The 112266-nt window shown below is 70.5% G+C and carries 112 protein-coding genes and 2 pseudogenes (2 of these 114 running past the window's edge); 46 read left to right on the forward strand and 68 right to left on the reverse strand.

Annotated elements, in window-relative coordinates:
• Together IEZ13_RS14210 and IEZ13_RS14215 are read right to left on the reverse strand one after the other, a co-directional pair.
• Positions 1-556: the start of a glycosyltransferase gene (locus IEZ13_RS14210; protein WP_183222632.1), read on the reverse strand. 596 nt of this gene lie to the left of the window's left edge; the window shows 556 of its 1152 coding nt (coding positions 1-556); its start codon is at positions 554-556; its stop codon lies off the left edge, out of view.
• The gene (locus IEZ13_RS14215) at positions 549-3407 is read right to left on the reverse strand and encodes a bifunctional glycosyltransferase/CDP-glycerol:glycerophosphate glycerophosphotransferase (RefSeq protein WP_183222633.1); all 2859 of its coding nucleotides are present in this window, start codon (positions 3405-3407) and stop codon (positions 549-551) included. The genes IEZ13_RS14210 and IEZ13_RS14215 overlap by 8 nt, the downstream gene beginning before the upstream one ends.
• A gap of 247 nt (positions 3408-3654) precedes the next feature.
• Here IEZ13_RS14215 and galE point away from each other — a divergent pair, with 247 nt between their 5' ends.
• Together galE and IEZ13_RS14225 are read left to right on the forward strand one after the other, a co-directional pair.
• A complete protein-coding gene (gene galE, locus IEZ13_RS14220) occupies positions 3655-4659 on the forward strand; it encodes a UDP-glucose 4-epimerase GalE (RefSeq protein WP_183222634.1) in 1005 nt (334 codons plus the stop codon).
• Between the two features lie 64 nt (positions 4660-4723).
• Entirely contained in the window at positions 4724-5410 is a 687-nt protein-coding gene (locus IEZ13_RS14225; RefSeq protein ID WP_183222635.1) for a GOLPH3/VPS74 family protein, read from the forward strand.
• A 41-nt stretch (positions 5411-5451) separates the two neighbouring features.
• Here IEZ13_RS14225 and IEZ13_RS14230 read toward each other — a convergent pair whose 3' ends face one another.
• Positions 5452-7092: a phospho-sugar mutase gene (locus IEZ13_RS14230; RefSeq protein ID WP_183222636.1), complete on the reverse strand. Its 1641-nt coding sequence runs from the start codon at positions 7090-7092 to the stop codon at positions 5452-5454.
• A gap of 23 nt (positions 7093-7115) precedes the next feature.
• The gene (locus tag IEZ13_RS14235; RefSeq protein ID WP_183222637.1) at positions 7116-9050 is read right to left on the reverse strand and encodes a serine/threonine-protein kinase; all 1935 of its coding nucleotides are present in this window, start codon (positions 9048-9050) and stop codon (positions 7116-7118) included.
• A gap of 206 nt (positions 9051-9256) precedes the next feature.
• Between IEZ13_RS14235 and IEZ13_RS14240 the strand changes: the two genes are divergently transcribed.
• Positions 9257-10822 (forward strand): acyl-CoA mutase large subunit family protein, encoded by a 1566-nt coding sequence (locus IEZ13_RS14240; RefSeq protein ID WP_183222638.1) that lies wholly within the window; start codon positions 9257-9259, stop codon positions 10820-10822.
• Between the two features lie 216 nt (positions 10823-11038).
• On the forward strand, positions 11039-12295 hold the full coding sequence (locus IEZ13_RS14245; protein WP_183222639.1) for an amidohydrolase: 1257 nt from the start codon (positions 11039-11041) through the stop codon (positions 12293-12295).
• 179 nt (positions 12296-12474) lie between these two features.
• Here the strand turns inward: IEZ13_RS14245 and IEZ13_RS14250 are convergent, their stop codons facing one another.
• Positions 12475-13410 (reverse strand): DUF4349 domain-containing protein, encoded by a 936-nt coding sequence (locus tag IEZ13_RS14250; RefSeq protein WP_183222640.1) that lies wholly within the window; start codon positions 13408-13410, stop codon positions 12475-12477.
• A 108-nt stretch (positions 13411-13518) separates the two neighbouring features.
• Between IEZ13_RS14250 and IEZ13_RS14255 the strand changes: the two genes are divergently transcribed.
• Genes IEZ13_RS14255 through IEZ13_RS14265 form a run of 3 tightly spaced genes read left to right on the forward strand, consistent with a single transcriptional unit; the run spans position 13519 to position 15839 of the window.
• Positions 13519-14151: an MBL fold metallo-hydrolase gene (locus IEZ13_RS14255; RefSeq protein ID WP_183222641.1), complete on the forward strand. Its 633-nt coding sequence runs from the start codon at positions 13519-13521 to the stop codon at positions 14149-14151.
• A gap of 1 nt (position 14152) precedes the next feature.
• Positions 14153-15055, forward strand: a complete 903-nt coding sequence (locus IEZ13_RS14260) for a hypothetical protein (protein WP_183222642.1) — start codon at positions 14153-14155, stop codon at positions 15053-15055.
• A 46-nt stretch (positions 15056-15101) separates the two neighbouring features.
• A complete protein-coding gene (locus tag IEZ13_RS14265) occupies positions 15102-15839 on the forward strand; it encodes an SCO6745 family protein (protein WP_183222643.1) in 738 nt (245 codons plus the stop codon).
• Between the two features lie 19 nt (positions 15840-15858).
• On the opposite strand, the gene IEZ13_RS14270 is transcribed toward IEZ13_RS14265, so the two are convergent.
• The gene (locus IEZ13_RS14270; protein WP_183222644.1) at positions 15859-17292 is read right to left on the reverse strand and encodes a methionine--tRNA ligase; all 1434 of its coding nucleotides are present in this window, start codon (positions 17290-17292) and stop codon (positions 15859-15861) included.
• 218 nt (positions 17293-17510) lie between these two features.
• On the opposite strand from IEZ13_RS14270, the gene IEZ13_RS14275 reads away from it, so the two are divergent.
• Positions 17511-18476 carry a GNAT family N-acetyltransferase gene (locus IEZ13_RS14275; protein ID WP_183222645.1) on the forward strand — a complete coding sequence of 322 codons (966 nt, stop codon included), beginning with the start codon at positions 17511-17513 and terminating at the stop codon, positions 18474-18476.
• Here IEZ13_RS14275 and IEZ13_RS14280 read toward each other — a convergent pair.
• Together IEZ13_RS14280 and IEZ13_RS14285 are read right to left on the reverse strand one after the other, a co-directional pair.
• Positions 18473-19669, reverse strand: coding sequence for an acyltransferase family protein (locus IEZ13_RS14280; RefSeq protein WP_189285742.1), 1197 nt, complete (start codon positions 19667-19669; stop codon positions 18473-18475). The genes IEZ13_RS14275 and IEZ13_RS14280 overlap by 4 nt on opposite strands.
• 111 nt (positions 19670-19780) lie before the next feature.
• Complete coding sequence (locus IEZ13_RS14285; RefSeq protein WP_183222647.1) at positions 19781-20242, reverse strand: gamma-glutamylcyclotransferase; 462 nt, start codon at positions 20240-20242, stop codon at positions 19781-19783.
• A 99-nt stretch (positions 20243-20341) separates the two neighbouring features.
• Between IEZ13_RS14285 and IEZ13_RS14290 the strand changes: the two genes are divergently transcribed.
• Positions 20342-21742 (forward strand): NAD(P)H-quinone dehydrogenase, encoded by a 1401-nt coding sequence (locus IEZ13_RS14290; protein WP_183222648.1) that lies wholly within the window; start codon positions 20342-20344, stop codon positions 21740-21742.
• Here the strand turns inward: IEZ13_RS14290 and IEZ13_RS14295 are convergent.
• The 7 genes from IEZ13_RS14295 to IEZ13_RS14325 all read right to left on the reverse strand — a co-directional run bounded on the left by IEZ13_RS14295 (position 21669) and on the right by IEZ13_RS14325 (position 28817).
• A complete protein-coding gene (locus IEZ13_RS14295) occupies positions 21669-22370 on the reverse strand; it encodes a DedA family protein (protein WP_183222649.1) in 702 nt (233 codons plus the stop codon). The two genes, IEZ13_RS14290 and IEZ13_RS14295, sit on opposite strands and share 74 nt — an antisense overlap.
• Positions 22371-22699: 329 nt before the next feature.
• Positions 22700-24445 (reverse strand): acetyl/propionyl/methylcrotonyl-CoA carboxylase subunit alpha, encoded by a 1746-nt coding sequence (locus IEZ13_RS14300; RefSeq protein WP_183222650.1) that lies wholly within the window; start codon positions 24443-24445, stop codon positions 22700-22702.
• Positions 24446-24899: 454 nt separating this feature from the next.
• The gene (locus IEZ13_RS14305; protein WP_183222765.1) at positions 24900-25514 is read right to left on the reverse strand and encodes a Maf family protein; all 615 of its coding nucleotides are present in this window, start codon (positions 25512-25514) and stop codon (positions 24900-24902) included.
• A gap of 156 nt (positions 25515-25670) precedes the next feature.
• Complete coding sequence (locus tag IEZ13_RS14310; RefSeq protein ID WP_229794680.1) at positions 25671-26804, reverse strand: S8 family serine peptidase; 1134 nt, start codon at positions 26802-26804, stop codon at positions 25671-25673.
• Positions 26805-28121, reverse strand: a complete 1317-nt coding sequence (locus IEZ13_RS14315; RefSeq protein ID WP_189285743.1) for a hypothetical protein — start codon at positions 28119-28121, stop codon at positions 26805-26807. It lies immediately after the preceding gene.
• Positions 28118-28504 carry a hypothetical protein gene (locus IEZ13_RS14320; protein ID WP_183222652.1) on the reverse strand — a complete coding sequence of 129 codons (387 nt, stop codon included), beginning with the start codon at positions 28502-28504 and terminating at the stop codon, positions 28118-28120. The genes IEZ13_RS14315 and IEZ13_RS14320 overlap by 4 nt, the downstream gene beginning before the upstream one ends.
• 115 nt (positions 28505-28619) lie before the next feature.
• Complete coding sequence (locus tag IEZ13_RS14325) at positions 28620-28817, reverse strand: acyl-CoA carboxylase subunit epsilon (RefSeq protein ID WP_183222653.1); 198 nt, start codon at positions 28815-28817, stop codon at positions 28620-28622.
• 101 nt (positions 28818-28918) lie between these two features.
• Between IEZ13_RS14325 and IEZ13_RS48210 the strand changes: the two are divergent.
• The 3 genes and pseudogenes from IEZ13_RS48210 to IEZ13_RS14340 form a co-directional block, all read left to right on the forward strand.
• A pseudogene (locus tag IEZ13_RS48210) lies at positions 28919-29785 on the forward strand (serine/threonine-protein kinase); the annotation flags it as partial.
• Between the two features lie 1873 nt (positions 29786-31658).
• Entirely contained in the window at positions 31659-31874 is a 216-nt protein-coding gene (locus IEZ13_RS14335; protein ID WP_183222654.1) for a hypothetical protein, read from the forward strand.
• A gap of 23 nt (positions 31875-31897) precedes the next feature.
• Positions 31898-32635: a M50 family metallopeptidase gene (locus tag IEZ13_RS14340; protein WP_183222655.1), complete on the forward strand. Its 738-nt coding sequence runs from the start codon at positions 31898-31900 to the stop codon at positions 32633-32635.
• A 30-nt stretch (positions 32636-32665) separates the two neighbouring features.
• Here the strand turns inward: IEZ13_RS14340 and IEZ13_RS14345 are convergent, their stop codons facing one another.
• Positions 32666-34237 carry an acyl-CoA carboxylase subunit beta gene (locus IEZ13_RS14345; RefSeq protein WP_183222656.1) on the reverse strand — a complete coding sequence of 524 codons (1572 nt, stop codon included), beginning with the start codon at positions 34235-34237 and terminating at the stop codon, positions 32666-32668.
• A gap of 124 nt (positions 34238-34361) precedes the next feature.
• Here IEZ13_RS14345 and IEZ13_RS14350 point away from each other — a divergent pair, with 124 nt between their 5' ends.
• From IEZ13_RS14350 to IEZ13_RS14360, 3 genes are read left to right on the forward strand one after another with little or no spacing between them, the layout of a single operon-like run.
• Positions 34362-35264: a hypothetical protein gene (locus IEZ13_RS14350; protein WP_183222657.1), complete on the forward strand. Its 903-nt coding sequence runs from the start codon at positions 34362-34364 to the stop codon at positions 35262-35264.
• A gap of 9 nt (positions 35265-35273) precedes the next feature.
• Positions 35274-36095, forward strand: coding sequence for a biotin--[acetyl-CoA-carboxylase] ligase (locus IEZ13_RS14355; protein WP_183222658.1), 822 nt, complete (start codon positions 35274-35276; stop codon positions 36093-36095).
• Between the two features lie 4 nt (positions 36096-36099).
• Positions 36100-36615, forward strand: coding sequence for a PH domain-containing protein (locus IEZ13_RS14360; protein ID WP_183222659.1), 516 nt, complete (start codon positions 36100-36102; stop codon positions 36613-36615).
• Here the strand turns inward: IEZ13_RS14360 and IEZ13_RS14365 are convergent.
• Genes IEZ13_RS14365 through IEZ13_RS14375 form a run of 3 tightly spaced genes read right to left on the reverse strand, consistent with a single transcriptional unit; the run spans position 36612 to position 38506 of the window.
• Complete coding sequence (locus IEZ13_RS14365) at positions 36612-37151, reverse strand: GtrA family protein (RefSeq protein WP_183222660.1); 540 nt, start codon at positions 37149-37151, stop codon at positions 36612-36614. The genes IEZ13_RS14360 and IEZ13_RS14365 overlap by 4 nt on opposite strands.
• Positions 37152-37188: 37 nt before the next feature.
• Positions 37189-37689, reverse strand: coding sequence for a GtrA family protein (locus IEZ13_RS14370; RefSeq protein WP_229794681.1), 501 nt, complete (start codon positions 37687-37689; stop codon positions 37189-37191).
• Positions 37690-37741: 52 nt separating this feature from the next.
• Complete coding sequence (locus IEZ13_RS14375; protein WP_183222662.1) at positions 37742-38506, reverse strand: sigma-70 family RNA polymerase sigma factor; 765 nt, start codon at positions 38504-38506, stop codon at positions 37742-37744.
• 299 nt (positions 38507-38805) lie between these two features.
• On the opposite strand from IEZ13_RS14375, the gene IEZ13_RS14380 reads away from it, so the two are divergent.
• Together IEZ13_RS14380 and IEZ13_RS14385 are read left to right on the forward strand one after the other, a co-directional pair.
• Positions 38806-40611, forward strand: coding sequence for a phosphoenolpyruvate carboxykinase (GTP) (locus IEZ13_RS14380; RefSeq protein ID WP_183222663.1), 1806 nt, complete (start codon positions 38806-38808; stop codon positions 40609-40611).
• Between the two features lie 163 nt (positions 40612-40774).
• Complete coding sequence (locus IEZ13_RS14385; protein WP_183222664.1) at positions 40775-41545, forward strand: isoprenyl transferase; 771 nt, start codon at positions 40775-40777, stop codon at positions 41543-41545.
• A 177-nt stretch (positions 41546-41722) separates the two neighbouring features.
• Here the strand turns inward: IEZ13_RS14385 and otsB are convergent, their stop codons facing one another.
• Positions 41723-42529, reverse strand: a complete 807-nt coding sequence (gene otsB / locus IEZ13_RS14390) for a trehalose-phosphatase (protein WP_183222665.1) — start codon at positions 42527-42529, stop codon at positions 41723-41725.
• A gap of 276 nt (positions 42530-42805) precedes the next feature.
• Here otsB and IEZ13_RS14395 point away from each other — a divergent pair, with 276 nt between their 5' ends.
• The 4 genes from IEZ13_RS14395 to IEZ13_RS14410 all read left to right on the forward strand — a co-directional run bounded on the left by IEZ13_RS14395 (position 42806) and on the right by IEZ13_RS14410 (position 46637).
• On the forward strand, positions 42806-44218 hold the full coding sequence (locus IEZ13_RS14395; protein ID WP_183222666.1) for an RNA 5'-3' helicase PhoH2: 1413 nt from the start codon (positions 42806-42808) through the stop codon (positions 44216-44218).
• Between the two features lie 212 nt (positions 44219-44430).
• The gene (locus IEZ13_RS14400) at positions 44431-45120 is read left to right on the forward strand and encodes an aggregation-promoting factor C-terminal-like domain-containing protein (protein WP_183222667.1); all 690 of its coding nucleotides are present in this window, start codon (positions 44431-44433) and stop codon (positions 45118-45120) included.
• Positions 45121-45188: 68 nt separating this feature from the next.
• On the forward strand, positions 45189-45971 hold the full coding sequence (locus IEZ13_RS14405; RefSeq protein ID WP_183222668.1) for a S1 family peptidase: 783 nt from the start codon (positions 45189-45191) through the stop codon (positions 45969-45971).
• Positions 45972-46019: 48 nt separating this feature from the next.
• Positions 46020-46637, forward strand: a complete 618-nt coding sequence (locus tag IEZ13_RS14410; RefSeq protein ID WP_183222669.1) for a rhomboid family intramembrane serine protease — start codon at positions 46020-46022, stop codon at positions 46635-46637.
• Between the two features lie 247 nt (positions 46638-46884).
• Here the strand turns inward: IEZ13_RS14410 and glpX are convergent, their stop codons facing one another.
• On the reverse strand, positions 46885-47946 hold the full coding sequence (glpX, locus tag IEZ13_RS14415) for a class II fructose-bisphosphatase (protein ID WP_260179299.1): 1062 nt from the start codon (positions 47944-47946) through the stop codon (positions 46885-46887).
• Positions 47947-47995: 49 nt separating this feature from the next.
• On the opposite strand from glpX, the gene IEZ13_RS14420 reads away from it, so the two are divergent.
• Positions 47996-48550, forward strand: a complete 555-nt coding sequence (locus IEZ13_RS14420; protein ID WP_229794682.1) for a DUF4245 domain-containing protein — start codon at positions 47996-47998, stop codon at positions 48548-48550.
• A gap of 3 nt (positions 48551-48553) precedes the next feature.
• On the opposite strand, the gene IEZ13_RS14425 is transcribed toward IEZ13_RS14420, so the two are convergent.
• From IEZ13_RS14425 to IEZ13_RS14440, 4 genes are read right to left on the reverse strand one after another with little or no spacing between them, the layout of a single operon-like run.
• Positions 48554-48757 carry an exodeoxyribonuclease VII small subunit gene (locus IEZ13_RS14425; RefSeq protein WP_183222671.1) on the reverse strand — a complete coding sequence of 68 codons (204 nt, stop codon included), beginning with the start codon at positions 48755-48757 and terminating at the stop codon, positions 48554-48556.
• Positions 48757-49983 (reverse strand): exodeoxyribonuclease VII large subunit, encoded by a 1227-nt coding sequence (gene xseA / locus IEZ13_RS14430; protein WP_183222672.1) that lies wholly within the window; start codon positions 49981-49983, stop codon positions 48757-48759. The genes IEZ13_RS14425 and xseA overlap by 1 nt, the downstream gene beginning before the upstream one ends.
• A 9-nt stretch (positions 49984-49992) precedes the next feature.
• The gene (locus IEZ13_RS14435) at positions 49993-50535 is read right to left on the reverse strand and encodes a hypothetical protein (RefSeq protein WP_183222673.1); all 543 of its coding nucleotides are present in this window, start codon (positions 50533-50535) and stop codon (positions 49993-49995) included.
• A gap of 46 nt (positions 50536-50581) precedes the next feature.
• Positions 50582-51073 (reverse strand): hypothetical protein, encoded by a 492-nt coding sequence (locus IEZ13_RS14440; RefSeq protein ID WP_183222674.1) that lies wholly within the window; start codon positions 51071-51073, stop codon positions 50582-50584.
• A 9-nt stretch (positions 51074-51082) separates the two neighbouring features.
• Between IEZ13_RS14440 and IEZ13_RS14445 the strand changes: the two genes are divergently transcribed.
• Positions 51083-52132: a 4-hydroxy-3-methylbut-2-enyl diphosphate reductase gene (locus IEZ13_RS14445; RefSeq protein WP_372441869.1), complete on the forward strand. Its 1050-nt coding sequence runs from the start codon at positions 51083-51085 to the stop codon at positions 52130-52132.
• Here IEZ13_RS14445 and rmuC read toward each other — a convergent pair.
• Positions 52129-53262 carry a DNA recombination protein RmuC gene (gene rmuC / locus IEZ13_RS14450; RefSeq protein ID WP_183222676.1) on the reverse strand — a complete coding sequence of 378 codons (1134 nt, stop codon included), beginning with the start codon at positions 53260-53262 and terminating at the stop codon, positions 52129-52131. The genes IEZ13_RS14445 and rmuC overlap by 4 nt on opposite strands.
• A gap of 54 nt (positions 53263-53316) precedes the next feature.
• Here rmuC and IEZ13_RS14455 point away from each other — a divergent pair, with 54 nt between their 5' ends.
• Positions 53317-54003, forward strand: coding sequence for a hypothetical protein (locus IEZ13_RS14455; RefSeq protein WP_372441868.1), 687 nt, complete (start codon positions 53317-53319; stop codon positions 54001-54003).
• Here IEZ13_RS14455 and IEZ13_RS14460 read toward each other — a convergent pair.
• From IEZ13_RS14460 to IEZ13_RS14495, 8 genes are all read right to left on the reverse strand, one after another.
• On the reverse strand, positions 54000-54551 hold the full coding sequence (locus IEZ13_RS14460) for a hypothetical protein (protein ID WP_183222677.1): 552 nt from the start codon (positions 54549-54551) through the stop codon (positions 54000-54002). The two genes, IEZ13_RS14455 and IEZ13_RS14460, sit on opposite strands and share 4 nt — an antisense overlap.
• A gap of 23 nt (positions 54552-54574) precedes the next feature.
• Complete coding sequence (valS, locus tag IEZ13_RS14465; RefSeq protein WP_183222678.1) at positions 54575-57106, reverse strand: valine--tRNA ligase; 2532 nt, start codon at positions 57104-57106, stop codon at positions 54575-54577.
• An 86-nt stretch (positions 57107-57192) separates the two neighbouring features.
• Positions 57193-58332: a protein kinase family protein gene (locus IEZ13_RS14470; RefSeq protein ID WP_183222679.1), complete on the reverse strand. Its 1140-nt coding sequence runs from the start codon at positions 58330-58332 to the stop codon at positions 57193-57195.
• Complete coding sequence (locus IEZ13_RS14475) at positions 58329-59741, reverse strand: protein phosphatase 2C domain-containing protein (protein ID WP_183222680.1); 1413 nt, start codon at positions 59739-59741, stop codon at positions 58329-58331. The genes IEZ13_RS14470 and IEZ13_RS14475 overlap by 4 nt, the downstream gene beginning before the upstream one ends.
• 20 nt (positions 59742-59761) lie before the next feature.
• Positions 59762-60481, reverse strand: coding sequence for a vWA domain-containing protein (locus tag IEZ13_RS14480; RefSeq protein ID WP_183222681.1), 720 nt, complete (start codon positions 60479-60481; stop codon positions 59762-59764).
• A 213-nt stretch (positions 60482-60694) separates the two neighbouring features.
• Positions 60695-61420 carry a protein DA1 gene (locus tag IEZ13_RS14485; protein ID WP_183222682.1) on the reverse strand — a complete coding sequence of 242 codons (726 nt, stop codon included), beginning with the start codon at positions 61418-61420 and terminating at the stop codon, positions 60695-60697.
• A gap of 51 nt (positions 61421-61471) precedes the next feature.
• Positions 61472-61966 carry a methylated-DNA--[protein]-cysteine S-methyltransferase gene (locus IEZ13_RS14490; protein WP_183222683.1) on the reverse strand — a complete coding sequence of 165 codons (495 nt, stop codon included), beginning with the start codon at positions 61964-61966 and terminating at the stop codon, positions 61472-61474.
• Between the two features lie 145 nt (positions 61967-62111).
• Positions 62112-63683 (reverse strand): DNA-3-methyladenine glycosylase 2 family protein, encoded by a 1572-nt coding sequence (locus tag IEZ13_RS14495; protein ID WP_183222684.1) that lies wholly within the window; start codon positions 63681-63683, stop codon positions 62112-62114.
• Positions 63684-63866: 183 nt separating this feature from the next.
• On the opposite strand from IEZ13_RS14495, the gene IEZ13_RS14500 reads away from it, so the two are divergent.
• The 4 genes from IEZ13_RS14500 (at position 63867) to IEZ13_RS14515 (ending at position 66520) form a co-directional block, all read left to right on the forward strand.
• Positions 63867-64661 carry an alpha/beta fold hydrolase gene (locus tag IEZ13_RS14500; protein ID WP_183222685.1) on the forward strand — a complete coding sequence of 265 codons (795 nt, stop codon included), beginning with the start codon at positions 63867-63869 and terminating at the stop codon, positions 64659-64661.
• A gap of 22 nt (positions 64662-64683) precedes the next feature.
• Positions 64684-65769: a redox-regulated ATPase YchF gene (gene ychF / locus IEZ13_RS14505; protein WP_183222686.1), complete on the forward strand. Its 1086-nt coding sequence runs from the start codon at positions 64684-64686 to the stop codon at positions 65767-65769.
• A gap of 122 nt (positions 65770-65891) precedes the next feature.
• Entirely contained in the window at positions 65892-66131 is a 240-nt protein-coding gene (locus tag IEZ13_RS14510; protein ID WP_183222687.1) for a hypothetical protein, read from the forward strand.
• Entirely contained in the window at positions 66128-66520 is a 393-nt protein-coding gene (locus tag IEZ13_RS14515) for a PIN domain-containing protein (protein ID WP_183222688.1), read from the forward strand. Before IEZ13_RS14510 ends, IEZ13_RS14515 begins: the two co-directional genes overlap by 4 nt.
• 314 nt (positions 66521-66834) lie before the next feature.
• On the opposite strand, the gene IEZ13_RS14520 is transcribed toward IEZ13_RS14515, so the two are convergent.
• Positions 66835-67317 carry a GNAT family N-acetyltransferase gene (locus tag IEZ13_RS14520; RefSeq protein WP_183222689.1) on the reverse strand — a complete coding sequence of 161 codons (483 nt, stop codon included), beginning with the start codon at positions 67315-67317 and terminating at the stop codon, positions 66835-66837.
• Between the two features lie 64 nt (positions 67318-67381).
• On the opposite strand from IEZ13_RS14520, the gene IEZ13_RS14525 reads away from it, so the two are divergent.
• Positions 67382-67969, forward strand: a complete 588-nt coding sequence (locus IEZ13_RS14525; protein WP_183222690.1) for a TetR/AcrR family transcriptional regulator — start codon at positions 67382-67384, stop codon at positions 67967-67969.
• Between the two features lie 174 nt (positions 67970-68143).
• Here the strand turns inward: IEZ13_RS14525 and IEZ13_RS14530 are convergent, their stop codons facing one another.
• The 3 genes from IEZ13_RS14530 to IEZ13_RS14540 form a co-directional block, all read right to left on the reverse strand.
• On the reverse strand, positions 68144-68731 hold the full coding sequence (locus tag IEZ13_RS14530) for a Uma2 family endonuclease (protein WP_183222691.1): 588 nt from the start codon (positions 68729-68731) through the stop codon (positions 68144-68146).
• Positions 68732-68926: 195 nt separating this feature from the next.
• Positions 68927-69538, reverse strand: coding sequence for a phosphatase PAP2 family protein (locus IEZ13_RS14535; protein ID WP_229794683.1), 612 nt, complete (start codon positions 69536-69538; stop codon positions 68927-68929).
• Between the two features lie 236 nt (positions 69539-69774).
• Positions 69775-70233, reverse strand: coding sequence for a MarR family winged helix-turn-helix transcriptional regulator (locus tag IEZ13_RS14540; protein ID WP_183222692.1), 459 nt, complete (start codon positions 70231-70233; stop codon positions 69775-69777).
• 186 nt (positions 70234-70419) lie between these two features.
• Between IEZ13_RS14540 and IEZ13_RS14545 the strand changes: the two genes are divergently transcribed.
• Positions 70420-71292 carry a G5 domain-containing protein gene (locus tag IEZ13_RS14545; RefSeq protein ID WP_183222693.1) on the forward strand — a complete coding sequence of 291 codons (873 nt, stop codon included), beginning with the start codon at positions 70420-70422 and terminating at the stop codon, positions 71290-71292.
• A gap of 25 nt (positions 71293-71317) precedes the next feature.
• Positions 71318-72151 carry a nucleotidyltransferase domain-containing protein gene (locus IEZ13_RS14550; RefSeq protein WP_183222694.1) on the forward strand — a complete coding sequence of 278 codons (834 nt, stop codon included), beginning with the start codon at positions 71318-71320 and terminating at the stop codon, positions 72149-72151.
• Positions 72152-72335: 184 nt separating this feature from the next.
• Here IEZ13_RS14550 and IEZ13_RS14555 read toward each other — a convergent pair whose 3' ends face one another.
• Positions 72336-72542 (reverse strand): hypothetical protein, encoded by a 207-nt coding sequence (locus IEZ13_RS14555; protein WP_183222695.1) that lies wholly within the window; start codon positions 72540-72542, stop codon positions 72336-72338.
• A 250-nt stretch (positions 72543-72792) separates the two neighbouring features.
• On the opposite strand from IEZ13_RS14555, the gene IEZ13_RS14560 reads away from it, so the two are divergent.
• Positions 72793-73692, forward strand: coding sequence for a hypothetical protein (locus IEZ13_RS14560; protein ID WP_183222696.1), 900 nt, complete (start codon positions 72793-72795; stop codon positions 73690-73692).
• A gap of 6 nt (positions 73693-73698) precedes the next feature.
• On the opposite strand, the gene IEZ13_RS14565 is transcribed toward IEZ13_RS14560, so the two are convergent.
• Positions 73699-74061 (reverse strand): PH domain-containing protein, encoded by a 363-nt coding sequence (locus IEZ13_RS14565; RefSeq protein WP_183222697.1) that lies wholly within the window; start codon positions 74059-74061, stop codon positions 73699-73701.
• 23 nt (positions 74062-74084) lie between these two features.
• Positions 74085-74396 carry a 4a-hydroxytetrahydrobiopterin dehydratase gene (locus IEZ13_RS14570; protein ID WP_183222698.1) on the reverse strand — a complete coding sequence of 104 codons (312 nt, stop codon included), beginning with the start codon at positions 74394-74396 and terminating at the stop codon, positions 74085-74087.
• A gap of 183 nt (positions 74397-74579) precedes the next feature.
• Here IEZ13_RS14570 and IEZ13_RS14575 point away from each other — a divergent pair, with 183 nt between their 5' ends.
• The gene (locus IEZ13_RS14575) at positions 74580-75005 is read left to right on the forward strand and encodes a (deoxy)nucleoside triphosphate pyrophosphohydrolase (protein WP_183222699.1); all 426 of its coding nucleotides are present in this window, start codon (positions 74580-74582) and stop codon (positions 75003-75005) included.
• On the opposite strand, the gene IEZ13_RS14580 is transcribed toward IEZ13_RS14575, so the two are convergent.
• Positions 75002-76537 carry a long-chain-fatty-acid--CoA ligase gene (locus IEZ13_RS14580; RefSeq protein ID WP_183222700.1) on the reverse strand — a complete coding sequence of 512 codons (1536 nt, stop codon included), beginning with the start codon at positions 76535-76537 and terminating at the stop codon, positions 75002-75004. The two genes, IEZ13_RS14575 and IEZ13_RS14580, sit on opposite strands and share 4 nt — an antisense overlap.
• 101 nt (positions 76538-76638) lie before the next feature.
• On the opposite strand from IEZ13_RS14580, the gene IEZ13_RS14585 reads away from it, so the two are divergent.
• The 6 genes from IEZ13_RS14585 (at position 76639) to IEZ13_RS14610 (ending at position 80805) form a co-directional block, all read left to right on the forward strand.
• Positions 76639-77268, forward strand: a complete 630-nt coding sequence (locus IEZ13_RS14585) for a TetR/AcrR family transcriptional regulator (RefSeq protein WP_183222701.1) — start codon at positions 76639-76641, stop codon at positions 77266-77268.
• Positions 77265-78674 carry an aldehyde dehydrogenase family protein gene (locus IEZ13_RS14590; protein ID WP_183222702.1) on the forward strand — a complete coding sequence of 470 codons (1410 nt, stop codon included), beginning with the start codon at positions 77265-77267 and terminating at the stop codon, positions 78672-78674. The genes IEZ13_RS14585 and IEZ13_RS14590 overlap by 4 nt, the downstream gene beginning before the upstream one ends.
• On the forward strand, positions 78671-79759 hold the full coding sequence (locus IEZ13_RS14595) for an alcohol dehydrogenase catalytic domain-containing protein (RefSeq protein ID WP_183222703.1): 1089 nt from the start codon (positions 78671-78673) through the stop codon (positions 79757-79759). The genes IEZ13_RS14590 and IEZ13_RS14595 overlap by 4 nt, the downstream gene beginning before the upstream one ends.
• 89 nt (positions 79760-79848) lie before the next feature.
• A complete protein-coding gene (gene vapB / locus IEZ13_RS14600; RefSeq protein WP_229794684.1) occupies positions 79849-80085 on the forward strand; it encodes a type II toxin-antitoxin system VapB family antitoxin in 237 nt (78 codons plus the stop codon).
• Complete coding sequence (locus IEZ13_RS14605; protein ID WP_229794685.1) at positions 80082-80492, forward strand: PIN domain nuclease; 411 nt, start codon at positions 80082-80084, stop codon at positions 80490-80492. Before vapB ends, IEZ13_RS14605 begins: the two co-directional genes overlap by 4 nt.
• A 64-nt stretch (positions 80493-80556) precedes the next feature.
• Positions 80557-80805: a DUF6886 family protein gene (locus IEZ13_RS14610; RefSeq protein ID WP_229794686.1), complete on the forward strand. Its 249-nt coding sequence runs from the start codon at positions 80557-80559 to the stop codon at positions 80803-80805.
• Between the two features lie 92 nt (positions 80806-80897).
• Here the strand turns inward: IEZ13_RS14610 and IEZ13_RS14615 are convergent, their stop codons facing one another.
• The 12 genes from IEZ13_RS14615 to IEZ13_RS14670 all read right to left on the reverse strand — a co-directional run bounded on the left by IEZ13_RS14615 (position 80898) and on the right by IEZ13_RS14670 (position 92414).
• Complete coding sequence (locus tag IEZ13_RS14615) at positions 80898-81497, reverse strand: TetR/AcrR family transcriptional regulator (RefSeq protein WP_183222705.1); 600 nt, start codon at positions 81495-81497, stop codon at positions 80898-80900.
• Positions 81494-82693, reverse strand: a complete 1200-nt coding sequence (locus tag IEZ13_RS14620; RefSeq protein WP_183222706.1) for an acyl-CoA dehydrogenase family protein — start codon at positions 82691-82693, stop codon at positions 81494-81496. Before IEZ13_RS14620 ends, IEZ13_RS14615 begins: the two co-directional genes overlap by 4 nt.
• Positions 82693-83670 carry a phosphotransferase family protein gene (locus IEZ13_RS14625; protein ID WP_183222707.1) on the reverse strand — a complete coding sequence of 326 codons (978 nt, stop codon included), beginning with the start codon at positions 83668-83670 and terminating at the stop codon, positions 82693-82695. The genes IEZ13_RS14620 and IEZ13_RS14625 overlap by 1 nt, the downstream gene beginning before the upstream one ends.
• Positions 83667-84446, reverse strand: a complete 780-nt coding sequence (locus IEZ13_RS14630) for an SDR family oxidoreductase (RefSeq protein ID WP_183222708.1) — start codon at positions 84444-84446, stop codon at positions 83667-83669. Before IEZ13_RS14630 ends, IEZ13_RS14625 begins: the two co-directional genes overlap by 4 nt.
• Positions 84443-85189 carry an SDR family oxidoreductase gene (locus IEZ13_RS14635; protein WP_183222709.1) on the reverse strand — a complete coding sequence of 249 codons (747 nt, stop codon included), beginning with the start codon at positions 85187-85189 and terminating at the stop codon, positions 84443-84445. Before IEZ13_RS14635 ends, IEZ13_RS14630 begins: the two co-directional genes overlap by 4 nt.
• Positions 85190-85235: 46 nt before the next feature.
• Entirely contained in the window at positions 85236-86501 is a 1266-nt protein-coding gene (locus IEZ13_RS14640) for an ABC transporter substrate-binding protein (RefSeq protein WP_183222710.1), read from the reverse strand.
• A complete protein-coding gene (locus tag IEZ13_RS14645) occupies positions 86498-87532 on the reverse strand; it encodes a branched-chain amino acid ABC transporter permease (RefSeq protein ID WP_183222711.1) in 1035 nt (344 codons plus the stop codon). Before IEZ13_RS14645 ends, IEZ13_RS14640 begins: the two co-directional genes overlap by 4 nt.
• Before the next feature lie 49 nt (positions 87533-87581).
• Positions 87582-88460 carry a branched-chain amino acid ABC transporter permease gene (locus IEZ13_RS14650; RefSeq protein WP_183222712.1) on the reverse strand — a complete coding sequence of 293 codons (879 nt, stop codon included), beginning with the start codon at positions 88458-88460 and terminating at the stop codon, positions 87582-87584.
• 2 nt (positions 88461-88462) lie between these two features.
• A complete protein-coding gene (locus IEZ13_RS14655) occupies positions 88463-89182 on the reverse strand; it encodes an ABC transporter ATP-binding protein (protein WP_183222713.1) in 720 nt (239 codons plus the stop codon).
• Between the two features lie 190 nt (positions 89183-89372).
• Positions 89373-90080 carry an ABC transporter ATP-binding protein gene (locus IEZ13_RS14660; protein ID WP_183222714.1) on the reverse strand — a complete coding sequence of 236 codons (708 nt, stop codon included), beginning with the start codon at positions 90078-90080 and terminating at the stop codon, positions 89373-89375.
• Positions 90081-90194: 114 nt separating this feature from the next.
• Positions 90195-90833: an alpha-ketoglutarate-dependent dioxygenase AlkB gene (locus tag IEZ13_RS14665; RefSeq protein WP_183222715.1), complete on the reverse strand. Its 639-nt coding sequence runs from the start codon at positions 90831-90833 to the stop codon at positions 90195-90197.
• A gap of 9 nt (positions 90834-90842) precedes the next feature.
• Positions 90843-92414: an MFS transporter gene (locus tag IEZ13_RS14670; RefSeq protein WP_229794687.1), complete on the reverse strand. Its 1572-nt coding sequence runs from the start codon at positions 92412-92414 to the stop codon at positions 90843-90845.
• An 83-nt stretch (positions 92415-92497) separates the two neighbouring features.
• Between IEZ13_RS14670 and IEZ13_RS14675 the strand changes: the two genes are divergently transcribed.
• The gene (locus IEZ13_RS14675) at positions 92498-93241 is read left to right on the forward strand and encodes a TetR/AcrR family transcriptional regulator (RefSeq protein WP_183222716.1); all 744 of its coding nucleotides are present in this window, start codon (positions 92498-92500) and stop codon (positions 93239-93241) included.
• A gap of 60 nt (positions 93242-93301) precedes the next feature.
• On the opposite strand, the gene IEZ13_RS14680 is transcribed toward IEZ13_RS14675, so the two are convergent.
• The 7 genes and pseudogenes from IEZ13_RS14680 to IEZ13_RS14710 form a co-directional block, all read right to left on the reverse strand.
• Positions 93302-93871, reverse strand: coding sequence for a GNAT family N-acetyltransferase (locus tag IEZ13_RS14680; RefSeq protein WP_183222717.1), 570 nt, complete (start codon positions 93869-93871; stop codon positions 93302-93304).
• 701 nt (positions 93872-94572) lie between these two features.
• Positions 94573-95317: pseudogene (locus IEZ13_RS14685) on the reverse strand (succinate dehydrogenase/fumarate reductase iron-sulfur subunit); the annotation flags it as partial.
• Entirely contained in the window at positions 95314-97209 is a 1896-nt protein-coding gene (locus IEZ13_RS14690) for a fumarate reductase/succinate dehydrogenase flavoprotein subunit (RefSeq protein ID WP_183222719.1), read from the reverse strand. The gene IEZ13_RS14690 and the pseudogene IEZ13_RS14685, both read right to left, overlap by 4 nt.
• Before the next feature lie 67 nt (positions 97210-97276).
• Positions 97277-98068 (reverse strand): hypothetical protein, encoded by a 792-nt coding sequence (locus IEZ13_RS14695; protein WP_183222720.1) that lies wholly within the window; start codon positions 98066-98068, stop codon positions 97277-97279.
• A 194-nt stretch (positions 98069-98262) separates the two neighbouring features.
• Positions 98263-99720, reverse strand: a complete 1458-nt coding sequence (locus tag IEZ13_RS14700) for a TldD/PmbA family protein (RefSeq protein WP_183222721.1) — start codon at positions 99718-99720, stop codon at positions 98263-98265.
• Positions 99717-101153 carry a TldD/PmbA family protein gene (locus IEZ13_RS14705; RefSeq protein WP_183222722.1) on the reverse strand — a complete coding sequence of 479 codons (1437 nt, stop codon included), beginning with the start codon at positions 101151-101153 and terminating at the stop codon, positions 99717-99719. Before IEZ13_RS14705 ends, IEZ13_RS14700 begins: the two co-directional genes overlap by 4 nt.
• 32 nt (positions 101154-101185) lie before the next feature.
• A complete protein-coding gene (locus IEZ13_RS14710) occupies positions 101186-102943 on the reverse strand; it encodes a S9 family peptidase (protein ID WP_229794688.1) in 1758 nt (585 codons plus the stop codon).
• 94 nt (positions 102944-103037) lie between these two features.
• Between IEZ13_RS14710 and mshB the strand changes: the two genes are divergently transcribed.
• The 3 genes from mshB to IEZ13_RS14725 are packed head-to-tail and all read left to right on the forward strand — an operon-like array spanning position 103038 to position 104902.
• A complete protein-coding gene (gene mshB, locus IEZ13_RS14715) occupies positions 103038-103913 on the forward strand; it encodes an N-acetyl-1-D-myo-inositol-2-amino-2-deoxy-alpha-D-glucopyranoside deacetylase (RefSeq protein ID WP_229794689.1) in 876 nt (291 codons plus the stop codon).
• Positions 103910-104362, forward strand: a complete 453-nt coding sequence (locus IEZ13_RS14720) for a hypothetical protein (protein ID WP_183222724.1) — start codon at positions 103910-103912, stop codon at positions 104360-104362. Before mshB ends, IEZ13_RS14720 begins: the two co-directional genes overlap by 4 nt.
• 48 nt (positions 104363-104410) lie before the next feature.
• Positions 104411-104902 carry a hypothetical protein gene (locus tag IEZ13_RS14725; RefSeq protein WP_306421516.1) on the forward strand — a complete coding sequence of 164 codons (492 nt, stop codon included), beginning with the start codon at positions 104411-104413 and terminating at the stop codon, positions 104900-104902.
• Here the strand turns inward: IEZ13_RS14725 and IEZ13_RS14730 are convergent.
• Positions 104899-105858 carry a GNAT family N-acetyltransferase gene (locus tag IEZ13_RS14730; RefSeq protein WP_183222725.1) on the reverse strand — a complete coding sequence of 320 codons (960 nt, stop codon included), beginning with the start codon at positions 105856-105858 and terminating at the stop codon, positions 104899-104901. The genes IEZ13_RS14725 and IEZ13_RS14730 overlap by 4 nt on opposite strands.
• Before the next feature lie 82 nt (positions 105859-105940).
• Here IEZ13_RS14730 and fdxA point away from each other — a divergent pair, with 82 nt between their 5' ends.
• Genes fdxA through IEZ13_RS14740 form a run of 3 tightly spaced genes read left to right on the forward strand, consistent with a single transcriptional unit; the run spans position 105941 to position 108033 of the window.
• On the forward strand, positions 105941-106267 hold the full coding sequence (fdxA, locus tag IEZ13_RS46465) for a ferredoxin (RefSeq protein WP_220142767.1): 327 nt from the start codon (positions 105941-105943) through the stop codon (positions 106265-106267).
• The gene (gene dapC / locus IEZ13_RS14735) at positions 106264-107370 is read left to right on the forward strand and encodes a succinyldiaminopimelate transaminase (RefSeq protein WP_221245767.1); all 1107 of its coding nucleotides are present in this window, start codon (positions 106264-106266) and stop codon (positions 107368-107370) included. The genes fdxA and dapC overlap by 4 nt, the downstream gene beginning before the upstream one ends.
• Before the next feature lie 15 nt (positions 107371-107385).
• The gene (locus IEZ13_RS14740) at positions 107386-108033 is read left to right on the forward strand and encodes an SIMPL domain-containing protein (RefSeq protein ID WP_183222727.1); all 648 of its coding nucleotides are present in this window, start codon (positions 107386-107388) and stop codon (positions 108031-108033) included.
• Between the two features lie 40 nt (positions 108034-108073).
• On the opposite strand, the gene IEZ13_RS14745 is transcribed toward IEZ13_RS14740, so the two are convergent.
• The 6 genes from IEZ13_RS14745 to IEZ13_RS14770 all read right to left on the reverse strand — a co-directional run.
• Positions 108074-108670, reverse strand: a complete 597-nt coding sequence (locus IEZ13_RS14745) for a hypothetical protein (protein ID WP_183222728.1) — start codon at positions 108668-108670, stop codon at positions 108074-108076.
• A 363-nt stretch (positions 108671-109033) separates the two neighbouring features.
• Positions 109034-109729, reverse strand: a complete 696-nt coding sequence (locus IEZ13_RS14750; protein WP_183222729.1) for a hypothetical protein — start codon at positions 109727-109729, stop codon at positions 109034-109036.
• Positions 109726-110193 (reverse strand): hypothetical protein, encoded by a 468-nt coding sequence (locus tag IEZ13_RS14755; protein WP_183222730.1) that lies wholly within the window; start codon positions 110191-110193, stop codon positions 109726-109728. The genes IEZ13_RS14750 and IEZ13_RS14755 overlap by 4 nt, the downstream gene beginning before the upstream one ends.
• The gene (locus tag IEZ13_RS14760; RefSeq protein ID WP_183222731.1) at positions 110183-110677 is read right to left on the reverse strand and encodes a hypothetical protein; all 495 of its coding nucleotides are present in this window, start codon (positions 110675-110677) and stop codon (positions 110183-110185) included. Before IEZ13_RS14760 ends, IEZ13_RS14755 begins: the two co-directional genes overlap by 11 nt.
• Before the next feature lie 78 nt (positions 110678-110755).
• Entirely contained in the window at positions 110756-111238 is a 483-nt protein-coding gene (locus IEZ13_RS14765) for a hypothetical protein (protein ID WP_183222732.1), read from the reverse strand.
• A gap of 499 nt (positions 111239-111737) precedes the next feature.
• Positions 111738-112266 carry the 3' portion of a class I SAM-dependent methyltransferase gene (locus tag IEZ13_RS14770; RefSeq protein ID WP_229794690.1) on the reverse strand. Its footprint extends 221 nt past the window's final position, so the window shows 529 of its 750 coding nt (coding positions 222-750); the start codon falls outside the window, past its right edge; its stop codon occupies positions 111738-111740.

Consider the following 112266-nt stretch of genomic DNA (forward strand, 5'->3'; position numbering starts at 1 on the left):
CGTTCGACATGCCGGCCCGGGCCCACGCGTCCGCGTCGGCGTCGGTGAGCGACAGGTGGATGTCCATGTCCCCGTAGTACTTCAGCACCCGGTTGTAGCGGCTGCTGTTCTTGCACGCCTCGAACGACTCGTGGGACATGCCGATGACCTGCATGCCGGTGGTGTCCGCGGCGGCCACCCACTCGCCGGCCCACACCTGCGAGGCGATCACCACGGCGCCCGGGGACTCCGCGGTGCGCAGCAGCTCGTCGAGCCGCCGGACGCCGCCCTCGAAGATCTGCTGCCGCTTGCGGAGCATCAGGCTCCGCCCGGGGTTGAGCAGCGCCGCGCCGGTGGCCTTACGACGCCGGGGCAGTTGGTCGTCGTGCAGGGTGAACGTCGGGTACGGCAGATCGGAGCCGAAATCCCGGTAGTCGGTGGCCGGCTCCACGCCGATCAGCCGCACACGGTGGCCGCGTGCGGTGAACAGCCGGGAGATGTCGTGCACCCACTGGGTGAGGCCACCCAGCTCGTTCACGCTGTTGCAGATGATGAAGATGTCGCGGGTCTCAGCCACGGCGTGCTCCGGAGCGGAAGAAGCGGTCGACCACGGCCTTGGCGGCCTGACCGGTGTCGAATTCACCGTACTGGGCCACGAACTCGCGGCGCTTGCCGGAGTACGCCGAGGCGTTGCCGTCCAGGTCGGAGAGCGCGGCGATCAGCTCCTCCGAGGTACGGGTGAGCGGGCCGGGTGCGATCGAACCGAGATCGAAGTAGGAACCGCGGCTGCTGCCGACGTAGTCGTCGTAGTCCGGTACGTGGAAGATCATCGGACGGTCGAGCAGTGAATAGTCGAACATCAGCGACGAGTAGTCGGTGATCAGCGCGTCCGAGATCTGCATCAGCGGCGTGACGTCGTGCACGTTCCCCACGTTGCGGACCGAGTGTCCGTACGCCGGCGGCAGCGCGAACGACACCAGGTAGTGCGGGCGGACCAGCAGTACGGCGTCGTCACCGAACCGGTGCACGAACTCGTCGAGATCGAACGGCAGTTGCAGACCGGACTTGCGGTTCACCTCCTCGGGGCGGAACGTCGGCGCGTAGAGCACCACCTTCCGTCCGTCGGCGAGCCCCAGCGATTTGCGCAGCTTGGCGACCTCGGCCTCGTTACCGCCGTTGACCAGCGCGTCGTTACGCGGGTAGCCGACCCGCAGCAGCTCGGCGCCGACCCGCATGCCCTGGGTGAGGGTGCGTACGTCGTGCTCCGAGCGGACCAGGAACACATCGAACCGGTCGATCGCCCGCTGCAACCGCTGCTGCGACTGCTCGGTCTGTGCCTTGATGGTGGCCTCGTCGAAGCCCATCTTCTTGAACGCCGACCCGTGCCAGGTCTGGATGTACGTGGTCTCCGGCCGCTTGCGCAGGTCGTGCGGGAAGCCCTGGTTGTCGATCCAGAACTCGGCCTGGCCGAGCGCCTGGAGGTACGCCCACGAGTTGCGCTTGACCAGCTTGGCCTCGGACGGGAAACCGGTCGGATGGGTCGCGTACACCCAGATCGGGGTGAACTTGATCCCCTGCCGCTTCATCTCCTCGTAGATGGCGCGCGGGCTGTCCGAGAACTGCTTGCCCATGTGGCTCTCGAAGACGACCGTGCCCTTCTTGACCGGCATCCTCAGGAAGACGTTCTCGTACCAGGACAGCTTGGTGGCCCGCTTGTTGCGGCGCTGGCGCAGCGAGGTCTGCAACTCGGCGGCCCGCTCCCAGGCGCGGCTGCCGATGCTGGTGTTGCGCACCCCGCTGATCGCGGCGGTGCCCAGCTTCGCGGCGCTGCCGTCGGCGTCCAGCCGCAGCGCCACGTTGCCGCTGTCGGTGCGGTAGCCCTGGAGCAGGTCGGCGGTGAGCCGGGTGAGCTTGGGCCGGGCCGGCAGCCGCAGCGCGTCGGTCACCTCGTCCTCGGCGAACAGGGCCAGGTCGGCGCTGTCGGTGCCGACGGCCAGGTGCAGCCGGACCGAGTAGTTGGGGTCGATGAGACCGACCGGGCGCAGCAGCTTCTCCGGCTCGAAGGCGACCGTCCAGCCGATCCGCTGCTCGTCCACGACGAGCTGCGCCCTGGTCTTGAACACCCGGCGCTTGCTGCGCCGCTCGGAGAAGACCAGCTGCGCCTTCGGCGCCGACTCGACGGTGATCCGGCCGAGCGGGTTGACGAACGAGCCGGCGATGGTGACCAGCTCGCCGTCGCGGTGGACGCTGTCGATCCGGCCGCCCAGGCGCAGCTTGCTGAGCGGGCGGTCCTGCAGGCCCAGCTCGGTGACGTCCAGCACCGCACGGCCCAGCTCGTCGTCCAGGTGCCGGTCGGACCAGTACACCCGGCCGTCGTGGACCACCAGATCGGCGGTCAGGTGCGGCTGGAACGGCTTGCCGACCATGTAGTCGTGCACCGTGGCCACACCGTGGTAGTCACCCTGCCGGGCCAGGTAGGCGGCCATCGCGGGCAGCGGCTTGGCCTGGCGGAACGCCTCCGGCTGGAGGGTCTCCAGGTAGGGCCGGGCGGCGTCGACCAGGGCCCGCTGGTTCTCCTCCGGGAGGGTGCCGAGCCGGGCCAGGTGCACCCGCAGGTCGTTCTCGATGAACCGGATGTCCTTCTGCAACCGCAGGTCACCGGCATCGTGCTTGGTCAGCAGGTCGTCGATCTTGCGGGTGACGATGATCCGGTCGGTGATGTTGCGGATGTCGGCGGCCCGGCGGGTGATCGAGAGGTTCGCCGCCTTGCGCTCGATGTTCCAGGTGTAGATGCGCTGCGGGATGATCGCGATCTTCTTGGCCGCGAGGTACGCGTGCGCCGAGAACAGGTTGTCCTCGTACAGCCGGTCCTCCAGGAAGACCAGGTTCTCCCGGGTCAGGAAGTCGTGCCGGTACAGCTTGTTCGTCGACAGCACGTCGTAGAGCAACTCGGGCTGGTCGTGCAGCGACTCGTAGACCACCTTGCTCTGGACCAGCCAGGGCATCCAGGAGGTCTCCCGGCCGGTCGCCACGTCGTGCCGGATGCAACGGCCGATGACCATGTCGGCGTGCGACTGCTCGGCCATCGCCACCATGTTGCGGCAGGCGTGCGGGTCCAGGGTGTCGTCACTGTCCAGGAACATGATGAACCGGCCCCGGGCCGCCGCCACACCCCGGTTGCGGGGCGCGCCGCAGTGGCCCGAGTTGGCCTCCAGCCGGATGTAGCGCACCACGTCCGGGTGCTCCGCGACGAGCCGCTCCACCACGGCCTGCGTGCCGTCCGTGCTGTGGTCGTCGCAGACGATCACCTCGTGGCTGCGCAGCGACTGGTTCAGCACCGAGCGGACCGCGGTCTCGATCCGGGCCGCGTCGTTGTAGACGATGACCACGACTGTGACGTCTGGGGGCCGGGGCTGGGGCGAGGTCACGGTTGACGTGGTCCTTTCTGAAAGTTCAACGCATCCGTCGTCCGTCGTCGCAGCCGGTAGGCGGGGTGTGCACGGGACGCGGTGATGGGGGCGGAGCCCAAGGCGGTCAGCATCATAGGTTACAGCCAGCGTGCTCACATCCGGCTCACGATCAAGGCGGCGGTGAATGGCTGCCGCCCGCTGTCGCCGGCCGGACGAAGAGGTCAGCTAGCCTCGGTGCGGGATTCGGAGAACGAGAGGACGTTTCGTGAAGGTACTTATCGCCGGTGGCGCCGGTTTCATCGGCAGCACGATCGCGTCCTGTCTGCTCGACAACGGGCACCAGCCCGTCATCCTGGACAATCTGGTCACCGGCCGCCGGGAGTTCTGCGAGGGCCGGCCCTTCTACGAGGGTGACATCGCCGACACCGCGATCCTCGACCGGATCTTCGACGAACACCCGGACATCACGGCCGTGGTGCACTGCGCGGCGCTCATCGTGGTGCCGGAGTCGGTGGAGCGCCCGGTTCATTACTACCGGGAGAACGTGGCGAAGACCCTGGAGTTCGTCGACCACCTGATCGGCAAGGGCGTCACCCGGCTGCTGTTCAGCTCGTCGGCGTCGATCTACCAGCCCGGCGAGGACTTCACCGTCGACGAGAACTCGGCCCTCACGGCGCTCAGCCCCTACGCGCGGACCAAGCTGATCGTCGAGCAGATGCTGAGCGACATCACCGCCGCGACCCCGATCAAGGTGCTGTCGCTGCGCTACTTCAACCCGATCGGCTCCGACCCGAAGATGCGGACCGGCCTCCAACTGCGGTCCCCGAGCCACGCCCTGGGCAAGCTCATCGAGGTCTACCGGGAGGGCAAGGCGTTCCCGGTGACCGGTGTCGACTACCCGACCCGGGACGGCTCCGGCATCCGCGACTACGTGCACGTGTGGGACCTGGCCGGCGCCCACCTGCGGGCCCTCGAGGTCTTCGACACGCTTCCCTTCGAGAACGGGTCGCTCGCCATCAACCTGGGCACCGGCACCGGCACCACGGTGCTGGAGTTCGTCGAGGCGTTCAACCAGGTGGCCGACCGCGCGGTCGAGGTCGGGCACGCCCCACGCCGCCCTGGTGACTCGGCCGGCGCCTACACCCGCAGCAGCCGCGCCGCCGACCTGCTGGGCTGGCGGGCCGAGCACAGCGTGGCCGACGGCATCCGGGACTCGCTGAACTGGTTCGCCCAGCGGGAGCGGATCCTGCCCGATCTTTCCGCCCGATAGCGGCTGATGATCTGACCGACCTGGGGATCGGCTCGGATGACTCGGGCCACTATCGTTGCGTCACATGACCCCCATCCCGCTCGCCGAGGAACTCCTCCTCCTCGCGTATGACGACCAGACCGGAAAGGCCACGGGTTCCCGCATCGGGCTCGACCTGGGCATGGCCGCCGCGGTGCTGATCGACCTGGCGCTGGCCAACCGGATCGCGTACGCGGCCGACGGCTACCTGAAGGTCGTGGACGCCACACCGCTCGGCGACCCGGTTGCCGACGCCGTGCTGGGAAAGGTCGCGTCCGACGAGCCGCACACCCCGGCCCAGTGGCTACAGCGCCTGCGCCACCGGCTGCGCACCCGGGTGCTCGAGGACCTGTGCGCCCGGGGTGTCGTGCAGGACGTGGACGAGACCCAGATGGGCGTCATCCACGTGCACCGTTACCCGACCAGCGACCCGGCGTACGAGGCCGAGATCCGGCAGCGGCTGGCGGCCGCGCTGACCGGTGACACCCTGCCGGACGAGCGGACGGCCGCGCTGGCCACCCTGCTCGTCGCGGCCCGGATGGAGCCGGCGCTGAAACTCCCGGCCGGGGAGTCCGAGCGGGCCCACGAGCGACTGGCGGAGATCGCCAGCAACGCCGGCTTCGTGGGTGACGTCTCCCTGGAGGACTCCATCGTGCGGCCCAGCGTCGCGCTGGTGGTGGCCACCCTGGGTCGGGCCATCCAGGCCGCGCTGGGCGCGCCCAAGCCGATCTGACCGCTCTCCCGGGGCTTCGCGGGAAGCCCCGGGGACGGTTCCTAGACGCCGAGCGTTGCCGCGATCTCGGTGCGAAGGACCTTCAGGTCCGCCGCCGCGCGGGTGCGGGCCGTCGCCGGGTCACCCTCGACGACCACTTCGAGGTACGCCTTGAGCTTCGGCTCCGTGCCGGACGGCCGGATCACGACGCGGGTCGTGGCGGTGCGGAAGGTCAGCACGTCGTTATCCGGCAGCAGGTCGGTCGTCTCGGTGACCGGGGCGCCGAGGAGCGTCGCCGGCGGGTTGCGCCGGGCCCGGCCCATCGCCACCCCGATCTCGGCGAGGTCGTCGACACGGACCGACAGCTGGTCGGTGGCGTGCAGGCCCAGCTCGCGGGCCAGCTCGTCCAGGCGGCCGGCCAGGGTGCGGCCCTCCGCCTTCAAGCCGGCGGCCAGCTCGGCGACGGTCAGCGCCGCGGTGATGCCGTCCTTGTCCCGGACCAGGGCCGGCGCCACGCAGTAGCCGAGCGCCTCCTCGTAACCGAACGCCAGATGCTCGGCGGCCCGGACGATCCACTTGAAGCCGGTCAGGGTCTCGGCGTAGGGGACGTCACGGGCGGCGCACAGGCGGCCCAGCATCGACGACGAGACGATCGTGGTGGCGTACAGGCCGGGAGTGCCCCGGCGGATCAGATGGTCGGCCAGCAGCACACCCAGCTCATCACCGCGCAGTGGCCGCCAGCCGTCCGGGCCCGGGATCGCCACGGCACAGCGGTCGGCGTCCGGGTCGTTCGCGATCGCCAGGTCGGCGCCGTGCTCCCCGGCCAGCGCCAGCAGCCGGTCCATGGCGCCCGGCTCCTCCGGGTTCGGGAACGCCACGGTCGGGAACTCGGGGTCCGGCTCGGCCTGCGCCGCGACGATCGCCGGGGCGGGGAAACCGGCCGCCACGAACGCCTCGGCGAGCGTCGACCCGCCGACCCCGTGCATCGGGGTGTACGCGATCGTCAGGTCACGCGGGCCGGACGGGTCCAGGACGGCGGCCGCGCTGCGCACGTACCCATGGGCCACCTCCGCACCCAGAAGCGTGCCCGGACCGCCCAGCGGGACCGACGCGACGCTCGGGACCGCCCGGATGGCGGCCTCGATGCCGGCGTCGGCCGGTGGGACGATCTGCGCCCCGTCGCCGGCCGGACCACCCAGCGCGGCCCCCAGATAGACCTTGTAGCCGTTGTCCTGGGGCGGGTTGTGGCTGGCGGTCACCATCACCCCGGCGACCGCGCCGAGAGCGCGAACCGCGTACGCCAGCACCGGTGTCGGCAGCGGCCCGGGCAGCAGCAGCGCCTCCCGGCCGGCGCCGGTCGCGACCCGGGCGGTCCGCTCGGCGAACTCCTTCGAACCGTGGCGGGCGTCGTACCCGATCACCAGCGGGCCCTCGCCGCCGCTCGCCGCGAGCCAGCCGACCAGGCCGGCCGCGGCCCGGGTGACCACCGCGAGGTTCATGCCGTTGGGGCCGGCGCGCAGGCGGCCGCGCAGACCGGCGGTGCCGAAGGTGAGCGGGCCGGCGAAGCGGTCGAGCAGTTCGGCGGCGGTGGCCGGCAGACCGTCGATTACCGCACGCAGCTCGGCCCGGCTCGCCGGATCGGGGTCGTCGGCGAGCCAGGCCTCGGCCCGGGCGATCAGGTCAACATCAACTTGTGGTGCCATCAGGGATTGATAGCACAGAGCCGTCACAGGTTGAGCTGGAAACTCTCCACCATCGCGTCGTAGTACTTCCGGTAGTCGGCGAACTTGGCCTCGGTGGTGGTCAGGTAGAACGAGTACATCTTGTTGTTGACGGTGGTCATCCGCCAGACGCCGTGGCGCATGGCGTCGCCCTCACCACAGGTGTACTCGAGCTCGGCCCCCGCGTTGCCGGCGATCTCGACCTGCTGCGTGCCGACTGAGACGAACGGGTCGGGGCAGGTCTTGCCCTTCTTCAGGCCGGCCGGAGCGGTCTGGGAGACGAACTTGGTCGGGTCGACCGAGCCCTTCTCCACCAGGATGCGCACCTTCGTGGTCTTGTCCGCGGGCTCGTAGTACTCCACGTAGACGCCACCGGCCGCCCGGGTCCAGCCGGCCGGCACGTTCACGCTGACCGCGGCGTTGCCCTTGTACGCCTGCGTCTCCACCGCGGGCGCGGGCGGGGCGCTCGTGGGCCCGGCGGCGGCCGGGGTGTTCTTCGGGTCGCCGCCACCGCTCAGGGCGAAGACGAGCACCAGGATCAGGACCACGGCGGCGGCCGCGCCACCGGAGATCAGCTGCTTGTTGCGCGGCCAACTCTGGAACGTGGCGACCGCCTTGCCGGTGGTCTCCTTGGCGGTGCCGACGATGCTCCCGAAGGCGGCCCGGCGCTTGGCGGCCGGGCTGACCACCACGGTGCCCGGGCGGGGCGCGCCACCGGGCGGCGGGACCTGCCAGGGGTTCTGCGGCGGGATGACGCTCGTGGTGTCGCCACCGGCGCGCCGGCCGCCGTCGGGCAGCTTGTGGGCGGGCATCGCGCCGGTGGGCATGCTCACGGCGGGGCCGGACGGCTCGGGCGCGCGACGGCGGCCGCCGCCCGCGTTCTGCTGCTCCAGCTTGGCCAGGTGGTCGGTGAGCGACTCGTCGGGCGCCAGCATGGCCCGGCCGCCGATCTGACCGGTCGGCTGCGGCGGGATCTGCTGCGTCTCGGCCGGGGCCGGGCTGACCGGCCGCGGCGAGGGCACCACCGAATAGGGGTCGGTCATCATGTGCGGCGGGTTCTTGCTGGCCAGGGGGCCGGCCAGTTGCTGCCGCAGGATGGTCCGGGCGGTCTGCACGTCCATCCGCCGGGCCGGATCCTTCTCCAGCAGGCCCATCAGCACCGGGGTGAGCGAGCCGGCCCGCACCACCGGGGCGGGCGGGTCCTCGACGACCGAGTGCATGGTCTCGATCGGGTCGCCCTTGTCGAACGGCGGCCGGCCCTCGATCGCGGTGTAGAGCGTGACGCCGAGCGAGAACAGGTCGCTGGGCGGGCCGAAGTCGTGGCCCATGGCCCGCTCCGGCGAGATGAAGTGCGGCGAGCCGAGCACCATGCCCGGCGTGGTCAGCTGCACGTCGGTGGGCATCCGGGCGACACCGAAGTCGGTCAGCACGCAGCGGCCGTCACCGCAGATCAGAACGTTGGCCGGCTTCACGTCGCGGTGCAGCACCCCGTGCGCGTGGGCCACCTCGAGGGCGCCGAGCAGGGCGATGCCGATCTTCGCGACCACCCGGGACGGGACCGGCCCGTCCTCGATGACCATGTCGGCGAGGCTGCGGGCGTCCAGCAGCTCCATGACGATCCACGGGCGGCCGTTCTCGTGCACGACGTCGTAGACCTGCACCACGGCCGGGTGCTGGAGCGCGGCCGCGGCACGGGCCTCGCGCATGGTCCGTTCGTACATCGCGTCACGGTCGCTCGGCGCCAGACCCGGCGGAAGGATGACCTCCTTGATCGCCACGTCGCGGCGCAGCAGCGTGTCCGCCGCGCGCCACACCGTTCCCATGCCACCGTGACCCACCGCGGCGCGCAGCGTGTACCGCCCGCCGATGAGCGTGCCGGGGGCGGCGCGTCCGTTGGGGGGAGCCGTGTTGCCGCCGCTCCACGTCGGAATTTGAGTCACTGAGGATGCCACCGAGGGGGTATAGGGGCTGTCGACCAACCCCGCTATCTTGCCCGCAGGTTGGGGGAGAACGAAAGTTCCTGAGGCACTGTTAACCACACTTCGACGGTGGGTAGTGGCTGAGTGGCCGAGGGTGGCCCCCAGGCGAACACAGGGTGGCAAATTCCTCACGGTCGGCGGCCTTAACGAGTCTTAGGATCACCGGTGTGAATGCAGAGTCAGGGTTCCCCATCAAACCGGTGTACGGCCCTGCTGACGTGCCGGTGAGCGCCGGGACCGACGAGCCCGGTAACTATCCCTACACGCGCGGCGTCTACCCGACGATGTACACGAAACGGCCGTGGACCATGCGGCAGTACGCCGGGTTCGGCACCGCGGCCGAGTCGAACGCCCGCTACCACCAGTTACTGGCAGCCGGGACGATGGGCCTTTCGGTGGCCTTCGACCTGCCCACCCAGATGGGTTACGACTCCGATGACCCGATCGCGCACGGCGAGGTCGGCAAGGTCGGCGTCGCCATCGACTCGATCGACGACATGCGGCAGCTCTTCGCCGGCATCCCGCTGGACCGGGTGTCCACCTCGATGACGATCAACGCGCCCGGGTCGGTCCTGCTGCTGCTCTACCAGCTGGTCGCCGAGGAGCAGGGGGTGCCCGGCGCGGCGCTCCAGGGCACGATCCAGAACGACATCCTGAAGGAGTACATCGCCCGCGGGACGTACATCTTCCCGCCCAAACCGTCGCTGCGCCTGGTGGCCGACACGTTCGCCTACTGCAAGGCCGAGATCCCGAAGTGGAACACCATCTCGATCTCCGGCTACCACATGGCCGAGGCCGGCGCCTCGCCCGCGCAGGAGATCGCGTTCACCCTGGCCAACGGCATCGAGTACGTCCGCGCCGCGATCGCCGCGGGCCTGGCCGTCGACGACTTCGCGCCCCGGCTGTCGTTCTTCTTCGTGGCCCGGACCACGCTGCTGGAGGAGATCGCCAAGTTCCGCGCGGCCCGCCGGATGTGGGCGCGGATCATGCGCGACGAGTTCGGCGCCGAGGACCCGAAGTCGCTGATGCTGCGGTTCCACACCCAGACCGCCGGCGTGCAGCTCACCGCGCAGCAGCCGGAGGTCAACCTGGTCCGGGTGGCGATCCAGGCGCTCGGCGCGGTGGCCGGCGGCACCCAGTCGCTGCACACCAACTCGTACGACGAGGCGATCGCCCTGCCCACCGAGAAGTCGGCCCGGCTCGCCCTGCGCACCCAGCAGGTGCTCGCCTACGAGAGCGGCCTGACCGGCACGGTCGACCCGTTCGCCGGCTCGTACGCGGTGGAGGCGCTCACCGACGCCGTCGAGAAGGAGGCGACCGCGCTCATCGACCGGGTCTTCGAGTTCGGCTCGTCGGTCGACGCCATCGAGGCGGGCTTCCAGAAGAACGAGATCGAGGCGTCGGCGTACCGGATCGCCACCGAGATCGACGCCGGCGAGCGCGTGGTGGTGGGCGTCAACCGGTTCACCGTCGAGGAGGAGGAGAAGTACGAGCCCCTCAGGGTCGACCCGGCGATCGAGGCCGCACAGGTGGCCCGCCTGGCGAGGCTGCGCGCCGAACGGGACGAGCCGGCCGTGCAGGCCGCGCTGGCAGATCTAGCGAAGGCCGCCGCCGGAAGTGTGAACGTCCTACCGTTGATGAAAGAGGCGTTGCGGCTCCGTGCGACCGTGGGGGAGGTGTGTCACACCCTCCGCGGGGTATGGGGCGTCCACCGCCCCGTCGAGCGCTTCTGAGCGGGTCGACGTACTCGTAGTGTGTCGCGTCACCTCGGCGATCCACTACCCGTTGAGGTTGGCGGGCCGGGATGATCTCCCGTGCGCCCGCCCAGCCTCCGGAACGGTGTGAGCAGCTGTTTACACGACCGTTGCACAGCGTCACCAAAAACGGGACTAAGCTGTCGCGCGTCGTGGAACCCGACAAAACTTCGAGAGCGAATACGGAAGCCTGACGTGACTACAGCTCTGGAGGCGCCCGAGGGCGCCGATACGGCGTGGCCCGGGCAACTCCCCGGGTCCGACCCCCTCCCCGGCCGGCTGGACCGCTGGCTCGCCTCGCGGGGGGCCGAGCTGGTAGCCATTCGCCGGCACCTCCACGCCCACCCGGAGCCGTCACACTCCGAGTTCGAGACCGCCGCGCTCATCGCCCGGGAGCTCTCCGTCGCCGGCCTCACCCCCCAGATGCTGCCGCGCGGCAACGGCGTCATCTGCGACATCGGTGAGGGCCCGCGGACCATCGCCTTCCGGGCCGACATCGACTCGCTGCCGTTGCGGGACCTCAAGGACGTGTCCTACCGCAGCACCGTCGACGGGCAGGCGCACGCCTGCGGCCACGACGTGCACACCACCGTCATGCTCGGGCTGGGCATGGCGCTGGCGCAGCTCAACGAGCAGGATCTGCTGCCCGGCCGGGTGCGGCTGCTCTTCCAGCCGGCCGAGGAGGCGATGCCGTCCGGCGCGCCCGAGGTGATCGCCGCGGGCGGCCTCAAGGACGTCGACGCCATCTTCGCGCTGCACTGCTACCCGCAACTGCCGGCCGGGCTGGTCGGGGTCCGCTCCGGTCCGTTCACCGCGGCCGCCGACGCGGTCGAGGTCAAGCTGACCGGTCCCGGTGGGCACACCGCCCGCCCGCACCTGACCGCCGACCTGGTGCACGCGCTGGGCCGGATCATCGTCGACGTGCCCGCACTGCTCAGCCGCCGGATCGACCCGCGCGCCGGTATCTCGCTGGTCTGGGGCTCGGTGCACGCCGGGCAGGCGTTCAACGCCATCCCCGGCGCGGGCGAGGTGCGCGGCACCGTCCGGGTCCTCAGCCGGGAGGCCTGGCGGGAGGCGCCCGAGCTGATCACCAAGCTGATCCGGGACGTGGTCGCGGCCACCGGCGCCGAGGTCGACGTCAACTACATCCGCGGCGTCCCGCCGGTCATCAACGACCGGATGGCGTCGGCGATCATCGCGGGCGCCGCGGGCGCCGCGCTCGGCCCGGACCGGGTGGTCGAGGCCGAGCTCAGCATGGGTGGCGAGGACTTCGCCTTCTACCTGGAACACGTCCCCGGCGCGATGATCCGCCTCGGCACCGCCCGGCCCGGCTCCGACGTCCGGCACGACCTGCACCAGGGCGACTTCGACGTGGACGAGAGCTGCATCGGCTACGGCGTCCGGGTGATGGCCCACACCGCCCTGGCCGCCCTTTCGACCGGGTCTTTTTAACTGGCTTCGCTTCGCTCCGCGGCAAAACGCCTGGTAACCGGTGAGGAGGCAGGCGATTTCCCGCCACCGCAAACCCCGCGGCGTCGAGAAATCACGTGCCTCCTCACCGGCGGCGTTTTGCGGGTGTGGCTGTCCCGCTTCCACGCATCAGGGAGCCAGAACGCGTACGGCGTACCGGATCAGGGGTTTGAAGCGGGAGTCTCGGCAGGGGGAGCGACCAGCGCCGGGGCGTTGCGGCGGCGGTAACGCCGCAGCAGGTGCATGACCGCCCAGGCCGGGAGGCTGATCGCGATGATCCATGGGAGCAGCGCGCCCAGGATGGTGAGCAGCACCCCGAGCGAGGCCATCAGCGCCTTCCAGCCGCCGGCGAGACCGGCTAGGAAGCCCGGCGGCTCCTCCTTCGGCTCCACGGCGGCCGCGGCCGGGTCGAGGAGCACCACGGTGATCGTGGAGAGCGAGGTGAGGTCGGACAGCCGCCGCTTCTTGCCCTCCAGCGCGGCCAGATCCGACTCCCGGGTGGCCACCTCCCGCTCCAGCATGACCAGGTCTTCCAGGCTCTTCGCCTCGGCGAGCAGGCGCTTGCCGCTGTCCACCCGGGCCTTCTGCACGGAGATCCGGGCGTCCAGGTCGACCACCTGCTCGGTGACGTCCTCGGTGTCGATGCCCCGCGCCTCCTCGGTGCCCAGCTTGGCGATCTGGTCCACCGCGGAGGTGAACTTGTCGGCCGGGACCCGCAACGTGATGTTCGCGGTCGACGAGCCGTCGCCGCTGTGCCGCTCGTCGCCGCCGACGAACCCGCCGGAGGCCGCGGCGATGCCGGTGACCTGGGCCGCCGCCGAGGTGACGTCGTCCACCCGCAGGGTGATCGACCCGGTGTAGATGATCGAGCGCTGGTCGACCCGCAGGTCGGGCGCCTGCGCCGTGGCGTCCTTGCCCTGGTTCGGCGCGGCCTGCTCCGGTGCCGCCCTGCCGGCCTGGTCGGCCATCTTGCCCGCCTCGCCGACCGCCGGGGCGCCCGCCGATCCGCTGTCCGATTGTGATTCGTTGCCGGCGCCGCAGCCGGCGAGCAGCAGGCCCGCCAGAAGGAATGTCGCCGTGAGTCCCCGTTTATGCATGGCAGCTCCGATCTCATGTCTTCACTGACCGTCGGACGTGAGGCACACACGTCCCGGTTCCGGCAGACTGCGAGATGAGCGGTCACAAATCAGCAGCGGAGGGATCCCGTGCGCGTCACGAAGTTCACGCACTCCTGTCTACGGGTCGAAGGCGCCGGAGTCCTCGTCGTCGATCCGGGCGAATTCTCCGAAGCGTCGGTATTGGACGGCGCGGACGCGGTGCTCATCACCCATGAGCATTTCGATCACCTCGATGTGAAGGCGGTGACCGGCGCCGTCGCCCGGCGGCCGGACCTGCGGATCTTCGCGCATCCGGCGGTGCTGAAACTGCTCACCGACGTCGACGAGGCCACCACCGCGATCTCGCCGGGGGAGGAGTTCGAGGCGGCCGGTTACCGGATCCGGGCCTTCGGCGGGCAGCACGCGATCATCCACCCGTACGTCCCGGTCTTCGCCAACCTGGGCTTCCTGATCGACGACGGCGCCACCAACCTCTACCACCCGGGCGACTCCTTCGTGGCACCGGACGTCGCCGTCGAGACGCTGTTCGTGCCGCTGAACGCGCCGTGGGCGACCATCGCCGAATCGCTCGAGTTCGTCCGCGGGGTCCGGCCGGAGCGGGCGTTCGCGCTGCACGACGGGCTGGTCAACGAGCGCGGCGCGGCGGTCTACGGCAAACACCTGGAAAGCTTCTCGGAGACCCGGTTCGCCCGGGTCGAGCCGGGCAGCGTGCTGGACTGACGTGCTGCACGCCGACGACGTCATCCAGCGGCTGTACGAAGCGCCGCCGGACGGGTTCGTCGCCGCCCGAGCCGAAGCGATCGCGGCGGCCCGGCAGGCTGGCGACCGGGAGGCCGCGAAACGGCTGGCCGCGCTGAAGAAGCCGACCGTGGCGGCCTGGGTGGTCAACCTGGTGGCGCTGCGGCGCCCGGAGCTCATCGAGGAACTGGTCGAGCTCTCGACGGCGCTGCGGGCGGCGCAGCGGGAGTTGCGGGGCGACCAGTTGCGGGAACTGTCGACGCAGCGGCGGCAGTTCGTGGCGTCGCTGGTCGCGGCCGCCCGCAAACTGGCCGTCGGTGCCGGTGCGGGGGCCGCGAAGCTGCCGCTCGGGGACGTGGAGGCGACGTTCACGACGGCGCTCGCCGAGCCGGGGATCGCCGAGCAGGTGCGGACCGGGCGGCTGATCCGGGCGGTCAGCCACTCCGGTTTCGGTGAGGTGCCCCGGCCGCGGTTGCGGCTGGTCACCGATGCCTCTCTCTCCGCGTCGGACGGTGAAACGGATGCGGTCGTCTCCGGCTCGCAGGAGGCCGACCGGGAACTCGCGGAGGCCGACCAGCGGCACCGGGAGCAGGCGCAGCGGACCGAGCGCCGCCGCCGGGAACTGGAGCGGGAGCTGAACGCCGCCACGGCCGCCGAACGGCGCGCCGACCAGCAGCTGGAACGCGCCGAGGACGCCGAACGGGAAGCCGGCCACCTGGTCGAGGACCTCGACGCCGAACTGGCCGAACTGGAGCGACGGCGGACCGAGGCGGTGGCCGACGTGGCCCGGCGCAAGACCGCCCGCCGGACCGCGGAACGGGAGGCCGCGGACGCCCGCCGCCGGGTCGGTGACGTGCAGGCGGCCCTGGACGACCTGCATCGATAGCGGGGAGCGTTTTCTTTAGACGGTCGAGGGGAGCAGAATCGGGCAGGTGACCCCGGAACAGGCTGCCGCCAACGCCCGCGCGGGACTCGCCGTCATCGTCGGCGCCTTCGCCGAATCACCGCGTACGCTGCGCCGCGCCCGGCTGCTCGGCCTCTCCGGCTGGGCCTACCACGTTTCGGCCCGGGCCGGCGCGCTCGGCGACGTCCGGCCGGAGACGGTGGCCGCGGCACTGGCCTTCATCGCGCCGGAGGCCGTCACCGACGGCTGGGAGGCCACGGTGAAGACGCACGCCCCGACCGAGGTCGCCACCTGGCACCTGGTCGAGCTCTGCGACTGGGGCACCGAACACCTGGGCGGCTTCCCCCGCCTGACCCGGCTGCTCGACCTGTCCCGTCGGGTGGCGGACCGGATCGACCCGGCCGGGCTCCCGCTCTTCGCCGCTTGGCAGGCCATGCCGGTGCCGAACACCGAGCCCGGCGCGCAGGCCGCGGTCCTGCTGCACCTGCTGCACGAACACCGGCAGGGCGTCCACGTGATCGCGGTCCGGGCGGCCGGCCTCACCCCGCTGGAGGCGATCATCGCCGGGCCGGAGGGCGAGACCGGGGCGGTGGCCTTCGGCTGGCAGCCGCCCTACCCGCCGGCCGGCCCGCTGCTGCGCCGCCTGCTGTGGGCCGACGCGGTGGCGGACGCACTGGCCGGGCAGGCATTCGCGGCCCTGGACCGGGCCGAGCGGCTCGAGTTCGCCGGCCTCCTGGAGTCACTGAGCCACCGCCTCGTCCGCTGAGCCGGTGCGGTCCCGTGAGTCACCGCCTCGTCCGCTGAGCCCATCGGGGGAAGACCGGCTTCGGGCGGCCCAGCCGGTCCAGCTGTTCCCGGAGACGCCGGGCGCCGTCCGGCAGGAACGGCCCGAGCTCGGTGGCCAGCAGCCGGCAGACGCCGGTCAGGGTGGCCAGCACCGCCTCCCCACCGCCCTTCCACGGCTGTTCCGCCTCGATCAGCCGGTTCGCCTCGTCGACCACCGAGCAGATCGCACCGGTGGCCGCCCGGAAGTCGAAGTCGTACAGGGCCCGGTCGATCCGCTCCGGCAGGTTCGTGCACCAGGCGGGTGGCGGGCTCGCGGCGATCTCGCCCCGGGTCAGCGTCAGCGTGCGGCTGACCAGGTTGCCGAGGCCGTTGGCCAGATCGGTGTCGGAGTGGTGGATCAGGCGCTCGGCGGTGAAGTCGGACTCACCGAGCCGGGCCACGTCGCGGAGCAGCCACCAGCGGACCGCGTCCGTGCCGTACCGGTCGGTGAGCCCGGCCGGGTCGACCGCGTTGCCGGTGCTCTTGGCGATCTTCGCCCCGTCCACGGTCAGGTAGTCGTGCACCAGCACCGTTGTGGGCAGCGGCAGCCCGGCCGAGAGCAGCAGGGCCGGCCAGTAGATGGCGTGGAATCGCACGATGCCCTTGCCGATCACGTGCGTACGCTCGCCCGCGCCGTCCCACCAGCGCCGGTAGTCCGGGCCGCCGCCGCCGTAGCCGAGCGCCGTCACGTAGTTGGCGAGCGCGTCCCACCAGACGTAGACCACCTGGCCGGGGTCACCGGGCACCGGGATGGCCCAGCCTGCGGCGCGGGCGGCCGGGCGGGAGACGCTGAAATCGGTGAGCCCGGCCCGGACGAACGCCAGCACCTCGTTGCGCCGGGCGGCCGGCGCGATCCGGATCCGTCCGGACTCCAGGATCTCCAGCAACTGATCGGTGTACCGGGACAGGCGGAAGAACCAGTTCTCCTCGGCCACCGTCTCGGGTCGTACCCGGTGCTCGGGGCAGAGCCCGTCGGGCAGCTCCGGTTCGGCATAGAACTGCTCGCAGCCGGGACAGTAGAGACCCTCGTAGCGGCGCCGGTAGAGGTCTCCGGCCGCCGCGCACTCCCGCCACAACCGCTCGACGCCGGCCCGGTGCCGGGCGTCCGCGCTGGTGCGGATGAAGTCGTCGAAGGACAGGGACAAGGGTTCGCGCAGGGCCGCGAAACGGGCCGCGTTGCGGTCGACGAACTCGCGGACGTTCACCCCCGCGGCCCGGGCCGCGGTGACGTTCTTGAGCGCGTTGTCGTCGGTGCCGGTCAGGAAGCGTGCCGGGCGGCCCCGCAGCCGGGCATGCCGGGCCAGCACGTCGGCCTGCACCAGCTCCAGGGCGTGACCCAAATGCGGGGCGGCGTTCACGTACGGGATCGCGGTCGTCACGTAGAGAGAGTTCATGATCGTCTCCTGGGATGGCCCGGTCCGGGCGGGAGACGGCGAAACCAGGCCCGGCGGACAGGGCCTGGTCGCGTGAGGTGGTCAGCGCACGGCGAGGAGCCCCGGGGCGGGGCCCATCATCGACTCACGGTGCGGCTGCATGCGGTTATGGTAGGCCGGTCCCCGGGGGAGCGGAAACTCGTTTGGCGGCGGCCCCGGGAGCGTGGTCGGATGCCCGCATGACCGAACTGCCCAGCGGCTGGACCACCCGCCGGCCCACTCTCGACGACATCCCCGCGATCCTCGAGGTGGTGCACGCCAGCGACATCGCCGCGGTGGGCGAGCCCGATTTCACCAGCGACGAGGTTCGTGAGGAGCTCATCGCGCCGAACACGGATCTGGACAGGGACTCCTGGCTGGCCCTCGACCCGTCCGGCAAGATCGTCGCTTGGGCGTACCCGTACAACGGGACCGGCCGGGCCCGGGACATGGCCAACGTCTACTTCTGGCCGGAGATCGGTCTGCCCGCGCTGCGGCCGCTGCTCGCCATGCTGATGGCGCGGATCGCCGAGCGGGCCCGGGAGTTCGGCCACGAGGTCTACGAGGTCCGGTCCGGGGCCATCCCGGGTGAGGACCACCTGATCGCGGCGCTGACCGACGCCGGTTTCACCTTCCTCAAGCAGTTCGCCCGGATGCAGATGTCACTCGAGGGCTACTCCCCGGTTGCGCCCGAGCCGCCGGCCGGCGTCACGATCCGCGCGGTGGACTCCGGCGACGAGGCCGAGATGCGCCGCTTCCACGCGGTCATCGAGGAGGCCTTCCGGGACTCCGATCACCCCGCGATGGGGTACGACGGCTGGCGCGCCCAGTTCGAGTCCGAGTCCTCGGTCTCGTTCGACGAGTGGCTCGTCGCCGAGGTGGGCGGGGAGATCGCCGGGGTGCTCCAGTCGGCCGACGGCAGCGGTGACACCGAGGAGGGCTACGTGAAGTACCTGGCCACCCTCCGTGGCTTCCGCAAGCGCGGGGTGGGCGAGGCGCTGCTGCGGCGGGCTTTCGCCGTCTATGCCGCCAAGGGCCGCCCGAAGGCCGGGCTCGGCGTCGATCTGGCGAACCCGACCGACGCCGCGAGCCTCTACTTCAAGGTCGGCATGACCCCGCTCTACCGGGCCGATGTGTACCGGACCGAGATCAAGACGCCCGCCTAGACCGAGGCGGGGGCCGTTTCGGCCTCTCGCCGGGGCGCCGGCGGCAGCACGCTGCCGCCGGTCTCCCCACCGCGGTCCAGCCACCGCTTCGGGGTGTGCTTACGCCACCACTTCTCGGCCGGCTCCTCGACGTACGTGAAGAGCACCCAGCAGATCACGTTGATGACCACGGCCATCCCGATCAGGGTGAACAGCACCGAGTCGTTGTCCGGCATCCGGCCGAACTCGTAGGTCGCCAGCCGGCTGATCGCATGGTGAACCAGGTAGAAGCTGTAGGACCAGAGTCCCAGCGAGACGAGCAGCCGGTTGTTCAGGACGCCCCGGTGCCCCCGCGCCTCACGCTGGAGGAACGCCAGGATGATCAGGGCCGACAGGATGCCCACCACCGGCCGCATGGCGAACTCCATCTGGTGTTCGACGACGTCGGAGAACGGCCACCGCTCCTGGTAGTAGAGGTAGGTCCAGCCGAACAGGCCGGCCAGCGGTACGACCGGGTGCAGCGGCAGCCGCCAGCCGCGCCGAAGGGCCAGCGCCATGGTCATGCCGAGCAGGAACTCCGGCAGGTACACCAGCGGGTGGCGCATCACCCAGCGGGCCATGGCGGGTTCGAGGTTCGCGTCGGCGACCCAGTTGACCAGGTACATGCCGAACAGGCCGACCGCTGTGGCGACCATCAGCCAGCGGGTCCGCATCCGGTTCGCGAACGGCGCGACCAGCGGGAAGAGCGCGTAGAAGAGCAGCTCGACGCTGAGCGTCCAGGTCACCGGGTTGCCCGGCAGGGTGGGTGTGACGTCCGGGAACCAGGTCTGCACCAGGAACACCGACGAGATCAGGCCGGGCCAGTCGATGTCCACCTTCGCCGCGATGTAGAACGCGTAGATGCCCAAGGGGAGGGCCACCAGGTGCACCGGCCAGATCCGGCCGACCCGCCGCCAGTAGAACACCAGGGGGCTCTCCCTCGGCTTGAAGACCCACATCATGAGGAAGCCGGAGAGTACGAAGAAGAACGTGACGCCGTGCGCGCCGATGCCCGAGAACGGGAAGATCGTTTCGGACCGACCGAAACCGGTCTTGCCGCCCAGTCCGGTGAAGTGGTGGGCGAAGACCGCGAAAGCCGCGAAGAACCGCAGGCTGGTCAGGGAATCCAAGCGCTTCGGCAGCGGGGCCGTGGGGTCGGCCCTGAGGCCTTTCATGAGCATGTGTGAGATCAGCTTCTGCGAGACGGCGGAAGAGTGACGGAAGTTCGAACAGTAGTACAGCCGTCGATTAGGCGGTAGGCGAGAACGGTCTCGCCCACCACCCGCCTAGATCTCTGGAGAAGCCGTTCCGGTGGGCCGGCCGCGCAGATCGGCGACATAGTCGTCGGGCGCTCCGGCCTTCTCCGCCGCGTTGGCGATCTCCGACAGGTACCAGGCGGTCGGCAGACCACCCTCGTACCCGGCGAAGACGTAAACCCAGGCGGAGACCTCACCGTCGAGCGTCGATACACGCAGGGTGACCTTCTGGTACGCCCCGGCGGTCACGCCCTCGATCTCGTCCAACTGTGACGCGTCCCACGCGTGGACGTCGTAGACGGAGACGAAGACCCGGTCGCCGGGCGACTCGACTATCGTCGCCACCGCCCCCTCCCAGCCGATTTCTCCCTCACCGGCGAAGGTGAGGCGCCAGCCTTCGATCCACCCCACGCCGACCATCGGCGAGTGCGGACAGTAGGCCCGCATGCGGGCGGGATCCAGATTCGAGCCATACGCGGCGTAGTGACGCACGGCGACGACGATAGTCCTAGCGGGCGGTGGTGAGAATATGAGGAGTGCGTGTCGGCACAACTGTTCGGCATTGGGTGCCGCTTTTGGAGGTCTTTAGTCGTGAGTCGGATCGTGATCATCGGTGGGGGACCGGGAGGGTACGAGGCGGCTCTGGTCGCGGCGCAGCTCGGCGCTGACGTCACTCTCGTCGAAGCCGAGGGGCCCGGTGGAGCCTGTGTGCTGACCGACTGTGTGCCGTCCAAGACGTTCATCGCCAGCTCGGAGGTGGTGACCGGGCTCCGCTACGAGGAGCGCTTCGGGATCCGGTCGTCCGGCCTGTCCGGGGTCACGGTCGACGCGAAGGCGGTCAACGAGCGGGTCAAGAAGCTGGCCCTCGCCCAATCCGGTGACATCCAGACCAAGCTGATCAAGGCCGGGGTGGACGTCGTCCGCGGTCGCGCCCGCCTCGGTGAGGACCGGCTCGGGCACACCCATCAGGTGCTGATCACCCCGGAGGGCGGGGAGACGTACGCGGTGGAGGCCACCACCGTGCTGCTGGCCACCGGCGCCACCCCGCGGGTGCTGTCGTCGGCCCGCCCGGACGGGCAGCGCATCCTCGACTGGCGGCAGGTGTGGGACCTCGAGGAACTGCCCAGCCACCTGGTCGTGATCGGTTCCGGTGTGACCGGCGCCGAGTTCGCCAGCGCGTACCTGGCGATGGGCGTGAAGGTGACGCTCATCTCCAGCCGCGAGCGGGTCATGCCGCACGAGGACGCGGACGCCGCCATGGCGATCGAGCGGGTGTTCCGGGAGCGGGGCATGACGATCCTCAGCCAGTCCCGTGGCGACTCGGTGGTGAACACCGGCGACGGGGTCCTGGTCACCCTCTCCGACGGGCGCACCGTCGAGGCGTCACACGCCCTGATGGCGGTCGGCGCCATCCCCAACACGTCCGAGCTGGGCCTGCGGGAGTACGGCGTGGACATCTCCGACGGCGGCTACGTGACCGTGGACCGGGTCTCCCGGACCAACGTGCCGGGCATCTACGCGGCCGGTGACTGCACCGGCGTGCTGCCGCTGGCCAGCGTCGCCGCCATGCAGGGCCGGATCGCGATCTGGCACGCCATGGGCGAGGCGGTCGCCCCGCTGCGTCTGCGGACCGTCTCGGCGAACGTCTTCACCGACCCCGAGCTGGCCACCGTCGGCGTCTCCCAGAACGAGGTGGACTCCGGCCGTTTCCCGGCCCGCCAGGTGATGCTGCCCCTCACCGGCAACGCCCGCGCCAAGATGGCCGGTCTCCAGGACGGGTTCGTCAAGCTGTTCTGCCGCCCGGCCACCGGCCAGATCGTCGGCGGCGTCGTGGTGTCACCCAAGGCCAGCGAGCTGATCCTGCCGATCACGATGGCGATCGAGAACAACCTGACCGTGGATCAGCTGGCCCACACCATCACGATCTATCCGTCGCTCTCCGGCTCGATCGCCGAGGCGGCGCGTCAGCTGATGCAGCACGAGATCCAGTAGCCGGCCCGTCGGCGGCCGCCTGATCGCGGCCGCCGAAGAGGGCCAGGATCCAGCCGGCCGTGCCGAAGATGAGCGCGGCGGTCGCGGCGACAGCGAAGAGGCGCCACGCGGACTGGGTGATCGCGGTGCCGCCGAGATGCCCCACCAGCCCGCCGTAGCAGGCCCAGCTCAGCGCGGCCGCCACGTCGTACCCGATGAAGGACTTGATCGGGTAACCGGACCGGCCGGCGTGATAGCCGGACGCCATCCGGCCGCCCGGGACGAACCGGCAGAGCAGCACCACGAGCGGGCCCGGCCGCCGCAGGCCACGGGTGAAGCGGGCGGCGGCGCGCCGGGTCTTCGACTCGCTCTCCTCGTTGCGCGGCGCGAACCTGTCCCGCAACGCGCTCAGCCGGGCGCCGGTCGACCGGCCCAGCACGAAGGCGATGAGGTCACCGGTGAACATGCCGACCGCGCCGACCGCCACCACCGCGGCAAGATCGAGATCTCCGTAGACGGTGAGCGCTCCGGATGTGATCATGATGGCCTGGGTGGGTACCACCGGCACCAGCGCGTCGACCGCGAGAAACGCGAACAAGGCCAGGTAGGCCCACGCCGGTACCGCCAACATGGTCAGCATTTCGGTCATAGGTCGGGCCACCTCGCGGCTTTCAGGACTCCCGGCATTGTGCGTGAACCCGCCTGAGAGTGCGCTGTGTTCAGAACGCGCTCCCGCCGGGCACGGTCCGTCGTGATGCCGGACACGCTACGGCGAGAAGCCACCCTTGCGCGCCCGCTTTTCGCGGGCGGCCGATCCCCGGCGTACGGTGGGATCGGCCCCGCCGCACGACGGCGCGCGGCCGCGGGCCGTCGGTAGGTCCCGTATCGACGGCCCGCTCCCGGGAAACCCCGGGCACCTCCCTCCCGGGAAGCCCCGGGCCCCTCCAGAGAACGCCACAGGCGGCGAACCCGTGACGGCTAGTCGATCGCGCAGATCACCGTGCCGGCGGTCACCGTGGCGCCCGGCTCCACGGACAGGCCCGCCACCGTGCCGGCCTTGTGCGCCTGCAACGGCTGCTCCATCTTCATGGCCTCGATCACCACGATGGTGTCGCCCTCGGCCACCTCGTCACCGTTCTGCACGGCGACCTTCACGATGGTGCCCTGCATCGGCGCGGTCAGACTGCCGCCGCTGACCCGGGTCTGCGCGCCGCCGCCGCGGGGACGGGACGCACTGCGCTTGGGGGCCGCGGGCCCCGTACCGGAGAAAAGGGTCTTGGGAAGCCGCACCTCGATGCGCCGACCGCCCACCTCGACCACGACGGTCTCGCGCTCGCCCGTCTCCTCGGCCGGCGCGGCGGGCGTGCTGAACGGCTGCACCTCGTTGACCCACTCGGTCTCGATCCAGCGGGTGTGCACCGTGAACGGCTCGCCGGTGAACGCCTCGTCCCGCACCACCGCGCGATGGAACGGCAGCACCGTGGCGATCCCCTCGATCACCGTCTCGTCCAGCACCCGGCGGGCCCGCTCCAGCGCCTCGGCCCGGCTCGCGCCCGTCACGATGATCTTCGCGAGCATCGAGTCGAAGTTGCCGCCGATCACACCGCCCTGCTCGACCCCCGAATCGACCCGCACACCCGGCCCGGACGGCCAGGTCAGCGCGGTGACCGTGCCCGGCGCCGGCAGGAAGTTGCGACCCGCGTCCTCGCCGTTGATCCGGAACTCGATCGAATGGCCGCGCGGCGCCGGGTCCTCGGTGAACGGCAGCGGCTCGCCCGCCGCGATCCGGAACTGCTCGCGCACCAGGTCGATGCCGGTGGTCTCCTCGCTGACCGGGTGCTCCACCTGGAGCCGCGTGTTCACCTCCAGGAACGAGATCGTCCCGTCCTGGCCCACCAGATACTCCACCGTGCCGGCGCCGTGATAACCGGCCTCCCGGCAGATCGCCTTCGCGCTGTCGTGGATCTTCTGTCGCTGGTCATCGCTCAGGAACGGCGCCGGCGCCTCCTCGACCAGCTTCTGGTGACGGCGCTGCAACGAGCAGTCCCGGGTGCCGACCACCACCACGTTGCCGTGCGTGTCCGCCAGAACCTGCGCCTCCACATGCCGGGGCCGGTCCAGGTAGCGCTCCACGAAACACTCGCCACGACCGAAAGCGGCCACCGCCTCGCGGGTCGCGCTCTCGAACAGCGCCGGGATCTCCTCGATCGTCCGGGCCACCTTCAGCCCCCGGCCACCACCGCCGAACGCCGCCTTGATCGCCACCGGCAGGCCGTGCTCCTGCGCGAACGCGACGATCTCGGCCGCGTCCGCGACCGGCTCGGGGGTGCCCGGCACCAGCGGCGCGCCCGCACGCTGCGCGATGTGCCGCGCGGTCACCTTGTCACCCAGGTCACGGATCGACTCCGGTGAAGGACCGATCCAGATCAAACCCGCATCCAGTACGGCCTGCGCGAACTCGGCGTTCTCGGAGAGGAAGCCGTAGCCCGGGTGGATCGCGTCGGCCCCGCTGCGGGCCGCGATCCCCAGGACCTTGTCGATGCGGAGATAGGTGTCCGCGGCGGTCTCACCGTCCAGCGCGAAGGCCTCGTCGGCCGCCCGCGTGTGTGGCGCGTCCCGGTCGCTGTCGGCGTAGATGGCGACGCTAGTGAGGCCGGCGTCCTTGCAGGCCCGGATTACCCGGAGGGCGATCTCGCCGCGATTGGCGATCAATATCTTCCGCACGGGGTAGAGCCTAACGGTTCCTCAGGTAGTTCCGCCGTGATCGATCTTCACTGTTCTGCAACGTTCCCGGGCTGTGGAAATCCGCCGCTAAGTTAGTCCCGATTCGTCTACCGGGCCGCGCCTCACCCACGGCCCGGAGCCGGCCCGATCGCTCCTGCTCTCACACCGCCCTGCTCTCACACCGCGCGGCTGAGCATGGCCGGTCCGATCGTTCTGTTCGACCGTCCGAACGGGGCGCGGCGTGTGACTTTGCCGGCCATTCCCGCCAACCGTCCGCTTCCGGCCCTGGCGGGCGCTCACGGTATGCCGTCCGTGCGCCCGGCCTGCCGCTATGACGCGGGTGGGTGACCTTCGGAGGTCGTTGCGTGTGCGCTGGCCGGTGCGAATGGGCCCGAGCGGCGGGCAGAGGATCAATTGACCAGCAGAGTCCGCGTGTGGGCGCCGCGAGTAGGGCTCAGCGACGCCAGAGTGAGGTGATCGGGACACCCATGTCGGCGAGGAGCCGGCGCAGCAGCGGCAACGACAGGCCGATCACGTTGCCCGGATCGCCCTCGATCCGCTCCACGAAAGCCCCGCCCCGCCCGTCCAACGTGAACGCGCCGGCCACATGCAACGGCTCACCCGACGCGACATAGGCCTCGATCTCGGCGTCGCTCACATCGGCGAAATGCACCGTCGTCATGCCGACCGCCTCCGCCTGCAGGCCACTGACCAGCCCGGTCAGGTGATGCCCCGTGTGCAGCACCCCCGACTTGCCGCGCATCGCCAACCAGCGCTCGGCCGCCTCCTGGGCGTCGGCCGGCTTGCCCAGCACCTCGCCCTCGAAGGCCAGCACCGAATCACACCCGAGCACCAACGCCCCCGGATCGGCGGGCAGTGCGGCGGCGACCGTCCGCGCCTTCATCCGCGCCAGGGCGAGACTCGTCGAATAGGCGTCGTCAGCCTCGACGGCACTCTCGTCCACACCGCTGACGACGACCTCGGCGTCGATCCCGGCCCCGGTCAGCAGCGCCCGCCGCGCGGGACTGGCCGAGGCGAGAACCAGGCGGTACACGATGTCGGTCTGCACGCTCTGCACGGGAAACGAGCCTACAAGCCGCAGGCGTGCAAAGTGTGCTCAGGCCCGGCGTTTCAGCGGCTATCTCGGACAAATGGTGCAGCTCAATGCCCACTTTCGGCCGCGAGCGCCGGTCCCGGAGGGCCGGCACCCGCGGGAGTTCGCGAACTATGCGGTCGGTCTCCGCCGCCGGCGCGCCAGAAACGCGAGGAGCACCCCGAGGACGGCGATCCCACCCGCGACGCCGGCGATGACCGGAAGGTTGGATTCCTCCGCTTCGGTCTCCGGATCCGCGGAACTCCCCACCGACGGCGCGACCACCGAAGGCTGGGCCGATGCGGTCACGGCCGTGCCTCCCTCAAGCGGCGGAACCTCGGCGGTCAGCGCCTTGACGACATTGAGCACCCCGTAGCCACACTGGTCATCCCGTCCGGGCGGCCCGTTGTCGTCAGCCGTGGCGGTGAGCCTGTGAATCACCTCGGCCGCCGAAAGATCGGGGAACTTCGCCCGCACCAGAGCAGCCGCCCCCGAAACAATCGCCGTAGCCGCAGACGTGCCGTCCACTCGGTCATAGTTGTTACCGAGCCCAGTGGTCACAATGTCCATGCCAGGTGCGCAAATTCCGACCTTCGCGCCGGTAACGGAGAAATCGGCGATTTTGCCGTTTCGGTCGATTGCGCCTACAGCTAGGACCTCGGGCAGGGCTGCGGGATATGCCAGCCTAATATTTTCCGATTCATTACCAGTGCCAGCCACAATAACAATGTCGGCGCGTGCTGCAGCGGTCACCGCCGCACTCAATGGCCTCGATGGCGCAGCCGTAGCCGAGATGTTTATTACATCGACTCCTGCGGTAGTTGCCCATTCGATGCCAGCTGCAAGGCCAAGGCCGTTATCCCTGGCGCCCGTAACCTTGATCGGAATTATTGCGGCACTCGGCGCCACTCCAAGTGCGCCGTCGTTGACGTTATGTCCATGTCCGGCTATTAATCCAGCCATGTTGGTTCCGTGGCCGACCTGGTCCGTCTGGCCGGATCCGTTTCCGTCTCCGCCCGAAGATGTATCAGTGCCCTTCTTGAGGTTCTTGGTTAGGTCGCGGTGAGGGAAAACTCCGCTGTCGGTCACGGCAACAGCTACACCTGCTGCTTTGGTTACCTGGTGAGCCTGGGCAAGATTCAGGTAACGCAGATGCCATTGGTCGTTTCTGGTCTGGTCGGCTAGTGCTGGCGCGGCCGGATAGACGCTTGCGGTGACTAAAGCAACGGCGGCCAGAAAATTTCCTATTTTATTGCCGAGTTCCACTTATCGTCCACCGATGGAGGGTCCGGGGTCAATTCGTTGCTCCGGAGAAGGGAGTAGGACAGGGTCAATTCCCTCTGTCGTCTCCCAGGGGTTATCCGGATCCCAGTGGTGATTCTGGATATTTTCCGTGTCTCGCGGTGACTGGCGTCGGCCAGTCGGTGGAGTTGGAGTTTGCCCGATCATCCCGCCCGCTGGATTGATTCTCTGCGTTCCTCGCGCTGAGCCACCTAGTTGGCTGCCCCTCCCGGGGGGAGGGCCGCCGCCTATCATTCCGGGCGGAGCGCCGCCGATGACACCACCATACGGAGAAGCCCCGCCTCTCACCCCTGTGGAGGGTGGAAATGTGCCGATCGGAGTGCCATTGGTTGCGGGCACTCGGGGCAATGTAGTCGGCGAGGTTGGGGTGGTTGGCGTGAACGGATAGGCGTTGGGCAGGTTGGTGCTCGGTGTGGTCGTCGTTGTGGGCGTGGTGAGGGGTGGAACCCCTGGAGTCGGCGCGGGTTGTGTCTTTGTCCCGCCCAAAATAGGGCCGTCGGGAGCTGGTTTAGAAGTTCCCGGTTTTTCGGAATCCACGCTCGGCTTGGTGATGCCCTTATTTGCACCCGAATCAGGTGAGCCGGACTTGGGAGACGTAGCTGGTGCGATCGATCGAGGTGAGAAGGGCGGGGTGACCGCCATCGGGCTGATTCCAGTTGTGCCCTGGTAGTTCGTGTCGGCGCTTTCGTTGACAAGGTTTGTCAGCGAAAACGGCTTGGGGGCTATGAAGTTGGACTGGGCGGCGGCCAACTCGGCTGAGAGGGACTGCATCGTGACGCGGGCCTGGGTGGTCAGGTCGTCCTGACGGCTGTACGGCACCGGCGGCGTCGTGGCGATCGGGTCCATGGTGGCCAGCGCCACCTCGTTCTTGGCCTTCTCGTACTCCTGGAGTTTTTCGCGGTTGGCCGCGTACTCCTTCTGGATGCCGGCGACCTTCTCCTTGGCCTGTTCGACCGCGTCGATGGTGGTCGTCAGGACACGCCAGTTGGTGTTGGAGGCGAGCCGCGTCTCCTCCAGGCTGATGATCAGCTGCTCGAGGCGTTCGATGTACGCATACGCCGCCCGGCTTCTCTCCGGGGGCCAGGCCTCGGCCAACCTGTCGCGGTACGCCCGAACCTGGGCCACGTGGTTCTCCAGGAGCGTGGCCGATTTGTGCCAGGCGTCGCCCATCTCCTGGTGCGGGGCGCTGTCGTGATCGCGGATCAGGTCCCACATGGCATCGACGCTCATGCCGTTCCAGCTGGTGCCGCTGGTGCCGCCGCCGGTCTCGATCGCCATCATGCGCCTCCGGGGAACGGCTCCGAGGTCTCCCCGGTGCTCTCGAACTGGGCCTCGACGTCGGCGACCTTGGCCCGGGAGAACGCGTCGGAGCCCCGGTACTGCTCGCTGATGCCGCTGGCGGCGCTGGCGAACTTGTACGTCCCGTCGGTGTAGCCGGCGACGTTCATCTGGGTGGCGATCTGCACCTGGTCGTGCCGGTACAGGAACAGGTGCAGCTCGTAGAACGGCGTGTCGGGCAGCTGTTTGATCATGGTGGTGCTCACCGCGTCCGCATATGGGGCGTAGTTCAGCTCGATGTCCTGTTTCAGCTTCGCCGCGAACTGCTCCATGGCGTTGATGTCCGCCTCGATGGCGCCGAAGTCGGTGTAGTCGACATTGCCCAACCACCCCGCGGAATCCCTGGCTTCGGACAACGTGCGTCCTCCCATCGATCGGCAGTTCGTGACCCAGAGAGGTTAGCGAATCACGGGCCGGGCTTCCGCCCCCTGTGGACGACGGTCAGCGGGGAAGTGCCGAGGTGCGCCAGTTCCGTTGCCGTCCGGCGGGGTGCGCTGATCGGATCCAGTCTGAGACGGGTTGGGGGGTAGTACGAGAATTGACCGAAGTGGATCGAGATGTCAGGATGGCGACGAGCGCCGCCACCTCATGATCGTCTAGGCTTCCTCTTACGACGCTGACCAGCGGTTCCTCGTTCATCAGCCGAGCGTACGACGGGCGACCGGAGATCCGGTGACACGCGTCCCACACTCGGCTGATCAATTCGCGGCCGCTCGACAGAACCAGGTATTTTCTGCGTGATGTCTTCTTCTCCCCCACTCGTTGTCGCTGATCGGTACCGGCTCGTCGCGCCGCTCGGTCAGGGCGGGATGGGACGTGTCTGGCGCGCGGCCGATGTCGTCCTGCACCGAGAGGTGGCGATCAAGGAGCTCGTGCCGCCGCCAGGGCTGACCCCGGCCGAGCGGCAGGAGATGCGTGAGCGCTCCCTTCGCGAGGCGCGCGCCATCGCCCGGCTCAACAACATCAACGTGGTGCGCGTCTTCGACGTGCTCAGCACGGATGCCGACCCCTGGATCGTGATGGAGTACGTGCCGTCCCGATCGCTCCAGGACACCCTGGCCGCCGACGGGCCGTTCAACGCGTTGCGCACCGCGGAGATCGGCCTCGGCGTGCTCAACGCGCTGCGCGCCGCCCACCGCAACGGGGTGGTGCACCGGGACGTCAAACCGGGCAACGTCCTGCTCGGCGCCGACGGCCGCGTGGTGCTCACCGACTTCGGCCTGGCCACCGTGCCGGGCGACCCCAACGTGACCCGGACCGGGCTGGTGCTGGGCTCCCCGGCGTACATCGCTCCGGAGCGCGCCCGGGACGGCACGGCGGGCCCGGCGGCCGACCTGTGGTCGCTCGGCGCCACGCTGTTCGCCGCGGTGGAGGGGCAGTCGCCCTTCGCCCGCCCGTCGGCGATCGCCACCCTGGCCGCCCTGGCCACCGAGAACGTGCCGGTCTCGCGGAACGCCGGCCCGCTGAAGCCGGTGCTCAACGGGCTTCTGCGCAAGGATCCGGCGCACCGCATCAACGCGGAGGAGGCCGAGCGCCTGCTGAACCGGGCGGCCGGCCGCCGGTCGAAGATCACCTTCCCGATGAGCCCGACCATGCGCCGGCCCGGGGTGGGCCGGGAGCGGCCGTCGCTGCCGAGCGGTCCGGGTGGTCCGCCGGTTCTGCCCGGTTCCGGGTGGGGCACCGCCACCGGTTCGGCGCCGGTGGTGCCCAATCCGCGTCCACCGGTCGCCCAGCCGCCGGCCGCCGACGGCCGGCAGCCGCATCGTCCGGCGGGCCAGCCGCAGCAACCGGCGACGCCTTTCGCACAGGGCAAGGCCCAGGTCGGCGGCCAGGTCCCGCCGGTCGGCCGGGACGGCAAACCCCTCGACGCCACGCGCCTCGACACGCCTCCGGTCCGCGACTCCTCTTCGGGTCCGGCGCAGGCGCCCCCGACCGCACCGCAGAGCGGCCCGGCCGTCACCCCGTCGTCGGTGGCGAGCGGTTCCGCGCCCACCAACGCGCTGCGCACCGGTTTCACGGCCGCCGACGTGGCCGCCAACCGGCGTAAGCAGGCCGCCCCCGAGCACGAGCGGTCGCTGGCCCAGGCCACGGCCGGCTACCCGGTCGTGACCCCGCGCACCGAGGCGCCCGCGGCCGAGCAGGCGGAGACGCCGGCCGTCGAGGCGCCGCCGGTGATCGAGGCCGAGGAGGCGGCGACGGCGGTAACCGGCATCGAGCCGGAGGCCGCCACCAGCGCTGACGCCGGTTCCGAGCCGGACGCCGCGACGAGCGCCGAGACCGCCGAGCCCGTCACTGCCGACGACACCGGATCGGAGTCGAAGGCGGCGTCCGAGGTGACGACCGAGGCGGACGCCGGGTCCGAGGACTCGCCGGCCGAAGCAGAGGCGGCGATCGGCACCGAGGCGAAGGACGAGCCGGCCGCGGAAGCGGACACGCCCGCCGAGGCCGTGGAGGAGCCGGCCGCGGCCCCGCCCGTACCGGAAGAGAAGACGACGCTGCTGGCACCGGCCGCGGCGGCCGGCCCCGCGGTGGAGGAGATGACCTCGGTGCTGGCCGCGCCGGCCGAGGAGAAGACCACCATGCTGGCGCTGGACGACGACCGCACCTCGGTGGTCAACATCCCGCCGCGGCGGCGCCCGGTGACGGACGCCACCCGGGTCGGTGACCTGGCGGCGGTGCCGGAGTTCGCCCGGCCGTCGCGCCCGGCGTGGACCCCGATGCAACTGCGGCCGTCGGACCGCCGTACCGGTGGGGTGACGATCTTCGGAACCACCCTGACCCGCCGGCAGGCGGCGATCGGTCTCGGCATCGTGATGACGTTCGTGCTGCTCGTCGGCATCATCCTGGTGCAGGCGTTCGGCTCGGACGCCGACGACAAGAAGGTCTCGCAGGCCGGGACCGGTGCGTCGGCCGCCCCGCAGCAGTCCGGCGGGAAGCAGTCGTCCGGCAAGCCGAGCACGCCCGCGAGTCAGACGCCGTCGAGTTCGCCGACCGCCGCCGGGCTTCCGGACGGCTGGCGCCTTTACAAGGGTTCCGGCTACGTCCTTCCGGTTCCGGACAACGCCCGCAACGAGGGTGGTGCCGTCGGCGGCGGGCGCACCTTCGGGTGGGGCAAGGGCCGGCAGATCCGCCTCGACATCGTGCCGACCGGCGTCGACCCGATGCAATACCAGAAGGACGACAACACCGGCGGGTACGACGAGGTCGGCCCCACCAGACTCGAGTACAAGGGGTACCAGGCGGTCGACCTGGAGTACTTCCGCTCGATCAGCGGCGGCGCCCAGCACGTGGTGCGGCGGTACATCCTGGTCGAAGACAAGATGTACGTGCTGACCTGGTACACCGAGGATCAGGACTGGGAAAAGGCGAAGTCCGACCTGCAGAGCATCTACGAGGGGTTCGAGCCCCGTAAGTGACCTCCGTCATGCGTGATTCCCGGGTGGCTGGGTAGTTATCCAGGATCACGGATGGAGGTGCATCATGAACTGCCGACGGCACGGCAGTAAGCCCACGATCGCACTGTGGATGCTGGTCGCGGTGGCTGACGTCGCGATCCTGGCGTCCACCGGGCTGCTGGCGATCCTGCTGGTCCTGACCGCTCTCGCGGTGGTCGTCGGAGTCGGCGTGATCGCGGCCCGGTCCCTGGGCCGGCCCGATCCGGAGCCGGCGAAGGTCGTGGTGCGCCGCCGTTCGTAGCGGGATCGGCTACAGTCCCCGGCGTGTTGTCGATCGACGGTGTGACTGACCTGTGGGACCAGCTGTTCGGTGCGCAGCCCGACCCGCCCGGGATGCTGGTGCTGCTCACGGCGGTGGCCGGGTTCCTCGCGGTGGCGATCCGCCCGGTGTGGCGGGTGGCCCGCAACGCCGTCACGATCGCCCACGAGGGCGGGCACGCGCTGTTCGCCCTGTTGACCGGGCGCAAGCTGCGGGGCATCCGGCTGGAGTTCGACACGTCCGGGCTGACTCTGTCGGCGGGCCGCCCCACCGGGTTCGGCATGATCCTCACCCTGCTCGGCGGCTACATCGCGCCGTCGCTGGTGGGCCTGCTGGGCGCCTGGCTGCTCGGCGGCAACCGGATCACGCTGCTGCTCTGGCTCGCGGTGGTCCTGCTGCTGCTCATGCTGATCAACATCAGGAATCTGTTCGGCGCAATCTCGCTGCTGGTGACGGGCGCGATCGTGTTCGCCGTCTCCTGGTACGCCGAACCCGACGTGCAGGCGGCCTTCGCGTACGCCGGGGTGTGGTTCCTGCTCTTCGGCGGGATCCGCCCGGTCTTCGAGCTGCAGAACCTGCGCAGCCGGGGCCGGATGCGTGACTCCGACCCCGACCAGCTGGCCCGGCTCACCCACCTGCCGGCCCTGTTCTGGGTGACCGTGTTCCTGGCGGTGAACGTGGCGGCCCTGCTGGCCGGCGCTTTCCTGCTCGCCGGCCAGTGGATACTGACCCTCACCACGTGACTCGTGCCGCGGAGCGAAGCGGAACCAGTGTTATAGCGGGATGTTGCCGTGCTTCTTCGGGGGCAGGGACTCCCGCTTGGTGCGCAGCATCCGCAGCGACCGGACGATCTGGGTACGGGTCTGCGACGGCTGGATGACCGCGTCCACGTACCCCCGTTCGGCGGCGATGTACGGATTGGCGAGCGTGTCCTCGTACTCCTGGATGAGCTCGGCCCGGCGCTGAACCGGATCCTCCGCGGCGGCCAGTTCCGCCCGGTAGAGGATGTTGACCGCGCCCTGGGCGCCCATCACCGCGATCTGTGCGGTCGGCCAGGCGAAGTTGACGTCGGCCCCGATGTGCTTGGACCCCATCACGTCGTACGCCCCGCCGTACGCCTTCCGCGTGATCACGGTGACCTTGGGGACGGTGGCCTCGGCGTACGCGTAGATGAGTTTCGCCCCGCGCCGGATGATGCCGTCCCACTCCTGTCCGGTGCCGGGCAGGAAGCCGGGGACGTCCACGAAGGTGAGCACCGGGATGTTGAACGCGTCACAGGTGCGCACGAAGCGGGCGGCCTTCTCGGACGCGGCGATGTCGAGCGTCCCGGCGAGGCTCATCGGCTGGTTGGCGACCACGCCGACGGGCCGTCCCTCGACACGCCCGAGGCCGACCACGATGTTCTGCGCGTAGAGCGGCTGGACCTCGAGGAACTCGTCGACCACGGTCTCGATGACGGTCTTGATGTCGTACGGCTGGTTCGGCGAGTCCGGGATGAGGGTGTCCAGCGCCCGGTCCCGCTCGGACAGCTCCAGGTCGGCCGGCTCCTCGTAGACCACCGGCTCGTCCAGGTTGTTGCTGGGCAGGTAGGAGATCAGGGCCCGGACGTACTCGATCGCGTCCTCCTCGTCGCTGGCGAGGTAGTGCGCGTTGCCGCTGCGGGTGTTGTGGGTACGCGCCCCGCCCAGCTCCTCCATGCCGACCTCTTCACCGGTGACCGTCTTGATCACGTCAGGTCCGGTGATGAACATGTGCGACGTCTGGTCGACCATGACGGTGAAGTCGGTGATGGCCGGGGAGTAGACGGCGCCGCCCGCGCAGGGGCCCATGATCAGTGAGATCTGCGGGATGACGCCGCTGGCCCGTACGTTGCGGAAGAAGATGTCGGCGTAGAGGCCGAGCGCGACCACGCCCTCCTGGATCCGGGCGCCGCCGGAGTCGTTGATCCCGATGATCGGGCAGCCGATCTTCATGGCCAGGTCGAGGACCTTGACGATCTTCTCGCCGAAGACCTCGCCGAGGGATCCGCCGAAGACCGTGAAGTCCTGCGAGAAGACGCACACCTGCCGGCCGTCGATGGTGCCGTGGCCGGTGACCACGCCGTCGCCGTACGGCCGGTTGCGGTCCAGGCCGAAGGCGGTGGACCGGTGCCGGGCCAACTCGTCGAGCTCCACGAAGGAGCCCTTGTCGAGCAGCAGCTCGATGCGTTCCCGCGCGGTCTTCTTGCCGCGGGAGTGCTGTTTCTCGATGGCCCGCGCGGAGCCCGCGTGCACGGCCTCCTCGGTTCGGCGGCTGAGATCGGCGAGCTTGCCGGCGGTGGTGTGGATGTCGGGCTCTGTCGTCACGAAGGTCTCCACCCTCTGAGCGCTCGTTAAGGCAACGATCAGCATCGTAACCAGATCCCGTCGCACGCGGAGGGCGTCGCTACGCGTGCGTTTCATACCCAATGCCCCATTCGTTACGACTGGCGTGACGAACTGGATGACCGCGGCCGGGCTCGCCTTCATCGCAGGCGGCCTCGCCACACTGATCAGCTTCCGCACCGTGCTCTTCGGCGGCGAGGCTCGTCGGGCGAACCGGGCCGGCTCATCCGCTCGCCGCCGGCGCTCGGAATCCACCGTGAGGTCCACACCTGGACCTCGCTCCGCGGTCGACGCCGGTCCGGTAGCGGGCGGAGAGCCCCGGTTCGGCCGCCGTCGCAGGCTGGCGGCCGCCTTCAGCGGACAGCCGGCCGAGCCGGACGCCCTCCCGAGCGGGCTGGCCTCGAGCGGACTGGCCTCCATCGGGCTGGCCGACGAGGAGGACGAGGATGCCCACCGCCGGATCGGCTTTGCCGACTACGACCCCGGAGAGGAGGAGGACCTCGGCGAGTTGGGGCCGCTGTTCTTCGACGAGGAGGAACGGCTCGGCTACGAGGACGGCTATCTCGAGGACGATTTCTGGCCGGCGCGACGCCGGCGGGAGCCGGAACCGGACGGTCCGGCCTGGGCGCGGCGAGACGCCGAGAACCCCTCGGGGTACGCGGGACGCTATACCGGCGAGGACGCCGAGAAGCCGGTGCCGGATTGGGACTGGCCCCGCTGGAACGACGTCGACGACCGCTCGCCGGCCGGCGACTACTGGACGCCGGTGCCCGACGACCTCTACCCGTCCCAGGGTTTCGACCGGCTGCCACCGGTGCCCACCTACGAGCCGGCCACCGGGTTCGACCTGCCGGTGGTGCCCGCCGAGCCGGAGTGGCCCCCGCATGAGCAGCGGGCCCGGCAACCCCGATCCTGGACGGACCGTGACGACCAGCGCGATGGGGAGTCCCGGCCCAGTCCGCGGCCCCGTCCGTACGTCAGCCGCCACTCCGCGCGTCCACCGGCTTAAGCTGCCGGAATGGCCTACACCGAGCTCGACCGCCCGCCCCTGTCCGTACGGGCGCTGACCCGCGCCCTGGTGGTGCCCGGCGGGCTGTGGTCGCGGCTCGAGATCCCGGAGGAGACCGGCTCGACGAACGCCGACGTGGCCGCCGCCGCCCGGACCGGAGCACCGGAGGGCCTGGTCGTGGTGGCCGAGAGCCAGATCTCCGGGCGCGGCCGCCGGGACCGGCAGTGGACCTCGCCGCCCCGGGCCGGGCTCACGCTGAGCGTGCTGCTGCGGCCCGGCCCGTCGGTGCCGGCCGCCGCCTTCGGCTGGCTGCCGCTGATGGCCGGGGTGGCGCTGGCCGAGGCGGTGACCCGGGTGGCCGGTGTGGAGGCCGCCCTGAAATGGCCCAACGACCTGCTGGTCGGCGAGCGCAAGTGCGCCGGGATCCTGGCCGAGGTGTCCGGTGACGCCGTGGTGATCGGGATCGGGCTGAACGTCAGCACCCGCGCCGAGGAGTTGCCGGCCACCACCGGCGCGGAGGCCACCTCGCTGCGGGTCGCCGGCGCGGAGAACACCGACCGCGACCCCCTGCTGCGGGCGCTGCTGCGTGGCCTGGAGCGCTGGTACACCGGCTGGCGCGAGGCGGGCGGCGACGCCGAGATGTGCGGGCTGACGGGGGAGTACCAGCGGGTCTGCGCGACCCTGGGCCGCCGGGTGCGGGTGCTGCTGCCCGGCGGTGACGAGCGGTCCGGGGAGGCGGTCTCGGTGGACGCGGACGGGCAACTGGTGATCCGTACGGTGGAAGGGCTTGACTTCTCCGTCTCGGCCGGGGATGTCCTGCACGTACGCTGAACGCGTGGCGTTCCCGGAAGACGTGCTCGCGGACGAGGAGGAGATCGTTCTCCACCTGCGTCCGCATTGGAAGGCTGCGGTCGCCCCGGTCCTGATCCTGGCGCTGACCCTGACCGGTCTGGTCCTGGGCTGGGTGAAGCTGCCGGGGACCGAGGCGGGCCGGATCGGCCTGCTGCTGGTGGCCGCGATCATGCTCTACTACGCGGTCCGCTACGGCGCCCTGCCGCTGCTGGAGTGGCACGCCACCCGCTACGTGCTGACCACCGAGCGGATCATGCTCCAGCGCGGCCTGCTCACCCGGGAGCGGCGGGACCTGCCGCTGAAGCGGATCAACGATCACGCCCTGACCCAGTCGCTGCTGGACCGGCTGCTCGGCAGCGGCACCCTCACCGTCGACTCGATCGGCGAGCAGAACATGGTGCTCGCCGGAGCGCCGGCCGCCGAACTGGTGCAGAGCACCCTCTACGAGCTGATCGAGCTGGCCCCGGCCGGCGAGACCGAGGAGGAGGAGGTCGGCTAGCGCAGGTCGAGGCTGGCCACGCTGCCCGGCTCGTCCACCGCGCTCAGCTCGGCGAGGCCGGCGGTCGCGTCCAGGTCGGCGATGGCGCCCTCGTGACCGTCGACCGGCGGCTTGAGGAAGACGAACGTCCGGTACGCCCAGAAGCGGAACAGTGTCGCGAGCCCGATGCCGAACGTGGTGAGTGCCAGCAGCGCCATCTTGTCGTCGTGCTCGGAGAAGCCGAACCCGTACTTGCCCAGGTAGGTGAGGCCGGACTGGATCAGCATGCCGATCAGGTTGAACCCGAAGAACAGCGTGTACTCACGGCGCAGCGCGGTCCGGGTGTGGTGTCGGTACGTCCAGTAACGGTTCGCCACGTACGCCAGGGTGGTCGTGATGACCGTCGCCAGAACGCTCGCCTTCACCGGGCCGATCGGCATCGACACGTAGTAGATCGCGAGGTACAGAAGCGTGTTGCCGGCCCCGATGATGCCGAAGGCGATGGCTTCGGGTGCGAGACGGCGGAGGCGTTCCGTCAGCGTGCTGGCTGAGGGCATTGGGCAACCTTAAGGGAACGGGGGTGATTACGCCGAGTCACTGTGAGGAGGGCGACGGCGTCGCAGCGGGCACCGGGGCGGCAGCGGCCCGGAAGACGAAACGGCGGTAGGACCAGAAGCGGAACAGTGTCCCGAGGGCGGTCCCGATCAGCACGCCGGAGATGTTGTCGGCGAACGGGCTGCGCAGCGCGGGCCAGATCTGGCCGAGGCCGTAGTGGCTGATCCCGAGGCAGGCCAGGGCGATGCCGAGGCCGATGGCGTTCAGCACGAAGAAGGTCGTGTACTGACGGGCCATGTTGGTGTGGTCGCCGTCGCGCCAGGTCCAGAACCGGTTGCCCAGGAAGGCCACGGTCGTGGCGATCACGGTGGAGGTGGCCTTCGCGGTGAGCGTCTCGGCGCCGGCCCGCAGCAACAGGTTGTAAAGCACGAAGTCGACGGTGAACGCGAAACCGCCCACCAGGCCGAACTTGCCCAACTCAGGGATGAGTGCCTTGATCCGGGTGCGCAGGCCACTCGCCTGCGGGGAATTCGGGGGCACGGATCCGAGGGTACCGGCGCGGGTCACGGATCGCTGTCCCCGTTGCCGGGTCTTAACCGGACGTCCCGGCGGGGTGACGCTGTCGGTACGGAGGGTTACGGAAGCCGTCGACCTCACGGATCTCGGCGAGCCGGTTGCGGCAGTCCACGCACCACCCGAGATGGGTACGCATCCGGTGGGCGTCGCGCGGGGCCAGCCGGCCGCGCACCTGGCCGCCCAGCCGCTCGCCCGCCCACCGGCACTCCGGGTGATCGGCCGCGGTCACGTGCTGCTGGAGATAGAGGCTGCGCAGACCCTCCCGGGCGCGGTGGGCAAGCACCGCCACCGCGTTCGGGGTCAGGCCCATCCGCGGGGCCAGTTCGGCCGGGGTGCTGCCCTCCACCTCGGTCTGCCACAGCACGTCCCGCCAGCGGGGCGGCAGTTGCCGGAACGCGGCGGCGGCGAAACTGCGCTCCAGGCGGTCCAGGGCCGGGTCGGTGAACGGCTCGCACGCGTCGTACCGGGTCAGGTCGTCGGTGAACTCCAGCCGGCGGTCCACCCGGGCCCGCCGGTAGGAGAGGTGCCGCATGGTGGTGTGCAGGTAGGCGCGGAAGGCGACCAGTGGCCCCCGCCCGGCCCGCAGCGTGGCGAACACGTTCGCGAACGTCTCGGCGACCAGGTCGTCGACGTCCGCCGGATCGCGCACCAGACCGAAGGCGAACCTGCGGGCTGCCGCGTGGTGCCGCTGATAGAGCGTCCCGTACGCGGCCGTGTCACCGGTCCGGACCGCTCCGAGCAGATCGGTGTCCGAGTCCGCGCCGTCACCCGGCATCGTCATTCCGCCTCCTGTGGCCGGAACTGCGAGGAAAGCCCGATTAGGTGAAAGTCTAAGGTGCTAAGTCCGTTTTGTGAAAGTTGTCGCGAGAACGGTGTGGCTCAAGCGGCCTTGCAAGCTCGTGCACTTTCCGGCGAAGAATCGATCGTTTACGCGCACAGCAGCCAAAGAATGTGCGGTTGTCCACAGGTGAAGCCGATGAACTCAACGCGCTGTCGGGCTTACGCTGACGTAACTCCCATGAAGACGGCCGGATCCCGGCTGTTTCGTCATAGGTCAGTGCCGACCGAAGGAGCTTCACCTTGTCTCAGCCCCCTACCTCGCATCCGCGCCTGCTGGCGTGGATCGACGAGGTCGCCGCCCTGACCACGCCCGACCGGATCGTCTGGTGCGACGGTTCGGAGGCCGAATGGACCCGCCTCACCGACGAGCTCGTCGAGTCGGGCGCCCTGGTCCGCCTCAACCACGAGAAGAAGCCGAACTCGTTCTGGGCGCGCACCGATCCGTCCGATGTGGCACGCGTCGAGGAACGCACCTTCATCTGCTCGGTCGACGAGGCCGACGCCGGTCCCACCAACAACTGGATGGACCCGGCCGAGATGAAGCAGCTCATGACGGGGCTGTACAAGGGCTGCATGACGGGCCGGACGATGTACGTCGTCCCGTTCTGCATGGGCCCGCTGGACGCGGCCGAGCCGATGTTCGGCGTCGAGCTCACCGACAGCCCGTACGTCGTGGCCAGCATGCGCATCATGACCCGGATGGGCGCCGAGGTCCTCAAGGTGATGGGTGACGACGCCGACTTCGTGCCGGCGCTGCACTCGATCGGTGCGCCACTGGCGGAAGGCCAGGACGACGTCGCCTGGCCGTGCAACGAGACCAAGTACATCTCGCACTTCCCGGAGACCCGGGAGATCTGGTCGTTCGGCTCGGGTTACGGGGGCAACTCGCTGCTGGGCAAGAAGTGCTTCGCGCTGCGCATCGCCAGCGTGGCCGCCCGCGACGAGGGCTGGCTCGCCGAGCACATGCTGATCATGAAGCTGACCTCGCCGGAGGGCGTGGTCCGCTACATCGCCGGCGCGTTCCCGTCGGCCTGCGGCAAGACCAACCTCGCGATGCTGGACCCGACTCTCGACGGGTGGAAGGTCGAGACCATCGGTGACGACATCGCCTGGATGCGGTTCGGCGAGGACGGCCGGCTCTGGGCCACCAACCCCGAGTTCGGGCTGTTCGGCGTCGCGCCCGGCACCGACTTCCACACCAACCCGAACGCGATGCGCACCCTGGCCAAGGGCAACTCGGTCTTCACCAACGTGGCGCTCACCGACGACGGCGACATCTGGTGGGAGGGCATGGGCGAGCCGCCCGCGCACCTCATCGACTGGAAGGGCAAGGACTGGACGCCCGGGTCGGAGGCCGTCTCCAGCCACCCGAACAGCCGGTTCTGCACCCCGATCGAGCAGTGCCCGATCCTCGCCGACGAGTACCACGACCCGCGCGGCGTCCCGATCGACGCGATCCTCTTCGGCGGCCGCCGCAAGACGACCATCCCGCTGGTCAGCGAGGCCCGCGACTGGGTGCACGGGGTCTACCTGGGCGCCACCCTGTCGTCCGAGACCACCGCGGCCGCGGTCGGCCAAGTCGGCGTGGTCCGGCGTGACCCGATGGCCATGCTGCCGTTCATCGGCTACCACGCCGGCGACTACTTCCAGCACTGGATCGACATGGCCAAGGGCGCGTCCGGCGATGCCGCCAAGCTGCCCAAGGTCTTCTACGTCAACTGGTTCCGGCGCGGCGACGACGGCCGGTTCCTGTGGCCCGGATTCGGCGAGAACAGCCGGGTTCTCAAGTGGGTGGTCGAGCGCCTCGACGGCAAGGCCGACGCCGTCGAGACCCCGATCGGTCACGTGCCCACCCCGGAGGCGCTCGACCTGACCGGCCTGGACCTCGACCCGGCCGACCTGGCGGCGGCTCTGCGGGTCGACCCGGAGGAGTGGCAGGCCGAGATCCCCCAGGTCACCGAGTGGTTCAACAGGTTCGGCGACAAGCTCCCGGCGGTCCTCTGGGCCGAGCTGGACGCGCTGAAAGCCCGTCTCGCCGACGCATGAACAACCGGCCGATCCCCGCCCGAACGCTCTCGTTGAAGCGGGCGGGGACCGGCCGGTCGGCGGATGTGCCCGCTCGCACGATCGGGCGCATCCTTTCGCGGATCGTCACTGTGCGGGCCGTCCCCGCTTGAGCCTCTGGCGGGGGTGGCTACGCTTTGAGGTGATGAGTCTGCGTTCTCTGGTCTACACCTTTTACGAGCGGCGGCTGGCGGGGAAGCTGGCCGGAAAGCCCGTGCCCCGGCACGTCGGCGTCATGTGCGACGGCAACCGGCGCTGGGCCCGCGAGATGGGTTTCGTCGACCCGAACGACGGCCACCGCGTCGGCGCCAGCCGAGTCAAGGAGCTGTTGACCTGGTGCGACCAGGCCGGCATCGAGCACGTCACGCTCTACCTGCTGGCCACCGACAACCTGCGCCGCCCGTCCGCCGAGCTGGACCCGCTCGTCAAGATCATTGAAGATCTGGCGACCGAGCTGGCCGAGGAGGGCAACCCCTGGCGGCTGCGCATGGTCGGCGCCCTCGACATCCTGCCCGCCGCCACCGCCGCCACCCTCAAGGCCGCGCAGGAGAAGACCCGCGACCGCGGCGACGGCGTCGAGGTCAACATGGCGGTCGGCTACGGCGGCCGTCGCGAGATCACCGACGCGGTCCGGTCCCTGCTCTACGAACACGCCGCCACCGGCGGCACCATCGAGGAGCTCGCCGAGATCCTCGACGTCGAGCACATCGCCGAACACCTCTACACCCGCGGCCAGCCCGACCCCGACCTGGTCATCCGCACCAGCGGCGAACAGCGCCTCTCCGGCTTCCTGCTGTGGCAGTCGGCGCACTCGGAGTTCTACTTCCACGACGCCAACTGGCCCGACTTCCGCCGCATCGACTTCCTCCGGGCGCTGCGCTCCTACGCCACCCGCCAGCGCCGTTATGGTGCCTAACCGTAGCCACGGAGCAATCACGCTGAGCTGAACGGCGGTGCACTCAGCGCTCTCCGCAAAACGCCGCCGGTGTCGAGGCAAGTGATTTGCCGACGCCAGCGGGGTTTGCTGGCGGCGGGAAATCACCTGCCTCGACACCGGTTACAAGGCGTTTTGCCGCGGAGCGAAGCGGAGCAATCAGAATCTGCGGAGGCCCTCGGTCAGGAAGGCGGCTACGGCGTGGGGGGACTCCAGGGTCAGGTCGGCGGCGCTGGAGACCTCGGCGCCCGTCTCCGGGTTCGCCACGGCCACCGCCATGCCGAAGAAGGCCGGGTCGACGGCCTCCCGGGCGCGCAGCGCGTCGAAGGCCTTGACGTCGGACATGTCGTCGCCGAAATACCACGCGCAGCCCGCGTTGCGGACGCCCTCGGTGATGACCATGCCCTTGTCCTGGTCGACCGGGGGCTTCAGCTCGACCACCATGCGGCCGTGCTGGATGCGCAGCCCCAGGCGCTCGGCCTGCTCGTGGGCCCAGCGCTCGACGGCGCGGGCGTGGTCGGGGGCGGTGCGGTAGTGCAGTGCCACGGAGAGCCGTTTGTACTCCACCAGGATCTCGGTGGGCAGCTCGGCGCGGGCGGAGTCGGCCAGGTCGGCCATCGTGGGCACGAAGTCGAGGGCGGCCGGCTCGGTGACCACCTGGCCGTCGTGCCACACCTCGAGGCCGTAGAGGCCGTGCAGGTCGACATTGCCGAGCGTCTCGAAACGGGACCGCAGGAAGCTGACCGGGCGGGCGGAGACGATGGCCACCCGGGCAACCGACTCGGCCAGTCGCTCCAGGACTCCGAGCACCTCGGGCACCGGCTGGGAGGCGTCCGGGTCCTCGGTGACGGGGGATAGAACACCGTCGAAATCGAAGAAGAACGTCGTCGCGGAGGCGCGCTCGGCGGTGAACGCCCACGCCTCGTCGGTGGTCAGTGGATGGGTCGGACGTGCAGTCTCTGCCACGGGCCCAGACTACCCGCGGATGGTCGTCTTTTAAGCCTGGTGATTTTCGGGTGCGGCGGTCGTCACCCTTGCGGGACTGATTTTGCGCACTACCGCGAGGCGTAGTTGACCGCTAGCGTTTGAGTCATGGCGCGGGGTCGTCCCGGGCCAGCCGGTCGGCCCGGACCTGCGACGACTGCGCCACGGGGACCGCAATCCGACCCCGTGCAGAGGGCCGGCGACCGGTAGGTGGCGGACCGCGGGCGGACCGGGTTGCACGCCCGCTGGAGCAGGCCTGTGACATCTCGCCGTACCGATGCCGGGATCGACCAGAACCCGGCCGACAAAGTGCCCAGCAGCCGCGCCACCACCGGGCGCCGTAAGACCCGGGACCGGCACGCCGACGCGGAACCCGCCCCGGCCGGCCGGGTCTTCGTTCTGGACACTTCGGTCCTGCTGTCCGACCCGGCGGCGTTCCGCCGGTTCACCGACCACGAGGTGGTCGTCCCGCTCGTGGTCATCTCCGAACTGGAGGGCAAGCGTCACCACCCCGAGCTCGGCTGGTTCGCGCGGCAGTCGCTGCGGATGCTGGACGAGCTGCGGATCAAGTTCGGCCGGCTGGACCAGCCGGTGCTCTGCAACGACGAGGGCGGCACGCTGCGGGTGGAGCTGAACCACGCCGACCAGAGCGCCCTCCCGCACGGGTTCCGCAACGACTCGAACGACACCCGGATCCTCTCCGTGGCGCTCGGTCTGGCCGCCGAGGGGCGCGACGTCACCCTGGTGAGCAAGGACATGCCGCTGCGGGTGAAGGCGGCGTCGGTCGGCATCACCGCCGACGAGTACCGACACGGCCAGGCCAGCGATCCCACCTGGACCGGTATGTCCGATCTGGAGCTGTCCGAGGAGCAGGTGAACTCGCTGTACTCCGGCGATGAGCTGGAGGCCGAGGAGGCGGAGAACCTGCCCTGCCACACCGGCCTGGTGATCCATTCGCCGCGTGGTTCGGCGCTGGCCCGGGTCAACCCGGACAAGACCATCAAGCTGGTCCGCGGCGACCGGGACGCGTTCGGGCTGCGGGGCCGGTCGGCGGAGCAGCGGGTGGCGCTGGACATCCTGCTCGACGAGCAGATCGGCATCGTCTCGCTGGGCGGCCGGGCCGGCACCGGCAAGTCGGCGCTGGCGCTGTGCGCGGGCCTCGAGGCGACCATGGAGCGCAACCGCCACAAGAAGGTGGTGGTGTTCCGCCCGCTGTACGCGGTCGGCGGCCAGGAGCTCGGCTATCTGCCCGGCAGTGAGTCGGAGAAGATGTCGCCGTGGGCCCAGGCGGTCTTCGACACCCTCGGCTCGGTGGTGCACGCCAACGTGGTCGAGGAGGTGCTGGCCCGCGGCATGCTGGAGGTGCTGCCGCTGACCCACATCCGCGGCCGGAGCCTGCACGACGCGTTCGTGATCGTGGACGAGGCGCAGTCGCTGGAACGCAACGTGCTGCTCACCGTGCTGTCCCGGATCGGGCAGAACTCGCGGGTGGTGCTCACCCACGACGTGGCCCAGCGCGACAACCTGCGGGTCGGCCGGCACGACGGCGTGACCGCGGTGATCGAGGCTCTCAAGGGGCACCCGATTTTCGCCCATGTCACTCTCACCCGCTCCGAGCGGTCGCCGATCGCTGAGGTTGTCACCGATCTGTTGGAGGAGATCCCTCTGTGAGGTAGCGCCAGCGCGGGGATTTCGTGCCGAATTTCCCCAAAAAGTCATGTGATTGAGGTCACAACTCCGCGCTGGCGTTTCACATCCACTTCACCTTGCGCCATGGTCTTTGGCGAGCGCCATCTGGTGGCCCCGGTCGGGTCGCGGTGCTCCCGGCGCGATTCGCCCTGAGCGGACGCGCCGTGTCATTGCCCCCGACGAAGGGAATCTTCGTGAAGCGGCTCTGGAGCCGGCTCGGAGTTCGTGCTGCGTCCGTCGGTCTTCTCGTCGCGGGTCTCGCCGGCGGCGTGTACCTCGGCCAGGACCGGGATGTCCAGCAGCAGGGCGCCGAAGCTCAACTCGTCGCGCAGGCCAACCAGGACGAGATCCGGCTGCTGAAACAGCGTCAGGCGGATCACGCCGCGGCCCGGGCGCACCGGGTGCAGGCCGAGGAGGCCGCCGCGGCCAAGGCGGCCAGCGAGGTCAAGGCCGCCGCGTCCAAGGCGCGCACGCTGGAGAAGAAGGTCATCGAGGCCAAGGAGGCCGAGGAGGCCAAGAAGGCCGAGGAGGCGTCCGGCCCGGTCGTCTTCACCGGGGAGATCCCGTCGTCCTGCAACGAGTACAACGGCAGCCGGGAGATCGGCTGCGCCCTGATGCTCGACGCGGGTTTCGGCCTCGACCAGTTCCCCTGCCTGGACAAGCTGTGGAAGAAGGAGAGCGGCTGGAACTACAAGGCCGAGAACAGCTCCTCCGGGGCGTACGGGATTCCGCAGGCTCTGCCGGGCAGCAAGATGGCCTCGGTCGCGGACGACTGGAAGACCAACCCGGCCACCCAGATCAAGTGGGGTCTCGGCTACATCGAGGGCCGTTACGACACTCCGTGTGGCGCCTGGGGTCACTCACAGGACGTCGGCTGGTACTGATTCGAGCTCGTTGACGGGGCTGCGCGGCAATCCGCGCAGCCCCGTTTTCGCTGTGATCCAATGTCCATATGGTCCCCAAAGCGGGTTTTTGTCTGCTCGCGGTCCTGGTTTCGGTCACACCGGGTGGAAGCGACGCCCGCGCCGAGACCGCGAAACCACCGGTCCGTGAGGTGGTCGGCGGCAAGATCGCCGGGAACGGCCGGTTCCCCTGGGCGGTGCGGCTCTCGATGGGCTGTGGCGGCGCCCTCACCGCGCCCCGGGTGGTGCTCACCGCCGGGCACTGCGTGGGGCCGACCGGGCCCAACGACCGCATCACCGTGACCGCCGGCTCCACCGACCTGGAGTCCCGGCAGGCGATCACCGTGAAATCCGTCGAGGTCTACCGTTCGCCGGACTTCGTGACCGAGACCTCCGGAGACGACTGGGCGGTGGTGCGCCTGGAACGCGAACTGGCCCTGCCCACGCTGGAACTCGTCGCCGACGACGCCGACCAGGGCACCTTCACGGTGATGGGGTGGGGGCAGACCCGGGAGAGCTCGCCGCAGCAGGAACGCCGCCTGCACTACGCGAACGTGCCGACGATCCCGGACGCCGAGTGCGCGGCCGCGTACCGCAAGGTCGGCGTCAAAGTGATGAAGGAGAAGTCGATCTGTGCCGGGCGGCGGGGCGTCGACACCTGCCAGGGCGATTCCGGCGGGCCCATGGTGCGCCGGGACCGGGCCGGGCGCTGGGCGCAGGTCGGGATCGTCAGCTGGGGGCTGGGTTGTGCGCGGGACGGATATTTCGGTGTCTACACGCAGATCTCGGTCTATCGGGGGGCGATCCGGGAAGCCGTCCGCAAACTGAGCTGACCGCCTCTTCCGGTGGCCGAGGATGCGCCGCCCTGCGACCATCGATGCATGGGGTACGGGTGGGCAGCCGGCGCACGCACCGACGATGCGGGGCGTTTCGGCACCGAGGCTTTCTACGCGTCGCTGGGGCGCGCGTTCGTGACGATGTGCGCCGTGGTCCCGGCGCTGTTCCTGATCGAGGCGATCGACGTCGCCCTCGGCGCCGGCACGCTCGACGTGGCCGGCGGCATCATCCCGCACACCGTGGCGGGGCTCGACGGGGTGCTGTTCAGCCCGTTCCTGCACGGCGACTGGGAGCATCTGTACGGCAACGCCGTCCCGCTCATCCTGCTCGGCACGTTCGTGCTGGCCGGGGGAGCGCGCCGGTTCCTCTGGTCGACCGCCCTGATCATGCTGGTCGCCGGGCTCGGCGTCTGGTTCGTCGGCGACCCGGACACGGTGGTGGTCGGCGCCAGCGGTGTGATCTTCGGCTATCTCGGGTTGCTGCTGACCCGTGGCCTGGTCGAGCGCAGCTGGTGGCATCTGGCGGTGGCCGCGTTCATCGGCCTGCTGTACTGGTACCAGTTCTTCAACATCCTGCCCACCGACCAGCGGATCTCCTGGCAGGGGCACGGGCTCGGCCTGCTCGGCGGCGTCATCGCCGCGATCATCTTCCGCCGCCGCTGATCTCCAACGGCGCCTCGCCCACTCACAAAACGGTCACGCTGAGCTGAACGGCGGTGCACTCACCCTGCCCCGCAAAACGCCGCCGGTGTCGAGGCAAGCGATTTGCCGACGCCAGCGGGGTTTGCTGGCGGCGGGAAATCGCCTGCCTCGACACCGGTTACAAGGCGTTTTGCCGCGGAGCGAAGCGGAGCCATCAGGCCTAGCGGAGCCATCAGGCCCAGCGGAGCCATCAGGCCCAGCGGAGCAATCAGACTCCTCGGCCGTCGAAGTCGACCGCCGAGTAGAGGGCGAGTTTCTCCAGTCGGTGGTAGGAGTCGATGACCCGGATGGTGCCGCTCTTGGACCGCATCACGATCGACTGGGTGTGCGCGCCGCCGGAGCGGTAGCGGACGCCCTTGAGCAGGTCGCCGCCGGTCACGCCGGTCGCCACGAAGAAGCAGTTGTCGCCGGTGACCAGGTCGTCGGTGGTCAGGACGCGGTCGAGGTCGTGCCCGCCGGCGATCGCCTTCTCCCGCTCGGTGTCGTCCAGCGGCCACAGCTTGGCCTGGATCATGCCGCCGAGACATTTGAGCGCACAGGCCGCGGTGATGCCCTCCGGCGTGCCGCCGATGCCCATCAGCACATCCACATCGGACTCCAGGCGGGCCGCGGAGATGGCGCCGGCGATGTCACCGTCCGAAATGAACTTGATGTTGGCGCCGGCCTGCCGCACCTCCTCGACCAGCTTCGTGTGGCGCGGGCGGTCGAGGATGCACACCGTCACGTCGGAGACGCTGGACCGCTTGGCCTTGGCGATGCGGCGCAGGTTCTCCTTCACGCCTGCGTCGATGTCGATCACGTCGGCGCAGTCCGGGCCGACGGCGATCTTGTCCATGTAGAAGACCGCGCTCGGGTCGAACATGGCGCCGCGCTCGGCCACCGCGAGCACCGCGATCGCGCCGGGCATGCCCTTGCTCATCAGCGTCGTGCCGTCGATCGGGTCGACCGCGACGTCCACCTCGGGGCCGGTGCCGTCGCCGACCCGCTCCCCGTTGAAGAGCATGGGCGCCTCATCCTTCTCGCCCTCACCGATGACGACGACGCCGCGCATCTGGATCGAGTTGATGAGTTTGCGCATGGCGTCGACGGCGGCGCCGTCACCGCCGTTCTTGTCACCGCGGCCGACCCAGCGGCCGGCCGCCATCGCGGCGGCTTCGGTCACGCGGACGAGGTCGAGGGCGATGTTGCGGTCGAGGTCCTGAGGGACTCGGGCGGGCACGGCGGCCTCCTCGCGACGTTGCGGGGCTGTCAATTCTCCTGATCCTGGCATCTCGGGACGTGCCAAGTCTCGGTTCAGCGACATGGTTAACAATGGCGGGGTGGAACCAACCCCAGCCGGACCCCAGCCTTCGCCTCGCCTTTCCACCCGGGAGGGCCGGTCGCCGCGCGACATGATGATGTCGCTGTTGGTGCTGCTGGTGCCGATCGCGCTGTTCCTCACCTTCTACCGGGTGGTGCTGGACGGCGACAAGCCGATCTCCATCGATCCGGCCGAGACGATCCAGACGGCCCAGCGGGAGTTCCCGGTGGCCCAGCCGCGGGGGCTCGGTGAGGACGACTGGCACGTCTCGTCGGCCGCCTTCCGCCGCGTCGACGGCGGCGCCACGCTGCGCATCGGCTACGTCGGCCCGGCCGGCAAGGCCATGCAGCTCGTCCAGAGCACCGTCGCCGCGACCACGCTGATCCCGGCCGAGGTCGGCGGCTCGGGCAAGCGGGTCGGCGCCCACCGCACCGACGAGCGGGTGTGGATGCAGTACGCCGGGCGGCCCGGCGAGACCGCGCTGATCTTCACCGAGCCGGCCCGGACCATCGTGATCATCGGTGACGACAGCGACACCGAGAACCTGGAGAAGCTGGCCTCGTCGCTGTCCTAGCGCCTAGTCGTCGGTGCGGGCGGCGCGAGCGGTCTCGATGCGCTCGCGGGCGCCGTCCAGCCAGCGGCGGCACACGTCGGCCAGCTTCTCGCCGCGCTCCCACAGGGCCAGCGACTCCTCCAGGGTGCCGCCGCCCTGCTCCAGCCGCTCCACCACTGTCGCCAGCTCGGTGCGGGCCTGCTCGTACGTCAGCTGCTCGTCGCTCATCAGCTCTCCACCACCGCTGCCTGCAGCTCGCCCTCGGCGAGCCGGATCCGAAGAAGGTCACCCGCGGCCACCTCGTCCGCGGAGCGGACCACGTGACCGTCGGGGCGTTGCACGATCGCGTAACCGCGCTCCAACGTCTTGGCCGGCGACAGGGCGCGCAGCCGGGCCAGGGTGTGCTCCAGCGCGTCGTCGGCGCGGCGCAGCCGGTGCTCCAGGCTGCGCCCGGCCCGGTCGCGCAGCGCCGTCACCTCGGCGCCCCGCTGGTCGAGCAGCACCTCGGGGCGGGCCAGCACCGGCCGGGACCGCCACGCCTCGATCCGCTGCCGCTCCCGGTCGATCAGGGTGATCACCGCCCGGTCCAGGCGGGCCCGGGCGTGGGTGATCAGCTTCTGCTCCTCGGCCAGGTCGGGCACGATGCGCTTGGCCGCGTCGGTCGGGGTGGACGCGCGCAGGTCGGCCACGTAGTCGAGCAGCGGCGTGTCGGTCTCGTGGCCGATCGCGCTGACCACCGGCGTGCGCGCCGCGAACACCGCCCGGCACAGCGCCTCGTCGGAGAACGGCAGCAGATCCTCCACGCTGCCGCCGCCCCGGGCGATGACGATCACGTCGACGGTGTCGTCGTGGTCGAGCACCTTGAGCGCGTCGATGATCGGCGGCACCGCGGTGGCGCCCTGCACCGGCACGTTGATCACCCGGAAGTCCACCGACGGCCAGCGGCGCCGCGCGTTCATCAGCACGTCGCGCTCGGCGGCGCTGGCCCGGCCGGTGATCAGGCCGATCCGCCGCGGCAGGAACGGCAGCCGCCGCTTGCGCTCGCGGGCGAACAGGCCCTCCGCGGCCAGCAGCCGCTTCAGCTTCTCCAGCCGGGCCAGCAGCTCGCCGAGACCGACCTGACGGATCTCGTCGGCGCGCAGGCTGAGCGTGCCCCGGGCCGGGTAGAACTCCGGCTTGGCGTGCATCGTCACCCGGGCGCCCTCGGACAGCTCGGGGGCGCCGGCGTCCAGCACGTCACGGTGTGCCGTCACGGTGAGGCTCAGATCGGCCGACGGGTCACGCAGGGTCAGGAACACCACGCCGGAGCCGGGGCGGCGGCTGATCTGCGCGACCTGCCCGTCGACCCACACCCAGCCGAGTTTGGCTATCCACCCGCTGATCTTCTGGCTGACCACGCGGACCGGCCACGGATCCTCGGGGGTGCTGCGCGCCGTGCTGTCGGGCTCGTTCACCCGGCCAGACTACGTAAGCCCTCCGACATTTTCGCCGGTGCGATCCTCGGCGGTGTCCCTCACGCGGGGCTCGGCGTGGCCGCCGTACCGGGTCAGATCGACCGGCGTGCGCCGCTCCGGCAGGAGGGCCTCGACGAGCGCGATCACGGCCAGCGCGAGCAGCCCGGCACAGGCCCAGAAGACCAGGTCGGCGACCAGGTACTTGACGTCCACGTGCACGCCGCCGTCGATGCCCAGGAATGGGTACGGGAAGCCGTGCCGCGCCGGGTACTCCGCCATGCAGCACCGCGTCGTGGTGGGGATGGCGGTCGCCACCATCGCGGCCAGGGTGAGAACGGCGCCCACCACGATCCCGGGCCGGCTCGGGATCAGCCGCCGCCGCATCAGCAGCAGCACGCCGCCGGCCACCAGGACCAGATGAAAGATCAGGAAGGTGTCGGTGAGGCCACCGTCGGCCGAGACCGCCAGGTTCAGCACGCCGATGCCGAGCAGGAACCAGCCGGCCATCACGCGGAGGACGGCCGGAATCGAGGGCCACAACTTCGCGTTCACGTACCGATTATCAAGCCGCTAACCGCTTATCCGGGCCAAAACGGGCTTACCGGCTGCGGATGGCCCTCACGACGAGACCGATCAAAACCGCCAGGACCATTCCCGCGTACGCCCAGACGACCAGGTCGATGAGCAGATCCGTCGGGTAGACGCCCCACGACTCGAGCCGGGCGAGCCGGATCGCCTCGTCCGACGTGTCGGCCACCGCGCCCCGGCCCAGCCAGGTCAGCGGCCAGCCACGCGACTCGCCGAAACTGAACATGCAGCAGATGCCGCTGGCATACACGGTCAGGCCGGCCAGAGTCCCGGTCACCCCGGCCGCCCCCGCGGCGACCGAGACGAGCCGTCCGGACAGCCCGAGCCGATGCCACAGCAGCAGCACCAGCCCGCCGGCGGCCACCACGGCACCCATGAACGCGTCCGTCAGGTCGCCGCCGTTCGGGCTCATGACCAGCCAGAACCCGCCGAGGACCAGGCTGATCAGACCGATCGCCGCGCGGGCCGGCCCCACCATGTCGACCTTCTCGGTCACCGTCATGCGCGCAGTATGGCAAGGCCGCGCCAGCCGGCGGTTGTGGCGCTGATCGCAGAGCGGCGGGGCGCCCGGCGGGGCACGTACCATGGCCGGGTGACTGAACCTCGTAAGCGGGTGTTGCTCGCCAAGCCGCGTGGCTACTGCGCCGGTGTCGACCGCGCCGTGCAGACCGTCGAGGAGGCGCTGAAGCTCTACGGCGCCCCGGTCTACGTGCGCAAGCAGATCGTGCACAACAAGCACGTGGTCAGCACCCTCGAGGCCCGCGGCGCGATCTTCGTCGAGGAGAACTTCGAGGTTCCCGAGGGCTCGACCGTGGTGTTCTCCGCCCACGGCGTGGCGCCCGAGGTGCACGACCAGGCCCGTGAGCGCAACCTCAAGGCGATCGACGCGACCTGCCCGCTGGTGACGAAGGTGCACCACGAGGCCAAACGGTTCGCCGCCGCCGACTACGACATCCTGCTCATCGGCCACGAGGGCCACGAGGAGGTCATCGGCACCGCCGGCGAGGCTCCCGAGCACATCCAGCTCGTCGACGGCCCCGACGACGTGGACAACGTGGTGGTCCGCGACCCGGCGAAGGTGGTGTGGCTGTCCCAGACCACGCTCAGCGTCGACGAGACCATGGAGACGGTGGCCCGCCTCAAGACGCGGCTGCCGCTGCTCCAGTCGCCGCCGAGCGACGACATCTGCTACGCCACCTCGAACCGGCAGCACGTGATCAAGGAGATCGCGCCGGAGTGCGACGTGGTGATCGTGGTCGGCTCCACCAACTCGTCCAACTCGGTCCGCCTGGTCGAGGTGGCTCTCGGCGCCGGCGCCCGGGCCGGTCACCTGGTCGACTACGCCTCGGAGATCCAGGACGAGTGGCTGGCCGGCGCCACCACGGTCGGCGTCTCGTCCGGCGCCAGCGTGCCCGACGAACTGGTCATGGAGGTGCTCGCGCACCTCGCCGAACGCGGCTTCGGCGAGGTCACCGAGTTCACCACGGCCGAGGAGCGCCTCACCTTCTCGCTGCCGCAGGAGCTGCGCCGCGACATGAAAGCCGCGGGGAAGGCGAGCTAGCTGAGTTCGGGAGCCTGCGGCTGGCGGGGAGCCACCTCCACCTGAACGGGCGGGAGCAGCTCCTCGTCGGAGACGCCCATCTCGGCCAGCTTGCGGGCGCTGACCAGCACCCGCGACTCCAGTGAGCCGACCGCCCGGTTGTAGGCGCCGACCGCCGCGGACAGCGATGTCCCCAGCTTGTCCACATGGTCGCCGAGGGTGGACAGCCGCCCGTAGAGCTCGCGGGCCAGCCCGTGCACGGCGGCGGCGTTGCGGGTCAGCGCCTCCTGCCGCCACGAGTAGGCGACGGTCCGCAGCATGGCGATCAGCGTGGCCGGGGTGGCCAGCACGATGTTGCGGCGGAAGGCGTGCTCCATGAGCGCCGGGTCCCGTTGCAGGGCGGCGTCCAGGAACGGGTCGGCCGGCACGAACAGCACCACGAAGTCGGGCGCCGACTCGAACGCCGACCAGTACCGTTTCCCGGACAGCGCGTCCACGTGCAGCCGCAGGTGCCGGGCGTGCTGGTCGAGGTGCCCGTCGCGGGTGTGCTCGTCGCGGGCCTCCATCGCCGACAGATAGCCCTCCAGCGGGGCCTTCGCGTCGACCACCACGGTCCGCCCGCCGTGCAGCCGGACCACCAGGTCGGGCCGCACCCCCTGCTCGTCGGTGGCGGCGGTCACCTGCTCGGCGAAGTCGCAGTGCTCCAGCAGCCCGGCCGCCTCGACGATGCGCCGCAACTGGTGCTCGCCCCAGCGGCCGCGCACCTGCGGGGCCCGCAGCGCGGCCACCAGCTGCCGGGTCTCGGTGCGCAGCTCACCCGAGACCACACCCATCGACCGCACCTGTTCGCGCAGCTCCGCGTAGGCGTCTACCCGGTCGTGCTCGAGCTGGGCGACGCGCTGCTCGTACCGTTGCAGGGTGTCGTGCAGTGGAGCGACGGCCCGGGCCACCGCCTCCTGGGACTGGGCGGTCGCCTCATAGGACAGCGCCCGCAGCGACTGCTCCAGCCGCTGCTCACCCTCCCGGGCGGCCTCCAGCGTCGCCTCCAGGCGGGCGATGTCGGTGGCGGCGCGGGCCCGCGCGGCGAGCCAGCCGATCGCCGCCCCGGCGGCGAGACAGGCGAGGACCACGGCCAGTGTCGAGAACGTCACCACCGCAGATTGCCAGAAAGCCCGGACACGACAGGCGGGGGTAGCGTGGAAAACATGATGCGCGTGTTGCTGCTCCTGGCCATCGTCGCGATGGTGCTGCTGTTGATCGCCGCCGTGCAGCGCAGCGGGCAGGCCCGCCGCCAGACGCAACTCGACGACGCCCGCGCCGAGGCCCAGCGGTGGTACGAGCGGCTCGGCGGCCAGGTGATGAACCTCAGCTCCGAGGAACCGGCCGCCCGGCAGGCACTCGCCGACGCGGCCGAGCGCTACAACGCCGCCGGCGGTCAACTGCAACAGGCCAATTCGGTCCGGCAGTTCGCGCTGGCCCGGGAGTCGGCGCTGGAGGGCCTCACCTATGTGCGGGCCGCCCGCCTGGCCATGGGCCTCGACCCGGGCCCCGACCTGCCGCCGCTGCACGCCGCCCAGGGCGCCGGGCAGATCACCCAGGAGCGCGAGGTGACGGTCGAGGGGCACTCCTACAAGGCGGGGCCGCGGCCGGGCGCCGACACCCCCTACTACTACCCGGGCGGGCGGGTGCAGGGGCGGCCGGTGCCGGCCGGTTGGTATTCGACGCCGGTGTGGAAGACAGCGCTCGGCGCCGGCGCCGGAGTGCTCGGCGGCATGCTGATCTTCGACGCGCTGCTGTCACCCGGGTTCGGTGACATGGACTTCGGCGGCGACGCCGGCGATGCCTTCGGTGGCGATTTCGGCGACTTCGGGGATTTCGGCGGCGACTTCTAGCCCCGCTTCTCGCCTCGCGTGCGGCGGGCGATCTCGCGGCGCAGCGCGCGCGGGCTCGGCCAGATCTGGGTGACGTCGGCGGTGAACACCGGACCGCGCGGGGTGTCGGCCAGCGCCGGGCCGCCGGTGGCGCCCCCCTGCACCGGGTGCACGCTGTCCATGCCGGCCGGCAGCACCTCGAGCACGGTCCGCAGCCCGTCCCGCCGGAACACCACGGCCACGATGTCGCCCCAGTCCAGCAGGATCGGGTCGGACTCCTGCGAGGCCAGCTCCAGGCCGGCGGAGGACACCCGCACCCAGGTGGTGAGAGCGGCCCGGGCGGACAGCGCGTAGGCGCCGGCGAAGACCGCCCCGACCAGCACCCCCTGGAGCAGGATCGCCCACCACGGGTCGCCGGTGCCCCCGGTGAACCAGTCGACGAGCGGCGACACCACCAGGTAGGCGGCCATCAGCACGGCGAACACGACGACGAAGGTCCGGGCCCGCGACGACCGGAACACCACCGCGTCGCGGGCCGGGGCCCGAACCTCCTCAGGGGTGAGCGACATGCCTCCTATGGTGGCGGCCCCGCTCAGAATGCGCAGGCGATCACCAGCTCCGGGGTGCGGTCCCGGAGCAGGTCCAGCTTGCCGATCCGGCCGGCCGCCCGGAAGTCGCCGTCGATCAGCGCGAGCCGGTCCAGCATGTCGGCCGGGCCGAGCGCCTCGGCCAGCGGGATCTCCGTCCGCATCGACAGCTTTCGGTCCGACTTGGCCCGGCGGACCTGCCGCAGCGCCTCACCGGCCAGGTCCAGCAGACCCGGATCGCTCTCCGGCGCCACCCGGGTCAGCTCGTACCTCGTCGGCCAGGTCGAGCGGTGCACCGAGCCGTAACGCCACCACGACCAGACCTCCTCGGTGACGTACGGCAGGAACGGCGCGAACAGCCGCAACAGCACCGACAGCCCGGCCGCCAGCGCCGCCCGGGCCGAGTCGCCGCCCGGGCCCTGCGCGTACGCCCGGTCCTTGACCAGCTCGATGTAGTCGTCGCAGAACGTCCAGAAGAACGTCTCGGTGGCCTGCAACGCGTCGGTGTGCTGGTACTCGTCGAACGCCGTCGTCGCCGTGACGACCACCTCGGCCAGCCGGCCCAGCATGGCCCGGTCCAGCGGTTCGGTGACCGGCTGCCGCAGCGCCGCCGCCGCGCCCAGCCCGAGCGCGAACCTCGACGCGTTCAGCAGCTTGGTCGCCAGCCGCCGCCCGACCTTCAGCTGAGCCGGCTCGAACGCCAGGTCGGCGCCCGGCCGGCCGCTCGCCGCCCAGTAGCGGACCGCGTCCGACCCGTACTGTTCGAGCAGCTGGATCGGCGTCTCGACGGCATTGCCCAGCGACTTGGAGATCTTCTTGTGGTCCGGGTCGAGGATCCAGCCGGACAGCACGGCCCGCCGCCACGGCAGACTGTCGCCGAGCTGGTCGGCCCGCAGCACCGAGGAGAACAGCCAGGTCCGGATGATCTCCTGGCCTTGCGGGCGAAGATCCATCGGGTACGTGCGGGCGTGCAGGTCGGCGTCGGTGCTCCAGCCGGTGACGATCTGCGGTGACAGCGACGACGTGGCCCACGTGTCCATGACGTCCGGGTCGGCGGTGAACCCGCCCGGGACGTCCCGCTGATCCTCGACGTAGCCCGGTGGGCAGTCCGACGACGGGTCCACCGGCAGCGCCGCGTCGTCCGGGACGAGCAGCCGGGTGTGGTCGGGTTCGCCGTGGGCGTCCAGCGCGTACCAGATCGGGATGGGCACGCCGAAGAACCGCTGCCGGCTGATCAGCCAGTCCCCGGTCAGGCCACCCACCCAGTGGTCGTAGCGGTGCCGCATGCTCTCCGGCGTCCACCGCAGCTCCCGGCCCCGGGCCAGCAGCCGCTCCCGCAGCCCGGCGTCGCGCCCACCGTTGCGGATGAACCACTGCCGGCTCGTGACGATCTCCAACGGCCGGTCGCCGCGCTCGTAGAACTTGACCGGATGCGTGACCGGGCGCGGCTCGCCGATCAGGTCGCCGGACTCGCGCAGCAGCCGGACCGTCTCGGCGCGGGCCGCCGCCACGGTCAGCCCGGCCAGCCCACGGTAGGCGGCGACCGGAACACCGGGCGGGGCGTCCGGCAGGAACCGGCCGTCCCGGCCCAGGACCACCCGCGTGTCCAGAGCCAGGTCGCGCCACCAGGTGACGTCGGTCAGGTCGCCGAACGTGCAGACCATCGCCATCCCCGTACCCTTGCCCGGGTCGGCGAGCGGGTGGGCACGGACCGGGACCTCGACGTCGAAGAACGGGGTCCGCACGGAGGTGAGACCCGCGAAGCGGGGATCGTCCGGATGACGCACCAGGGCGACACACGCCGGCAGCAGCTCCGGCCGGGTGGTGTCGATCTCGACGGGCCCGTCCGGGCCGTGGAAGCGCAGCCTGTGGTACGCCCCCGGGCGCTCCCGGTCCTCCAGTTCGGCCTGGGCGACGGCGGTGCGGAACCCGACGTCCCACAGCGTCGGGGCCTCCGCCGTGTACGCCTGACCGGCCGCCAGGTTCGCCAGGAACGCCCGCTGCGAGACGGCCCGCGCCGTGGCGCCGATCGTCGTGTAGGTCAGCCCCCAGTCGACCGACAGCCCGAGCCGCCGCCACAGCGCCTCGAAACCCTTCTCGTCCTCGACGGTCAGCCGGCCGCACAGCTCGACGAAGTTGCGCCGCGAGATCCGCTCCTCGCCGCCGCCCGCCGACGGCTTCCAGTCCGGGTCGTAGGGCAGCGACGGGTCACATCGGACACCGAACAGGTTCTGCACCCGCCGCTCGGTCGGCAGCCCGTTGTCGTCGAAACCCATCGGATAGAAGACGGTCCTGCCGCGCATCCGCTGGAAGCGGGCGATCGTGTCGGTGTGCGTGTACGAGAAGACGTGGCCGACGTGCAACGAGCCGGATACGGTCGGCGGAGGTGTGTCGATCGCGTACACGTCGGCCCGCTCCTTGGAACGGTCGAACGCGTACGTGCCCTCCTCCTGCCAGCGCGGCGCCCACCGGTCCTCGAGGCCGTCCAGTGACGGCTTCTCGGGGAGACCGTGGCGCCCGGTTCCCGTATCAGTCATGCCGGTCAGCGTAGGACGACCCGGCCGGACCGGCCAGGCGTTTCCGCCGTCCCTCCGCACTGGACGGCAACCGCCCGGACCGGCTGTCAAGGCCGCGGCCGGGAGCTCCGCCGCACCCAGCCCTGGCCCTCGACCCACACCCACTGGCCGACCTGATGGCCGTTCGCCAGCAGCGTGGACGTCTTCGCCACCGCCGGCGTCTCGTCCGCGGCCACTCGTGGGGACGGCGTCTTCGACCCCGGCTTGCGGTGCTGGAGGGCGTCGTACCAGTCGCGCATGGTCGGCCGTTGCTTCGCGTCGTCGGAGAAGCTCGCGTCCAGCAGATCGGCGGCGGTGTCGCCGATCCGGGCCTTCAGGACGCCGCGCGCCCGCGCCGGATCCCGGCTCACCGCGCCACCCCGGCCGTTGCTGAGGATGCGCACCGTCATCAGGGCGAACTTGTACACATCCGTGGCCGTCGTCTGGATCGCCCACCGGCTGCGCAGCCGGTCCAGCATCTCCACCGGCGGGGACGGCGACGACCGGGACGCCCGTTGCAGGGCCGCGCTCGCCAGCAGCGCCTCCGGCGGCTGCCAGTTCGGGGTGTGCGGCTGCATCCCGAAAACCGCCCGGTTGCCCTTGATCCGGGCGCTGTCGACATCCACCACCATGATGCTCGGCCGGGCCGGATCCGGGTCGTAGATGATGTTGCGGCCGGAGATGTCGCCCACCACCACGTTCTGCTTGTGCATCATTCCGTACGCTGCGGCGATCGCCCGGATCAGCCGGATCCGCGCCGGCAGATCGACCCCCGGCAGACCCTTCCGCGCCGACGTCACGTCGTCGCCGAACAGCGTCTCCACCTCACGCGGCTTCCGGTTGACCCCACCGGCCCGCTTGGTGAACTCCTGGAAATACCGCTCCGGGATCAACCGCATGATCACCCCGTCGGCGGCGCCGGAATCGTCCAGCACCACCGACACCGGCCAGATGATCCGCGCGTCCCACGCCTCCCGCTGCTCCTCCGGCAGCCGCTCCCGGAACCGCACGAAATTCGACAGACCGGTGCCCAGCGACGGCCCCGCGCTCTGCTTCGTGGCCTCGTTGTACTTCTTGTAGACGAACCGCTCGTCATCCAGGCCCGGCAGCCGCAACTCCGGGGCGAGATAGACGGTCGCCGTGCCGCCGCGGGCCAGCTCGTCCAACCGGCCGAGCTGATCCAGCGTCAACTCCAGCGGAGCGGTCATCGCCCGCTCCGGACCGGGCCCGGCCACACCACCACGGCCGTACGGTCGTCGGTGAACGTCTTGCGGTAGAACGCCAGATGCTGCGCGAATGCCAGCAGGTCCGGAGGCGTGTGCCAATGGGTGCCGAGGAACCGGCTCACCGCGCCCCGGGCCGCCCCCAGCGGATCACCGAGCCCGTCCGTCATCATGATCAACGGCTGGCCCGGCTCCAGGTAGAACGGCTTCGCGTGCACCTCGGTCTCGGCCGGCAGCGCCTTCACCGAACTGGAGAAGATCGCCTCGCCCTCATTCTTGATCATCGTGAGCGGCAGCCAGTGCCCGTCCTGCACCACGAACGCCGCCGAATCACCCGCCACATTCGCCAACATCGCCCGGAACGTGCCGTTCGGCGACGGCTCCGTCGCCACCACGAACGCCAGCGCCGTCCCCGACATGATCAGCCGGGCCTGCGCGAACGGCACCGGATCCGCCGGATCCACCGGCGGCGGCCCACCCCGCTTCTGCGCCGACTTCCGCAGGTACGGCCGGGCCAGCTCACACACCGCGGCGTTCGCCGACCGGACCGCGTCCCTCCACCGGATGCTCCCGATCTCCTCCGGCCAGCGCCCGCTGTCCGCCGACGGCGGCGACGCGATCAGATGATCCACCAGCGCGCGGCTGATCCGCTCACAGATGGCCGCCGCCGCCTCGTGCGAGCGCGTCCCCTGCGACACCCCGTCCGAGATGCACCCCACCAGCCAGTCCTGGTCACGCGTGAAATGCACGGCGTACGCGTCCTGCCGCGGCTCACCCCGCTCCTGATGACTGATGCCGCGCACCGACGCCGCACGGTACGAGATCGAGCCGATCTCCGCCCCGTCGATCACCGTGTCCGGCGGCGGATTACGGAACTTGTGCGGCACCCGTGGCCGCACCGCCGGCTGGTTCCCGGCGTCGCCGACCACCCAGCGGTCGTTCGGATACCGCTCCCACGGCCGGGCCCGATCCTCGTCCTCCTCGGGCCGCCGCGGGGCCGGCGCCGTGTCCCACTCCTCCTCCGGAGCGGTCACCTCGGCGGCCTCCTCCTCGTGCCGGAGCGGCTCCTCGTACCCCTGCCCGCCGCCGTCGTGGTGTGGTGGCAGCTCGAACGACTCGTACGGATCCTGCGGCGGAGCCGGATCGGCGTACCGCGCGTCCTCGTCCGGCTCGTCGTACCGATCCACCTCATGCCGGCGGGAGACATACACCTGCCCCCGCGAGCGCCGGGCCGGTGCCGGCGCCTCCGGTTCGGGAATCTCCCGGCCGGACGGCCCGCTCTCCGGCGGCTCCTCCCAGGTCTCCTCCCACGACTCCGGCCGGTTCGCCGGGACATGCGGCGCGAACTCCACCCTCGTCGGCTCGGGCTCCTGCGGCTTCCTCCGATTGACCATGCCGATCCGTCGTCCCCGCGCTAGATCCAGTCGTCCAGGTCGTCGTCGTCCGGAGGCACGAACCCGCCCGCCGCACCCGCGTCGTTCACCGACGTCGCCGACGCCACGATGCTGCTGATCAGCACCTCGGCGATCTGCTTGATCGCCGTCGCCGCGTCACCGGCCCCGTTGTAGACGTAACTGCGCATCGCCTTGTTGCTCTCCGCCGGCTTCGGCGACACCCACGGATCCAGCACCGCCTTCGACAGCGACGGCGACACCCCGAACGGAATGATGTTGGGACGGCCCCGGAAACCCGGATCGGTCAGATCGCTGAACGCCGCCTGCACATCAGTCATGTTGTCGGTCGGCGCGCCGTCGGTGATGAAGAAGACCGCCGGCCGGTAAACCTTGTAGCCGTCGCTCTTCAACTGCGCCAGATCGTGCTCGATGTCCTTACGGAGCTGGCGAAAAGCGGCCGCATAGGACGTGCCGCCGCGAGCCGTGAAACTCGGAATGTTCTCCACATCCCGCAGATCGCCGAGCGGCAGAACGGTCCGCGCGTCATCGGCGAAGTCGAGCGCCCCGAACCGCACGATGTCACCGAGCGTCGGGCTCTCCTCGATCGTGTCGATGACCTCCGGCAGAATCCGGTTCACCGCGTCCAGTGGCGCACCGTCCATCGAATACGAGACGTCGACCAGGAGATAGAACGCCAGAGCCAGAACCCTGTCGTCATTTGCTTGTCGTGAGTCGGCCATATCCGCTCCTGCGCTACTAGGTCAGGAATTGTGCTGGCAAAGTCGGGGATCCCGCCCCACGATGAAGATCAATAGCTGCGACGTTGTGCGTGAGCCTATCGAGGCCCGCCCACCCGATGCCAGATTCGCCCCTCCAGGTTGGACTCCAACCCGGCGAAATCACCGATTCGGCTGCCGCCAGCCGGACGATCATCCACAATCCGCCTTCGCCGATCACGGAAACGCGCCGTTCCGGCGCACGTGATCGAGCATCGCCCGGACCCCCAACCGTTGGGACGCGGCCCGCGCCGCCCGGAAACCGTCCCCATAGACCGGCCCGGGATCCTCCGCGATCCGGCGCCGCTCCACCGCCGCCAGCGGATCCGGCTGATCACGCAACCACGCGTAGGCGAGCAACTGACAGAGGCCCTCCGCCACCGGCGGCGGCAACACCCCGAAACCCTGCTGCGCCAGATAGGCGTGCATCACCTCGTGCGCCACCGTCGAACCGAACTGAACCAACGGCAGATCCCGCACCACCATCAGATCCAGCACCCGGGTGCCCGTCGAAATCGTCATACCCAGCGCATTCGCACCCTCCGGATGGTGGCTGCGCAACTCGTCGCGCACCACCAGGCGCACCCGCACCGGCGTCGTCGTCCGGATCGACAGCGCCCGGATCCGCTTCGCGATCGGCGGCAGCACCCGCTTCACCGCCGCCTGATCCCGCACCGCCGTCGCCGCACAACGACCGCACAGCGGAATCTCCATGACCAGCCGTGAATCCGACGGCATGCCACAACACAGGCACGGCCGCTCGCCCGCATGCCGGGCACAGTACGTCTCCCCGGTCGACGCCCGATAGAACGACGACGTCATCGGCCGGCCGCACACCGAACAGACGTGCACCACCCTCGACGCCAGACGACGATAGGCGGCGAGCCACTCCGCGAACCCCATGACACCTCCGCGCGGCGGTCACGTGAAGTGTGCCCGCCCCGCGCCACCGCCTCAATCGCCCGACTCGTGCTTCAGCAGCCACTCCTTCACCTCGAGACCCCACCGGTAGCCGCCCAGCGAACCGTCCGTCCGCAACACCCGATGGCATGGCGTGAACAACGCCACCGGATTGCGGGCACACGCCGCCGCGGCCGCCCGCACCGCCGCCGGACGGCCCGACAACTCGGCGAAAGCCGTATAGGTCACCGGGGCGCCCGGCTTGATGCTCCGCATCACCCGCCACGCATGCCGCATGAACGCGCCGGCCGTGTGCTGCTCCACCGGCACCGCGTCGATCGCCGTCAGATCACCGTCGAGATATGCCCGGACGGGCTCGTCGGCCTCGGTGGCGTCGACCGCCCGCGCCGGCTCCAGCAGCATCGGATGCACCAGACTGAGCAGCTCCGGCACATCGGTCGTGAAACCGGCCGCCCGCACCGCCCCGGCCGCGCTCACCACCAGCGTGAACGGGCCGACCGGAGTGTCCATCGTCGAATACTTCAACATCGTCTTCTCCTCACGAGGGGCCACCAGCGTGGCGCGTTTTCCGGGGGCGTGGGCGGAAATCCGGTCCGCCTGTGGACAACCGCGGCGGCCGGGTCGCCAATGTGGACAACGGTCCGGCCGGTGCCGGAACGGGGTAGGTTGCCGGTCAGGCCGCGCGCCAGAGACGGATCAACGCGTAGGAACGCCAGGGACGCCAGCGTTCCGCGTGTTCGGCGAGGGCTCTGGCCGTGTCCGGCAGGCCGAGTGCCGCGGCGCCGCGGCGGGCGGCCAGGTCGGTCGCCAGGAAGACGTCGGGGTCGCCAATCGCGCGCATGGCGATGTAACCGGCGGTCCACGGGCCGATGCCGGGCAGGTCGGTCAGGCGGGCGGCGGTCTCCGCCCGGTCGGCGCCGGGGTCCAGGTCGAGCTTGCCGTCGGCTACGGCTCGGGCCAGGGCGCGGATGGTGTCGCGGCGGGCGGCCGGCATGCCGAAGGCGTCGTCGGGCAGGTCGGCGACGGTGTGCGCGGCCGGGAAGCCGGCCAGGCGGCCGGAGGTGTTCCTGCTGTCGGCCGCTGCCTGGGTCAGGGCGCTGTGGGCGGTCAGCGTGCCCACGGCGTCTTCGGGCAGGTCGGCGATGGTGTGCGCGGCCGGGATTTCGGCCGGCCGACCGGACGCGCCATCGGTTCGGGGGGAGGGGGAGCGCGATGCCGCAGCAGCACGCAGCATCCGTCCCAGTGTCGTCCGGGCTCCCGCCACGCTCACCTGCTGCCCCACCACCGCCCGGACAGCCATCTCGAACCCGTCCACGGCCCGGGGCACCCGCACCCCCGGCTCCGCCGCCACGACCTCCCGCAACCCCGGATCCGCCCCCAACATCGCATCCACCGCCACGGGATCGGCATCGAGGTCGAACAGCCGCCGGCACCGCGCCACCGCGGGCGCCAGGTCCCGCACATCCTCGAGCCGCAGCGTCGCGTGCACCCACCGGTCTCCCGGCCGCAGCGCGACCTCCGCGCCGCCGTGCGGCAGGTTCAGCCCTCGCCGGTACGTCTCCCCGTCCACTTCGTCCACACCCGGCAGGGTCCGGGCCGCGAAGAACGACAGCAGCGCCCCGGCATGCAACGGACTCCGGTAGGCCAGCCGCAGGTTGACCACCCCGGCCTCGCCCCGTTCCGCCGGGCGCCGCTCCCGCAGCTGGCTGGGCGCCTGCGCGTACACCTCGAGCATGGTGTCGTTGAACTGCCGCACACTTCCGAACCCGGCCGCGAACGCGATCTCCGCGAGCCCCAGGTCGGTCGTCTCGACGAGGATCCGCGCGGTCTGGGCGCGCTGGGCCCGGGCGAGCGCGAGCGGCCCGGCCCCGAGTTCGGCGGTGAGCATCCGGTTGAGGTGCCGTTCGGTGTAGCCGAGCCGCCCGGCGAGTCCGGGCACTCCTTCCCGGTCGACGATGCCGTCGCCGATGAGCCGCATGGCCCGTCCGACGGTGTCGGCGCGGCTGTCCCATTCCGGTGAGCCGGGGGCGGCGTCGGGCCGGCACCGTCGGCAGGCCCGGTAGCCGCCGCGCTGTGCGGCGGCCGCGCTGGCGTAGAACGAGACGTTCTGCCGTTTGGGGGTGACAGCCGGGCAGGAGGGCCGGCAGTAGATGCCGGTGGTACGTACAGCCGTGTAGAAGCACCCGTCGAACCGCTGGTCGCGGCTGTCGACGGCCCGGTAGCAGCGTTCGAAGTCCAGCTCCATGCCTCGAGTCTGCCCCCGCGCCGAACCATCCGGCTGGCGGGATTCGGACATGACCGTGGGCCGGAGATTCGGCCGGTCACCGTGGACCGCTCAACCCGGCCGCGACGATGCGACTCCGATTCCGCGAAGGTTGCTGTCAACTGAGGTTGACGACCATTGAGACTGTCAACTACGGTTGACGGCATGAAGGCGATGGCGGCAAGGACGGACATCCGGTGGCGCGCCCTCGGTGGCGGTTCCAAGGTCGTGCTCCTGCACGGCGGCATGCAGACCTCGGCGAATTTCACGAAACTGGCCCAGGCCCTCGCGCCCGACTTCACCGTCTATGTCCCGGACCGGCGGGGCCGTGGGCTCAGCGGTCCGGCCGCGCCCGGCCACGGCCTGCGCGCCGAGATCGACGACCTGGCGGCGCTGCTCGACGAGACCGGGGCGCGCAACGTGTTCGGCCTCAGCTCGGGCGCGGTGATCGCGTTGCGCGCGGCCATGGAGCTGCCGATCGACCGGCTCGCGCTCTACGAGCCGCCGCTCAAACACGGTGACCACGATCCGGTGGCCTGGCTGCCGAGGTTCGAGAAGGAGCTGTCCCGGGGCCGGCGGGCCGCCGCGTTCGTCACCGTCGTGAAAGGCACAGGCGATTTCCGGTACGCGCCTCGCGCGGCCCTGATCCCGATGGCCGGCCTGGCCCTCCGTGCCGGGGAGGGCCGCCGGATCGGTGACCTGATCCCGACGATGCGCCTGGACGCGGCGGTCGTCGAGGACGCGGCCGGCCCGCTGAGCACCTACGCGGGCGTCGCGGCGGAGACGCTCCTGCTGGGTGGCGAGCGCTCCCCGGCGTACCTCAAAGGGGTCTTGAACGGCCTCGAGCCGATCCTGCCGCGAGTGCGCCGGGTGACCCTGACCGGCGTGGGTCATGTCGCCGCCGACAACAGCGGCCGGCCCGGGCTGGTCGCTGCCGAACTGCGGAAGTTCTTCCGATAGCCACTGCGTAGACTGGCGTTCCGTGAGCCTCACCATCGGAATCGTCGGCCTGCCCAACGTCGGCAAGAGCACCCTGTTCAACGCCCTGACCAAGAACGACGTGCTCGCCGCGAACTACCCGTTCGCGACGATCGAGCCCAACGTCGGCGTGGTGGGCCTGCCCGACGAGCGGCTCGGGAAGCTGGCCGAGCTGTTCGGCAGCGAGAAGATCCTGCCGGCGCCGGTGAGCTTCGTCGACATCGCCGGGCTGGTCCGCGGCGCGTCGAAGGGGCAGGGCCGGGGCAACGCGTTCCTCGCGAACATCCGTGACGCGTCGGCGATCTGCCAGGTGGTGCGGGCCTTCTCCGACCCGAACGTGCTGCACGTCGACGGCAAGGTGTCGCCCTCCGACGACATCGAGACGATCAACACCGAGCTGATCCTGGCCGACCTCCAGACGGTCGAGAAGGCGCTGCCCCGCCTGCAGAAGGAGGCCAAGCTCAAGAAGGAGAAGGCCGCCACGGTGGCCGCCGCCGAGGCCGCGTTCAAGCTGCTCAACGACGGGGTCACCCTCTATCAGGGCGCCGGCGCCGCCGGCATCGACCTGGACCTGCTGGGCGAGCTGCACCTGCTCACGACCAAACCTTTCCTGTACGTGTTCAACGTCGACGAGGCCGAACTGGGCAACGAGGCGTTCCTGGACGAGCTGCGTGCCCTGGTCGCCCCGGCCGAGGCGGTCTTCATGGACGCGAAGATCGAGTCCGAGCTGATCGAGCTGGACGAGGACGAGGCCCTGGAGCTGCTCCAGTCGACCGGCCAGTCGGAGCCCGGCCTGAACCGGCTGATCCGTGTCGGGTTCGACACCCTGGGCCTGCAGACCTACCTCACGGCCGGCCCGAAGGAGGCCCGCGCCTGGACGGTCCCGGTCGGCGCGACCGCCCCTGAGGCGGCCGGTGTCATCCACTCCGACTTCCAGCGCGGCTTCATCAAGGCCGAGATCGTCAGCTTCGACGACCTGATGGCGGCCGGTTCGATGTCGGCCGCCAAGGCCGCCGGCAAGGTCCGCATGGAGGGCAAGGACTACATCATGAAGGACGGCGACGTCGTCGAGTTCCGCTTCAACGTCTGATTCAGCGCCGACGTCGCCCTTCCGCGAGCAGGTTCTCCGGTGATGAATTTCTAGCCGGGGCGGGCGAGTCACTTTCGGGTCAAGGCCGCCTCGTCGCGGTAATACCGGGGTATGGTCGTCGTATGGGGAGGACGAAGAAGGTCACGATCACGCTGCCGGTGGAGCTGCTGGAGAGCATGAAGACGCACACCGACAACGTCTCCGGTTATCTCACCGAGCTGGCCGAGCGGGCCGAGCGGCGCCGGCTCCTCCGGGAGGAGCTGGACCACTACCAGGGCGAGTTCGGGGCGTTCACGGACGAGGAGATGGCTGAGGCCCGGGCGCTCCTGCACGGGGCCGAGGAGACCGGGCGCGCGGCGTGAGCCTCGAGTCGCTGGTGCTCGACTCGCAAGGCCTGTCCGGGTGGATCGATCGGGATCGCAAAGTGATGCGACTGCTGGAGCAGGCGGAGCGTGACGGGGCCGATCTCGCCATATCGGCCGCCACGATCATCGAGGTCTCCCACGGCGGCGTGGATGTCGCGCGGCTGAGCTGGCTGTTGTCCCGCGTCCGGGTGGAGGCGGTGACGAAGGAGAGCGCCTGCCGTAGTGCGGGGCTGTTGAAGGCGGCCGGGCTGCATGGGCACGAATACGCCATCGATTCCATGGTTGCCGAGGTGGCGCTGCGGTCCGGTCCGGTGGCGGTTCTGACATCCGATGTCGACGACATGACCAAGCTGTGCGGGCGGCGGGTTCGGATCATCGGGCTGTAGGCGGCTTCAACGGGATGCCGCCGGGACCGGGTGCGTGCCCGGCCCGGCGGCAACGGTCTCAGAAAACATTTCCACCTGTACCGAAAACATAGCGGCCGAGATCGCCGAGGTCGGCGAACTTGAGGCCATCGGGATCGCTGAAAAGCATAAGAATGGGCATGAACATTGCTGACTCCTTGGTCGGCTGGAAGTTCCGTACCAATTTCACGTGGAGCGAGGCGACACAGGCCTCGCTTCGGTGGGGGATCACGCTTTAGGGCGAAACTGGCGCATTCGGCGCACACGAGCGTCGTAACGGAGAACCGCGCATGCGGTCAGGGGATCGGCGAACCGGTGGGGGTCAGGGAGCGTTCGTAGCAGACCGAGAGGTCGGAGTCGATGTACGCGCCGAACAGCGGGATCTCGTGGTAGCCCTCGCGTTCGTAGAAGCGCATCGCGTCGGGCTGGGCCGGGCCGGTCTCCAGGCGGATGGTGGTCCAGCCGCGGTCGACGGCCGCCTGTTCCAGGGCGCGCAGGATCGCCGTGGAGACGCCGGAGCCGCGGCTGCCGGGCGCCACGTACATCCGTTTGACCTCGGCTGTGCCGGTGGTGAGCCGGCGTAGGGCGCCGCAGCCGACCGGGTGGCCGGTGGCCGGGTCGGCGGCGACCAGGAACAGGTCGATGTCGGCGGCCGAGGGTGGGGTGCCGGGTTCGTGGTCGCCGGTGCCGTAGCGGGCGTCCAGTTCGGCGCGCTGGGCGGCGCGGAGCGCGGTGCCGTCGGCGTCGTCCCACGGCCGGGCTTCGATGATCCAAGTCATGGCATCCTCCGTTCGTAACAGGCGTTACGGTAACATCCGTTATGAATCGAGGAGGGTGAGACTCGTGTCACGAACGGCGGATCGGTCGGCGCAGGGGGCGGCACTGTCCCGGGCGGTGTGGAGCGTGCTGGCCGAGCAGGGGCTGGAGCGGCTTACGGTGCGCGCCGTGGCGGCCGCCGCGGGATGTACGACCGGGCTGGTCATGCACCGGTTCCCGAACCGGCGGACGCTGCTGCTGCATGCCCGGCAACTGCTGCACCGGGTCACCCGGGAGCGGGTGGAGATGCTGGAGGCGGCGGCCGGCACGCCGCGGGAGGCGTTGCGGGCGGTGCTGCGTCAGGGGATGGCCCTCGACGAGCGGACCCGGCAGGAGGCGGTCGTGTGGATCGGCTTCCTGGCCGGGGCGATCGCCGACGACGAGTTGATCGCCGAGCACCGGCGCAACAACCGGGCCTGGCGGGAGCGGGTCGAGCGGCTCACCGCGGCGGCCGCTCCGGAGTGGAACGCGGAGCGGGTGGCGACCGTCGCGCTGGCGCTGATCGCGATGACCGAGGGGGTGGCGGCCTACGCGGCGGCGGACCCGGGCGCCTTTCCGGCGGCCGATCAGGAGCGGATGCTGGACGCCGCCCTGGGCGCCTACGGCCTTACCTGATCTTCTGGGTGACCAGAGGCTCACGCCCGGCGCGGGCGTTACGGTCCGGACCGGCGGTGAGGCCGCTTCTTCGGTACGGCGGTTTCTCCCGTAGGCGTACCGGAAAATGTCCTGGCCCAACTCGACGGTGTACCGCTTCGGCAAGGTCCTCCGGCAGACGATGGTGGGTGGCTGTCAGCGGCCGCTTGGCCCGGGTGGGGTGAGCCCGTCCAGGTCGATCGTGATGTCGAAGGGTGCCGGACTGTGCAGGGTTCCGCGGAAGATGCCGGTGGGGGCGTAAGCGCGGGTCGGTTGATCTAGTTCGTAGGCGTGGACGACCGGTCTGTCGCCCTCCTCTTCGACGCGCCAGTAGTGCGGGATTCCTGCTTCCGCGTATTTGCGGAGTTTGACGGTGCGATCTCGGTGGGCGGACTCGGGGGAGACGACCTCGATGACCAGTCGCACTACGTCGGGCGTGAAGTACGTGCGGCCGGGGTCGTAGGCGGCGGTGGTGACCACGACATCCGGCTCCGGCCGATTGCGTTCGTCGAGCCGGATCGTCATCTCCTGGTCGACCTCGAGACCTGCCGGCGCCTGTGCCGCGAGCTCGTGTTTGAGAGCGGAGACAGTGCGGCTGTGCCAGGCGCGCTGCGGGGACATCATGAAGACGAGCGCTCCGTCGATGAGTTCGGTGTGGCGGGGGGCCTCGGGTAGGCGGTCCAGGTCGTCGGCGAACCAGCCTTCCGCGCGCGGCGGGCGCATCCAGTCGGGCAGCGCTGTCATAGGACTAGGTTAGCGAAGCAGTGATGCTCAGGGAGCGCCCGTAGCGAATCGAGAGATCGGAACCGATGTCGCGCCGAACCTGATCTTTTGGGTGACCAGAGGCTCACGCCCGGCGCGGGCGTTACGGTCCGGACCGACGGTGAGGCCGCTTCGTAGGTACGGCGGTTTCTCCCGTAGCCGTACCGGAAAAGGGTCTCAGCGAAGCGCCGGGAAGATCGTGCCTGCGATGATCAAGCCCGCCAGGGCCCCGGCCACCACCTGGGCGGGAGTGTGCGCGGTGAGCCGGACCCGCGCCCAGCAGCCGAGCAGCACCAGCGGGGTGCCGATGAGGATGAGTGGGCCGTAGACCGCGGTGAGTGCGGTGAGCGTGCCGGCGGCGACGCCGGCGTGGATGGACATCTTCCACCAGTGAGTGACCAGGGCGAACACGGCGAGACCGGTGCCGCCCGCGGTGAGCAGGGCGAGGACCTCGCGTGGGGCGCCGAGCGCGAGCATCACCAGCAGGCCGGCGATGAGCGAGGCGGTGCCGAACAGCAGCGGGATTCGCCGGGCGGCGCGTTCCGGGATGTGGTGGTTGGTGAGCCGTCCCTTGCGGACGCCGTGCAGCACGTAGCCGAGCGGGATCACCGCGGCGAAGAGCGCTCCGGGCAGGCCCCACCAGCGGGAGACGCCGGGGGTGTCGCCGGCGTGCCAGCCGACGGTCAGCAGCAGCGCGGCCACCAGGACCGCGGGGGCCAGCACCTCGGAGACGACGGTGGCGAGCCGGTCCAGAGCGTTCCGGCGATCTTCGGCGACGGCGTTGATCACGCCACCATCATCGCAACAGCTGCCGCATAACCCGCAAAACGCCGCCGGTGTCGAGGCAGCTGATTTGCCGACGCCAGCGGGGTTTGCTGGCGGCGGGAAATCACCTGCCTCGACACCGGTTACAAGGCGTTTTGCCGCGGAGCGAAGCGGAGCCATTAGGCCCAGCGTTTTGCCGCGGAGCGAACCGGAGCCATTAGGCCCAGCGTTTGCCGCGGAGCGAAGCGGAGCAATCGAATTCAGTCGTCGGGCTCGGCCATGGTCTGGAAAGCGGCGGCCAGTGCCTTCAGGTCGAGGTCGCCGAGGTGGTCGAAGATGTGGCGGCGGACGCTGGCCAGATGGGTGGGCCAGGCCTCGCGCAGGCGGGCCAGCCCCTTCTCGGTGAGGACGGCGTTGGCGCCGCGCGCGTCCTCCTGGCAGCGGATCCGGCGCAGATGGCCGAGCGACTCGAGTTTCGCGGCGAGCCGGGTCATCCCGCTCAGTGACATGTCACACGCGGTGGCCAGCTCGCTCATCCGCATCAGCTGGCCGGGGGTCTCGGAGAGGTGGCGCAACACCGCGTACTCGCTGGCGGACATGCGCTGTTCGCGCATCAGATCAGCGTCCAGCGCACGTGGCATGACCAGCAGGAACCGGCCGAGCGCCCGCATCACGGCCTCCTCGTCCGGGCTGAGCGGTACAGGGCCGGTCGGAGACATGGAATCGATCGTACGGCGGGGCGCGAACCACTCTGCGCCTCGCCGGGGCAACGCGTGAGCCCGGTCGCGGGCTGCGTGGGTCCCCGATTCGGGTGACCGCGGGAGACTTGCCTGCGCGCCGGAGAGAGTCACAATGCTTTGGTGCAAAACCAGACAACTAGTGACTCTTGGCAGCATCTGCTCGAAATGCCACGAAAGTCTTGGTGGGCCCAGCTGCCGTTCGGTGTCCGGATGGCCGCCGGTGCGGGCGCGCTGTTCGTGCTCGTCGGCGGCGGAGCGGCGGGGATCTCCACGATGACCACCCCGGACGGGACGCCGGTCGCGGCCGCCGAGGGGGCCGTCCAGCCGGACCCGGGCGCCGCCCGGCTGGAGGAGAACCCGGAGGTGGTCAGCCGTGCTGCGGCCGCCGCCCAGCCGCTGCCCAAACGCCGCGGCCACACCCCGGCGGCGCCGGTCCCCGCCGGGAAGCCGGCCGGCACCGACCAGCTGAGCCGCGCCCGGGTCGCCGACGAGCGCGCCGACCGGACCGGGCCGCGGCCCGCGCACACCAGCGGGAAGCGCGCCGGCCGGGACCGGCGGGAACCGGCCGCCGGCCCGGTCGTCACCACCCGCACCGACGAACAGACCCGGGCCATCCCGTTCCGGACGAAGGTGATCCGCGATCCGGCGCTGCCGCGTGGGACCCGGTTCGTGCGGTCGCCCGGCGCGCCCGGTGTGGAGACCGCGCGGTACCTGGTCACCCTCACCGACGGAAAGCAGACCGCGCGCCGGCTGCTCGGCAAGACCGTCACCCGGAAACCGGAGAACCGGGTCGTGGTCTTCGGCGCCTTCCGCAAGCCGGACCTGGACGCGGCTTGCGAGCACGCGATGGCTCTCTGCGTGCCGATGGGGCGTACCGCGGTGTGCCCGCCGGAGGCCACCCCCGGCCCGGCGGTGACGGTGGCGGTGACGCCGTCGCCGTCGACGTCGCCCGGGACCGTCGTGACCGAGGAGGACCTGCTGGCCGCGGGTGAGGAGTTGCTCGACGGCGTACTCCTGGAACCCGCCTCCCTGTGCTGACCGCCGCGAGGTGATGATCGGGGACATGGGATTGACCGATGCCCGTCTGGGCGAGCTGGCCGAGTACCTCGTCACCGTGCCCGGCGTGGTCGGGGTGGTGCTCGGCGGAAGCCGGGCCCGTGGCACGCACGCCCCGGACTCCGACACCGATCTCGGCCTCTACTACCGGGGGCCGCTGGACACCGGCCGCCTCGGCGAACTCGCCGCGGAGGTGGCCGGGCCGGGCGCCCGGGTCACGGCGACCGGCGAGTGGGGGCCGTGGGTGGACGGCGGCGGCTGGCTGACCGTCGACGGCGGCCCGGTGGACTGGATCTACCGGGACGTCGACCGGGTCCGGGCCTGCTGGGCCGACGCCGAGCGGGGCCGGTACGCGTTCCACGTCCAGGCCGGCCATCCGCTGGGCGTGACCGACTTCTCGTACCCCGGTGAACTGGCATCCGGCCGTATCCTGGCCGATCCCTCCGGTGAGCTGGCCGATCTCCGGGCGGGGATGCGGGTCTATCCGAGGCCGCTGGCCGAGGCCCTGGTGGCCGGTCTGTGGGAGGCCGACTTCCTGATCGGGCTGGCCCGCAAGGCGGTGTCCCGCGGCGACAGCGCGTACGTCGCCGGATGCCTGTTCCGGATGGCCGGGGTGCTGGCACACGCGCTGCACGGCGCGGCCGGTCACTGGCTGATCAACGAGAAGGGCGCGGTCGCCGCGGCGGCCGCGCTGCCCGGGGCGCCGGCCCGGTTCAAGACCCGGATGGACGCCGTCTTCGCCACGGTGGACGGCGATCCGGTACGCCTCGCCGCCGCGATCGATCTGGCCGCCGATCTGGTCCTGGAGACCACCGACGCGTGCGCGACGATGTTGCGGTGACCTGCGGTTCTGCAGACTCCGCTGCTACCCGCCTGCCGGCTCGCTAGGCTGAAGTCGAAAATCCGCAACCCGGAGGCGACCGGCTCCGTTGTGACTTCGGAGTCCATTCGTAGGTGTGAGGAGAACCATGTCCGGCAAGGGCGGCGAAGGCGGTAGCTGACGTTGACGTGGGTCTCCGTCCCGGTCAGTGCAGAGCGACCGTGGCGAGGCCCACCAGCACCGCCGACAGGAGCATCGCCACCGCGAAGACGGTGTTGTGACCGAGCAGGATCGCCCGTCGACGGGGTTGACCGCCCTCACCACCGCCCGGCGCCGGGACCGGATCCAGGTCGTGGCCGAAGAGTTCCGGCCGATATCTCCGGGTCAACGGCCTCGTCAGATGGGTGAGCACCGGTGATCGCCTCCGGGGGTCGAGGATCGAACGGCGTTACTCGATCGATTGCGATGACTCCCGGTAGCATGCGGCGGGCCGGAATGGGCGAGCAATGGCTACTCGTCAGTAACCGTCGTGGGTGGGCCGGTCTGGCATGGTCGTTCCCCTGATCGGTCACCGGATATCGGGCGAACAGGCGTCCCGTGCCGTGACCATTCACTCCATGTGAGGATTTGTCGGTAACGCTCACTTCGCCATCATTGGGGCGATGCCGGAGACACCATCGACGTATCACGCACTGTTCAGGGGCACCCTGAACGCCTCGGTCGTGCTCATCGGTCTGGCATCGGGTGTCGCGCAGCTAGCCGAGATACCCACCCGGATCGGCCAGTGGGCGCTCACCGCGATATCCCTAGCCTGCCTGCTCTACTTCGTGGTCCGCCTGTGGCAGCTCGCCTTCGTGGTCCGGATCCGCGACCTGAAGGCCGACCTGCGGGAGACCACCAGCCGGCTCGCCCTGCAGCAGGCCGGGCACCAGCACTACCTGGACGCCATCCAGCGGATCAGCGACCGGGAGAAGCCGCTCTTCACGGAGACCCTCGAGGTGCTCGTCGCGATCGGCGCCGACGACGACAGCGACCGCATCGTGGAGAAGCGGGTCACCACCCCGGAGCCGCTGGTCACCCACCGGACCATGCGCCCGATCGTGCCCACCGACACCGACCGGCTGGCCCGCCTCGACGAGATCTCGTTCAAGACGTTGCGGCCGGTCGGCGGCACCATCACCGCGCTGCCCCTGGAACAGACCCGGCTGCTGCGTGTCTGGCTCATCTTCGACCCGGCGATGACCACGCCGACCGAGTGGCAGGTCGAGTACCGCCCCCGGGGACTGTGGCGGCCACTGCGCGAACGCGGCTGGGACCAACTGGTCTGGGAGGACCGCCTGCCCACCGCGAGCGGCACCCCGTCCGCCTTCACCCGCTTCCAGGTGACCTTCAGCTTCCCGGACAGCGATCAGCCGCCCAGCGTCAAGGAACGACAGGGGTACGGCCAGATGAGCGAACCCGAACGCGACGCTCGCGGCCGGTGGGAGGTGGTGTGGCGGGACGAGAAACCCGCCGGCCGCCGCTACGTCTGGGATCTCACGCAGGCGGTCGGCGGGCACTGAACCCGGTCAGGAGGCGTACGACAGGATCAGGTTGTGCACGTGGTGAGCCTTGTCGGAGCCACGGAACTCGATCTCGTACACGTGGGTGCCGACGGTGATGGCAATCGTGCCGGACGAGAAGAACTGGCCGGCCCAGCTCTTGTTGCTGATCACGCTGACGCTGCTCACCTTGGAGTAGGGGATGCTGGTGATCGCGAAGCGCTTACCGACGAAGGACTTGTCCTGGATGATGATCCGCCGGCTGGTGAGGCCGATGAAGCCGGTCCCGGCGCCGATCGCGTCGTAGACCGCGATGATCTGCTCGCCCTCCAACAGACCGCTCTGGATCTGTTCGAGCTGGCCCTTGTTGTCGTACGCCACGTCAGTCATTCGCGCAGCGTAGTCCGCCCGTTCTACGGCCTTCCGACCACGGTGCGGTAGAAATCCTCGATCCGGGCCGCCAGGGTGACCTCACCGTCGGTGATGGTCGAACCGTCCTGCGGACCCAGGCAGATCTGAGTGTGACCGTTGACGCGCCGGATGGTCGGCCTGATGTGAAGAGTGTCCGCCGCGACCTTGATCCGCTCGGTCAACGCGGCATGCTGACTGTCGTCACATGCCAGATCCCGGCGGAGCTGCACCCCGTCACGGGTCCATCCGCTGAGTAGCGCAAGGGCGTCGCTGAGATAATCCGCGCCGGAGTCCCGGCGTTTTCTGGCCCGCACTGCCGCACCCCCCTAGCGTCGTTGCCGGCTTGTGGCCGAACTGTCGCCGTGTCGTCATGGTCGGTGCCCCACAGTTTCGTCCGTCCGGACACTCGTGTCCACGGCCACATATCCGTGATTGCGTGACGATCAGGGCACCAGTGGGCAACCTGAACGACGAACTTCTGTGCGATCTTTGATCGCATGCGGCCCGAACAGTACGTCAAGCGCCACCCATCACCCAGGGTGATCGTGGCTGCTGTGATCATTACCGCCGGCCGGGTGCTGGCCTGCGAGCGCAGCTCCCCGCCGGAGGCGGCCGGGCGGTGGGAGTTCCCGGGTGGCAAGGTCGAGCCGGGGGAGACCGAGCGGCAGGCGCTGGTCCGGGAGTGCGCCGAGGAGCTCGGCGTCCGGGTGGAGGTCGGCGACCGGGTCGGCCCGGACGTGCCGCTGGCCCACGGCCGGGCCGTGCTCCGCGTCTACGCCGTCACCCTGCTCGGTGGCGACGTGCCGGAGGCGCTGGAGCACCGCTCCATGCGCTGGCTGACCGTGGACCAGCTGGACAGCGTTCCGTGGCTGCCCGCCGACGTGCCGATCGTGGCGGAACTGCCGCCACTGCTCAAGGTCTAGGAGTACTGCTTACGCAGCTCCCGCTTGAGCACCTTCATGCTCGGGCCGAGAGGCAGCGACTCGGTGAACCGCACCTGACGCGGGTACTTGTGCTTGCCGAGCCGCTCCTTCGACCACTCGATGAGTTCGGTCTCGGTCAGGCCCTGGTCCGAAGGCACCACGACCGCACAGATCTCCTCACCCAGGGTCTCGTCGGCCACGCCGATCACCGCGACCTGCTGGATCGACGGGTGCCGGGCCAGCACCTCCTCGACCTCGCGCGGGTAGACGTTGAAGCCGCCGCGGATGATCAGGTCCTTGGTGCGGTCGACGATGCTGATGAAGCCGTTCTCGTCCCGTACGCCCAGGTCGCCGGTGCGGAACCAGCCGTCGATCAGGGCCTCGGCGGTCGCCTCCGGGCGGTTCAGGTAGCCGGCGAAGACGTTGTGGCCGCGGATCACGATCTCGCCCAGCTCGCCGTCCGGCAGGAACTCGATCCGCTCCGGCACCTCCGGCCGGGCGATCTCCACCTCGACACCCCAGATCGGGTGCCCGACCGTACCGGGCTTCGCTCCGAATGCCGGCTGGTTGGTGGTCGCCGTCGGGGAGGTCTCGCTCAGCCCGTACCCCTCCCAGATCGTCGAGCCGAAGGCTCCGGCGAATTTCTCCAGAACCGCGACCGGCAGCGAGGCGCCACCGGAGACGCAGAGCTTGAGCCGCGGCAGGGTCTCCGCCTTGCCCGCCGCCTCCAGCAGGCCGATGTACATGGTCGGCACGCCGTGGAAGATCGTCACCTTTTCCCTGAGCATCAGCTCGATCGCCGCCTCACCGGTGAACCGGGGCAGCAGCACCAGCGTCCCGCCGAGCCGGAAGGTCGCGTTCATCCCGACCGTCTGGCCGAACGTGTGGAACAGCGGCAGACAGCCGAGCACCACGTCGTCGCCGGTCAGCGGGTGGACGTCGAACACGTTCACGGCCGCGTTCATGACCAGGTTGAGGTGCGTCAGCATGGCGCCCTTGGGCTTGCCCGTCGTCCCGCTGGTGTAGAGGATCACCGCGACGTCCTCGGCCTCGCGGGTCACGTAGGTCCGCAGCGGCTCCAGCGTCGCCGAGATCTCCTCCAGGCGCGGCGGGTACTGCGGCAGATCGGCCGGGAGCGGACCGACGTTGACCAGCTTGGTGCCAGCCGCGGCCGCCGCGGGAGCGCCCGCCGCGAGGAACGCCGAGTGGGTGACCAGCAGCTTCGCGCCACTGTCGGCCAGCACGTAGCCGACCTCCTCGGCGTTGAGCAGCAGCGAGACCGGCACGATCCGGGCGCCGACGGCCAGCGCGGCGAAGTAGACCCGGGGGAAGTCGCCCACGTTGGGGATCATGATCGCCACGGTGTCGCCCGGACCGACGCCCAGTTCGCGCAGGCCCGCCGCGTACGAGCGGGTCTGCGCCCACAGCTCGCGATAGGTGATGCGCTCTCCACCGGCGTCGACGATCGCCACCTTCTCGGGGTACCGGCGCGCGGCCTCTGCCAGAACGGTGGCGAGGGATAGCGTCGTCATGATGATCTCCCTAAGTGATGTACGTCGCAGCTGTGCTTAAACTAGCGGCGTAAGTTTTTACACGTCCAGTGTTGATTTCGGTTTTCTCGCAGGGAGCTCTCATGGCCAGGCCCCGGCAGGCGCTGCTCACCAAGGAGCGCATCGTCGAGGCGGCGGCCGCCCTGATCGACGCCGAAGGGCTGGACGCGTGCTCGATGCGGCGCCTCGCCACCGAACTGGGAGTGCAGGGCCCGTCGCTGTACAACCACTTCGCCACCAAGGCGGAGATCGTCGACGCGGTCGCCGAGGTGGTGGTCGCGCAGGTCGACATCTCGGTGTTCCACGGCAACGACTGGCGTGAGGCGCTACGGCTGTGGGCGAAGTCGTACCACGCGGTCCTCGCCGCGCACCCGAACATCGTGCCGGTGCTGGCCACCGGTCCCGGCCGCCGCCCAGCCGGGCTGGCCATGGCCGAGGCGGTCTACGGCGCGCTGATCGACGCCGGCTGGTCACGGGCCCGGGCCACCCACATCGGAGCCCTGATGCGCTACCTGATCACCGGCTCCGCACTGGGCTCCTTCGCCCTCGGCTTCGACGCCGACCCGGAGCTGTACGACCACTATCCACACCTGCACCGCGCCCACGAACTCGCGGCCCACCGGGACGCGGTCGACGAGGGTGCCTTCCAACTCGGGCTGGATCTCCTGATCACCAGCCTGTCCGACCGCTACGACCTGGGGGTACGCCGATGACGCCGGTCCACCGTGACGAGCTCTGGATCGGGGGCGCGTGGGTGCCCCCGGAATCCAGCGAACGGATCGGAGTGGAGAACCCGTACACCGAGGAGGTGTTCGGGCACGTGCCGGCCGGCACGGCCGAGGACGTCAACCTCGCCGTCTCGGCGGCCCGGGCCGCCCTGCCCGGCTGGGCGAACCTGCCGGCCGCCGAGCGCGGCGCGGCCCTCGGGCGCCTGCACCGGGCGCTCGCGGCCCGCGCCGACGAGATCGCCCGGATCGTCGGCCTCGAACTGGGCACCCCGCTCAAGATCGCCAAGGCGGTCCAGGCGGGCCTGCCGATCACCGTCCTCGCGGGGTACGCCGAACTCGCCGCCCAGCCGTGGGCGGAGGAGACGATCGGCAACTCCCTGGTGGTGCACGAGCCGGTCGGCGTGATCGGCGCCATCACCCCGTGGAACTACCCGCTGCACCAGGTCATCGCCAAGGTCGGCGCGGCACTGGCGGCCGGCGACACGGTGGTGCTCAAGCCCAGCGAGATGACCCCCCTCGTGGCGTTCCTGCTTGCCGACGCGGCCGCCGAGGCGGACCTGCCACCCGGCATCCTCAACCTGGTCAGCGGCACCGGCCCGGTGGTCGGCGCGGCCATCGCCGGGCACCCGGACATCGACATGGTGTCGTTCACCGGCTCCACGGCGACCGGCCGGGCGATCAGCCACGCCGCCGCCGACCGCGTCGCCCGGGTGTCGCTGGAGCTGGGCGGCAAGTCCGCCAACGTCATCCTGGAGGACGCCGACCTGGTCAAGGCGGTCAAGGTCGGCGTCGGCAACGCCTTCCTCAACTCCGGCCAGACCTGTACGGCGTGGACCCGCATGCTGGTCCACCGGGCCCACTACGACGAGGCCGTCGAACTCGCCGCCAAGACGGCCGCCGGCTACACCCTCGGCGACCCGTTCGACCCGGCCACCCGGCTCGGCCCGCTCGCCTCGGCCGTCCAGCGGGACCGGGTCCGCGGGTTCATCGAACGGGCCTCCGCCCGCCTCGTCGCCGGTGGGCTGGACGCGCCGGTGCCCGCCACCGGCCACTTCGTCGCGCCGACCGTCTTCGCCGACGTCGACCCGGACAGCGAACTGGCCCAGGAGGAGATCTTCGGCCCGGTCCTGTCGATCATCGGCTTCGATTCCGACGACGAGGCCGTCGCGATCGCCAACAATTCGAGGTACGGCCTGGCCGGCGCCGTCTGGGGCAGCGACGAGCGGGCCCTGGCCGTGGCGCGACGGCTGCGTACCGGCGCGGTCGACGTCAACGGCGGGGCGTTCAACCCGTTCGCCCCGTTCGGCGGTTACAAGCAGTCCGGTATCGGTCGTGAGCTGGGCGCGTACGGCCTGGCCGAATTCCAGCAGGTGAAGGCGATTCAACGATGAGTCACTACATGCGAGGGCTGGTGGTCCGCAGCGCGGGCGCGCCGGCTGAGATCGCCGAGCTTCGGCTGCCCGAGATCGGGCCGGGCCAGGTGCGGGTCAAGGTCCGTGCCGCCGGTGTCTGCCACTCCGACCTTTCCATGATCAACGGTACGCTGCGCCCGCCGCACCCGCTCGTGCTCGGTCACGAGGCGGCCGGCGAGGTGGTCGAGGTCGGCGAGCACGTCACGCGTACGAAGGTCGGCGACCACGTGGTCCTCGACTGGCAGCCGGCCTGCCGGACCTGCTGGTTCTGCGAGCACGGCCAACCGTGGCTGTGCAGCACCTCGTCCGGCGTAGCGGCCCTGGCGAACGGGCTCACCCTGGACGGTGCGCCGGTCCACGTCACCCTCGGGCTGGGCGCCTTCGCGGAACAGGTGGTGGCCCCGGAGAACGCGGTCATCGGAGTACCCAAGGAACTGGCCTTTGACGTGGCGGCCCTGCTCGGGTGCTCGGTGCTCACCGGCAGCGGCGCGGTCCGCAACACCGCCCAGGTCCGGGCGGGCGAATCGGTGCTGGTCATCGGCCTCGGCGGAGTCGGGCTGTCGGCGGTCGCCGCGGCCCGCGCGGCCGGCGCCGGCAAGGTCATCGCCGTCGACGTCACCGAGGCGAAGAAGGGCCTGGCCGAGGCGGCCGGCGCCACCGACTTCGTGGTGTCCTCGGACAACCTGTCCAAGGACATCCGTAACCTGACCGGTCGGCTCGGCGCCGATCACGCCATCGAATGCGTCGGCCGGGCGTCGACCATCCGCGCCGGGTGGCGCGCCACCCGGCGCGGCGGCCAGGTCACCGTGGTCGGCATGGGCGCGGCCGACGACATGGTCCAGCTGGGCGCGCTCGACATCTTCTCGTCGGCGCGGACACTCAAGGCATCGGTGTACGGCCAGGCCGACACCGACATCGAGGTGCCGGCCCTGGCCCGCGACGTCCTCGACGGCAAGCTCAACCTGGACCACCTGATCACCGACCGGATCACGCTGGCCGAGGTCCCGGCCGCTTTCGACCGCATGTCCCGCGGCGAGGGCGCCCGCTCCGTAGTCCTCCTCTGACCGCCGAAAGGGTGGGCCGCCGCTCGGTGGCTCACCCTTTCGGGGGAACATCGGCCAGGGATGATTGATATCGTGATATCACTGCCTGCATGCCGGAGGTCACCATGCCGAACATCCTTATTCGGGACCTGAGCCAGGAAGCCGTCGACCGGATCGATGCCGCTGCGGCGCGGCTCGGACTGTCGCGAAACGAATACCTTCGCCGTAGGTTCGAGGAAGGCATCCCCCCGGTCGAACGCACGGTGACCGCAGCGGACTGGGACCGATCCGCCGAGGTCTTCGCGGACCTGGACGATCCCGACGTAATGGAGTCGGCGTGGCGGTGACGAGCTGGTTGATCGACAAGTCCGCCTACGTCCGCCTGCAATCCGGCCTGGTAACGAACCGGGACGATTGGAGCACCCGGATCGGCCGTGGACTGGTGCGGCTCTCCACGATCACCCGGCTCGAGCTCGGCTACTCGGCGCGCTCGGGTGAGGCCGGCCGGCGACAGTTCGCACGCCCACCGCTGTCATACATGCCGGTCGAATACCTGACGCCCGCCATCGAGGACCGGGCCCTGGAGGTGCAGATGATCCTCGCTGACCGAGGCCAGCACCGGGCCCCGTCTATTCCGGACCTGCTCATCGCAGCGACCGCCGAGAAGGCCGGCCTGACCGTGCTCGCGGTGGACAAGGATTTCGAGCTCATCGCCACGGTCACCGGTCAACCAGTGGAAGCCCTGGTCGGCTGATCGTGCGCCCCGCGTCCGGAGAGGTAGCCCTCCGCTGACCGCTGTCGATCGTCCGGAGCCGGCCATGTCGCGGCCGGCTCCGGACGATCTCAAGCCGCGTCGGACCGGGCGGCCGCACGCGTGGGTGGCGACCGATCCGGTCGAGCCGCTGGGCCCGCCCGAACCGGTCGGCGACCTGATCGCCTGCCACGCCGCGGCCGGGATCCAGCTGCGGATCCTCGACAACCCGTGGCCGTTCTGGGACCAGGTCACCGCCGGCACCGTGGGTTTCAGCGGCATCCGTTTACGCAACGCCCTGTCCCGGCCCGCCTGACCAGCGCGATTCGGGGTGCGAGCTGTCGCACCCGGGCCGATCAACGCGATTTTCAGGTGCGGGCTGTCGCACCCGGGCCGATCAGCGCGATTTCAGGTGCGGGCGGCCGCGCCCGGGTTGATCAGCGCTCCCACCGTGCGGGCCAGGGCTGACCGGGCCGACTCGACCGACAGCTCCATGCCGTCGCGCCACGACGCCCACGTCGGCCAGAGGCTGACCGCGGTCAGAGCGTTGAGCAGGTCCTCGTCGCTGCCGATCTCATGGGCGAAAGTGGTGGTCAGCTCGTCCCGTACCCGTGCGGTGTGCAACTTGCGATAGCGCTGCAATCCGGCCGAGAACGGCTCCTTGAGCGCGGAAGCCCGCGCGGCGGGCCCGATCTCCTCCAGCAGGCGGGCCCGCTGGTGGCTGAACGCCTCGATCCGCTCGGCCAGCGGAAGATCCGCCGGAATCGGCCGGTACGACGCGTCGCGCTGCTCCAGGACACGCTGACCACTGGCGGCCATCAGCGCCTCCATGTCGGCGAAATGGCTCCACAGGGCGCGCAGCGACACCCCGGCCAGCTTGGCCACCCGGTCGGCGGTGGGGCGCATGTCCCCCTCGCCGATCAGCCGGAGGTGCGCGTCGACGATCGCGTTGCGGGTCCGCTCGGACCGTGCGGTGCGACCGTCGACGCGGGTGGGCGGTGTGGTCACGAACCGCTCCGGTAACGCTTCAGCTCCCGGTGGGCCAGGGAACGCTTGTGCACCTCGTCCGGGCCGTCGGCCAGGCGCAGCATGCGGGCGCTCGCCCACAGTCCGGCGAGCGGGGTGTCCTGGCTGAGCCCGGCCGCGCCGTGCGTCTGGATCGCCTTGTCGAGGATCCACTCCACGGCGGACGGCACCACGATCTTGATGGCCTGGATCTCGGTGTGCGCGCCCCTGTTGCCGACCGTGTCCATCAGCCAGGCGGCCTTGAGCACCAGCAGGCGGGCCTGCTCGATGCGGACCCGCGACTCGGCGATCCAGTCCTGGATGACGCCCTGCTCGGCGAGGGTCTTGCCGAAGGTGGTGCGGGCCAGCGCCCGGGTGCACATCAGCTCCAGCGCCCGCTCGGCCATGCCGATCAGCCGCATGCAGTGGTGGATCCGGCCGGGTCCGAGCCGGGCCTGGGAGATGGCGAAGCCGCCGCCCTCGACGCCGATCAGGTTGGCGGCCGGCACCCGCACGTTCTCGAAGATCAGCTCGGCGTGACCGCCGTGGTCGCCGTCGGTGTAGCCCATGACCGTCATGCCGCGCTCGACGGTCAGGCCCGGCGTGTCCCGGGGGACCAGGATCTGGCTCTGCTGCACGTGCCGGGCGGCGTCCGGATCGGTCTTGCCCATCACGATGAAGATCTTGCAGTTCGGGTTCATCGCGCCGGTGATGTAGAACTTGCGACCGTTGATGACGTAGTCGTCGCCGTCCCGCTCGATCCGGGTGCCGATGTTGGTGGCATCGGACGAGGCGACCTGCGGCTCGGTCATCGCGAAGGCGGACCGGATCTCCCCGGCCAGCAGCGGCTTGAGCCAGCGGTCCTGCTGCTCCGGAGTGCCGAACTCGGCGAGCACCTCCATGTTGCCGGTGTCCGGGGCGGCACAGTTGAGCGCCGCCGGCGCCACCGCCGGGCTGCGGCCGGTGATCTCGGCGAGCGGCGCGTACTGGAGGTTCGTCAGGCCGGCGCCGTGCTCACCGGGAAGGAAGAGATTCCACAGGCCGGCCTCCTTGGCGGCCTCCTTCAGGCTCGCCAGGATCGCGGGCGGCTCCCAGCCGTCGGTGTGGAACGAGGCCTCGGCGGGGTAGACGTACTCGTCCATGAAGGCGAGCAGTCTCTTGCGGTAGTCCTCGGTCTTCGCGTCGTACTCGAAGTCCATCAGTTTCCTTCCAGCGCTCGGTGGCCCTGCTCGACCAGGGCGGGAACCATCGCCCCGACGGTGTCGAAGCCGGGGCCGACCGTCTGACCCTTGATGTAGCGGTAGTGCACGCCCTCGAGGATGACGGCGAGCTTGAAGGCGGCGAAACCCACGTACCAGTGCAGGTCGCTGACGTCCCGCTTGCTCCGCTCGGCGTACCGGGCGGAGATCTCGTCGAGGGTGGGATGGCCCGGGATGTCGATCGGGGCCACCGGCACACCGTCACGCTCCAGCATCGGGCGCCCGGCGTAGATCAGCATCAACGCCAGGTCGCTGAGCGGGTCGCCCAGTGTGGACATCTCCCAGTCCAGCACCGCGTTCACCGTCAGCTTGTCGCTGACCAGCACGTTGTCCAGGCGGAAGTCGCCGTGCACCACGGCGCCGGCGCCGTCCGGGATGTCGGTGGCGAGACGGGCGTGCAGCTCGTCGATGCCGGAGAGCTCCCGGCTGCGGGACGCGTCAAGCTGCTGCTTCCAGCGGCGCACCTGCCGGGCGTTGAAGCCCTCCGGCTTGCCGAAGTCACCGAGCCCGATCGCCTGCGGGTCCAGCGCGTGCAGGTCGGCGAGGGTGTCCACGAGCGTGAACGTCAACTCCCGGAACTCGGTGGGGGAGAGGCCGGCGGGGTCCCGGTAGATGGTGCCGTCGACGTGCTCCATGAGGTAGAACGGCGCCCCGATCACCTCGGTGTCGGTGCAGAGCAGCACCGGCTTCGGCACCGGGAAATCGGCCTTGGAGAGGGCGTCGAGGACCTTGTGCTCGCGGGCCATGTCGTGGGCGGTCGGCAGCACGTGCCCCAGCGGCGGGCGGCGCAGCACCCACCGGTTGACGCCGTCGGTGACCGCGTACGTCAGGTTCGACCTACCGCCCGCGAACATCGTCCCGGAGAGCGGCGGGCTGTCCAGATAGGCCTGGAGTTTTTCCAGGTCGAGGCCCTTCATGAGGACGCCTGCCGCTCGAAACCGCGCTGAAGTTTGTTCATGCCACCCAGCCAACGGTCCGGATCGCTCGCACGCAAGCGGTAGTAGCCCTCGACTTCCGCGTGCGGGAGGATCAGGAAACCCTCGCCGTCCAGCGAATCGGCGACCAGGTCGGCGACCGTCTCCGGGGCCAGCGCCCCCTCGGCGAGCAGCGACGCCGACCCGCTGCCGCTTTCGTTGCCGCGGGTCAGCATGTCGGTGCGCACGCCCTGCGGGCAGAGCGCCTGCACGATCAGACCCCGATGGGCGTACGTCGCTCGCAGCCACTCGGCGTAGGCCAGCGCCGCGTGCTTCGTGACCGAGTAGGTGGCGCTCCCCAGCAGGGTCAGCAGCCCGGCCGCGCTCACGGTGATCAGCAGTCGCTTCGGCTCGCCGCTGTCCAGCCAGCGCGGCAGCAGTGCCCGGCTCACGTAGACGTGCGACATCACGTTGACCCCGAAGTCGCGCTGCCACTGCGCGTCCGGGGTCGTCTCGTCACCGGACGACAGCACCCCGGCGTTGGAGCAGAACAGGTCGATGCCGCCCAGCTCGGTCCAGGCGGTGTCGATCAGGTGCTGGACGTCGGCCTCGCTCGCCGCGTCGCCGGACACCGCGATGCCGCCGATCTCCCCGGCCACCGAGCGGGCGGCGTCGCCGTTCAGGTCGTTGACCACGACCCGGGCGCCGTCGGCGGCGAACCGGCGGGCCAGCGCCGCCCCGATTCCGCCGCCGGCGCCGGTGACCACGACCCGTTTCACTGGACGGCTCCGGTGAGGGTGAGGCCGCCGTCGATCACGATCGTCTGCCCGGTGATCCAGGCGGCGTCCGGCGAGCAGAGGAACGCCACGGTGCCGGCCACGTCATCGGTGTTGCCGAGCCGCTTGAGCGGATACGTGGCCGCCACCTCCGCCTCCCGCCCCTCGTAGAGGGCGGAGGCGAACCGGGTCTTCACGACCGCGGGCGCGACCGCGTTGACCCGGATCTTCGGGGCCAGCTCGACCGCGAGCTCTTCGGTGAGGTGGATCAGAGCGGCCTTGGTGGTGCCGTAGAAGGCGATCCCGGGCGCGGGGCGCACGCCGGAGACCGAGGAGATGTTGACCACCGAGCCACCGGTGTCGGCGAGCCCACCGCGCAGCGCCTCCTGGATCCAGCCGAGCGTGCCGATCAGGTTCACCTCGGCCATCTTGCGGGCCGCGTTCAGATCGAGGCTGGCCAGCGGCCCGTACGCCGGGTTGATCCCGATGTTGTTGATCAGTGTGGTGACCGGCCCGAACCGCTCCCGCACCGTGTCGACCACGGCCGCCCGGTGCGCCGGGTCATCGCCCTTTCCGGCCACGCCGAGGGCCACCTCGGGGCCGCCGAGCTCCTTCACCGCGGCCTCGAGGGCGTCGGTGTCACGGCCGGTGATCGCGACTTTCGCCCCCTGAGCGACGAATCGCTGGGCGATGGCGAACCCGATTCCGCGGCTTGCCCCGGTCACGATCGCTATCTGGTCCGCCATCGCTCAAACCTCCTGAAGTCGTGTTTTTGCAGTCCGAGTGCAGATATTACGCGGCCGGTACGCCACTCTGCGGCGGAGCCACGGGCTGACCCGTGTACGGCGCGACCGGACCGTCCTTGTCGTCGGTTGTGTACGGCGTGCCGAAGTACACCGCCTTACCGCCCTGGATCTTGGTGAGCTGCTCTCCGCCGTACCCCGAGTGGTCCTGCGCGGAGAAGCGCAGCGGCACCGAACCCGGACCCTGGAAGCCGTTCTTCTGCACGGCCTCGATGATCTTGTCGCGGGTCAGGTCCTTGCCGGCGGCCTGGAGCGCCTGCACGAACAGGTAGCCGACCGACATGCCGTAGACGACGTTGTTGTCGAATTCGGCGTTGCCGTTGTGCGCCGCGTTCACCTTCTTGAACAGCTGGATCCACGGGTTGGCATCGTCGTTGTTCAGCGGCAGGTAGTTGGCTGCCACCAGGCCCTCCATCAGGGGCGCGGCGGCACCCAGCGTCTTCCCGACGGTGGTCGGGTCGGCGCCGACGTTACTGACCACGAACTGCGGTTTGAACGCAATCTTCGCAGCCGTGCCGATCGAGAGGGCAGTGAAACCGGGCACAGTAGCCAGTACCACGACCTCGCAGCCGGCCGCCTTCAGCGCGCCCATCTGCGGGCCCACGTTCGGGTTGCTGGTCACGTAGCTCTCCTTGGCCGCCACCGGGCCGAGGATCTTCTCGATGCCGGCCAGGCTGTCCCGGCCGAAGTCGTCGTCCTGGCCCAGGAAGCAGGTCTTCTTGCCGGCCAGGTTCTCCTTGACGTACGTGCCGAGGATCTTGCCCTCGACCGTGTAGTCCGGGTTGAAGCCGAACGTGCCCGGGTACTTGTCCGGCTGGTTCCAGCTGCGGCTGCCGCTGGCCACGAAGAGGTCCGGCACCCGGTTGGTCTTGAGGAAGTCGAGCACGCCGGTGTGCGTCGGGGTGCCCAGGCCGTTGAGGATCGCGAAGACCTTGTCCTGCAGCACCAGCTCGCGCACCACGGTCTGGGTGTTGGCCGGGTTGTAGCCGTCATCCTTGATCTTGTAGCTGATCTTCCGGCCGTGCACGCCGCCGTTGGCGTTCACGTAGTCGAAGTACGCCTTGGTGGCCGGCGCGATCTTCGAATAGCCGGCCGCGGCCGGGCCGGTCAGCGGCATGTGGGTGCCGACCACGATCTCGCTGTCGGTCACACCCGGCACGCTCGCGCCGCTGGAACCGCTGCCGCCGCCCTCGCTCGTGCAGCCCGCGGTGGCGAGCAGCACGACGGCCAGGGCCGCCGTCGCCGTACGTTTCATCGATTCCTCCTGATAAGACGTGAAATTCGGGATGGGATGGATGCGAGGCCGCCGGGGGCGGCGAGCATGACGACGACGAGCACCACACCGAAGACGACGAGCGCGAGGTTGCCCTCGAGCTGCTGCGATCCGGTCTGCTCACCGACGGACTGGGCCAGGGTGGGAAGCACCACCAGCAGAACCGCGCCCCACAGGGCGCCGAACAGGCTCCCCAGCCCGCCAATCACGATGGCCATGACCAGGAACAGGGAGAGCGTCAGCGGGAACGCGCCGGGTGAGACGCTCTGCGCGAGCACGGCGAACAGCGCGCCGGAGACACCGGCGCAGACGGCGCTCACCACGAACGCCAGCACCTGGGTCCGCGCGATGTTGATCCCGGCCAGCTTGGCGGCGGTCTCGTCGTCGCGGACGGCCCGCAGGTCACGCCCGAACCGGCCGCGGATCAGCAGCGCCAGCAGCAGCACCACGACCAGCGCCGCGCCCCAGCACAGCCAGGCCTGCCAGCGCTCCATCGGGATCGTCTCCGGCGGCGGGTTCAGGATCACCGACAGGCCCTGGTCGCTGTTGAACGTCTCGTCGAACGTGCTGGTCACCGACGGGACCACGATCGCCACGGCCAGGGTGAGGCCGGCCAGATAGGGGCCGCGCAGCCGGGCCGCGGCCAGGCCGATCACCGCGCCGGCGGCGGTCGTCACCAGGATCGCCACGGCGAAACTGAGCGGCAGGTTCACCCACTTGTTCTGCGTCAGCGCCAGCGTGTAGGCGCCGGTCGCCATCAGCGCGCCGTGCCCCAGGGACAACTGACCGTTCAGTCCGGTGAGGACGGTCAGGCCCGCGGTGACGCAGAGGTAGGCGCCCGTCGTCGCGAGCTGATAGTTCCGGAACGGCGGCAGCACATACGTCAGCGCCACCACCAGGACCGCGCCGGCCGCGATCACCAGAGCCGGGTGCAGGCGCCGCCGGCGCTTCGGCACATTCAAACCCGCATCCGGTACGGCTGTCGCGTTCGCTTTCGTCTGTACGTTGGTCATGCTGGGCCTCCTTGGGCATGCCCACCCGGCCCGCGCCCGTGAGCCGCGGTCATGCCACCCTCGCTTTCGAACTGGAGAACAGGCCGCCCGGCTTGCCGAGCAGCACCAGCACGAGCAGGGCGAGGATCGCCATCGGGGCGACCGTGACGTCGATGTATCCGCTGACGTACGACAGCAGCAGACCCACGATCAGGCCGCCGACGACCGCACCGATCGGGCTGTCCAGACCGCCGACCACCGCGGCCGTGAACGCCGAGACGAAGACGACGTCCATGGCGGTCGGGTGGACGCCCAGTTCGGTGGGGACGACCAGCATCCCGGCGAGCGACCCGACCGCCGCCGCCAGCGCCCAGCCGAGCGTCAACATGCCGCCCACCGAGACGCCGAGCAGGCGGGACACGTCCGGTGCGAAGGCCGCGGCCCGCATCCGCAGACCGATCGCCGTACGGGTGAAGAGCAGCGTGAGAACGACGACCACCGTGCCCACCGCGGCGAAGACGAACAGGTCGTACCGCGACAGCATCGCGATCCCGCCCACCTCGAACGCGTCCCGGCTGAACGGCGTCTCCACCGGCTGGTACTCGTTGCCGTAGATGATGCCGAGCGTGCCCTGCAGAACCAGGACCAGGCCGAGCGCCACCACCACCCCGTTGAGCGGTGACGAGTGGTCGACGAACCGCATCACCACCCGCTCGACCAGAACCCCGAGCAGGAGCCCGGCCAGCAGGGCCACCACGAACCCGAGCCAGTAGGACCCGGTCGCGTTCGTCACCGAATAGGCGACGTAGACGGCGGCCACCGCCATCGAGCCCTGCGCGAAGTTGACGATCCGCGCGGCGCGCCAGATCAGGACCAGGGCCAGCGCGAACGCGGCGTAGACCAGGCCGCGGCTGAGCCCGTCGAAGGTCAGATAGATGAATCGGTCCATCGCTAGAACCCCAGGTAGGCGTGTCGGAGATCGGCGTCGTCGCGCAACACCGACGCCTTGTTACGGGCCACCACCCGGCCCAGCGCGAGCACCACGCCCTCGTCGGCGATGGAGAGCGCGCTGCGTACGTTCTGTTCGACCAGCAGGACCGCCAGGCCGGTGCGTTCCCGCAGGTCACGGAGCAGCGCCATGATCTGGCCGGTCACCTTCGGCGCGAGGCCCAGCGACGGCTCGTCGAGCAGCAGCAGCCTGGGCCGCCCGACGAGCGCCCGGCCCAGGGCCAGCATCTGCCGCTCACCGCCGGACAGTTGATGGCCGGCGAAGGTGCGACGTTGCGCCAGCGGCGGGAACAACTCGTAGACCTCGTCGAGCGCCTTCCGGGCATCCGCCCGGTCGCGCCGCCAGAGCCCACCGAGCCGCAGATTCTCGTCCACGGTCAGTTCGGTGACCACGCCGCGCCCCTCCGGGACGTGCGCGATGCCCCTCCGCACCAGGTGCTCCACTTTGGTGCCGGCGAGGTCCGCGCCGTCGAAGAGGACCCGGCCACCCGAGCTGCGGACCAGACCCGAGAGGGTGCGCAGGAGAGTGGTCTTGCCCGCGCCGTTCGCTCCGAGCACGGCGACGATCTCTCCCGGTTGGACGGTGAGGCCGACGTCGTGCAGGACCGGTGCCGCGCCGTACCCCGCGGTCAGGCCGTCGACCTGCAGTAACGCCCCGGTCATGGCGATGCCTCCGGTGCGCTCCGGGTACGGGTGATCATCGGCGCTCCTCCTTTGGGGCCGCTCGGTGGGTATGCCGAGGAGAGCCGGGTCATGCCCGGCTTTCCGGATATGCGAAATGAGAGGCCGGTTCGGCCCCGTGCTGTGAAAGGCGTGCCGGGCTGTCAGCCCGGCAGGGAAACGGTGGCCCGGATCAGGCCGGAGCGCCGAGATAGGACTCGGTCACCCGTGGGTTCTCGCTGATCTCGCCCGGGGTGCCGAGCGCGATCGACCTACCGAAATCGAGCACCAGGATCTCGTCGCAGACCGACATCACCAGGTCCATGTGGTGTTCGACCAGCAGGACGGTGGTGCCGACCTCTTTGATCAGGGTGCCGAGCCAGCGGATCTCATCCGAGTCCAGCCCGCCGGCCGGCTCGTCGAGCATCAGGATGCGTGGCTTGGCGACCAGCGCCCGGGCCAGCTCGATGCGTTTACGAATCGCATACGGCAGCGCGCCGGGATGGGCGCCCGCGTATCGGGCGACGCCACACCGCTCCAGGGCGGTGAGCGCCTCCCGCTCGGCATGCCGGTTGCGTGCACCGACCATCACGTTTTCCAGGACGGTCATGCCGGCGAACTGGCCGACGCCCTGGAGGGTCCGTGCGATGCCGAGACGGTTCAAATGGTGCGGCCGGGGCCGCCAGGGCTGCCCGTCCAGCGTGAGTGACCCGGAGGTCGGGTTCACGAAGCCGCAGATGACATTGAAAAGGGTGGTCTTGCCCGCGCCGTTCGGCCCGATGACGCCCACGATCCGCCCCGGCGCCACGCGCAGGGAGACGTCGTCGAGTGCGGTCAAGCCGCCGAAGCGGACCGTGATGTTGTGGAGCGCGAGCTCCTTGAGCGGGGGATCTGTTGACATGGCCGCCTCGCCGGACCGGTGGAGATCCTGGATGGAGATGGAGCCTCAACTATTTACACTTGGAGTGTAACTTTCTCGGCGGACTCGTCAACCACTTGCGATGACCCTGTTACCTCAGGCCACGCCGGCGGGGCGGAACTGCACGCTGATCCGGGGTCCGGCGGCCTTCGCGGTCTTGGGCACGGCGTGCTCCCAGGTGCGCTGACAGGAGCCGCCCATCACGATCAGATCGCCGTGACCGAGGGGCAGCCGCAGCGTGTCGTGCCCGCCGGCGCGTGGTCGCAGCAGGAGATTTCGTGGGGAGCCGACCGAGACGATCGCGACCATCGTGTCCTGCGTGGCGGAGCGGCCGATGGTGTCGCCGTGCCAGGCCACGCTGTCACGCCCGTCGCGGTAGAGACACATCCCGGCGGTCATGAACTCCTCGCCGAGCTCATCGGCGTAGTGCCTGTTCAGTTCGGCGCGAGCGGCGGTCAGGGCGGGATGTGGCAGCGGCTCCTCCGCCGAGAACCAGCGGAGGAGCCGTGGAACGTCGACGACGCCGTCATACATCCGGCGGCGCTCGGCGCGCCAGTCGATGCCGAGCAGCGTCTCGAAGACGGCGTCGGAGCCGGGCAGCCACCCGGGCAGGATGTCCACCCAGGCGTCCGCGGTGAGGTGGCGGCGGGTGAGGCGGCCGGTCAGTGACCCGACCCGGACCTCAGCCGGCCCGGACAGCAGATCGAGCATCGAAGGCTGATAGGCACTGGTCATGCCGCCATGTTAGTACTGGCGTTCGATTCCGGCGGCCTTCATCTCCGAGCCTGTGGACAACGGATTCGCCGTTTCGCCTTCTGTGGACAACGGGCCGGACTCCGCCCCGGCCGTGGCAGGCTTCGGGCGCAACACCGTGGCGGCCAGGACCGCCGCGGCGATCCCGCCCACCACGCCGATGAGAGAGGTGACCGCGATGGCGTCCACGAAAGCGGCGCGGGCGGCCTCGGCCAGGCCCGTGTCTCCGGTCGCCACCGCCACCCCGAGCGCTTCACCGAGCGAGTCCCGCGCCGGCCCGGTGACGTCCGCCGGCATCGACGCGCGATACGCCGTGGTCAGCACACTTCCCAGGATCGCCACGCTCAGCGCGGTGCCCACCTGCTGGACCGTGTCGTTGACCGCCGAGCCGACCCCGGCCCGCTCCGGCGGAAGCGCCCCGAGCAGCGTTCCCACCGCGGCCGGCGCCGCCACACCACTGCCCATGCCGATGACGACCAGGGCCGCGGCGAGCTTCAGATACCCATCGTCCGGGTCGAGCGAGGAGAGGATCGCGAAGCCGCCGGCGACCAGCAGCAGACCGGCCGCCAGCGCAATCCGCGCGCCGAACCGCTTGTCCACCACCACGCCGACACCGTTGAAGGCCATCGTCGTCACGATCATCGGGATGAAGGCCGAGCCGGCCCGCAGCGGCTCGTATCCGAGGACGAACTGGAGGTATTGCGTGATCGCCAGCATCACGCCACCGGCGGAGAAGGAGAGCAGCACCAGCGACAGGCTGGCGCCCCGGAAATTGCGGTCCCCGAAGAGCGACAGCGGCAGCATCGGCTCGGCGACCCGGCGCTCCCAGAGGATGAATCCGGTCAGCGCGACCAGGGCGACGAGGAAACCGCCGATGGTGCGTGCCGACTGCCAGCCGTGCTCGGGTGCGGAGATCACGCCCCAGACCAGGGCGGTCATGCCGATGGTGGAGAGCAGGGCGCCGAGCGTGTCCGGCCGGCTGGCCGGGCCCCTGGACTCCGGGATGATCAGCACCGCGGCCACGATGCCGAGCACCACGATCGGGATGTTGAGGAGAAAGACCGAGCCCCACCAGAAGTGCTCCAGAAAGAAGCCGCCCAGGGTCGGGCCGCCGATCGCGCCGAGCATCAGCACGGAGCTCCAGATCGCGATCGCCTTCTTGCGCTCGTCCTCCGCGAAGACCGTGGTGAGGATGGCCAGGGTGCCCGGCATGAGGAAGGCGGCGCCCAGTCCCATCAGGCCACGGACCGCGATCAGCTGGCCGGGGGTCTGGCAGACGGTGGCCAGCGCGGACGCCCCACCGAAGATCGCGAGGCCGGTGACGAGACCGAGGCGGCGACCATGCCGGTCGGAGAGGCTGCCCGCGGTGAGCAGCGCGCCGGCGAAGACCAGGATGTAGGCGTCGATGATCCACTGAATGTCCGCGGTGCTCGCGCCGAGGTCGCGGATCAGGGCCGGGATGGCGATGTTGAGCACCATGTTGTCCACGACGGCCACGAGCAGGCTCAGGCAGAGCACGCCCAGGATCAGCCAGCGGCGGGGGTGACGGTCGGGCATAGACATGCCTCTCTCGTACGATGTTCGGTTGGACTCGAACACCGTACCAGTGGGCTCGAACACTGTGCGAGTCACTTTATGATGACCTCATGCCCGAATTCACCGACTCGGTGTGGACCCGCCCGGCCCGCCCGCGCACCGGTCAGCCGACCCTCAGCCGGGAGCAGATCGTGCGCGCGGCGATCGAGCTCCTCGACGCGGAGGGAGCGGCCGGCCTGAGCATGCGCCGGCTCGGGGCCCGCCTCGGTTCCGGCGCCACCTCGCTCTACTGGCACGTGGCGAACAAGGACGACCTGCTCGAACTGGCCGTCGACCAGGTGATGGGAGAGATCTACGTGCCGGAGCCGGGGGACACCCCGTGGCGGGTGGGCGTGTCGGTGATGGCCGACGGCATGCGGGCCATGCTGCTGCGTCATACCTGGGTGATCGGGCTGCTCGGGGTGCGGCCCACCATCGGGCCCAACGTGATGCGGATGGGCAACCGCAGCGTCGCTCTGCTCCTGGCGGCCGGGTTCACCGGGCCCGCCCTGTCGCACGTGCACTCGCTGATCACCGCGCACGTGATCGGCGCGGCCACCACCGAGGCCGCGGTCGCCGCCGCGGTCCAACGGGCCGGGCAGTCGGCGGCCGAGATCCGCGAGCAGTTGGAGCCGTTCATGGAGAAGACCGCCGGCGACTACCCCGACTACGCGCGCTGGCGGCAGGAGAGTGGGGTCACCGAGATGGACCCGGACCAGGTGTGGGACCAGAGCTTCGCCTTCGGCCTGGAGCGGATCCTCGACGGCCTCGAACTCTGGCGGGTCAACAACATCGGCGACACCTCGGCCGCCTAGCGCCGGGTGGGACCAGTCGCCTAGCGCTGGGTGGGTTCAGCCGTCTAGCGCCGGGTGGTATCAGTCGGTGGCGAGGCGGGCGTGCAGATGCATGTCGTGCCAGCCGTCGGCATGGCGGGCCTCGCCGCGTTTGGTGCCCTCCAGGAGGTAGCCGGACCGCTGGGCGACCTGGCAGGAGGCGGCGTTGTGGGTGGAGTGGCTTAATTCCAGGCGGTGCAGGCCGAGTTCGCCGATGCTCCACCGGGTCAAGGCGGTCAAGGCGCGGGGTGCGATCCGCTGGCCGCGGGCTGACGGGAGCACCCAGTACGAGACGTGCCCGAGACCCTCGGTGAGGCTGATGTGCCGCAGGCCGGTCTGGCCCACGACCTGCTCGTTCTCGACGATCGCCCAGCCCGCGTCCGTCTCCGCCCGCCAGCGGAGCGGCCACTGCGCGATCCATTCGAGCGCCTCGTCCCGGCTCAGGCTTCGGCAGTGCCATCGCTGGATCGCCGGGTCGGCGAAGCCCGCCACGACCGCCTCCACGTCGCTCTCTCGCCACGGCCGAAGTCGCAGCCCTTCACCGTCGATGACGGGCTGCGCCGATGTGGACAGCGAACCCGGCGGAAGCGCCGGCGTGGTGAGAAGAGGCACGCAGCGACTCTAGGGCCTCGACCACAGGACGAGCACGTGCCTCGAGTGGGAGTGCCGGGTGGGTGGCGTCGCACGGAGGGCTTCGCGTGTGCGGTGGCCGGGGTGACAGGGAGTGTGGGTGACCACGTGCCGGTCGGTGTGTGCGCTCACCTGCTCGGTGGTCGTGGTGACCACCGCTCACCCGCTCGGTGGTCGCGGTGACGTCCACGGTGCCCTGCGCTACGGCCGGGAGCGGCGGCACGAGGGGGAGCCGGGGTGGAGGCCGGCCCGCGGGACCACCCGCTCAAGCCCGGCGGGCGCGGCACGGCCCTGAGCGGGCAGCCGGCCGGCGCCGAGCAGGCGGGACGGTCCGAAATTGGCGGGGCGAGGTCACGCGTACCGGAGAAGGGTTGGAGCGAGACGGCGAGGGGGAGCCCGCCGCCTCGCTCGCGCCCGTCAGCGGTCGGGGGTTTTGTCCGGGTCGGGGTGGTGGTAGGCGATCTGCTCCGGCGGGAGCGGGAACTCGAGGTCCTCGCCGAAGGGCGAGAGGCCGCCCTGCTGCGGGGCGACGAGCTCGGCGATGTCCATGTGGCCGTCGGGGCCGACCGGCGCCGTCTGTGGAAGGCGGGCGCTGGACATCGGCGGGTTGACGGTCGACGGGTTGGCCGTCGACGGGTTGACGATCGGGGGGAAGGACGGTTTGGTGGACGCCGATTCCAGCTCGTCGCGGCGGAAGATCTTGCGGCCCAGCCAGACCAGGGGGTCGTAGCGGCGGTCGACCACGCGCTCCTTCATCGGGATGATCGCGTTGTCGGTGATCTTGATGTGTTCGGGGCAGACCTCGGTGCAGCACTTGGTGATGTTGCAGTAGCCGAGACCCTGGCTGGCCTGGGCGTGCTCCTTGCGGTCCTCGCGATCGTCGAGCGGGTGCATGTCCAGCTCGGCGGCCCGGATGAAGAAGCGCGGGCCGGAGAAGGCCGGCTTGTTCTCGTCGTGGTCGCGGATCACGTGGCAGGTGTTCTGGCAGAGGAAGCACTCGATGCACTTCCGGAACTCCTGGCTGCGCTCCACGTCGACCTGTTGCATCCGGTAGTCGCCGGGGGCGACGCCGGGCGGCGGGGCGAACGCGGGCGTCTCCCGCGCCTTCTCGTAGTTGAAGGAGACGTCGGTGACCAGGTCGCGGATCACCGGGAAGGTCCGGATCGGGGTGATCGTGATGGTCTCGTCCTCGGTGAACGTCGACATCCGGGTCATGCAGCCGAGCCGCGGCATGCCGTTGATCTCCATCGAGCAGGAGCCGCACTTGCCGGCCTTGCAGTTCCACCGGCAGGCCAGATCGGGCGCCTGGGTGGCCTGCAGCCGGTGGATGATGTCGAGGACGACCTCGCCCTCGTTCACCTCGACGTCGAAGTCGCGCAGGTCGCCGCCGGATGCGTCGCCGCGCCAGACACGAAAGTGGCGTTTCACTCTGCCTCCACCTCGGCGAGTTCCTCATCGGTCATGTATTTGGCCAGCTCACTGCGGTCGAACAGGTCGATCAGCTCGGCCCGCATCCGGGGGACCGGCTTGCGTTCCAGGTGCACCTCGCCGGTCTCGTCGAGCGAGCAGACCAGGTTCACGCGCCGCCACTCCGGGCTCATCTTCGGGAAGTCCTCGCGGGTGTGGCCGCCCCGTGACTCCTCCCGCTCCAGCGCCGCCTTGGCCGTGCACTCCGAGACGACCAGCATGTTGCGCAGGTCGAGGGCCAGGTGCCAGCCGGGGTTGTAGAGCCGGCCGCCGTCGGCGCTCACGTTCGCCACCCGGGCCTTCAGCTCCTGGAGGCGCTTGATCGCGTCGGTCAGCTCGCCCGCACGGCGGATGATGCCGACCAGATCGCCCATCACCGCCTGGAGGTCCTGCTGCAACGTGTACGGGTTCTCCCCGCCGGCGCGGGCCAGCGGGGCGAGCGCCACCTCGGCCGCGGCGGCCACGTCGATCTTCGCGGGCTTCGGGCGTACGCCGAGCGTGTCCACATAGGCGGCGGCGTGCTCACCCGCCCGCTTGCCGAAGACCAGCAGGTCGGAGAGCGAGTTGCCGCCCAGCCGGTTGGACCCGTGCATGCCGCCGGACACCTCGCCGGCCGCGAACAGCCCCTGGACCGTGCCGAAGGCCGCGCCGGTGTCCGGATCGACCTCGACCCCGCCCATCACGTAGTGACAGGTCGGCCCGACCTCCATCGGCTCCTTGGTGATGTCGACGTCGGCCAGCTCCTTGAACTGGTGGTGCATCGACGGGAGCCGCTTGATGATCTGCTCGGCCGGCAGCCGGGTGGACACGTCCAGGAAGACGCCGCCGGCCGGGCTGCCCCGGCCCGCCTTGACCTCGCTGTTGATGGCCCGGGCCACCTCGTCGCGGGGCAGCAGCTCGGGTGGGCGGCGGTTGTTGTCGGGGTCGTCGTACCAGCGGTCGCCCTCCTCCTCGGTCTCCGCGTACTGCTTGCGGAAGACGTCGGGGACGTAGTCGAACATGAACCGCTTGCCGTCGGAGTTGCGCAGCACCCCGCCGTCGCCGCGGACCGACTCGGTGACCAGGATGCCCTTCACGCTGGGCGGCCAGACCATGCCGGTCGGGTGGAACTGCAGGAACTCCATGTTGATCAGCGTCGCCCCGGAGCGCAGGGCCAGCGCGTGGCCGTCGCCCGTGTACTCCCAGGAGTTCGACGTGACCTTGTAGCTGCGGCCCACCCCGCCGGTGGCCAGCACCACGGCCGGCGTCTCGAAGAGCAGGAACTCGCCGGACTCGCGGTAGTAGCCGAACGCACCGGCCACCCGGTCGCCGTCCAGCATCAGCTCGGTGATCGTGGTCTCCTGGAAGACCCGGATGCGGGACTCGTAGCTGCCGGTCTCGGCGAAGTCCTCCTGCTGGAGCGAGACGATTTTCTGTTGCAGGGTGCGGATCAGCTCCAGGCCGGTGCGGTCGCCGACGTGGGCGAGGCGCGGGTACTCGTGGCCGCCGAAGTTCCGCTGGGAGATCTTTCCGTCTTTCGTGCGGTCGAAGAGCGCGCCGTACGTCTCCAGCTCCCAGATCCGCTCCGGGGCCTCCTTGGCGTGCAGCTCGGCCATCCGGAAGTTGTTCAGGAACTTGCCGCCGCGCATGGTGTCGCGGAAGTGGACCATCCAGTTGTCGTTCGAGTTGACGTTGCCCATCGCGGCGGCGGCGCCACCCTCGGCCATCACCGTGTGGGCCTTGCCGAACAGCGACTTCGAGATGATCGCGGTGCGTTTCCCGGCGAGCCGGGCCTCGATCGCCGCGCGGAGTCCGGCACCACCGGCGCCGATCACGACGACGTCGTACAGGTGTCGTTCGATCGTGCTGCTCATCGCTTCGCCTCCGCTGCGCTCCGGCTGCGCGACGATTCGCTCGCAAGCTCGCTCATTGGGGGGCCCTTCAGTTGATGATGCGCAGGTCGGAGAACCACTCGGCGGCGAGACCCATGATGTAGAAGTCGGTCAGCGCCAGGGTGCCGAGCGTGATCCAGGCCAGCTGCATGTGCCGGGTGTTGAGCTTGGAGACGAAGGTCCAGAAGCGGTAGCGCACCGGATGCTTCGAGAAGTGCTTGAGCCGGCCGCCGGCGATGTGCCGGCAGGAGTGGCAGGACAATGTGTACGCCCACAGCATGATCACGTTGACCCAGAGGATGACGTTGCCCAGCCCGAGCCCGGTGCTCTGCGCCAGGACCGCGTCCCACGTGTTGATCACCGAGATGACCATGGCGGCGTAGAACGCGTACCGATGCGCGTTCTGGAAGATCAGCGGGAACCGGGTCTCACCGGAGTAGCTCTTGTGCCCGTCCGGCACGGCGCAGGCCGGCGGCGACAACCAGAACGCCCGGTAGTAGGCCTTCCGGTAGTAGTAGCAGGTCAACCGGAAGAGCAGCAGGAACGGCAGAGTGAACGCCGCCTCCGGGATGAGGAAGAAGTTCGGCAGCGGGGTGCCGAACATCGCCGCGTCACCGCACCGGTCGGTCAGACACGGTGAGTAGAAAGGTGTGAGGTAGTGGAACTCCTCCACCCAGAACCACTTGTGCATGAAAACCCGGACGGTCGCGTAGGTGACCCACGCCCCGAGTCCGATAAAGGTCACCAGCGGCGCGAGCCACCACCGGTCGGTGCGCAGGGTGCGCGCGGAGATCGCCGCGCGTTCCTCGCCGCCGCCCGGCCGCGTTGCCGTCGTCGTCATTCCATCTCCCTGGACAGTGCCGTGTGCAGGGTCGCGGGGCGACGGTGGACGGACACAGTGGTGCCCCACTCCGCCGTCGCTCCGTGACGGTGATGTGGGGCACACGTTACGCCCAAGGTCCGACATCTTGTGCGGGGCGGGTCACAAAAGCGCCATCCCGGATCGCAGAGATCGGAACCGATAAGTTAATGGATCTATCCGGAGGCGTTCCCCGTCACGTTCCACGTCGCCAGGTGCAGGGCGGGAGCGCCGTACCGGGACCGGCCCCACCGCTCCGGCAACAGCACCGTCGACGGGCCGATCCCCAGCACCCGGCCCGGGGCCAGCGCCTGCGGGTAGGACTGGGTGAAACGAAGATTGCTCACCGGCGCGGTCACCTCACCGTCCTCAACGAGCCAGACGCCGTTACGGGTCAGCCCGGTGATCACGAGAGTCTTGGGGTCGAGGACCCGCGTATACCAAAGATCGGTCACCAGCAGGCCCCGGCGCATCCGCGCGACCAGCGGCCGGGCCGAATCGGCGATCAGCGCAGGGCCGCCGGCCGACGGGCCGTGACCGGAAAGGGGCTCCGCCTCCAGACGGAGGTGCGTGGCGTGCGGCCCCCACGAGCGGGACGCCGGCGACGCGTGCCCGGTCGACTCGGCGCCCGCCCGCGCGGCCGAGGTGCGGTCATGGGTCACCGCCGTGGTCACCCCGTCGCGCACCAGCACCAGCGCGCGCCGGGGCGTGCCCTCGTCGTCGAACGGCAGGTCGGCGGCCGGCTCCTCGCGGCCGCCGAGCGGCTCGTCCACGATGGTCACCGACGGGTCGAACTGCTCCTTGCCCAGCTCGGCGAAGCTCTGCTGCTGGTGGTGCGCCCTGCCGTCGAAGCCGAAGACCGCGAGGTTCTCCAGCAGGTCGGAGACCGCGTCCGGTTCGAGGACCACTTCGTACTCGCCCGGGGGCAGCTCGACCGGGTTGCGGGCGGCGCGGGCCTTGGCGGCGGCGCGGGCGCCGAGCACCGCGCCGTCCAGGTCGGCGAGCCGGGCGGAGGCCAGCCGGGCCACCCCGTCCGCGCCGTCCGCGCGGGCGATGCCGTCCATCGCGGCCTCCGCGGTCCGCCCCTCGAGGGCCTGCCCTGCGGTGTTGGCGAAGGCGGCCGACACGGACAGTGTCCGGCAGTAGCCGGCCGTCTCCAGGCCGCCGGCCGCGTCGACGAAGTCGCGGACCCGGCCGGCGCGCTCGGCCGGATCGGCCCGGGCGGTCGCCTCGTCGAAACCGAAGGGGAAGCCGGACCACTCGTCCGAGCCGGGGTGGCCGGGCGACAGCCACAGCGGGGCCGGCGGGGCGAGGCCCGGCCAGGACCGGTCGGCCGGGCTCACCCGGGCCGCCGCGAGGGTCCGCTCGACCAGGGCGCGCAGCCCGTCGGCGCTGGTCAGAGTGGTGGAGCCGCCGGCTGTCCGCCCGTCGGTGTGCAGGCGCAGCCGGACCCCGGTGGTGGCCGAGGCCACGTTCTGATGGATCGCCGAGTTGGCGAACCGGGTCAGCGCCTCGGCCTCGTGCCGCACGTTGACCTCGGCCTCGCAGCCGCGCCCGGCCACCTCCCGGACCAGCTCGATGATCCGGGCGGCGAGCTCCAGCCCGTCGCCGGGGGAGAAGTCGAAGTCGCTCATGCGCGCACCCCCACCCGGACGTTCGTGAACCGGGCCGGCGCCGCCGGATGCCCGGTGTGGCCGATCTGGCCGGGCTGCCCCTTGCCGCAGTTGGGCGTGCCCCAGGCGACGGTCTCGCTGGAGAGCATGTCCATCGACTGCCAGAACCGGGGGCCGATCCCGGTGTAGGTCGGATTGCGCAGCATCCGCCCCAGCCTCCCGTTCTTGATCTCGTAGCCGATCTCGCACCCGAACTGGAAGTTCAGCCGCCGGTCGTCGATCGACCAGGAGCGGTTGACGTCCATGAACACGCCGTCGCCGGTGGCCGCGATGATCTCGTCGAGGGTGTGCGGACCGGGCTCCAGCCCGACATTCGTCATCCGCACCATGGGCAGCCGGGACCAACCGTCGGAGCGGACGCTGCCCGCGTAGTCCAGCCCGGCGACCGCCGCCGAATCCCGCCCGGCCAGCACACCCACCCAGACGCCGTCGCGAACCGCGTGCCGCTTGGCGGCCGGGGTGCCCTCGTCGTCGAAGCCGAAACTGCCCAGCGCGCCGGGGAAGGTGGGGTCGATCGTGATGTTCATCAGCTCGGAGCCGTAGCGCAGCGAGCCGAGCCGGCTCAGATCCAGCCAGCTGGTGCCGGCGAAGGCCGCCTCCCAGCCGAGGATCCGGTCGAGCTCGATGGCGTGCCCCACCGACTCGTGGATCTGCAGGGCCAGTTGCTCGCCGCCGAGCACCAGGGTGGTCTCGCCGGACGGGCAGAGCGGTGCGGTCAGCAGCGCCCGCGCCTCCTCGGCCATCCGGGGCGCGTTGCCGACCAGGTCGAGCTCCTCGACCAGCTCCCACCCGCGGGTGCCGAACTGGCCGCGGTGCGACGGCCAGGACCGCCGCTGCACCTCGCCGTCACCGATCGCGATCGCCGTGACGCCCGCGCCGCACTCCCGGATGTGCTGGTCGATGCGGTGGCCCTCGCTGGAGACGAACCACTTGCGGGTGTCCCAGATCGCGTAGTTGGCCTCGGCCACGTCGGCGCCCGCCGCCTTCGCCGCGGCGGTGGCCCGGACCAGCAGGTCACCCTTGTCGGACAGCGGGACGCCGAGCGGGTCGATCACGCAGTCGGCGGCCCAGCTCGCCGTGACCGGCTGAGCCGGCGTCAGCTCGGCGGCCGGCCCGCGGACCAGGGCGCTGGCCGCGGCGATCCGCGCGGCGCGCTCGCCGGCCGCGCGGGCGGAGGGCCCGGACAGATCCGGAACGGCGTAGAAACCCCAGCTCGACCCGACCAGAGCGCGGACGCCCAGGCCGGCGCTCTCGTCGAAGCTCAGATCCTCCACATCGCCGTCACGTGCCGACATGGCCTCGGTCCGCCGCACCATGACGCGTGCGTCGGCATATCGGGCGCCGGCGTCGAGTGCGGCCTGAACCGCCGCACCCGCCTCATCGAAGTGGCTCATGAACCCGACCCTATGTGCCGGGTGCGACACTTTCAGTGGTCCAGCAGGAAGGCGCGCTCCTCGTCGAAACCGGCGTCCGGGACCGACCGGAAGCCGGGCAGCTCCGCGCCGACCAGCAGCACGTCCGGGGAGCCGCCGCTCAGGGCGTGCTGGGCGTAGACCTCGGCGGAGTCGGACCGGTCGCCCAGGTAGCGCTCGGCCACCGGGACCGGCAGGTCGGCCCAGTCGGTGACCGGCTCCCGGGCCACCGCGCGGTGGAACAGCTCGGGGCGGCGCAGCACGGCCAGCGCGGCCAGCCAGCCGCCCAGCCCGTGCCCGCGCACCGCGACCCGGCTCAGGTCCAGGTCCGGGTGCTTGCCGTGCAGCGCGCGCAGGCCGTCGGCCTGGTCGGCGAGGATCACCTCGGCGAGCCGGCGATGCACCGCCTTCTCGAAACTGGGCGCCACCCCCGGCGTACCCCGGGAATCGATGCTGACGACGGCGAAGCCGGAGTCGGCCCAGCGCCGGCGCTCCTGCCAGGCCGCGCGGTCCGCGACCACCTGCTGATGCCCGGGCCCCTCGCCCAGGGTGACCAGGACCGGAAGCCGGGTCCCGGCCACGAAGCCGGTGGGATACAGCACGGCGGCCGGCAACCGCCGGTCGGTGACCCGCTCCAGAGCCGGATCCGGGCGGTACGGCAGGTGCGGCCCCGGCGTGCGCAAATTCGCCACCCGCCGGTCCCCGCGCCACACCTGTGCCCCGACGACCAGCACGTCCCCGCCCACGGTGACCCGGTCCGCGCCGCCCAGCACGGCCACCCGGCTCACCTCCGGCCCCCCGCTGCCCAGCGACGTGCGGACCCGGAACACCTCCCGGACCGCCGGATCCCCGAGGCTGCCCTCGACGATCAGGTCCGGCGCCCCGGCCGGCCCGCCGTCGTGCGGCAGCGTCCCGGCGACCCGCCGCACGTAGAGCCCGGGCGGGGTGAGCAGGCTGCCGTCGGCGAACAGGCAGCGGGCGTCGAAGCCGTCGTGGGCCAGTTCGCCGCCGACCAGCACCCGGCCGTCCGGCAGGTGGCGCGGGGTGCCCGGGATGGGTTCCACCCAGCGGGCGTCGGCCAGTTCCGCGTGCACCTGGGTCTCCCCGGTGCGCGGGTCGATCGAGAGGATCAGTCCGTGCTGCTGCGTCCGGCGCAGCACGGTGATCAGCGGGCCGCCGCCGAACCAGCGCACCTGGGCCAGGTACGGGTAGGTCTCCCGGTCCCAGTGCACGTCCACCCACCCGTAGTCCAGGTCGAGCAGGTGCAGGCTGGAGGCCCGGGCACTGCGCACCGCCAGGATCTGGGTCCCGTCCGGCGACCACCACCAGCCCCGGTCCCGCCCGAACTCGGCCGACGCCGGGCCGGGCACACCCCAGGCGATGGTGCCGCCGTGCTCCCGCCACGCGTTGCCCGGCTCACCGGCCAGCAGCCGGTCCCCCTCCGGCCCGGTGACGTGCAGCGACGCCGCGCCGGGGAGGTCGGTGACGTAGCCGATCCGCAGGCCCTGCGGGTCGGGCCGGGCGTCGTGGGCGGGCCCGGCGGTCGGCACCGCGGTGACCGTGCCCCCGATCAGGTCGGCGCGGAACAGCTCACCGTCACGCAGGATCGCGGCGGTACGGGCGTCGCGATCCGCCGCGTACGAGCCGACCGGCCCCTCGACGACCCGGCGTTCCGTCCCGGAGGCCACGTCCAGCAGCCACAACTCGGCGGATCGGAGGAACACGACTCGGGCGCCGTCGGCACCGACGGTCACGGCGTACGGGTACTCCACGTTTCCCAGCATCGCCGATCAAGGGCGACTCGCGCCGGGCAAACCGCGGGCTGGTGAAGCTAGTTCGGCGCTGGTCGCGCGTACAGTATCCGCCGTGACTGACCTTCCAGCCCGCCGTCTGCTGCTGGTGCACGCCCACCCTGACGACGAGGTCATCGGTACCGGCGCGACCATGGCGCACTACGTCTCCGCCGGCGCCCACGTGACCCTGGTGACCTGCACCCTCGGTGAGGAGGGCGAGATCCACGTTCCGGATCTGGCCAGGCTCGGCGCGGCGCACGCGGACCAGTTGGGCGGTTACCGCCTGGTCGAGTGGGAGCGGGCCTGTACCGCGCTCGGCGTCACCGATCACCGGATGCTGGGCGGTCCGGGCCGATACCGTGACTCCGGGATGATGGGCCTGCCGACGAACGAGCACCCCCGCGCGTTCTGGGGCGCCGACCTGGACGAGGCGGCCGCCCACCTGGTCGAGATCATGCGGGAGATCCGCCCGCAGGTCATGATCACCTACGACGAGAACGGCTTCTACGGCCACCCGGACCACATCCAGGCCCACCGGGTCGCGATGCGCGCCGCCGAGCTGGCCGGCCCGGACGGCCCGGAGAAGATCTACTGGACCGCCATGCCGCTGAGCGTGCTGGTCGACGGCATGGAGGCGTTCCGCGGTTCGGAGAGCAACCCGTTCGCCGAGGTGGAGAAGCCCGAGGACCTGCCGTTCGGCACGCCGGACGCGGAGATCGCGGCCCGCATCGACGGCACCGACCACTACGCCAAGAAGACCGCGGCGATGCGCGCCCACGCCACCCAGATCCCGGACAACTCCTGGCTGTACGGGATCGCCGGCGACTTCGGCGGCGAGTTCATGGGCGTGGAGTACTACACGCTGGTCAAGGGCGAGCGCGGCCCCGGATCCGGCCCGCACGGCTGGGAGAGCGACCTCTTCGCCGGCATCGACACGGGCGACCGATGATCTCCACCGCGACCAGGGCCGCCGGGATCACCGTGGTGCTCGTCGCCACGGTGGTCACCGCGTTCCTCGAGATGCAGCTCAGCGCCCTGCGGGTGGGTGCGGTCGGCTCGCTGCTGGCCGGCGACTCGCCGTACGAGGGGAGCGGCTTCCCGCTGCCGCTGGCCGTCCCGCTGGCGGTCGGGGCCAACCTCGCGCTCGCCTGGTTCGCCCTCACCACGGTCGGCCGCTGGGCGGTGGCCCTTCCCTGGGCCCTGTGGACGCTGATCATGCTGGCCGCCTCGGGCGTCCGCACCGACGGCGGCGACTACCTGGTCGGCGGGGCGAACTGGGTGTTCCTCGTGACGATGATGGCCGGCAGCCTGACATTTGCCATGTTCTCGTACCGATTGATCCTGAAACCGCCGCCCGTTCCGGCGGCGACTGACAGCGGACTCTCAGGCACCCTCTAGGAATCACCGGGTGCCATCCGCGAAGATGTCCGGCGGAACATTCACACGGTGCGATTCCCCCTGGAGGACGAGATGAGGCAGCAGCGCTGGTTCAGGATCACGGCGCTGGCGCTCGGCCTGTTCGCGATCAACGCGGTGGCCCGGCTGGTGATCCGCTTCGCGTTCGACGGCGACGACTCCGCCCAGGGCAGGGCCACGATCGTCATGTTCACGGTGATCGCGCTGGTCCTCGCGGTTCTCACCTTCGTCCGCTCGCAGCGGGAGAGGCCGTCCGGCTGGCTGCCCGACGTGGCGTTCGGCGCGCTCGGCGGCATGCTCCTGACCGTCCTGGTGGGACCGTTCCTGAGCGGCCACGGCCCGTTCGCCGACGGCGCCGGCGACTTCTTCGCCCAGATCTGGATCTACGGCGCCTGCGCCGTCGCCGGGACACTGCTCGGCTTCTGGATTGCCGTCATGCTGGGCCGCGACTACCGCTCCCGGGCGCTGAAGGCCTTCACCGAGGCCCGCAAGAGCCGCCCCCGCCGGGTCGTCGGCCGTTAAGCCGGCCCTTCCCGGGTCAGATAGGTGTGATGGGTGCTGAACCCGAGCCGCCCGTAGAGCGCCACGGCCGCCGTGTTCCGCTCCTCCACCTGTAGATACGCGCGGGTCGCGCCACGCTGCGCGGCCCACTGCGCCAGCCCGCGCATCACGTGCCGCCCCAGGCCCTGCCGGCGGGCGGCCGGCGCGGTCTGCAGCAGCGACACGCCGAGCCAGCGATCCGGGCCGGTCACCGCACCCCGGGCCACCGCGACCAGGTCACCCTCCGCGTCGCGGATCTGAGCGAAGACCCTTTCCGGTACGCCGTTCAGAATGCGGATCGCGGCCGCCGGAAGAGTGCCCTTGTGCTCCGCGACCATCGCGTACCAGTCGTCACCGGCCGCGTCGGCCAGCTCCACCGGCGGCAGCCCGGCGGCGGCCGGCGTGGCGAGCAGCGGCGCCAGCGACGCGGTCTGCACCAGGGTCAGTGGCCGGCTCGTCCAGCCGCGCTCGTCGAGCGCCGAGTTCACCGGCGCGGCGAGCGGCATGGGCGCGTTGATCAGGGGCTGCTGGCCGTGGTCCTGGTACCACTTCACCACCGCGTCGATGGCCGCCTCCAGTGGGCGGTCCGGGTCGCCGACCGGGAGCGCCGAGTTGGCCCGGCCGGTCCAGTTGTCCGCGGCCCGCAGGATCCAGTCGCCCAGCCGGGACCGGACCGGAGCGGGCCACGCCTCGTCGGCGGCCGTCTCCAGGGCGATCACCGCGGCCGCGTGCGGACGGCGGGCCGGTGGCACCCGCTTGGCCCGGTGGACCTCGCGCAGCGGCACCCGGAGCGTGCCCTTGTCAGTCGCCAGTGTGAGATCGGTCTCGGTGAGGTCGACGAGTTCACCGAGCGCATCCGTGAAGAGCGTGCGGTCCCCGGTTACGCCTACAATTCGCCGTACCACCACCCGGTGTCCCACATCCTGCTGTCGGAGCACGCATTACCTCCTTCGGCAGGAATACTAGGCTCTGCAATTTGTCGTCGGCGGTTCCGCGGCGTGGCTTTGAAGGGAAAGACCAGTGACCTACATCATCGCTGAGCCCTGCCTCGATGTTCTCGACAAGGCATGCATCGAGGAGTGCCCGGTCGACTGCATCTACGAGGGCAACCGGATGCTCTACATCCACCCCGATGAGTGCGTCGACTGCGGGGCCTGCGAGCCGGTCTGCCCGGTCGAGGCGATCTTCTACGAGGACGACGTCCCGGAGCAGTGGAAGGACTACACGAACGCGAACTACGAGTTCTTCGAGGACCTCGGTTCGCCCGGTGGCGCCTCCAAGGTCGGCAAGATCGAGAAGGACGCGACGTTCGTGGCCGCCCAGCCGCCGCGCGGGGACGCACACTGAGCGCCCTCTCGTCGGCTCTGCCGGACTTCCCCTGGGACCTGCTGGAGCCGGCCAAGACCCTCGCGGCCGCCCACCCGGACGGCATCGTGGACCTGTCGGTCGGCACCCCCGTCGACCCGGTCCCGCCGGCCGTCCAGGAGGCGCTGTCCGCCGCCTCGGACTCGCCCGGCTACCCGCTGACCGCGGGCACGCCGGCGTTGCGCGCCGCCATCGCGGGCTGGCTGGCCCGCGCGTGCGGCACGACCGGTGAGCCGGGTGTGCTGCCCACGATCGGCTCCAAGGAGCTGGTCGCCTGGCTGCCCACCCTGCTCGGGGTCCGCCCCGGCGACGTGGTGGTCATCCCGAGCGTCTGCTACCCGACGTACGAGGTGGGCGCCCGGCTGGCCGGCGCCGAGGTGATCCGGTCCGACTCGCTCACCGCGATCGGCCCGGACCGGCGGGTCAAGCTGATCTGGATCAACTCGCCGTCCAACCCGACCGGCCGGGTGCTCCCCGTCGCGCACCTGCGCAAGGTGGTCGACTGGGCCCGCGAGCGCGGGGTCACCGTGGTCAGCGACGAGTGCTACCTGTCGCTGGGCTGGGAGACCACCCCGGTCTCGGTGCTCGCCGACGAGGTGACCGGCGGCGACCACACCGGTGTGCTGGCCGTGCACTCGCTCTCCAAGCGCTCCAACCTGGCCGGCTACCGCGCCGGATTCGTCGGCGGCGACCCGGCGCTGGTCGCCGAGCTGCTGGCGGTGCGCAAACACGCCGGCATGATCGTCCCGGCGCCGGTGCAGGCGGCCATGATCGCGGCGCTGACCGACGAGACGCACGTCGCCGACCAGCGTGCCCGCTACGCGGCCCGCCGCGACACCCTGCGGACCGCCCTCACCAAGGCCGGCTTCGAGATCAGCCACTCGGAGGCGGGCCTCTACCTGTGGGCGACCCGCGACGAGGACTGCTGGGCGACCGTGGACCGGCTCGCCCGGCGCGGCATCCTCGCCGCGCCCGGCGCCTTCTACGGCCCGGCGGCCGCACGCCACGTGCGGATCGCCATGACCGCGACCGACGAGCGGGTGGCGGCCGCGGCCGACCGCCTCGCGGAGCCGTTCACCGACTGAGAGGGGCGCCCCGCCGTGGAGAAGACGATCGTCACCGTCCACGGCGAGGCGCGCCGTGAGGTCCCACCGGAGCAGGCCGTCTTCACCGTGACGGTCTCCGCGGTGGACCGGGACAAGGCCGCCCTGGTCGCCCGCATCAACCAGCGGGCGACCGAGGCGTCGGCCCTCCTCGACCGGTACGCCCAGGCCGTCGAGCGCCGGGAGACCACCGGCCTGCAGATGCATCCGGAGTACAACCGGCGTGGCCGGCGCGCCGAGGCGTACCAGGGATCGATCGCCACGACCGTGACCGTCACCGACTTCGAGCCCCTCGGCGAGCTGCTCTACCAGCTCGCCGGCGCGGAGCTGATCTCCATCTCCGGCCCCTGGTGGCAACTGCGCCCGGGCAGCCGGGCCGGCGCCGACGTGCGCCGGGAGGCGGTCGCCGACGCCCTGACCCGCGCTAGGGAGTACGCCACGGCGGTCGGTTCCGAGCTGGACCGGATCCTCGAGATCGCCGACGCCGACACGGCCGGCGGGCACCCGATGATGCGGGCCGCCGCCTTCGCGGGCGGCGCCGCCGAGGACACCGGCGGCTTCGATCTGTCGCCCGAGCGGCAGACCGTCGAGGCGCGGGTGCTGCTGCGGGTCACCATCACCGAGCCGACCCTGCCGCCGGCCTGATCCGCCACTTCCGGCAACGCGCGCTGACCCTGCCGTCTCCCTAGGGACGTACGGCCTGGGCACGCACCGGAACGGTGAAGGTGGCCCCACGGCAGGCCGCCGGAGCGTCCGCCCGCATGGCCAGCGCCCCGTTCACCGGGAACGCCCCGATCGTGTTCCGTGGCACCTCCCACGACACCGCGAAACTCTGCCGGGTGATCTCCACCGGCGGATCGACGCAGCCCGCCTCCCGGTGCGCGTAGTCGACCATCACCCGGCCCGCCCCGGCCGTGATCGACGTGATGCGCACCGGAACCGCGTACTGATTCGTCACCGTGACCGTCAGATCCCCGGTCTCGCCCGGCAGCAGCGGCCGGCTGTTGTCCGAGGACCCGGTCAGCGCAATCTCCACACTGGTCGCGGCCGGCGGCAGCGGTTCGGTGTCCGGCCCCCGGAACCGCCAGTACGCCCAGGCCGCCCCGGCGTTGGCGAGCACCGCGGCGACCGCCGCGGCGGTGAGGATGGTGCGGGCCCGCCGATCGAACCGGCGCCGCCGCCCCGGCTGCCGCACCTCCCAGGTGGGTTCCTCATGATCGGCCGTGTCGAGCTCCAGGTGGGAACCCTCGGGAAAACCGGACAGGACGTCGCGCCGATTCACGAAACAACCTCGGTGGTGACAGCCGCGCGGGGATCGCTCAGGTCGGACATGCGGCTCGTCCTCCTCGAAGGCCGGTGGGAATGATGCCGGGTTCGGCGCTCATACAACGTTCCCCGATAGAGATGTCCGATGTGATCGGTTTTCCGTCCGCCGTTCTGGCGCATAAATCGGACAGGTCTGCCCATCCGGTTTACCCCTGCGGGGTGAGGGAATCGGGCCGCGCCACTGCCCCCGCGACCCCGGACCCGGCCGCCGCCAGCCGGTCGATCCAGCTCCGGCGCGCGTCACCCGCCCGCCGCGGAGACCACTTCACGCCCCCCGGGCTCACCGCGGATCCGCGCCGCACCCGGCCGCTTCCCGCGCTCACTGCGGCTTCGTGCCGCCTGACCCGGCCTTCCCCGGATTCGCTGCGGGCGAGTTCGCGCCGCCCGCCCCGGCCTTTCCCGGCGTCAACGGTGAAGGCGAGGTTGGCGCGGATGGCGACGCCGAGGTCTCCGGGGCGGGCCCGCTGGGGCTCGCGGTCGGTTCCACAGTCTTTCCGGCCTCGGTCCTGCCGGTCCTGTCCTCTCCCGCTTGGCCGGTCTCGGACGTCGCGGACGGCGTGGGCGATCCCGCCGCGAGACTCGCGGCGCCCGGTCCGCCCGGCCGGATGACCAGGTCGCTGATCGGGCTGGCCGGCCCGGTCCAGTGGTCCCCGGCGATCGCGGCCACCGTGTAGGTCACCGCCCGTCCCACCTCGGCCTCGTCATCGATGCACGTCAGCTTGGTGGCCGGACCCCGGCACACCGCAAGCCGGTCGTCACCGTCATGCCGGAACACGACATACCCGCCGACCGCCTGCCCCGACCCGAGCCGCACGGCCTCCCAGCCGATTTCCGGTACCCCATCGACCAACGCCGCATCCGGCTTCTTCACCGTGGGTAGCGTGTCTCCCCTGAGAGTGGCCTGCCCCTCGGTGGTGCCGACCGCCCAGGTGGCCCAGGCGCTGAGCCCACTGCCGACCGCGATGGCCCCCACGACCGTGCCCGCGACGATCACCGCCGCGCTCCGCCGCCTCACCGTCCCACCCTGTCGGCCGTAGCGGTGAAGGTCAGGCGGAACGTCGCCTTCTGGCAGGCGTCGGCCACGGTGTTCGGCATCCTCACCTCGAACTTCCCGGCAGCCTTCCGTCCATGAGCCGGAACGGTCAGTGGCAGGCTGCCCAGATAGGACCCGACCGCCAGATTGGTCGCAGTCGGCTTGCAGTGCCGCCTGGAACTCCCGGCGACCCGCGCCTCGACGTGTCGCACCGCGATCCGAAACGGGTACGGATTCGTCACCGTCACCCGTGTGCGCCGGACAGCGCCCGGATGCAGGCCCTCCATCGAAGTGCCATTCACCGAGAACACATAGATTCCACGGTCGGCCACTCCGATCGTGGAAGCATCGGAACGCGAACCGGCCGCGGCCCAGACACAGGCCACGGCCGCTCCAGCAGCCATCAGCCGACGGACGGGCCGCCGGCTGATCAGGTCAACTCGCATCGCTTCTCCCGCTCGCGGCCAGCGGAACGGTGAAGGTCGCGCCCTGGCACGCGGAGTCCGAGGCGTTCGTCATCGTGACCGCGTTCGAGATGAAGAAGCTCTTCTCCGTGTTGGCGCCGATCCGCCACGTGACCGAGTAGAAGGCCTTGGTGAGCGAGACGCCGGTGGTCAGGCAGCCCGCGTTCCGGTGCGCCGCGTCCACGGTCACCGGAGCCGAGCCGGGCCGGACGGTGTTGACGAGCACCGGGAACGGGTTGTCGTTGTGCACGGTCACCTCGATGGTCACCTTGGCCCCCGGGTACAGCGGTTTCGCCGGGCTCGGATGTGCGACGAGCCGGAGGTCCGCGCTGATCTGGGCCGCCGAGGCCCCGGTCTGGGCTCCGGTGATTCGCCAGACCGCCCAGGCCGCGCCACCCGTGGTCGCCACGACGGCGGCGACGGCCGCCGCGAGGAGGGGCCGGGTGCGCCGCGATGTTGTGAGCACGATGCCTTCCTGTCTTCGGTCCGGATGGTGCGGAAACGCCTGAGGGGCGTCGCGTCCGACGCCCCTCAGACCGGATGACTACGACGCGTTGCTCGTGGCGTCGAGTGCGACATCGAAGTCGAAGCCGACGCCCTGGCAGCCGTTGGCGGCGTCGGCGATCATCCCGATCGCGTCCTCGTACTTGATCGTCTGAGGGCCGCTGTTCGCGGGGAGGGTCAGCGTGCTGGTCGTGGTCGCACCAGCGAGTTCCACGACGTTGGTGGAGGCACAGGCCGCCGCGTTCTTGCTGGCGATCTGCTCGATGGCGAAACCCGTGATCAGGACCGGGAACGGGTTGGGGTTCGAGACGCTGAAGGTGACGTCGTGCTTGCTGCCCGGGAAGAAGGTGGTGGGGTCCAGCACGATGCTCGCGTCCGTGACGTCCAACTCCACGACCTGACCGGCGGCGGCCGAGGACTCACCCACGCCGGTGAGGCTCCAGGCGGCCCAGGCCGCGCCTCCGCTGACGGCGACGACGCCGGCGGTGATCAGGGCAACGGAGCGCTTGGTGTACTTGGGCATGGGGAGTTCCTCCTGGAACGGGGTAAGCGAGCGCCACACCCCGGACGAAGTCATGAGCGACCGATTCCGGGTGTACGTCGTTGATTGGGATGTCACCGGGCCCACAAGGCCACCCGGCGCTGCGACAAAGATGGCTGACCCGTTCCCGCCCGGCGATCGTCCGTACCGTCCGCCTGTTGCATGCGGGACGGCGGCGGACGCGATCCGTCTCGGTTACCCCGCAGGCGTGACGGCGTTCACCGCACCGGCCACAGCGGACCGCCATAGAGATCCACGAAACCCGCGTCCGCCTGGGACCATGGCCGCGAGCAGACGTTCGGTGCGGAGGCAAGCCCGAACCGGGTTCGGATCGTCCGTCGGCCCTCGGCGGCCCCGGAACGAAGCTTGAAACGTGAAGTTTCGGGCCGGATCCACGCGCTTTCCGGAAAGGGATTTCCCGATCCGGAACCCGAACGGGTCACCCGCCGGCGGAGCCATTCCCCTGAAAGAGGCTTGCGACCTATGCCTCTGTCGGGCGCTCGGCCCGGACCAGGAACCGGTGCGCCCGCACCACGAATTCGCCCCGGGTCCGGATGAGGGCCGACAAACGGGCGAGCTCCCGCTCGTACCGATGTGGGGTGAAGTCGCGGATCTGCCAGGGCACCGTGCGCAGATGATGGACCACCGCGACGATGTCCCGGAAGGTGAGGAGCGGATGCTCCTCCCGCACCTCGGTGACCCGCAGCCCGGCCGACTGGAGCGCGGCCACCGCCACCTCGGCGTCCCACCGCCGCGGATGCGGGGGCGGGGCGCCGAGGGCGACGTTGAGATCGGCCAGGTCGGCGCTACCCACCTGCTGGGTGAGCAGCACGCCGCCGGGCTTGAGCAGCCGGGCGATGTCGGCCACGGGCAGCCGCCCGTGCCGGCTCAGCACCAGGTCGAACTCGTTCTCCTCGGACGGCAGCTCGGTCTGGACCTCGACCCCGAACGGGGTGAGCCGCTCGCGGGCGGCCGGAGTGTTGCGCGCCCACGTCTCCACCGCGACGGTG

Source organism: Actinoplanes campanulatus, assembly GCF_014647795.1.
GTDB lineage: Bacteria > Actinomycetota > Actinomycetes > Mycobacteriales > Micromonosporaceae > Actinoplanes > Actinoplanes campanulatus.

Bases quoted from the DNA above. Each gene is read 5' to 3' on its own strand.
- IEZ13_RS14225 (WP_183222635.1), top strand. From the start codon at position 4,724: ATGACCCCCATCCCGCTCGCCGAGGAACTCCTCCTCCTCGCGTATGAC.
- IEZ13_RS14230 (WP_183222636.1), bottom strand. From the start codon at position 7,092: ATGGCACCACAAGTTGATGTTGACCTGATCGCCCGGGCCGAGGCCTGG.
- IEZ13_RS14250 (WP_183222640.1), bottom strand. From the start codon at position 13,410: ATGCATAAACGGGGACTCACGGCGACATTCCTTCTGGCGGGCCTGCTG.
- IEZ13_RS14270 (WP_183222644.1), bottom strand. From the start codon at position 17,292: ATGAACTCTCTCTACGTGACGACCGCGATCCCGTACGTGAACGCCGCC.
- IEZ13_RS14275 (WP_183222645.1), top strand. From the start codon at position 17,511: ATGACCGAACTGCCCAGCGGCTGGACCACCCGCCGGCCCACTCTCGAC.
- IEZ13_RS14280 (WP_189285742.1), bottom strand. From the start codon at position 19,669: ATGAAAGGCCTCAGGGCCGACCCCACGGCCCCGCTGCCGAAGCGCTTG.
- IEZ13_RS14295 (WP_183222649.1), bottom strand. From the start codon at position 22,370: ATGACCGAAATGCTGACCATGTTGGCGGTACCGGCGTGGGCCTACCTG.
- IEZ13_RS14315 (WP_189285743.1), bottom strand. From the start codon at position 28,121: ATGATGGCGATCGAGACCGGCGGCGGCACCAGCGGCACCAGCTGGAAC.
- IEZ13_RS14325 (WP_183222653.1), bottom strand. From the start codon at position 28,817: ATGAACGAGGAACCGCTGGTCAGCGTCGTAAGAGGAAGCCTAGACGAT.
- IEZ13_RS14335 (WP_183222654.1), top strand. From the start codon at position 31,659: ATGAACTGCCGACGGCACGGCAGTAAGCCCACGATCGCACTGTGGATG.
- IEZ13_RS14355 (WP_183222658.1), top strand. From the start codon at position 35,274: ATGGCCTACACCGAGCTCGACCGCCCGCCCCTGTCCGTACGGGCGCTG.
- IEZ13_RS14365 (WP_183222660.1), bottom strand. From the start codon at position 37,151: ATGCCCTCAGCCAGCACGCTGACGGAACGCCTCCGCCGTCTCGCACCC.
- IEZ13_RS14375 (WP_183222662.1), bottom strand. From the start codon at position 38,506: ATGACGATGCCGGGTGACGGCGCGGACTCGGACACCGATCTGCTCGGA.
- IEZ13_RS14385 (WP_183222664.1), top strand. From the start codon at position 40,775: ATGAGTCTGCGTTCTCTGGTCTACACCTTTTACGAGCGGCGGCTGGCG.
- IEZ13_RS14405 (WP_183222668.1), top strand. From the start codon at position 45,189: ATGGTCCCCAAAGCGGGTTTTTGTCTGCTCGCGGTCCTGGTTTCGGTC.
- IEZ13_RS14410 (WP_183222669.1), top strand. From the start codon at position 46,020: ATGGGGTACGGGTGGGCAGCCGGCGCACGCACCGACGATGCGGGGCGT.
- glpX (WP_260179299.1), bottom strand. From the start codon at position 47,946: ATGCCAGGATCAGGAGAATTGACAGCCCCGCAACGTCGCGAGGAGGCC.
- IEZ13_RS14425 (WP_183222671.1), bottom strand. From the start codon at position 48,757: ATGAGCGACGAGCAGCTGACGTACGAGCAGGCCCGCACCGAGCTGGCG.
- IEZ13_RS14440 (WP_183222674.1), bottom strand. From the start codon at position 51,073: ATGACGGTGACCGAGAAGGTCGACATGGTGGGGCCGGCCCGCGCGGCG.
- IEZ13_RS14445 (WP_372441869.1), top strand. From the start codon at position 51,083: ATGGCAAGGCCGCGCCAGCCGGCGGTTGTGGCGCTGATCGCAGAGCGG.
- IEZ13_RS14455 (WP_372441868.1), top strand. From the start codon at position 53,317: ATGATGCGCGTGTTGCTGCTCCTGGCCATCGTCGCGATGGTGCTGCTG.
- IEZ13_RS14460 (WP_183222677.1), bottom strand. From the start codon at position 54,551: ATGTCGCTCACCCCTGAGGAGGTTCGGGCCCCGGCCCGCGACGCGGTG.
- valS (WP_183222678.1), bottom strand. From the start codon at position 57,106: ATGACTGATACGGGAACCGGGCGCCACGGTCTCCCCGAGAAGCCGTCA.
- IEZ13_RS14470 (WP_183222679.1), bottom strand. From the start codon at position 58,332: ATGACCGCTCCGCTGGAGTTGACGCTGGATCAGCTCGGCCGGTTGGAC.
- IEZ13_RS14475 (WP_183222680.1), bottom strand. From the start codon at position 59,741: ATGGTCAATCGGAGGAAGCCGCAGGAGCCCGAGCCGACGAGGGTGGAG.
- IEZ13_RS14480 (WP_183222681.1), bottom strand. From the start codon at position 60,481: ATGGCCGACTCACGACAAGCAAATGACGACAGGGTTCTGGCTCTGGCG.
- IEZ13_RS14485 (WP_183222682.1), bottom strand. From the start codon at position 61,420: ATGGGGTTCGCGGAGTGGCTCGCCGCCTATCGTCGTCTGGCGTCGAGG.
- IEZ13_RS14490 (WP_183222683.1), bottom strand. From the start codon at position 61,966: ATGTTGAAGTATTCGACGATGGACACTCCGGTCGGCCCGTTCACGCTG.
- IEZ13_RS14495 (WP_183222684.1), bottom strand. From the start codon at position 63,683: ATGGAGCTGGACTTCGAACGCTGCTACCGGGCCGTCGACAGCCGCGAC.
- IEZ13_RS14500 (WP_183222685.1), top strand. From the start codon at position 63,867: ATGAAGGCGATGGCGGCAAGGACGGACATCCGGTGGCGCGCCCTCGGT.
- IEZ13_RS14510 (WP_183222687.1), top strand. From the start codon at position 65,892: ATGGGGAGGACGAAGAAGGTCACGATCACGCTGCCGGTGGAGCTGCTG.
- IEZ13_RS14520 (WP_183222689.1), bottom strand. From the start codon at position 67,317: ATGACTTGGATCATCGAAGCCCGGCCGTGGGACGACGCCGACGGCACC.
- IEZ13_RS14530 (WP_183222691.1), bottom strand. From the start codon at position 68,731: ATGACAGCGCTGCCCGACTGGATGCGCCCGCCGCGCGCGGAAGGCTGG.
- IEZ13_RS14540 (WP_183222692.1), bottom strand. From the start codon at position 70,233: ATGTCTCCGACCGGCCCTGTACCGCTCAGCCCGGACGAGGAGGCCGTG.
- IEZ13_RS14545 (WP_183222693.1), top strand. From the start codon at position 70,420: ATGCCACGAAAGTCTTGGTGGGCCCAGCTGCCGTTCGGTGTCCGGATG.
- IEZ13_RS14550 (WP_183222694.1), top strand. From the start codon at position 71,318: ATGGGATTGACCGATGCCCGTCTGGGCGAGCTGGCCGAGTACCTCGTC.
- IEZ13_RS14560 (WP_183222696.1), top strand. From the start codon at position 72,793: ATGCCGGAGACACCATCGACGTATCACGCACTGTTCAGGGGCACCCTG.
- IEZ13_RS14565 (WP_183222697.1), bottom strand. From the start codon at position 74,061: ATGACTGACGTGGCGTACGACAACAAGGGCCAGCTCGAACAGATCCAG.
- IEZ13_RS14575 (WP_183222699.1), top strand. From the start codon at position 74,580: ATGCGGCCCGAACAGTACGTCAAGCGCCACCCATCACCCAGGGTGATC.
- IEZ13_RS14580 (WP_183222700.1), bottom strand. From the start codon at position 76,537: ATGACGACGCTATCCCTCGCCACCGTTCTGGCAGAGGCCGCGCGCCGG.
- IEZ13_RS14585 (WP_183222701.1), top strand. From the start codon at position 76,639: ATGGCCAGGCCCCGGCAGGCGCTGCTCACCAAGGAGCGCATCGTCGAG.
- IEZ13_RS14590 (WP_183222702.1), top strand. From the start codon at position 77,265: ATGACGCCGGTCCACCGTGACGAGCTCTGGATCGGGGGCGCGTGGGTG.
- IEZ13_RS14595 (WP_183222703.1), top strand. From the start codon at position 78,671: ATGAGTCACTACATGCGAGGGCTGGTGGTCCGCAGCGCGGGCGCGCCG.
- vapB (WP_229794684.1), top strand. From the start codon at position 79,849: ATGCCGGAGGTCACCATGCCGAACATCCTTATTCGGGACCTGAGCCAG.
- IEZ13_RS14610 (WP_229794686.1), top strand. From the start codon at position 80,557: ATGTCGCGGCCGGCTCCGGACGATCTCAAGCCGCGTCGGACCGGGCGG.
- IEZ13_RS14620 (WP_183222706.1), bottom strand. From the start codon at position 82,693: ATGGACTTCGAGTACGACGCGAAGACCGAGGACTACCGCAAGAGACTG.
- IEZ13_RS14625 (WP_183222707.1), bottom strand. From the start codon at position 83,670: ATGAAGGGCCTCGACCTGGAAAAACTCCAGGCCTATCTGGACAGCCCG.
- IEZ13_RS14635 (WP_183222709.1), bottom strand. From the start codon at position 85,189: ATGGCGGACCAGATAGCGATCGTGACCGGGGCAAGCCGCGGAATCGGG.
- IEZ13_RS14640 (WP_183222710.1), bottom strand. From the start codon at position 86,501: ATGAAACGTACGGCGACGGCGGCCCTGGCCGTCGTGCTGCTCGCCACC.
- IEZ13_RS14645 (WP_183222711.1), bottom strand. From the start codon at position 87,532: ATGACCAACGTACAGACGAAAGCGAACGCGACAGCCGTACCGGATGCG.
- IEZ13_RS14650 (WP_183222712.1), bottom strand. From the start codon at position 88,460: ATGGACCGATTCATCTATCTGACCTTCGACGGGCTCAGCCGCGGCCTG.
- IEZ13_RS14655 (WP_183222713.1), bottom strand. From the start codon at position 89,182: ATGACCGGGGCGTTACTGCAGGTCGACGGCCTGACCGCGGGGTACGGC.
- IEZ13_RS14660 (WP_183222714.1), bottom strand. From the start codon at position 90,080: ATGTCAACAGATCCCCCGCTCAAGGAGCTCGCGCTCCACAACATCACG.
- IEZ13_RS14665 (WP_183222715.1), bottom strand. From the start codon at position 90,833: ATGACCAGTGCCTATCAGCCTTCGATGCTCGATCTGCTGTCCGGGCCG.
- IEZ13_RS14670 (WP_229794687.1), bottom strand. From the start codon at position 92,414: ATGTCTATGCCCGACCGTCACCCCCGCCGCTGGCTGATCCTGGGCGTG.
- IEZ13_RS14675 (WP_183222716.1), top strand. From the start codon at position 92,498: ATGCCCGAATTCACCGACTCGGTGTGGACCCGCCCGGCCCGCCCGCGC.
- IEZ13_RS14690 (WP_183222719.1), bottom strand. From the start codon at position 97,209: ATGAGCAGCACGATCGAACGACACCTGTACGACGTCGTCGTGATCGGC.
- IEZ13_RS14695 (WP_183222720.1), bottom strand. From the start codon at position 98,068: ATGACGACGACGGCAACGCGGCCGGGCGGCGGCGAGGAACGCGCGGCG.
- IEZ13_RS14700 (WP_183222721.1), bottom strand. From the start codon at position 99,720: ATGAGCGACTTCGACTTCTCCCCCGGCGACGGGCTGGAGCTCGCCGCC.
- IEZ13_RS14705 (WP_183222722.1), bottom strand. From the start codon at position 101,153: ATGAGCCACTTCGATGAGGCGGGTGCGGCGGTTCAGGCCGCACTCGAC.
- IEZ13_RS14720 (WP_183222724.1), top strand. From the start codon at position 103,910: ATGATCTCCACCGCGACCAGGGCCGCCGGGATCACCGTGGTGCTCGTC.
- IEZ13_RS14755 (WP_183222730.1), bottom strand. From the start codon at position 110,193: ATGCGAGTTGACCTGATCAGCCGGCGGCCCGTCCGTCGGCTGATGGCT.
- IEZ13_RS14765 (WP_183222732.1), bottom strand. From the start codon at position 111,238: ATGCCCAAGTACACCAAGCGCTCCGTTGCCCTGATCACCGCCGGCGTC.